Source organism: Streptomyces sp. Z423-1, from assembly GCF_013009255.1.
GTDB classification, from domain to species: Bacteria; Actinomycetota; Actinomycetes; order Streptomycetales; family Streptomycetaceae; genus Streptomyces; species Streptomyces gossypiisoli.
Genome location: NZ_CP053109.1, coordinates 7,492,672 through 7,605,601, shown reverse-complemented (window position 1 = coordinate 7,605,601; position 112,930 = coordinate 7,492,672). Strand labels below are relative to the sequence as shown.

The following is a 112,930-nucleotide window of genomic DNA, read 5'->3' as shown; positions in this document are numbered from 1 at the left end:
CGCCGCCGCGTTCGGCGGCGTCGAAGACCCGGCGCAGGTTCTTCTCGGTCTCGCCGATGTACTTGCTGACCACCTGGGACAGGTCGATGACGAACAGGTCGAGGCCCAGCTCCTTCGCCATGACCTCGGCGGCCAGCGTCTTGCCGGTGCCCGAGCCGCCCGCGAACAGCGCGGTCACGCCGAGTCCGCGGCGCAGGGTGCCCGCGAAGCCCCACTCCTGGTGGACGGTCGGCCGCTGCCGTACGTGGGCGACGATCTCGCGCAGCACGGCGACCTGCCGTTCGTGCAGCACCAGGTCGTCCCAGCCGGCCTGCGGCTCGATCCGCCGGCCCAGCTCGTCCATGCCGATCCGGGCCTCCTGCATACCGGCCCGCCAGGCGAGTCCGGCGGCGTCCAGCTCGTCCTCGCCGGGCAGGTCACGGCGTACCGTGGCGGCGGTGGACCGGACGACGTGCGGTGGCAGCTGGAACTGGGCGACCAGGGAGCGCAGTTCGCGCTCGTCCAGGTCGACGTCGTCGAACGCCTCGGCCCACAGGGCGAGTTGTTCGTCGTCGTCGAGCCGGGGAACCGTGACGCGCGCGCCGTGCGGGCGGTCGGAGCGCAGCGGGTCCTCGCTGGACACCACCACGGGTACGGCCGCCCCGGCCAGGAACGCCTCGGTCGCCGCCCGCTGGTCCCGGTCCAGTTCGCCCACCTCGACGAGGAGCGCGGCGGGCAGCAGGATCGCCTCGCGCTGCCACAGCCGGGCCAGCCGGTCCCGTCCGGCGGCGTCGGTGGGGAGGTCCTCGGCGCTCATCGCGTACAGCCCGAGGCCGCACCGGCTCGCCGCCGCGGCCGCGATGTCGGCCCGGCTGCGCGGATCCCCGCCGGTCACCTCGACGAGCGGCGGCACGTCCGGTCCCGGGGAAGTCGTCCAGCCCGCGGCGATGCGGTGCGCGGCCAGGTCGTACGACGGCGGCAGCCGGTCCGGGACGGGGGCGCGCCGCAGCTGGCCGTGCAGCCGGGCGTCCAGATAGGGCGAGCCCAGCAGGAAGTGCAGGATGCGTTCGTCGAGCCGGAGCCGGGACGTGGTGAGCCGGGTCTCGTCGTCCAGCTCGACGATCCGCCAGCGCCGCAGCGGGGCCACCGGCGTGAGCGCGCTCCAGTGCGGCTCGGCGAGGGCCGCGAGGGCGAGCGAGAAGGTCGGGTACGCCCGCTCCGGATCACCGCTCGCGGCGGCACACCGGGCGGCGGTCGTGGGCTCCAGCTCGTGGGCGGCGGTGAGCAGGATCAGGTCGCGTTCGAAGGGGGTGAGGCCGAAGCAGGTGACGAGGGCGTCGAGGGGGGCGGCGGGCTGTCGTACGGGGTCGAGGGCGGCGGCGGGACCGGGCTCGGTCCCTGCCACATCGGCACCGGCGGCCGCGCCTTCCGCACCGGATCCCGCCTCCGGCTCGGTGGCGCGCGCCGCGTGGGCGTCGACGCGGGCCAGGACGCGGTGGATCTCGTCGGCCAGCGCGGAGGCGTCGCCGCCGGTGGCCGCCGTGTTGTACGTCCCCATGCCCTCACCTGCCCCCGTGGTTGCCATCTCGCCTCAGTCCTCCGTGCCTCTCCGGGGTTCCGACTGCGCCGACTTGCTCGACCGGGTGGTCTTGCGGGCGCGTGCCGGAGCCTTGGCCACGGTCTTGGCCGGCGCCTTCGCGGCCTTCTTGGCGGGCGGCGCCGCCGCGGCGGCCTTGACCGGGACCGGCGTCGCCTCCTGCGGCTCGGCCCCCTCACCCGGCCCACCGCCCGGCCTCGGGGCACCCGGCGCGCCGAACGGCAGCACCCGCACATCCGCCCGCTCCACCGGCTTGCGCGGCACGGGAGTCTCCCGGCCGTCGATGAGGACCAGCGCCGCCTGGTAGACCACGGACAGCGCGTACGGCGTCTGGTGGAGCATCCCCCACAGCTTCGACGTCTCGTCGATGTCCATCACGGTCGGCGTGAACCGCACCCGCTGAGCCGCCTCGGCGAGGTCGCTGGCCGCCAAGTAGGGCTTCTCACCGGCGAGTTCGATGATGTCCTTCGGCAGGATCGGAATCTCGTGCAGCGTGCGCACCACGGAGCCGATCAGCCGCTGCCCGACGAGTTCGTTCTCGTCGCCGTACGCGCTGATCAGGTAGTGCAGGTCGAGCGCGGCGGCCGGACGCTTGATCAGCGTGCCGTCGCCCGCGCGGGTCGGCAGATCGTTGTTGCGCTGCGAGACATTGGGCGTGACCTGGTAGAGGAAGACCGAGATGGTGGGCTGGTCGACCGACGGTTCGGCCGGTGGCCTGCGGGCCTCGACCTTCACCGCCATGTCCGTCTCGGGCCCGATGTTGGTCTCGATCAGCAGGGCGAGGGCCTGGGTCACATGGGCGATGGCCAGTGCGTTGCTCATGGCGTGAGTTCCTCGGTCCCTCTCGTCCGCGTCGTCCGCGTCGTCCGCGTGCTCGCTGTGCCGCTCATTCGCGCCCCCGAGCCAGGTACTCGGCGAGGCTGACCGCCGCCCCCGGCCGCCGGGCCGCGGGCGTGCGCTGCCGGTCGCCGTCGGACGGCCCCGATGACGCCGTCACTTCCAGCCGCCCGATCTGCACCTGCACCACCTGCTCGGGCGCCCGCCCCGACCGCCGGGCCGCGGCCTGCCGTACGGCCTCCCGGGCCGCCGCCGTGTCCGCGGGCCGGGGCCGCGCGGCGGCCGGCGCCGCGGGGAGGGCGGCGTCCGCCCCCGGGGGGATGGGTGCGGACGCCGCGTTCGGGTGGGCGCTCTGCTCCGGTCGCCCCGACACGCGCCGCCCCTGGTCCGGCACCGGCCGTGGCCCGGTGGCCGGCGGCGCCACGGGCCGCAGCGGCGGCAGCTCGGCCACGGCGGGCCGCACCGCCTGCGGCGCCGGTTCACCGAGGAGTCGCTCGGTGTGGACGACGGTCCGCTCCCGTTCCGGATGCGGCCGTGCCGTCTCGGCGGCCGGAGCGGGACGCGGGACGTCCCGGCGCGGCTCGGTGGACGGCGTCGAGGTGGGCCACAGCAGGTCCGTGTCCTCGTCGGTGTCCCGCGCCCGGGCCCGTACGGCCTCCACGCGTTCGAACGGGCCCGGCAGCCGGGGCCGTACCCGGACCACACCCGGACGCGGACCGGCGGCGGCCGGGGCGTGCCGGGCGATCAGCCGGTCGAGGAAGTCGGTCGCCTCGGAGCCGGGCGGGGCGGAGCCGGACGTGGGGTCAGACATCGGCGCACATCTCCAGGTAGTAGCGGCGCCGCAGCGGGCTGAGCGCCAGGATCTCCGGCTCGCTCCAGCCGTAGGCGGTGGCGAGCAGATGGACGTCGAGGAGCAGATCCCGTGCCCAGGAGTCCAGTTCGGTCCACAGGTACGAGGCGATGTCCAGCTCCGCGCGGGTGGCCCGTCCGCACTCGGGGCAGGCCACGTTGAGCGTCACGTCGGTCCCCGGGTCGGCGGCCTCGACCGCCTCGGCGATCCGGCGCTGCACGGGCCCGGGCAGGGCTTCCGCGGTGACCGCCGTCCCGTCGTGGGCCGCCGAGACCAGGCACCGCGCGAGCAGCGCCCCGCGCGGGTCCGCGGAGCGGGCCGCCGCGGTGAGGTCGGCGACACCGGGGAGCCGGAACTCGACCTCCCAGCCGTCGTGCGCGACCCGGACGACGGACTCCCCGCGCGCCCCGACCGTCCGGGCGAACTCCCCGGCGTCCAGGTCGAACTCCATGTCCGCGCCGCACGCGGCGCAGTCCAGCCGTATCTGCATGCGCTCGCCGAACAGGGCCCGGCGCAGCGCGAACAGGTCCGCCTCGCGCTCGCCCACCGGGAGGGCGGGCAGCGCCCGGGCGTCGAGGTCCGGGCGCGCGGTGCGGTGCAGCAGCAGGGCGCGCCCGGCGGGTGCCTCGGCGAGTCCCGCCTCCCAGGTGGCCAGCAGTTCGGCCGCCCCAGCCATCAGGTCCCCCCTGTCCGCCGGCTCAGGCCGGGTTCAGGAACGAGGGCTCGGTCGGCTCGGGCACCTCGTAGTCCCGCTCCCAGCCCTCGCACTCCAGCTTCAGCGACTGGATGGCCACCGCGTTGGCGTTGGCGTCCAGCTCGCCGAGCACCTGGTACTCGCTGGGCCAGGTCCGGTACAGCTTGTGCGAGACGGCAACCTGGCCGGCCTCGTTGAGGACCTGGATGACGATGTCCTTGCGGAAGTCCGCGAGGGACACCTCGGAGCCGAGGCCGGCGCCGACCTGCCAGACCTTGTTGGCCCAGCGGTCGAACTCGGGGTCGTGGGTGACGCCGCGCTCCAGGGTGATGCCCTCGAACTCGGAGCGGCCCGGCGACTTGCGCGGGGAGGAGGGGTCGCCGCCGTGCCGGTGCTTGACGACCTCGGTGGTCCGCTTCAGCGGACTGATCTTGCTGATGCCCGCGACCGTACGGCCGTCCCACAGGACCAGGAACTTGAAGTTCTTGTACGGGTCGAAACGATGGGCGTTGACCGTGAACTCAGCCATCGGAGAATGTCCTCGGTATTCGGTATTCCCGGGGCCGCGGCTAGAGCGCGAACTGCCCGGACGTCTGCTGGATCCTGACGATCACGAACTCGGCCGGCCGGACCGGCGCGATGCCCACCAGGACGTTGACGACACCGCCTGCGATGTCCTCGGCGGTGGTGGTCTCGTGGTCGCACTTGACGAAGTAGGCCTCGCGCGGGGTGCTGCCCTTGAAGGCGCCCTGGCGGAAGAGGGTGTGCAGATACGAGGAGGCGCTGAGCCGGATCTGCTGCCACAGCGACTCGTCGTTGGGCTCGAACACCACCCACTGCAGCCCGCGTTGCAGGCTCTCCTCCACGTGCAGCGCGAGCCGCCGCACCGGCACGTACTTCCACTCGCTGTCGAGGGCGTCCGAGCCCTGCAGCGTGCGCGCGCCCCACACCAGCGGGCCGGTGAGCGGGAAGGTGCGCAGGCAGTTGACGCCGAGCGGGTTGAGCAACCCGGTCTCGCGGTCGGTCAGGTCGACGGTGAGCGAATGCACGCCCACGAGCCGTGCCTCGGTGCCGGCCGGGGCCTTCCACACGCCGCGCTCGGAGTCGGTGCGCGCGATGACGCCGGCGATCGCGCCGGACGGCGGGAAGGCGCGCAGCCGCCCGGTGAGCGGGTCGGTGAGCTGGATGTGCGGGAAGTACAGACCGGCGTGGTTGCCGCGCACGGCGTCGAACGCGGCGACGCCGGCCCGGGCCGTGTCCACGCTCACCCAGGTGCTCGGCGCGTCGACGAGGAGGAAGATCCGCCGCTCCTCGCACAGCCGCTGCGCGGCCGAGACGACGGTGAGCATGTCCTCGGTCTTCTCGTACGACGCCAGCTCCGGCAGCGACAGCAGGTTGACGTCGGCCACACCGCGCAGGGCCTGGATGCCGGTCTTGTCGGCCTCGGAGCCGATGAGGTCGCGCGGGCCGGGCGCCGCGCCGTCCTCGCCGCCCTCCAGCGGGAACACCGGCGGGTTGACGGAGGCCTCCAGGCCGAGGTCGTTGGCGCACTCGCCGAGGAAGCGGACGACGTCCTCCGGGTCGGTGGAACCGGCGACGACCTGGATGCGCCGGCCGAGGGGGGTGACCTCGGCGCCCGCGAAGGCGTGCTTGCCGGGCGCGTCAGGCAGCGCGCGCAGCTTGCGCTCCAGCAGCAGCGCCAGCTCGGCCACGGAGCACGGGGCCTCGCCGTCGCAGTCGGGGTCGTAGAGCCGGAACTCGCGCTCCACGTCGCCGATCTTGACGGTGAGGTCGACCTCCAGGTTCGGCAGCTCGTCGCCGAACGGCTTGGAGACGGTGCCGGACGGGTCCGGGCGGCCCTCACCGACGGCCTCGACACGGATGAGCCGCGACCCGGCGTTGATCACGGTCGGCGCGTAGCGGCCGTGACCGGAGTCCATGGACAGGCCGGTGAAGGACTCGCGGGCGTCGCCCTTGGCGTCGTACACCCGCAGGTTGAAGGTCTCGTCGGGGTGCGGGGTGTCGTAGTCGACGGCGACCCGCAGTCCGTTGCCCCAGACGCCGGGTTCCTTGGCGTGGACCTCGAGGACGCGGCTCTCGCTGTGGCCCTCGGTGGACTCCAGGACGACGCAGGCGGCCTTGCCGCTGCCGGCCTTGGCGACCCGGACGATCACGGCGACGCCGCCGCCGCCGCCCGCGAAGAACTGGTGCACCGCGTAGGCGACGGCGCTCTGCGAGCCGAGTCCGCCGAAGCGGCGCTCGAACTCGGCGAAGCCGGTGACCCGCACCGGTTCGTTGAGGGGACCGCGCCGGGTGTGACCGACGAACGCGGTCACCGACGTGGTCACGGCGGAGATGGTGCGGCTGCTGCTGGGAAGCTCTTCGACGTAGACACCGGGATACGTCGGCCGGGCGGGCCCTACTGCGTTCGTCGGCATTCCCCCTCCAATCCCTTCTCGGGCACCGGACGAAGGCACCAAGAGATGACAGAGGAAGACTTTCCGGGCCGGTGCGCGCAGACGCCACCCACATGGGCGGTGGTGGTCAGGCGCACCGCAGCAGTTCCCCCGTCGGCACCCCGGGCGGTCGGTCACCCGGGCCAAGCGCACGCTTGCGACTCCTGATGCTCAAGTGCTCAATCCACCTTGGGGAGTGCGGAGTTGCACGAGCAAGGCGTGTTCACGCCAGGCGCGAAGGAGTTTCCATGAAGGGCGGCGAACACGACTCGCACACGATGTGCGCGTGTCGGGACAGGTGATGCACAGAACCCACACAGGCCGTGGTGCAGCAGAATGGAGCGCATGTCCCGACGCACCGGCGGATCCCGCCACCCACGCACATCCGCCCCGGCGCACAACCCGGCATGCCCGTGCGGTCTTGCGGAGACATACGACATGTGCTGTGGCCGATTCCTCCCCCAGTCTCGAACAAGCTCGACCGGGGGGACCCCCACGGGTACCGCCGCCGCACCGACCGCCGAGGCGCTGATGCGCTCGCGCTACAGCGCTTTCGTCCGGCGCGACGAGGGGTACCTGCTGCGCACCTGGCATCCGCGCACGCGCCCGGCGCGCCTGGACCTGGACCCGGGGATGCGCTGGACGGGACTGGAGATTCTCGGCACGACCGAGGGGTCGGCGTTCCACAGCACGGGGACCGTGACGTTCCGGGCGTCCTTCAAGGGCGGTGCGCTGCACGAGCGCAGCCGGTTCGAGCGGGTCGACGGGGCGTGGGTGTATGTCGACGGGGAGTTCCTGGCGTAGGGCCTAGGGCGCCAGGATGTCCAGTTCCTGCAGCGCGCCGATCGTGATCTCCCGGGTCAGCCGTTCCGCGCGCTCCGCGTCGCGCTCGCGTACGGCCTCCGCGACCTGGACGTGCAGGGTGACGGCGGCCGGGTCGGGGTCCTCGAACATGACGTCGTGATGGGTGCGGCCCGCGAGGACCTCGGCGACGACGTCACCGAGGCGGGCGAACATCTCGTTGCCGGAGGCGTTGAGGATCACCCGGTGGAACGCCACGTCGTGGAAGAGGTAGCCCTCCAGCTGGTGTCCGCGGGAGTTGGCGACCATGCCCAGGGCGCACTCGGTGAGTTCGGCGCACTGCTCGGCCGTGGCGTTCTTCGCGGCGAGCCCCGCGGCGACCGGCTCGACGGCCGAGCGCAGCACCGTCAGTGAGCGAAGCTGCCGCGGGCGGTCGGCGCCGGCCAGCCGCCAGCGGATGACCTGAGGGTCGTAGACATTCCACTCGGACCTGGCGCGGACCGTGACGCCCACCCGGCGGCGGGACTCGACCAGGTGCATCGACTCCAGCACCCGCACCGCCTCGCGCATCACCGAGCGCGACACGTCGAAACGCTGCGCCAGTTCGTCCGTGCGCAGCACGCTGCCCGGAGGGTACTCACCCGCTGTGATCTCGGGGCCGAGGGTGTCCAGTACACGGCCGTGCAGCCCGCGGCCCATCGTGCTCATGCACACAGCGTACGGGGCGGATCACTGGGCCATAAAGTCAGACTTATTCGTCACAGGGTCTTGAATTCGTCGTACCTAAAAGGTTTCATTTGGCCGACGTCGGAAGCGACGTCGTATGTCGAGGAAGACAGCGAGGCAGTCATGCGTACCCCCCACGTCGTCGTGGTGATGGGCGTCGCGGGCACGGGCAAGACCACGATCGGTCCGCTGCTCGCCGCCCGGCTCGGCGTCCCCTACGCCGAGGGCGACGACTTCCACCCGCAGGCCAACATCGCCAAGATGTCGGCCGGGATCCCGCTCGACGACGCGGACCGGTGGCCGTGGCTGGACGCCATCGGCGCCTGGGCGCACGGGCGGACCGGGCTGGGCGGGGTGGTCAGCAGCTCGGCGCTGAAGCGGTCGTACCGCGACCGGCTCAGGGCCGCCGCCCCCGGGATCGTGTTCGTGCACCTCACGGGCGACCGGGAGCTGATCGAGGACCGGATGGCGCACCGGCAGGGCCACTTCATGCCGACCGCGCTGCTGGACTCGCAGTTCGCCACGCTGCAGCCGCTCCAGGCGGACGAGACCGGCGTCGCGGTCGACGTCGCCGGCACCCCCGAGGAGATCACCGCGCGCGCGGTGGCCGCGCTGGACGCCCTCGACTCCACGTCGCCCTCGGCGCCGTAACCCCTCCCCCATCCCCGTATCTGCAAGGGAACCCCCGTGACCAGACTCAGCGTCGAGATGCTGGCGGCGGACCCCGTCGAGCCGATCACCTCGGCGGGACACGCTCAACTGGGCATCGCGGTACTGGCGGGCATCGCCGTCATCGTGCTGCTCATCACCAAGTTCAAGCTGCACGCCTTCCTGGCGCTGACCATCGGGTCGCTGGCGCTGGGAGCCTTCGCCGGGGCACCCCTCGACAAGGTCATCACCAGCTTCACCGCCGGACTCGGCTCCACGGTCGCCGGCGTCGGCGTGCTCATCGCGCTGGGCGCGATCCTCGGCAAGATGCTCGCCGACTCCGGCGGCGCCGACCAGGTCGTCGACACCATCCTCGTCAAGGCGAGGGGGCGCTCGATGCCGTGGGCGATGGTGCTCATCGCCTCGGTGATCGGTCTGCCGCTGTTCTTCGAGGTCGGCGTCGTGCTGCTGATCCCGGTCGTGCTGATGGTCGCCAAGCGCGGCAACTACTCCCTGATGCGGATCGGCATCCCCGCGCTCGCGGGCCTGTCCGTGATGCACGGCCTGGTCCCGCCGCACCCCGGCCCGCTGGTGGCGATCGACGCGGTCCAGGCCGACCTCGGGGTGACGCTGGCGCTCGGCGTGCTGGTCGCCATCCCGACGGTGATCATCGCCGGTCCGCTGTTCGCCAAGTACGCGGCCCGCTGGGTGGACGTCCCGGCCCCGGAGCGGATGATCCCGCAGCGGAACTCCGAGGAGCTTCAGAGGCGCCCCGGGTTCGGCGCCACGCTGCTCACCATCATGCTGCCGGTCATCCTGATGCTGTCCAAGGCGCTGGTCGACATCGTCATCGACGACCCGGAGAACACCGTTCAGCGCGTCTTCGACGTCATCGGCTCCCCGCTGATCGCCCTGCTCGCCGCCGTGCTCCTGGGCATCTTCACGCTGCTGCGCCCCGCCGGGTTCAGCAAGGAGCGCGTCTCCGGGCTGGTGGAGAAGGGGCTCGCGCCCATCGCGGGCATCCTGCTGATCGTCGGCGCGGGTGGCGGCTTCAAGCAGACGCTGATCGACACCGGAGTGGGCCAGATGGTCCTGGACGTCTCCAAGGACTGGTCGATCCCGGCTCTGCTGCTGGCCTGGCTGATCGCGGTGGCGATCCGGCTGGCGACCGGTTCGGCGACCGTGGCGACCGTCTCGGCGGCCGGTCTGGTCGCGCCCCTCGCGGTCGGCATGTCGACCGGCGAGACCGCCCTGCTGGTGCTGGCCATCGGCGCCGGTTCGCTCTTCTTCAGCCATGTCAACGACGCCGGTTTCTGGCTGGTGAAGGAGTACTTCGGGCTGTCCGTCGGCCAGACGATCAAGACCTGGTCCGTGATGGAGACGATCATCTCGGTGGTCGCGGGCGCGATCGTCCTCCTGTTGTCCCTCTTCATATAGGTCCCGTGGAGTTCATACAGGTCCCGTGGAGTTACGACGATGACGGCTCACCCTCTCTTCGACATCGGCGGCCGGATCGCGCTGGTCACCGGCTCCAGCCGGGGCATCGGACTCGCGCTGGCCCGCGGGCTGCTTCAGGCCGGCTGCACGGTCGTCCTGAACGGCCGGGACGCGGACCGGCTGGCCAAGGCCGCGTCCGAACTTCCCGGCGACGTCCACACGGCCGTGTTCGACGTGACGGACGGCCCGTCGGTGGCCGCCGGGATCGCCGAGGTCGAGGAGCGGGTGGGCCCGCTCGACATCCTGGTCAACAACGCGGGCATGCAACTGCGCGCGCCGCTCCTCGACTTCACGGACGCGGACTGGCACCGCATCCTGGACACCAACCTCACCAGCGCGTTCCTGGTCGGCCGGGAGGCGGCCCGACGGATGACGGAACGCGGCCACGGCAAGATCATCAACATCTGCTCGTTGCAGAGCGAGGTGGCCCGCCCCGGCATCGCGCCCTACACCGCCACCAAGGGCGCCCTGAAGATGCTCACCAAGGGCATGTGCGCCGACTGGGGCCCGCACGGCGTGCAGGTCAACGGCCTCGGCCCCGGCTACATCGAGACCGAACTGACCCGCCCCCTCGTCGAGGACGAGGAGTTCAGCGCCTGGGTCCGCCGACGCACCCCGGCCGGGCGCTGGGGCCGTACGGAGGACCTGGTCGGCGGGGTGCTGTTCCTCGCCTCACCGGCGGCCGACTTCGTCGGCGGACAGGTGCTGTATGTGGACGGCGGCATGACAAGCGTGCTGTGACCCTTCGGGAGACTGTGATGCTGGGTTGTGTGATCCACGGTGCGGGCGACCTCCGGGTCGACGACCTCCCCGAGCCCGCCCCCGGTCCCGGCCAGGCTCTGGTCGCCGTCCGCTACGGAGGTGTGTGCGGGTCCGATCTGCACTACTGGCGGCACGGCGGGGTCGGCGACTTCCGCCTCAAGGAGCCGATGGTGCTGGGGCACGAGGTGGTCGGGACGGTCGTCTCGTGCGGTGACGGGGCCTCGGGCCCCGTGGTCGGTACGGCGGTCGCGGTGCACCCGGCCACTCCGTGCGGGACGTGCCCGGAATGCCTGGGCGGCCGCCGGAACATCTGCCGGGACACCCGCTACCTCGGCAGCGCCGCCCGCACACCGCACGTCCAGGGCGGATTCGCCGCCCGCATCGCGGTCCCGGCGGAGCAGCTGAGGCCCCTGCCGCCCGGGCTGGACCTGCGCCGCGCCGCCCTCGCCGAGCCGCTGTCCGTCGCCCTGCACGCCGTGCGCCGGGCCGGGGACGTGGCGGGAAAGCATGTCCTGGTCACCGGCGCCGGGCCCATCGGCTGCCTGGTGGTCGCCGCCGCCCGGGCGGCCGGAGCGGCGCACGTCACGGTGACCGACCTGCTGCCCACGGCACTGGCGTACGCGCGCACCGCCGGCGCCGGCACGGTCGTACGGGCGGACGACCCGGCCGATCCCGGGTGGCCGGCCGAGGCCGACGTGGCCATCGAGGCGTCGGGCGTGGCCGCCGGGCTGGACGCCTGTCTGCGGCTCGTGCGGCGCGGCGGGGTCGTGGTCCAGCTGGGCATGCTGCCGCCGGGGCGGACGCCGTTCGCGGGGAACCTGGTGGTGAGCCGGGAGATCGAGCTGCGGGGCGCGTTCCGCTTCGACGCCGAGTTCGACGCCGCGCTGGCCCTGCTGGCGGCGGAGCCCTCCTTCGGCGGGCTGATCAGCGCGGTGGTGCCGGTACGGGATGCGGAGTCGGCGTTCGCGCTGGCGGCGGACCGGGGGCGGTCCTGCAAGGTGCTGCTGGATTTCGCCCCTTAGCCTCCCCTTGCCTCCCCTCAACCCGTCAGTGGCGCCACAGGGAGTGCTCCCGGTCCGCCCACTCCCGGCTGACCTCCCCCGTGCGCATCCCCCGCCGCGCCTCCGGGTCCGCCAGCGCCATGCCGATGTGGCCGGCGAGGACGATGCCCATGGTGAGGGCCAGCCAGTCGTGCACGAAGGTCGCGCTGGTCCGCCACACCAGCGGGGTGAGGTGGGTGAACCACATGATCAGGCCCGTGCCGAGCATCACCAGCGTGGCTCCGGCGATCCAGGCCGCGTAGATCTTCTGCCCGGCATTGAACTTCCCCGCCGGACGGGCCGAGTGCCGCTCGTCCCGGCGCAGGGCGGCACGCAGCCAGAGGCGGTCGTGCGGGCCGAAGCGGTTCAGCAGCCGCAGGTCGGCCCGCAGGGCGCGGGAGACGAGGCCCAGCAGGACCGGCACCGGCAGGGCGAGCCCCGCCCACTGGTGGACGGTGACGACGAGGGCGCGGCGGCCGACGCGCTGGGCGAGTTCGGGGACGTACAGGCAGGCCGCCGTCAGGACGCACACGCCCATCAGGGCGGCGGAGGTGCGGTGCACCCACCGTTCGGCCCGGCTGAACCGGTGGACGTGGGCGGCCCGGGCGGGCGCGTCAGCTCGTGGGCTCATCGTCCCGTCCGTTCGAGCGGCCGACCCAGGCGTCGATGTCGTAGCCGCGCTTCTCCCAGTAGCCCGGCTCCACGTCCTCGGTGACGGTGATGCCGGAGAGCCACTTCGCGGACTTGTAGAAGTACATCGGCGCCACATAGAGGCGGACGGGGCCGCCGTGGGCGTGGCTGAGGTCCTCGTCCCGCATGCGCAGGGCCACCAGGACATCGGCGCGGCGGGCCTGGTCGAGGGTGAGGCTCTCGGAGTAGGTGCCGTCGAAGCAGGTGAAGCGGATCGCCTTCGCGGTGGGGCGCACCCCGGCCGCGTCCAGCAGCGCCGACAGCCGTACGCCCTCGAAGGGGGTGTCGGGGACCCGCCAGCCGGTGACGCACTGGACGTCCCGGACCAGGCGGGTCTGCGGCAGGGCGCGCAGTTCGGGCAGCGTGTAGGTGCGCGGCCGGTCGACCAGGCCGTCGACGCTGAGGCGGTAGGTGGTGGCGTTCTTCTTCGGGACGGAGGCGGCGACGGAGTAGTAGCGGAAGCCGCCGCCGTTCGGGAGCAGGCCGGTCAGGCCCGTGGGGTCCTTGTCGGCGGCGCTGCCGAGGAAGGACTCCAGTCCGCGTTGCAGGGTGGGCGCGGCGACCACGCCGAGGGCGCCCAGGCCGAGGGTGCCGAGCAGGACCCGGCGGCCGATCGGCCGGCCCTCCTGTTCGGGTTGTCCGGAGTTCACACGCCCATTCGAGCACCGGTGGAGGCGGTGGGACCAGTGATCGGGGGTGGCCGTCAGGATTCCGTAACCACGGCTCCGGTCCCCTTCCGGCGCCACGACTCCGGTCCCCTTCCGGCGCCACGGCCCCCGCCCGTTCCGGCGCCACGGCCCCCGCCCGTTCCGTGACCACGGCTCCCGTCCCGCGTCGCGCCGGCCCACCCCGAACGCCCGGTCGCAGGCCTCCCGGAACGCGGCGCGCGGGTCCCGGTCCGGGTACGACCACGGCTCCGGCGTCGCATGCTCGCCGATCCGCTGGAAGAGCGCGGCGGCCTCCGCGCCGCGCCCCTCGCAGCACGTGGCGTGCGCGAGGTAGTTGAGGTCGACGAGGCGTCGGGGGTGGCCGTCCTGCTCCCATTCCAGCCACCAGTCGAAGGCGGCCCCCAGCGCCTGCCGGACCAGGCGTCCGCTCCAGTGCGCCGAGGCGGCCGGGTCGCCGGGTTCGAACCCGGCGGCGGCGAGCACGCGGTACCGCTCGGCGTGCGCGACGACCGGCAGGACGGCGAGCGGGGAGTCGGCGGGCGCCTGCTCGGCGGCCCAGTGGGCGAAGTCGTACACCTCGTGCAGCGGGTCCGGCCCTGCGGCGGCGCGGCGCTCGGCGAGCCGGGCGACCATCAGATGGTGGGCGTGGTGGTGGTCGGCGTACCGCGCCCGGACCTCCTCGAAGATCCGCACCACCTCGCGCTGGCCGCCCAGCGCACGCTCCAGCATGAGCAGGCCGAGCCAGGGTGTCGGGTCGGCGGGCGCGAGCGCGGCGGCGCGGTGGCAGGCCTCGCGGGCGCGGGCCGGCTGGTCCTCGCCGCGCTGGGCGCGCCGTACCCGCGCCAGGGCGAGCAGCGCGGCGGCGTCGGCCGAGTCCGGCTCGGCGATCAGCCACTCGCCGGCCCCGGCCGCGCTGTACGGTTCGAGCGCCAGGACCGCGATCCGGTGTCCGCGCCGGTCCCAGTCGTCGCCGGTACGGGCGAGCAGGGCACGGGCGGCCTGCCACCGCCCCTGCGCCAGTGCGGAGCGTGCGACGCCCAGCTCGGCGTCGTCGAGAGCCGCGTCGAAGGCCACGTCCGTGGGCCTGCGTGCACGGCCGGAGGGTGGCGGGGGTAAGGACAACGCGGGACTTTCCTCGGGCAACGGTGCTGGTCGTCGGCTGATTCCGGACAGCAAACCCATAGCCAGGGCCTATCGTCAAGCTTTTGCACGCTTCGACTCGCGTCAACCTCGTTCAGCGGGAGGTGAGTTGACTCGAACCCGACCCGCGGGAGCCATCCACCACCAGGGCGGAATGTGACGTACGCCATAGCGCCACCGCATCGGGCCCCTGACCATGGCGGGAACGTCACGCCACCGCCCCGGCTCCCCGCCCCGGCCGCCGTGACCGGACGCGACCGCGTTGAAGCGGTCCCCGCACCGCTCCCCACGCGGTCCCCCATACCCCCCATGATGATCATTGAGGTAGTCGGCTTGTCGGTCCTGGTTCTGGTTCTCGCCGTGAGCGCCGCCTGCTGCCTGGGCTTCGGCTTCGTCCTCCAGCAGAGCGCGGCCCAGCAGGCGCCGCGCGGCGACTTCCTCTCCCCCCGGCTGCTGCTGGACCTCATGAAGGTGCCGAGCTGGCTCGGCGGCATCGCGCTGATGGTGGCCGGTATGGCCCTCGGCGCGGCCGCGCTCGGCCAGGGGCAGCTCTGCCTGGTGGAGCCCCTGCTCGCGACCAACCTGCTCTTCGCCCTCGCCCTGTCCCGCCGCCGGACCCGGCAGTCGCTGGGCCGCCAGGGCTGGGCGGGCCTCGTGCTGCTCGCGGGCGGCGTGACCGCGTTCATCGTGGCCGGCGAGCCGCGCGGTGGCGCCGCAGCCGCGGATCCGCTGCGGCTGTGGCTGATCATCGGCGCGATGGTGGGGCTGGCGCTGCTGCTGACCATGCGCGCCAAGCGCACCCGGCTGAGTTCGGGCCCGGTGCTGCTGGCGCTGGCCGCCGGTCTGCTGTACGGCGTGCAGGACGCGCTGACCCGGCTCAGCGGCGACCGCTTCGCCGCGAGCGGCATGAGCGGGCTGCTCACCTCCTGGCAGCCGTACGCCGTGCTGCTGATCGGCGTGACCGGGCTGATCCTGGTGCAGAGCGCGTTCGAGACCGCGCCCCTGCGCAAGTCCCTGCCGGCCCTCACCGCCGCCCAGCCGCTGGCCGGCATCATCTGCGGGGTCGGCTTCCTCGGCGACCGGCTGCACACGGACACCGGCGCGCTGGTCTGGCAGGCGGCGGGGCTGGCGGCCGTCGTGGCGGGCATCGTCGCCCTCGGTATGCACCCGGCGATGCCGCGCGGCACGGTGATCCCGGCCGTCGTGCCGGTGCCCGCCCTGCAGGGCGCTGCGACCCGCTGATCCACCGGGGCCGCCGCTCACGCGGGCTGCTTGGATGGCCCCATGAGCGCTGCTGACGAGATCCTCGACATCGTCGACGAGCACGACCAGGTCATCGGCCGGCTTCCGCGCGGCGAGGTGTACGCGCGCGGCCTGCGCCACCGGTGCGTGTTCATCCAGGCCCGGGACGCCGACGGGCACGTCTTCGTGCACCGCCGCACGCCCACCAAACTGGTCTTCCCCTCCCTGTACGACATGTTCGTCGGCGGCGTCGTCGGCGCGGGCGAGTCCTACGACGACGCGGCCCTGCGCGAGGCCGAGGAGGAACTCGGCGTCAGCGGCCTGCCCCGCCCCTCGTATCTGTTCAAGTTCCTGTACGACAACGGCGCCGGGCACAGCTGGTGGTCCGCGGTGTACGAGGTCCGCTGCGCGCTTCCGGTCCGCCCGCAGCCCGAGGAGGTCGCCTGGCACGACTTCCTGCCGGAGGAGGAGGTACGGCGGCGGCTCGGCGAGTGGGAGTGGGTGCCGGACGGGCTGGCGGCGTACCACCGGCTGGAGGCGTTCCGGCACTGACCGTGCCCGGCGCGCCGGTCCCGATAGGGTCGTGCATGTGAGCGAACTCGTGCGAAACGTCCGGCTGTGGTTCGGGCCCCAGCGGATCCGGGAGGAGGGCGACACGCCGGACTACCGGTTCTCGCTGGCGAACGAGCGCACGTTTCTGGCCTGGCTGCGCACCGCGCTCGCGCTGATCGGCGGCGGGTTCGCGGTGGACCAGTTCCTGCCGGACCTGAGGTGGGGCTGGCGGGTCGGGCTGGCGCTCGCGCTGCTCGGGGCGGGCGTGCTGTGCTCTCTGCGGGCGGTCAATCACTGGATGCGCTGCGAGCGCGCGATGCGCCGGGGCGAGGATCTGCCGGTGTCGCGGTTCCCGGCGCTGCTGAGTCTCGTGGTCGCGGTGGTGGCCGTGGCGATGGTCGTCGTGGTGCTGGTGGGGTGGGAGGGGTGAGCGCCGCCGACGCCGGGGCGCGGGATCCCGGGCTCCAGCCGGAGCGGACCCACCTCGCCTGGCGGCGTACGACCCTCTCGGCCACGGTCGCCGCGGTGCTCGCGGCCCGCACGACCCTGCACGGCGGCCTTTCGGCGCCCCGGATCATTGCCTGTGCCCTGTGCTGCGTCCTATGGCTGGGCTTTCTGCTGGTCGCCCACCGCCGGATCCGCATGCTCGCGGCGTCCGACCGTCCGGCGGCCCTGCCACCCGGGTCCGCCGCCACGGCGACCCTGTGCACGGTCGCTCTGGCGGTCTGCGCGTCGGCGCTCATCTTCTAGGCGCCCCTCCGGGAACTCTTCTCGCCGTCCCTCCGGGGAACCCTTTCAGCCGCCCCTCCGGAGACCCCCTCCAGCCGCCCCTCCGGAGAACCCTTCCAGCCACCCTCCGAAGAACCCTTCCAGCCACCCTCCGAAGAACCCCTCCAGCCGCCCCTCCGGAGAACCCTTCCAGCCACCCTCCGAAGAACCCTTCCAGCCACCCTCCGAAGAACCCCTCCAGCCGCCCCTCCGAAGAACCCTTCCAGCCACCCCCCGAAGAACCCCTCCAGCCACCCCTCCGGGGAACTCGGGACGCCACGAAGCACCGGATGCCCGCATACGCCCGTTTCCCGTGGCAGCCTGTCGGTCGTCCACCACCCGCACCCGAAGGTGAACGCCATGACCACCCTGCACCAGGAACACGCCACCCACCCGCACGCCCACGGCCCGGCCTGCGGGCACGCCGAGGTACCGCACGGCGACCACATCGACTACGCGCACGACGGCCACCTGCACCGCGCACACGACGACCACTGGGACGAGTGCGAGCCCTCGGCACACACCGCCCACGAAGGCCACGACCACCAGCACGGCGAGGACTGCGGCCATATGCGGGTGCAGCACGGCGACCACGTCGACTACCTCCACGACGGCCACCGGCACGCCGAGCACGAGGGCCACTGGGACGACCACTGAGACCAGACGACCGACCAGACGACCACTGAGACCAGTCGCACCGACCGATGGTCCCCCCTCTGATCCGCCTTGACAGCTCCCCGCCTCCCACGCGGGGAGCTGTCGGCATATCGTGGCGCCGATCACGTTCGGCCGACGCTCTGGACGACATACCGACCGGTCGGCATCATTGGTCGGGTCCTGTTCACACGTCCGTAGGAGCGACGATGGCTTCCGACCACCCGCCAGGCCTCGATCCCGTCCGGCTGCGCGGCCTGCTCGACCGCGAGCGGCCCGGTCTGGTGCGCGGCCCGCTGACCGGCCGGCTGATCGAGGGCGGACGGTCGAACCTCACCTACGCGGTCTCCGACGGCGTGTCGCGCTGGGTGGTGCGCCGGCCCCCGCTCGGCCACGTCCTGGCCACCGCGCACGACATGAAGCGCGAGCACCGGGTGATCAGCGCCCTCGGCCCGACGAACGTCCCGGTGCCGCGCGCGGTGCTGCTGTGCGAGGACGAGGAGGTGCTCGGAGCGCCGTTCTACGTCATGGAGTTCGCCGAAGGCACCCCGTACCGCACCGCGGACCAGCTCGCCCCGCTCGGCCCCCAGCGCACCCGCGAGGTGATCCTGTCCCTGGTGGACACCCTCGTCGACCTGCACGCCGTGGACCCCGAGGAGGTCGGGCTCGCCGACTTCGGCCGCCCCGAGGGCTTCCTGGACCGCCAGCTGCGCCGCTGGGGCAAGCAGCTCGACGCATCCCGCAACCGCGAGCTGGCCGGCATCGACGAACTGCACGCGGCCCTCGGCCGGGCCATGCCCACCTCCCCCGCCCCGGCCGTCGTACACGGCGACTACCGCCTCGACAACGTCCTCATCGGTGCCGACGACAAGATCACGGCGGTCCTCGACTGGGAGATGTCCACGCTGGGCGACCCGCTGACCGACCTCGGTCTGCTGGTGATGTACAGCATCCCGCTCGGCACGGCGGACTCCCCCGTCTCCACCACCGCCGAAGCCCCGGGCCACCCGGCACCGGCCGAGCTGATCGAGCGGTACGCCGCCCGCTCCGGTCGCGATGTGTCCGCGGTCTCCTGGTACACGGCGTTCGCCTGGTTCAAGCTCGCCGTGATCCTGGAGGGCATCCACTACCGCTACACCCTGGGCCAGACGGTCGGCCGCGGCTTCGACCGCATCGGCGACCTGGTCCCCGTCTTCATCGAGCACGGTCTGACCACTCTCCAGGAAGGCTGAGCGACCATGGACTTCGCGTTCGACGCGCGCACCGAGGAGCTGCGCGCCAAACTGCTCGCCTTCATGGACGAGTACGTCTACCCGGCCGAGGCGGTCGCCGACGAGCAGCGGGCCCGGCTCGCCTCGCCGTGGGACACCCCGCCGGTCGTCGAGGAGCTGAAGGCCGAGGCCCGCAGGCAGGGCCTGTGGAACCTCTTCCTGCCCGACGCCGAGTACGGCGCCGGCCTCACCAACCTCCAGTACGCCCCGCTCGCCGAGATCACCGGCCGCTCCCCGCAGCTGGCTCCCACCGCGACGAACTGCGCCGCGCCGGACACCGGGAACATGGAGGTGCTCGCGCAGTTCGGCGACGAGGCACAGAAGAAGCAGTGGCTGGAGCCGTTGCTGGCGGGTGAGATCCGGTCGGCGTTCGCGATGACCGAGCCGGAGGTGGCCTCCTCGGACGCCACGAACATCACCACGCACATCGAGCGAGCCTCCGATGGCACAGACGAGTACGTCATCACCGGCCGCAAGTGGTACATCTCCGGGGCGATGAACCCGGACTGCAAGGTCTTCATCGTGATGGGCAAGACCGACCCGGCCGGGCCGGACATCCGCCGCCAGCAGTCCATGGTCCTGGTCCCCCGCGACACCCCGGGCGTGACGGTCGAACGGGCGATGCAGGTCTTCGGCTACGAGGACCACTACCACGGCGGCCACGCCGAGGTGATCTTCGACCACGCGCGTGTGCCGGTGTCCAACCTGATCGGCGAGGAGGGCGGCGGCTTCGCCATCGCCCAGGCCCGGCTCGGCCCCGGCCGGATCCACCACTGCATGCGGCTGATCGGCATGGCGGAGCGGGCGATCGAGCTGATGTGCAGGCGGGCGGCCTCCCGCACGGCCTTCGGCAAGGCGCTGGCCCAGCAGGGCGTGGTGCACAACTGGATCGCCGACGCGCGGGTGACGGTGGAGCAGCTGCGGCTGCTGGTGCTGAAGACGGCGTGGCTGATGGACACCGTCGGCAACAAGGGGGCTCACACGGAGATCCAGGCGATCAAGATCGCCACGCCGCGGGCGGTCGTCGGCATCCTCGACAAGGCGATCCAGCTGCACGGCGCGGGCGGCGTGAGCCAGGACTTCCCGCTGGCCGAGCTGTACGCGGGCGCACGTACGCTGATGATCGCGGACGGCCCCGACGAGGTGCACCAGCGGTCGCTGGCCCGGCGGGAGCTGAAGAAGTACCTGTAGGAGTCCCTACGGCCGCAGGGCCCGCAGCAGCAGGTCGGCCAGGTGGTCGGCGACCTGCTGCGGGCTCAGCGGCCCGTCGGGGCGGTACCAGGTCGACAGGTGGTGGATGGAGCCGAAGTGGTAGTCCACCACCAGGTCGGCCGGGGTCGCCGTGGAGAACACGCCCTCCCGCTGGCCCTCCTCGATGAGCGCGCGGAACCGCTCGTGGTAGCGGCGGCGTTCCGCGCGCACCTGCTTGTTCTTCTCCGGGCTCAGCTGGTGCATGGACCGCCAGAAGATCATCGCGTCGTCGAGGTTCTCGATGGTTGTCACCACGACGTCGGCGGCGGCGTCCCGTACCCGCTTCTCGACCGGCTCGTCGGCGTCCGCGATCGCGTCGAGCCGCTCCTGCTGGAGGCGCAGCACGCGCGCGTACACCTCGTGCAGGAGGTCGTCCTTGGAGCCGAAGTAGTGATACAGGGCCCCCTTGGTGACGCCGGCCGCCTCGACGATCTCCTGTACCGAGGTGCGGTCGTAGCCCTGCTCGGCGAAGAGCCGGGTGGCGGCGGCCAGCAGCCGCTGCGGCACAGGCGTCCCGTCCGTGTCCGTCGTCCTGGGCACTGCCGCCACCTGCCTTCCGTGATGTCCTACTGACCTTCGTGAGAACGGGAGCGCAACTCCCGACGGAGGATCTTCCCACTCGCCGTCTTCGGCAAGTCGGGCAGGATCTCCACCAGCCGCGGATACTTGTAGGCGGCCAGTCTCTCCTTGCAGTACGCCGCGAGCTCGTCCGGGTCCGGCACGGCCCCCGGACGGAGGCTGATGTAGGCCTTGACGGTCTCTCCCCGGTAGCCGTCGGGCACCCCGACGACCGCCGCCTCGCGCACCGCCGGATGGGTGTAGAGGACGTCCTCGACCTCGCGTGGCCAGACCTTGAAGCCGGACGCGTTGATCATGTCCTTCTTGCGGTCGACGACGTACAGCCACCCGTCGGCGTCCATGAACCCGATGTCCCCGGTGCGCAGCTCACCGCCGGGGAAGGTCTCGGCGGTGGCCTCGGGCAGGCGCCAGTAGCCGGGCACGACCTGGGGCCCGCGGACGACGATCTCGCCCTGCTCCCCGAACGGCACCTCCGCGCCCTCGTCGTCGACGATGCGCACGACGGTGTCGGGCCCGGGCACGCCCACGGCGAGTGTCCCCGAGGCCGGGTCGACGGGCGCCTCACGGCCGGGCGGCACGGAGGCGCAGGGCGCGGTGCACTCGGTGAGCCCGTAGCCGTTGCGGATGTACGGCCCGAACCCGGCCCGGAACTTCTCCACCAGCGCGGGCGGCAGCGGAGCGCCGCCGGAGGAGATGATCCGGAAGGACGAGAAGTGGTCCGGGGTGACCGACGGATGGGCGGCCAGCGCCATGAAGGCGGTCGACGGCCCGACCGTGTAGTGCGGCCGGTGCTCGGCGAACGCGTCCAGCACGGCCCCCGCCTCGAAGCGGTACGCCAGCACCAGCGTGCCCGCGCTGTTCAGACACGCCCCGAACTGGCAGACCATCCCGGTGATGTGGAACAGCGGCGCCATCGCGAAGTACACCGGCGCCTCGGGCAGCCCCAGCCCGGTCCGCTGCCGCTCGGCGTTGTACATGATGTTGCCGTGGGTGTTGGTGGCGCCCTTGGGAGTGCCGCTGGTGCCGGACGTGTAGCTGATCAGCGCGATGTCGTCCGGGCCCGGCGCGCGGCCCTCCGGCGCCTTGTTGCCCGCCCGGGCGACGGCGGTCAGGTCGTCGGCGTCCTGGGCCTGCGCCGACCGCTCGAAGGTCAGCACGCGCACGTCGCCCCGGGTTTGGAAGTCCAACTCACAGGCGGTGAGCACGATCCGCACCGGCGAGTCCGCCGCCGTCTCGCGCAGATACGACTCCCAGGCCCGGTCGGAGCAGATCAGCGCGGCCACCTCGCCGTCCCGCAGCACATGGCGGACCTCCCCCGACTTGTACATCGGGTTGACCGGCACGACCACCGCGCCCGCCTTCCAGGCGCCCAGCACGGCGAGCACGAAGTGCGGCGAGTTCTGCAGCAGCACGGCGACCCGGTCTCCCCGCCGCACGCCCCGCGCGGCCAGGTGCCCGGCTACGGAGTCGCTCAGCTCGTCGACCTCGCGATAGCTCAACCGCCCGTCGAAGTAGGCGAGGAACGTCCGCTGCGGCGCCTCGGCGGCGACCCGGCGCAGGGCGTGCACCAGCGAGGCGTCGGGGCTGATCGGGGCCCGCTGGGCCTCGTCGAGCAGTGCCAGCCAGGGCTTGGCGGCATACCGGGAGCCGGTCACTGGGCCGCCTCCCACTTCTGCTGGAGGTGGTTCATGTTCGTCAGCCAGCGGTCCGGATCTGCGGCCCTCGCCTGGTAGTACCCGGCGACCTCGGGGTGCGGCAGGATCAGGAACCGGTCCTCCTCGATCCCCTTGAACAGCGCGTCCGCCACGTCCTCGGGCTCGACCGCGGTCGGCACCAGCACCAGGTCGCCCGCGCTGCCGGTGGCGGCGAGCATGTCGGTGCGCACGCCCTGCGGGCAGATGGCGTGCACCTTCACACCCCGGTGGCGGTACGTCAGGGACAGCCACTCGGCGAAGGCGTAGGCGCCGTGCTTGGTGACGCTGTAGGGGGCGGCACCGATCATGGTGAGCAGCCCGGCGGCCGACACGGTCGACACGAACCGCCCGCTGCCGCGCTCCAGCCACTCGGGGAGCAACGCCTGGGCGGCACGCACGTGTGCCATCACATTGACGTCCCAGGCCAGCGCCCAGACCTCCTCGGGGGCCGCCTCGGAGCCGCCGGAGCCGACCCCCGCGTTGGCGCAGTAGACGTCCACGACCCCGCCGAGCGCGTCCTTGGCCTCGGCGACGATCGCGGAGGCGTCGCCGGGTACGGCGATGCCGCCGATCTCGTCGGCGACGGCCCTAGCCTTGTCCGCGTCCAGGTCGTTCACGACGACCCGGCCGCCCTCGGCGGCGAACCGGCGGGCCAGCGCGGCCCCGATCCCGCCCCCTGCCCCGGTGACGACCACTCCGGCACCCTGCACGGCTCCCACCATCGGCCTCCTTCGACACGCCACGGCTCGGCTCCGACCCCGGCGGCCAGACTAACCGGTCGGTATGTAGCAAGGGAAGGGTGGGGCAACGCCCTCAGGGGCGCGGGGCTGTGTCGATGTGCGGCTCCGCCGCGTGGGCGCGACCAGCCACAGACGGCCCGCGCCTTCCACACAACCCGCGGGAGCAATAACGTGCACCCCATGCGCCTATCCAGACGGGCCCTGCTCGCAGCGACAACGGCCACAGCATCCCTGCCGGCAGCAAGCCAAGCCATCGCGGCCGAGCGCCGCAGGCAACTCCGCACGGGCTTCGAGCGCCTCGCTGCCCAAGGCTATGCCCTCCTCCACGGCGACCGCGTCGGAATCGTCACCAACCCCACCGGCATCACCAGGGACGTACGCCACATCGTCGACGTGATGCACGCCGACGACCGCGTGAACCTCACCGCCGTCTTCGGCCCGGAGCACGGCTTCCGCGGCACCGCGCAGGCGGGCGGCTCCGAGGGCCGCTACGACGACCCGGCGACCGGCCTGCCCGTCTACGACACGTACGGCAAGAGCGGCCAGCCGCTGGCCGACATCTTCACGGCGTCCGGCGTGGACACGATCGTCTTCGACATCCAGGACGTGGGCGCACGCTTCTACACGTACATCTGGACCCTGTACGACTGCATGGAGGCGGCCCGGCTCGCGGGCAAGCGCGTCGTCGTGCTGGACCGGCCGAACCCGGTGACCGGCAGATCGGCCGAAGGGCCGGTGCTGCACAAGGAGTTCGCCACGTTCGTCGGCCGGGAGCCGATCTCGCAGGCGCACGGCATGACGGTCGCGGAGCTGGCGCTGCTGTTCAACGAGGAGTTCCTGACCGCGCCGGTGCCCCTGGACACCGTACGCATGACCGGGTGGCGGCGGTCGGACTTCTACGACGCCTCCGGCCTGCCGTGGGTGCCGCCGAGCCCCAACATGCCGACGCCGGACACCGCTGTGGTGTACCCGGGCACGTGTCTGTTCGAGGGCACCAACCTCTCCGAGGGCCGGGGCACCACCCGCCCCTTCGAACTGCTCGGCGCGGAGGGCATCGACCGGAGGTGGGCGGCGGCCGCGAACGAACTCGCCCTGCCCGGTGTGCACTTCAGGGAGGCGTACTTCGCGCCCACCTTCTCCAAGTTCCAGGGCAAGACCATCGGCGGCGTACAACTCCATGTGCACGACAGGGCGGCGTTCGACCCGGTCCGCACCGGCATCGGCCTCCTGATCACCGCCAAGCAGACCTGGAGCGGCTTCACCTGGCGCTCCGACAACTGGATCGACAAGCTCACCGGCTCCACCCTCGTCCGCACGATGATCGACGCCGGGGCGTCCACCGACGAGGTGGTGACGGGCTGGCAGCAGGAGCTGGCGGCGTTCCGGAAGATGCGGAGGCACTACCTCCTCTACCGCTGAGCCGCGTGCCATGACCTGGCGGCGGGCCGCATCGGCAGGCCCGCCGCCGCATGAGAGATCACCTATGCGTGGAAAACCGGCTCACCTGTGGGACGTGAACTCCACGACCTGCTGGTACGTCGGCCGGTTCTGCCAGCTGATCTTTCCGTGGCCGATCCCGCCCAGCGCGCGGTGGATGACCGAGTCGGCGCACCACTGGTCGCCCGCCGCGCACTGGTCGTCGCCGGGGTAGACCTGGGCTGCGGTCCGCCCGGCGGCCTCCTTCAGGGTGCTGATCAGCGTGTCCCGGCAGGCGCTGAGGCTGCCGTCGCCGCAGTAGGTGCGGGCGAGCGGCCCCTGGACCTGCTCACCGAGCACCGTACGGATGTCCTTGTCGACATAGCTCCACCACCCGTACTGGAAGGCGCTTCCGGCGTGCGAGCCGGTCGGGCCGTGGGCGGCGGAAGGGGACTCGTCGACCGGCAGGTTGGCGGTGATCGCGGAGAAGAGGTCGCTGCCCAGGCCGGGTTCGAACTCGGCCTTGACCAGCAGCGGCCACCAGGCGTCCAGGATGCGGATCGCGTCGGCGTGGGCGTACGTCTTCGAACCCGCCGAGGTCTCCGTTCGCCGGGATCCCGCCGACACCCACGCCGACAGCTTGCTCACGGCCGCCGCGGCCGTCGGGTCCGTCACCGGCGAACTATTGATCACCTTCAGCAGCTTCGGCAGGACGTCCTCCGCCCGCAGGTCGGCGAGCCCCGCCTCGGCCATGGCCTTCACCAGCGAGGCCCGTGTCACGCCACCGGCCTCGACGAGTTTCCGCACCCGGTCGTCCAGCAGATTGCCGCGGTGCACCGACCCGTTGCCCCAGGGCGCGGCCGTGTAGTCCTCGGCCTGCTTGTTGTTCCAGGAGATGTAGTAGTCCTGGTCGATCGAGTTCGGATGCTGGGACGGCGGGGTGTAGGAGGCGGTGTTGGTGTCCGGGTTCCAGTTCCGCCACTCGTACGCCGGGCGCGCCCAGACCGGGAACTCCGCGTCGACGCCGGCCGCGCGGACCGGGTTGTCGCCGCTGTTGTAGTACGCGGTGTGCTCGGAGTCGGCGTAGAACCAGTTGAAGGTGTAGTTGATGTTCTGCACCGCCCTCTGGAAGCTCTCGGGGCCGGTCACGTAGTCCGGGTCGTTCAGCATCTGGAAGCCGATGATCGAGTCGGCCTCGTGCAGGAAGGACGAGCGCAGGGTGGTGTAGGCGACCTTCTTGCCGCCGACGGTCGCGCGGTGCGTGACGGGGCCGTACTTCGTCCGCCACGCCCGCATCGTGTACGAACCGGCCGCCGTGCCGTCGGCGACGGTCGGCTTCCAGGCGTTCTTCTGCTCGACCTTCTCCATCGGCGTGCAGGTGCCGCGGTAGAGGTAGTGGTAGTCGTCCTGGCAGAGCTCGACGGCGTAGGTGTCGATGATGTCCTGGCCGGAGGTGGTCGCGCTCCAGGCGTAGTCCTGGCCCCGGCCCAGTTCGACGTAGAAGCTCAGGCCCGCGAAGGAGGCGCCGCGGGCGCTGATGCCGGGCCCCTGGATCTCCTGGAGCATCAGCAGCTGCGGGGCGAAGTAGCCGGTCTGCGGGCCGAAGACGGCGATCGGGTGGCCGCTCGCGGTGTGCTCGCCGCTCACCACCAGCGCGTTGGACATCCCGCGCCGGGCGGAGGTGACGGCGTCCGCGGCGGCGTCGGCCGAGGCGTCCGTGGCGCTTGCGGAAGCCGCGCTGCCCGTACGGTCGTACACCAGCTGTTCCTGGGTCACCGAACCGGCGTCGGGCAGGGCCGCGCCCTGCGGGTCGGCGGGCTTCTGGCCGTACGGATAGCTGCCGTCGTGGACGGTGAGGACGGCCTCGGGGTCGTTGCGCATCCGGAAGGACTCCCACACCCTGGTGCCCTCCGCCACGCCGTACTTGGACTGCGCGGCGAGCAGCGAGAGCGCGTTGTTGACCTCGCCTCCGCCGCCCGCGCCGAACAGCGCGCCGACCACGGAGGCCAGCGCGACCAGGTCGGTGGGCCTGAACTTCTCGATGGTGCCGGCGTTGGTGATGGAGTCCTTGTGGCCGGTCAGGACGTACTCGCCGGGGAAGTAGCGGCCACTGTCGGAGGCGTCGATATAGGCGTTGATGCCGTCGACGTAGGCGTTGACGTCGGCCAGTGCCAGCCGGCCGCGCTCGCCGTGCGCGGCGACGGCGTTGTCGATCTGTGCCTGGAGGTCGGCCTCGGTGTAGGGCGCGCCGCGCCAGAACTGCTGCTCCAGGCCCTGGTTGGCGGGGGCACCGCCCGCGAAGGAGGTCAGCTGTCCGCGTCCGACGTGGCGGAAGACGTCCATCAGCCACAGCCGGTCCTCGGCGGCCGCATAGCCGGCGCCGAACTCCGTGCCGTATCGAGTGGTACCGGTGATGTGCGGTACGCCCGTCTTCTTGTCGCGGACGATCGTCACATCGCTGCGCCCGGCCGGCCGGACGGTGGAGGCCACCTGGTCGGCGGGGACCCCGAAGGACGCGTCGTTGAAGAAGGTGCTGATCGTGGCGTCGGTGAGGGCGGAGTACCCGGTGGCCAGTTTCGCGTACGGGCCGAGCTGGTCGTCGGCGTGCGCGGGCCGGGTGCCGAAGACCTGGTGGAGCAGGATCTGGGCGAGGGTGGCATTGCCGTTCTGGCCGGGCGGCAGGATGTCCGAACACTGGCCGCCGCAGTGGTCGTCGACCACCGCCGCTTCGGCGGCCGGGGCGGCCGTAGCGGCCACCGCTGGGGAAAGCGGGGACAAAAGACCGGCAATCAGGACGCATACGGAAGCGGTCTTCAGGAACCCGAGGGATCTGTGGGGAGTTCTCAGTCTGTCTAGCGCGTTACGTGGGGTGCGCCGTGGCATGGCAGCTCCTCCCGACACGGGGTGGGCCGGACGTTACCGCCGGTATCCCCGACTTTGAAGATGAACATGCGTCACTTTCATGGGTCGCACGGACCGACCGAGGACGGTCGTCGTCCCACGAGAGGACAACGAAGGACGACGGAGGACATCGGATGGAGCCGAATCGCTGGTCGATACGTCTATTCGGCGACGTCCGTACGACGACGCCGAAGTGACCGAAGTACAGGTGCAGGTGTGACGGAGGTGCAGGGCGATGGCCGGTTTCCGGAGTCTGGCGAGACAGGTACGCGACCCCCGGTGCGATCTGGCGCTGCGGCGCTATTCGCTGCGCAAGTGCCTTGAGCGGTTCGCCCCCTACGGGCACCGGGCGACGTGGGACCACTTGTGCACCCGGGCCGGGTTCGGCCCGGAGGACCGTTCTCCTGATCCGGCGCGGCTCGTGGCCGCGTTGGAGGAGCTGGAGGAGGCGCGGGCGGTGTGGCTGGCCTATGAGGTCGAGTTCGCCGAGCGCCGCAAGAAGGAGAAGCACGACGGGCTGCGCCGACCGGGCACGGTGGACGACTGGCACCGGCTGACCTGGGGCGGGTTCGGGGTCGCCTGGTGCGACGACCCCGAGGTGCACCCGGACGAGCCGCTGGCGGAGGTGCTGCGGCGGCTGATCGCCGCGCTGGAGCGCGAGCCGGGATCGGCGTGCCCCGTCTGTGACGGGGAGCGCCTGGTGTGGCAGTACGACCTGGACCACGAGCCCTCGTCGGGCCCGGTCTGCACGGACTGCGGAATCCTCGTCCCGCGCCCCGTGCTCACCCCCGAGGCCCTGGCATACGCCAGGCGCGAACGGCTGCTGATGTCCGCCTAGTTCATGGGGGGCGGTGCGAAGGGGATGCCGCGCCGCTCCCGATCCCGACGGCGCGGGCCGGGCGCCCAGCGGACCGTAGCAGCCGGTAATCCGGTCGCACCACCCTTTTCGGTTGCGGACAGTTGGTGGCGATGAGAGCACCCAGCTGAGCAACCGAGGAGTCCCCGCATGTCGACGCTGCGCGTCACCGCCGAAGTGCTGACCGTCCACGAGCATCCGAACGCCGATGCGCTCGACCTGGCCCAGGTGGGCCTGTACCGAGCCGTCGTCGCCAAGGGCGCGTACCGCACCGGCGATGCCGCTGTCTACATCCCGGAACAGGCCGTGCTCCCGGCCGAACTGATCGAGGAGCTGGGGCTGACCGGACGACTGGCGGGCGGCAAGTCCGACCGGGTCAAGGCGGTACGGCTGCGCGGGGAGCTGTCGCAGGGCATCGTGTGCCGGCCGAAGGCGCTGGCGGACGTCGACCTGGCGGCTGCCGCGGCGGACGGGACCGACTTCGCGGAGCTGCTGGGCATCACCAAGTGGGTGCCGCCGATACCGCCCACGATGAACGGCGACATCGAGTCCGCGCCCGACCTGCTGCCCTGGGTCGACATCGAGAACATCCAGCGCTACCCGGACATCTTCACGCCCGGTGAGCCCGTGGTACTGACCGAGAAGCTGCACGGTTCGGCGTGCCTGGTGACGTATCTCGCCGACGCGGACCGGGTGTTCGTCTCCTCCAAGGGCTTCGGGGCGAAGTCGCTGGCGCTGCAGGAGGACCCGCGCAATCTGTACTGGCGCGCGGTGCGCGGGCACGGCGTCGCCGAGGTCGCGGCGCGGCTCGCCGAGCGACTGGGGGCGCGGCGGGTCGGCATCTTCGGTGAGGTGTACGGCGCGGGGGTGCAGGACCTGACGTACGGCGCGGACGGGCGACGCGACACGCTGGGGTACGCGGTGTTCGACGTGTCAGCGGAGATCGACGGGCAGGTGCGGTGGCTGGACGCGGCGGAACTGCTCGGCGGGGAGCTGCCGTTGGTACCGCGGCTGTTCGCCGGAGCGTACGACATCGAACGGGTACGGGAGTTCGCCTCGGGCCGCGAGACCGTGTCCGGGCGGGAGCTGCATCTGCGGGAGGGCGTGGTGATACGTCCGGCCGTGGAGCGGTACAGCCCGGTGACCGGGGGGCGGGCGATCGCGAAGGCGGTGAGCCCGGCGTATCTGACGCGGAAGGGCGGGACCGAGTACGAGTGATCGCCGGGGGCGGTGCCGGTGAGACGCTGATGGGCAACCCCCGGCGCTACGGGTTACCGCCCGCGGCCGCCTGCGGCGGGCGCCGGGTGGGTGCGGCAGCGCGCGTCGCCGCGCAACCACCCCTCGCGCACGGCATTCCCACGGCTCCTGCTCCCGTCTGCTCGGCGCCGCGGCTATCCGGCGTTCGGGCGTTCCACCAGCAGGCGCGAGCCCGCCAGGCGTTCGCCGAAGGCGTCGTCGGGGTTGGACAGGACGCAGGTGTCCAGGGAGAGGCAGCCGCAGCCGATGCAGTCCGTGAGGTGGTCGCGCAGCCGGTTGAGCTGCTTGATCCGCTGGTCCAGCTCCGAACGCCAGGCCTCCGACAGGCGCGCCCAGTCGTCCCGGGTGGGCGTGCGCTCCTCGGGCAGCTCGGCGAGCGCCTCACGGACCGTGGCCAGCGGGATGCCGACCCGCTGGGCGGCCCGGATGAAGGCGACGCGGCGCAGCGTGTCACGGGAGTAGCGGCGCTGGTTGCCCGCGGTGCGACGGCTGCTGATCAGGCCCTTGCCCTCGTAGAAGTGCAGGGCCGAGACGGCGGCGCCGCTGCGGGCGGCGAGCTGGCCGACCGTGAGCTCGTGGATCTTCTCGTGAATCTGGGGCACCCCTCGAAGCCTACCGAGTCCCTGCCGGGGCCCGGTCCGTTGACAGGGGCCCGCACCCCTACCATGCTAAGCAGTTGCTTAGACATAGGCATCTGACTTCGCTACGCGAAAGGCCGGGACATGGCAGAGCCGAGGATCTTCACATCCGTCGACGAGCTGAAGGCGGCGGTGGGCGAGCAGCTGGGGTACACCGACTGGCTGGAGATCGACCAGAAGCGGATCGATCTGTTCGCCGAGGCCACCGGTGACCACCAGTGGATCCACGTCGACCCGGAGAAGGCCGCAGCGGGCCCCTTCGGCACGACGATCGCGCACGGCTACCTCACGCTCTCCCTGCTGCCGCTCTTCGGACCGCAGCTGATCGGCGTCGAGGGCATGCAGATGGGCGTCAACTACGGCACCAACAAGGTCCGTTTCCCCGCCCCCGTCCCGGTCGGCTCCCGGCTGCGCGCCACCGCGCGGATCACCGGAGTCGAGGACGTGACCGGCGGCGTCCAGGTGAGCGTCGCGTTCACGGTGGAGCGCGAGGGCGGGGACAAGCCGGTGTGCGTGGCCGAGTCGGTGTCGCGGTACTACCTCTGAGCGGCACACACCGCCGAGCGGCACCGTCGCTGAGCGGCGCTTACCGCCGAGCGGCTATTTCCGTGCCGCCGGTGCCTTCTGCGCCCCCACCATCCGCAGCACGAGGTCGGCGTACAGCGCGCCGACCTCGTCGGGCGTCCAGGGTCCCTCGATGTTGAACCAGCGGGCCACGTCGATGCACAGCGACAGCACCGCGAGCGTCGTGCCCCGCACGTCGAGCACCTCGAACTCGCCCGCCGCGATGCCGTCCTCGATGATGCCGCGCACCTCGGCGTCGCACTGCCGGCGCAGCGCGACGATCTCCGCGCGCGCCTCGGGCCCGAGGGAGTCCAGCTCGTACTGCACCACACGCGCGGTGGTACGCCCCCCGGCGTGCCAGCGGACGAAGGAGCTCACCGCGTCGGCGAGCCGCTCGGTCGCGGTGCCCTCGCGGCGGGCCGCCGTGCGCAGGATGTCGAGGGCCCGCTCGTGGCCGATCCTGCTGATGCGGTGCAGCAGCTCTTCCTTGGTCTTGTAGTGGATGTAGAGCGCGGCCGGGCTCATCCCGGCGCGGCCCGCGATGTCACGGGTCGTCGTGGCGTGGTAGCCGCGCTCGGCGAAGGCCTCCACGGCGGCGACCAGCAGTCGCCGGGCCGCCTCAGGGGTGACCTCGGCCCACGGCTGCATCTCGCCGCCGGCCGTCTCCTCCGCCGTACTCATCGCTCGCTCGCCCCTCTCGCTGCCGGAGGCACCACCATACCGCCGAAGAATGAGCGAGCGCTTAGCGAGGCCGCTCAGAACTTCTGCCCCACCTCCTGCCGGTCCCGGATGACCTTGGCGAGGGTGAAGGCGGACGTGACGAGATAGAGGACGGCGATACCGAGGAAGGCGCGCACCCAGGGGTCGGCGTCCAGCTGGAAGATGCCGATGGCGGTCGCGGCCAGGGCGACGGCGAACGACGCGACGGCCTGTCCGTAGAAGGCGGCCGTGTTCTGCTGCTTGACCGGTGTGTCAATCATGGCCACCAGCATGTGCGCGCGTGGCCCGCACCACATCCGCTCAGATACTCAGATACTCAGAAACTCCGATCAGAATGCCGAAACCCCCGTCAGCGCCCGCCCGATGAGCAGCTTCTGGATCTGGCTCGTGCCCTCGTAGAGGGTCATCACGCGGGCGTCGCGCAGCAGCTTGCCGACCGGGTACTCGTCGATGTAGCCGTAGCCGCCGAAGACCTGGAGGGCGTTGTTGGCCGCGCGCACGGCCGCCTCCGAGGCGAACAGCTTGGCCTTGGAGGACTCGGTGGTGAAGGGCAGGCCGCGGTCGATCAGGTCGGCGACCCGCCAGGTCAGCAGCCGGGCCGCGTCGACGTCCACGGCGATGTCGCTGATCAGCTCCTGGACGAGCTGGTGATGGGCGATGGACTTGCCGAACTGCTCGCGCTCGCCCGCGTAGTGAACCGCCGCGTCCAGGGCGGCCTGGGCCAGGCCGACACAGCCCGCCGCGACCGACATCCGCCCCTTGGCGAGGGCGGACAGGGCGACGGAGAAGCCCTTCCCCTCCGGGCCGAGCATCGCGGCGGCGGGGACGCGGACGTCGTCCAGCACCAGTTCGGCGGTGGCCTGGCCGCGCAGGCCGAGTTTGCCGTGGACGGTACGGCGGGTCAGTCCGGGTGTGTCGGTCGGGACGAGGAAGGCGGAGACGCCCTTGTGGCCGGGCGCGTCGGTGGAGCGGGCGAAGAGCAGGACGACGTCGGCCCAGGTGCCGTTGGTGATGAACATCTTGGCGCCGTTGATGACGTAGTCACCGCCGTCGCGGACCGCCCGGGTGGAGAGGTTGCCCGCGTCGGAGCCGGTGCCCGGCTCGGTCAGGCCGAAGCAGCCGACGTACTCCCCGGAGGTCAGGCCCGGCAGCCAGCGCCGCTTCTGCTCCTCACTCCCCCAGGCGGCGACGGTCTTGGCGACCAGGCCGAGGGAGACGGAGACGATGCCGCGCACGGAGGAGTCACCGCGACCGAGTTCCTCCGTGACCAGGCAGTACGCGAGATGGTCGCCGCCGCTGCCGCCGTACTCCTCGTCGATGGTCAGGCCAAGGAAGCCGACCTCGCCGAGCTTCTTGACGATCCCCCGGTCGACGTTCTCCGCGCGGTCCCAGGTGATGACGTGAGGTGCGATCTCACGGTCCACGAAGTCCCGGGCGAGCTGCCGTACGGCGGTCTGCTCCTCGCTGAGCTCCAGGTTCATGACACATCACCCCACACATGGACGCCACATCTTGAACGTCGTACATTTAAATTAGCACTGCTAGTTTCCGACTCGACCTTACTATGTGCGCCATGGCCCGACCGCGCAAGCCCTTGCTCAGCACCGACCGGATCGTCGAGGCGGCCCGGGCGCTGGTGGACACGGAGGGCCTCGCGGCCGTCTCCACCCGGCGGCTCGCGGCCGAACTGGGCGTGAGCGGGCCGTCCCTCTACAACCACTTCCGCACCAAGGACGAGATCCTGGAGGCGGTCGCCGACTCGGTGAGCGCGCAGGTCGACCTGTCGATGTTCGAGGACGGCCGGGACTGGCGGACCGCGCTGCACGACTGGGCGGTCTCCTACCGGGCCGCCCTGCGCGACCACCCGAACATCGTCCCGGTCCTGGCCCGCGGCCCCGGCCGCCGCCCGGCCGCGCTGCGGCTCGCGGACGCGGTCTACGGCGCGATGGTCGACGCGGGCTGGCCGCCGGCGCAGGCCACGTCCATCGGCGCGCTGATGCGGTACTTCATCATGGGCTCCGCGCTCGGCTCGTTCGCCGGGGGCTTCGTGACCGACGAGAGCGCGTACGACCCCGCCGACTATCCCCACCTCGGGCAGGCGCACCTCCTCGCCGAGCGGCAGGAGAAGATCGACGAGCGGGCGTTCGAGACGGGCCTCACGGCGCTGCTGGACGGGTTGGCGCGACAGTACGCGCAGGTCGGGCGGGCCACCTAGCGCGTGTTGCGAAAGCAGGGCCGGACGGGACTTTCGACACGCGACAGCCATCCTTCGGCAGCCGCCGAAGTGTCCGTGCCGCATCCTGGGACGCATGGCCACCCAAGACCCCCAGGCACCGCAGCTGGCCCGGCTCGCCGCCCTCATCGCCGACGAGACCCGGGCCGCCTGTCTGCTGGCGCTGCTCGACGGGCGGGCGTGGACCGCGGGTGAGCTGGCGCGGCATGCCGGGGTCGCCGCGTCGACGCTCAGCGAGCATCTGAGCAAACTCGTCGCGGGCGGGCTGCTCGCCGAGGAACGGCAGGGGCGGCACCGGTACGTACGGCTGGCCGACCCGCGGGTCGCCCAGCTCCTGGAGGACCTCGCCGCGCAGGTCTCGCCAAGTGCCGTCGTACGGCCCCGGACCCTGCGGGAGTCCAGCGCGGGATCCGCCATGGCGCGGGGCCGCACCTGCTACGACCACCTGGCCGGGCGGCTCGGCATCGCGGTCACCGACGCGCTGACCGCACGCGGGCTGCTACGGCAGGACACCGGGTTCGCACTGACGGACGCCGGGCTCGGGTGGTTCGACAGCGCCGGTATCCGCCTCGACCGTACCGGCCGCCGCCCGCTGGCCCGTGCCTGCCTCGACTGGACCGAACGCCGCCCTCATCTCGCGGGCGTCGCGGGCGCGGCGCTGTGCCGGCATGCGCTGGACGCGGGGTGGTGCGTACGGATCGGGTCGGAGCGGGCGGTGAAGGTGACTCCGTCGGGGGAGCGGGCGCTGAAGGAGCTCCTCGGTGTCGAAGCGGCGGTACTGCGCTGACCGGCTACTGGAGTGGGGCTTCTCCGATGTGCCGAGTGGCGGGAGCGTCGTGGCTGGTCGTGCCCGCGCGGCGGAGCCGCACATCGCCACAGCCCAGCGCTCCTTGAGGGGCGCTGCCGACGCCCCCGTCCGAAATCCGCGAGCCTCCCCCATCCACCACCTCCTAGCCTCTGGAGCATGATGAACGTCTCCCCTGCCCGCCGTACGGAACTGCTCGCGGCCGGAGCCGCCACCGTCACCGTCGTCCTGTGGGCCTCCGCCTTCGTCTCGATCCGCAGCGCGGGGGCGGAGTACTCGCCGGGCGCGCTCGCGCTGGGGCGGCTGCTCGTCGGCTCCCTGGTGCTGGGGGCCATCTGCCTCATACGGCGGGAGGGGTTGCCCCCACGGCCGGCCTGGCCCGGGATCGCGATATCGGGCCTGCTGTGGTTCGGCTTCTACAGCGTCGTGCTGAACTGGGGCGAGCAGCAGGTGGACGCCGGTACGGCAGCGCTCGTCGTGAACATCGGGCCCATCCTCATCGCGCTGCTGAGCGCCCGGCTGCTCGGTGATCCGATGCCGCCGCGGCTGCTGGCCGGGATGGCGGTGTCGTTCGCCGGTGCGGTGACCGTGGGACTGTCGATGTCGGGCGGGGGTTCCTCGGCGCTCGGAGTGGTGCTGTGCCTGCTCGCGGCCGTCGGGTACGCGGGCGGTGTCGTGGCGCAGAAGCCGGCGCTCGGCCATGCGAGCGCGCTTCAGGTGACGACGTACGGGTGTCTGGTCGGCGCGGCCCTCTGTCTGCCGTTCACCGGGCAGCTGATCGACGAGGCGGCCCACGCCCCCGTCTCCGCCACGCTCAACATGGTCTACCTGGGCGTCTTCTCGCTGGCGCTCGCCTTCACGACCTGGGCGTACGCCCTGTCCCGTACGACCGCCAGCCGCATGGGCGCGACGACGTACGCCGTCCCCGCCCTGGTCGTGCTGATGTCGTGGCTGGCGCTGGGCGAGGTGCCCGGGCTGCTCACACTGGCGGGCGGGGCGCTGTGCCTGGCGGGGGTCGCCGTGTCTCGGTCCCGGACGCGGTCCGCTCGGGTCGTGGCGGCCGCGCCACAACCCGAGCAGACCCGGGAGTCAGCGTGAACGCGCCCGGTCGGCAAGGACCTTGATGGACAGCAGGGCGATCACGGAGAGGCCGATGATGTAGGCGGACACCGCCATCGACGTGCCGGTCGCCTCCAGGAGCAGCACCATGATGAACGGGGCGAGTCCGCCGCCGCACACGGCCGCGATCTGGTAGCCGAGCGAGGCGCCCGTGTAGCGCATCTCGGGCGTGAACAGCTCGGCGAACAGGGCGGCCTGGGGGCCGTACATGATGCTGAGGAAGCAGCTGGCGACGAAGGTGCCGACCGCCAGCCACAGCAGCGAACCGGTGTCGATCAGCAGGAACAGCGGTACGGCCCACAGCGCGATGCCCACCGCGCCGAGCGCGTAGATCCTGATCCGGCCGACGCGGTCGGAGAGCGCGGCGGAGGCGGGGATCAGGACGAGCTGGGTGAGGCTGACGCAGAGGGAGACGGTGAGGACCGCGCCGCGGTTCATGTCGAGTTCGCGGGTGGTGTAGTCGAGGACGCCGGTGATGAGGATGTAGAACGTCGCGGTGTTCACGGCGAAGGAGCCGCCGGCGAGCAGGACCGTGCCGAGGTGGTGGCGCAGGATCGTGCGCAGCGGGCTGCTCTGCTCCGACTTCTCCTGCTCGGCCAGCGCCTTCTCCGCCTCCCGGAACTCGGGGGTCTCCTCGACGCGGGTGTGGATGTACCAGGCGAGCCCGAGCACGAGGACGCCGACCAGGAAGGGCACCCGCCAGCCCCAGGCCGCGAAGGCGGAGTCCGAGGTGAGGGCACCCGCCAGCAGGAAGACCGTGTTGGCGGTCACCACGCCGATGGGCACGCCGAGTTGGACGACGCTGCCGTAGACGCCGCGCTTGCCCTCGGGGGCGTACTCGGTGGCCAGCAGCATCGCGCCGCCCCACTGGGCGCCGACGGCGACGCCCTGCGCGACGCGGAGGAGGACGAGCAGGATCGGTGCGGCGACGCCGATCGTCTCGTACGTCGGCAGGAGGCCGATGCCGGTGGTGGCGACGCCCATCAGCGTGAGCGCGAGGACCAGCATCGGTTTGCGGCCGCGCTTGTCGCCGAGGTGACCGGCGACGATGCCGCCGAGGGGGCGGGCGAGGAAGCCGACGGCGAAGGTGGCGAAGGCGGCGAGTACGCCGGCGGTGGGGCTGCCGGCGGGGAAGTACAGGTCGCCGAGGATCAGGGCGGCGGCGATGCCGAAGACGAAGTAGTCGTACCACTCGACGGCCGAGGCGAGCGCGGCGGCGGTGGCGACCCGGCGGCGGTTCGGCGTGGCCGGGGTGGTGGTGAGCGGCTGGGCGGAAGGTGCCGTGTCCATGCGTGCACACTCCGGTGGGTGCGGGGACGGGGGGCGGCTGGGATTTCCGGGAACGTACTGACCGGACGGTATGGACGTCAACGGGTCGTGCGGCAGGAGTTTTGCCTGTACACGGCACGGAGAGCCGCCACGGCACACCGAAGCCCCGGCCGTCCGAAGAGGGCCGGGACACGCGCGGCGGATGCGGGGCGGGACTAGAAGACCACCAGCGCCCGTCCGCCCTTGCCCGCCAGCATGTTCTCGAATGCCGCCGGAATGCCGTCCAGGGCGATCCGCTCCGTGACCAGCGCCGACAGGTCCAGGCGGCCCGCGCGGATGTGGTCGGCCAGGACCGGCAGGTCCTGCTCGGGGTCGGAGTTGCCGTAGACGCAGCCCGAGAGGGTGCGGCCCCAGTGGAAGATCTCCAGGGCGTTGAAGGTGACCTGCTGGTCCTTGCCGCCGATGCCGACCACCGTCGTACGGCCGCCGCGGCGGGTCGACTCCCAGGCCGTGCGGATGGTGACCGCCCGGCCCACGCACTCCACCGCCACGTCGACGCCCTGCTTGCCGGTCAGGGCGCGGATCTCGCGGGCGGTGGTGTCGGAGGCGACGACGTAGTCGGTGGCGCCGGCCACGCGGGCCAGTTCCTCCTTCTCCGGGGAGACGTCCACCGCGATGATCCGCGACGCGCCCGCGATGCGCGCCGACTGCAGTGCCGCGAGGCCCACGCCGCCGACGCCGAACACCGCGACCGTCTCGCCGGGCCGCACCTTCGCCGAGTGGTGGACGGCGCCGTAGCCCGTGAGGACCGCGCAGCCCAGGAGCGCCGCGTCGGTCAGGGGCACGTCCGGCGGGGCGGGCAGCGCGCAGGACGTCGGCACCACGGTCTCCTCGGCGAACGCCGCCACGTTCAGCCCGGGGTGCAGCTCGGCGCCGTCGGACGAACGGTGGGCGTGGACGTCGGCGGAGCCGTTCAGGGCGTTGGCGCACAGCCACACCTCGCCGCGGGCGCAGGCGGGGCAGTCGCCGCACGACGGGGCCCAGTTGAGGACGACTCCGTCGCCCGGCGCGAGGTGCGTGACCCCTTCGCCGACGGCGACGACCGTGCCCGCGCCCTCGTGGCCGAGGACGGCCGGGACCGGGACGCGCATGGTGCCGTTGGACAGGGAGAGGTCGGAGTGGCACACCCCGGCCGCGGCGAGGCGGACCCGGATCCGGCCGGGGCCGGGCTCGGGAAGGTCGATCTCCGTGACCTCCAGCGGGGCACCGACAGCCGGAAGGACGGCGGCACGCACAGCCATGACAGTGAACTCCCTTAGAACTGGAGGGACTTGGTCTGGAGGTACTCGGCCAGGCCGTGCACGCCGAGTTCCCGGCCCACGCCCGACTGCTTGTACCCACCGAAGGGCGCGAGCGGGTTGAAGCGGCCGCCGTTGATGTCGACCTGGCCCGTCTCCATCCGGCGCGCGAAGGCCACCGCCTCCGCCTCGTCGCCCGCCCAGACCGCGCCGGCGAGCCCGTACACCGTGCCGTTGGCGATCCGCAGGGCGTCGTCCTCGTCCTCGTAGCGGAGGATCGACAGGACCGGCCCGAAGATCTCCTCCTGCGCGATGGTCATCTCCGGCGTGACGTCCGCGAAGACGGTCGGGCTGACGAAGTAGCCACGCTCACGCGGGGCTTCGACGCCGCCCGCGACCAGCTTGGCGCCCTCGGCCACGCCCTTCTCGATGTAGCCGCGCACCCGGTCCCGCTGCCGGGCGTTCACGAGGGGCCCGACGCGCTCGCCGTACTTGGCGGCCGCGGCGACGGCCAGCTCGACCGCGGCGGTGTACTGCGAGGAGTGCACCAGCATCCGGGTCCACGCGCTGCACGTCTGCCCGGAGTTCGACATCACGTTGGCGACGCCGACGTTCACCGCCTTGGCCAGGTCGGCGCTGGGCAGGATGACGTTGGCGGACTTGCCGCCCAGTTCCAGGGCGACCTTCTTCACCGCGGCTCCGGCGGTGGCGGCGATCTGCCTGCCGACCGCCGTGGAGCCGGTGAAGGACACCATGTCGACCCCGGCATGCTCGGCGAGCGCCTGCCCGGCCACCGGGCCGAGGCCGGTGACCAGGTTGAAGACTCCGGCCGGGACGCCCGCCTCGTCGACCGCCTCCGCGAAGGCCTGTGCGGTCAGCGGGGTGTCCTCGGCGGGCTTCAGTACGACCGTGCAGCCCGCGGCGAGGGCCGGGGCGGCCTTGGCGACGATCTGGTGCAGGGGGTAGTTCCACGGGGTGATCGCCCCGACCACGCCGACCGGCTCCTGGTAGACGGTCGAGTTGCCGGCCTTCTCCTCGAAGGCGTACGTCGCGGCCAGCTCGGCGTACGAGCCCGCGACCGCGATCGGCACGCCCATGTGCACCGCCTGCGAGAAGGGCAACGGCGAACCCAGCTCGGCGGTGATCGTCTCGGCGATCTCGTCCTTGCGGGCGGCGAGCACGTCCCGCAGGGCGGCCAGGCGCGCGGCGCGCTCGGCGGGCGGTGTCGCGGACCAGGCTGGGAGTGCGGCGCGGGCGGCCCGCACGGCCCGGTCCACGTCCTCGGCGGTGCCCGCGGGGACCCGGCCGACGATCTCCTCGTCGGCCGGGTTCACGACCTCGATCTCGTCCTGGCCTGCGGCGGGGCGCCAGGCACCGTCGATGTACATCCCGTCCCGGGCCTTCATGGCCCACCTCCCGAACTACGGCGTCGTCGGCACGTCGGGACCCAAACTAGCGGCGATAGTTTTTCAGCGCCAGGGCCCGCCGCGAGGGTACGGCAACGCCGCCGACCGGCTCAGAAGTCAACCCGCACCTGATCGTCCACGCGCCCGACCGACTCCTGGCCGAAGGCCTTCTCGTAGTCCCGGCGGATCTCCTCGATCTTCCGGTCCCTGGCCGCCGCCTCGCCCACCGGATAGAGCAGGATCAGCTCGTACGACCGCTCCTTCTCGATCGTGCCGCTCGCGTCCCGCCACTGCCCGCGCCCGCTCTGCACGGTCAGCCCGTCCGGGAAGTCGGGCGTCACCTCCTTGTCGACGAAGGCCATGAACTGCCGGTCCGTGACGGCCGGTCCGCCATCGGGCCGCGCGGTGCCGAAGAGAAGCCGGGTCTCGGCGTACGGCTCGCCGCGCACCGGGGTGGGGGCGGCGGTGGCCTCCTCGCCGAGGGTGGCGTACGCGGTGGGCGCGCCGACGGCGAGCAGGGCGGCGGCGGCCGCCAAGGCGACGCGAGTACGGGTGAGTTGAAGAGTCATGCCCCATCCCTTACCGGGCCCGGGGCCGGGGGATGCGGCGGCCGCGCCGAGGGCAGAAATCCGTGGGCCGTACGGGAGCGCAGGGGGCGCATGGGGAGGGGCGGGGGCGCGTGCGGTGGGGCTTCGCCCGCAGTGGTGCTGATCCCGGTCTCGACCTATGCAGCAGTGTTCTCCGCCGTGATCGTGGAGATGTCCCAGCCGGTCGAGGCCGGGAGCTTCACCCCCCGTTCCCGCTGCTCGGGTGTGGGGTATGTCGTGTGTGCTTGGCGAGATCTCGGTGAGCCTTCGCCAAGCGGACGAACAGATCAACGAGGACCGGCCCTGTCCAACCACGGGCGCCGTTGTCTTCGAGCCTTCGGTGCCGTGGCGTACGTTCCACTGGCGGCACGTTGGCGGCCGCCTCGCAGGCGCCGGGCCGGACGAGGCGCTGACAGCGTCGATGACTGGCCGTCGATTGGGCAAGGGCCAAGGCTTCGCCAGGGCCCGGCAAGGCTCAGTGGCCCGCGGCCGAGGTGACCGGCAGGCGCTCGGTGAACGTCTTGCCGCCGTCGCGGGATTCGTAGACGCCGTCCTGGGTGGCGGCCAGGATGCGGTCCGCGTCGACGGCGGTGAGGGCCTGAGGGCCGCCGCCGGGTACGGTGCCCGCTTCCTTCCAGGTGGTGCCGCCGTCGGTGCTGCGGTGGAGTCCTCCGCCCGGGTCGATTCCGTACAGGGCGTTCGGCTTGGCCCAGGAGAGGAAGGCCAGCACGGGTTTGGTGCCCTCGTTGAAGGTTTCGCCGCCGTCGGTGCTTTTGGCGATGCCGTTCTCGGTGGTGGCCAGCACGACGTCGGGGTCGTTGGGGCTGACGGCGATGTCCAGTGCGGCGAATTGGGCGCGCTCGTCCCAGGTCTTGCCGTCCTTGCTGACGCGCAGCATTCCGTTGGTGCTGTCGTAGCCGTAGATGGTGTTGTGGGCGTACTCCAGAGCGTGGAAGTCGGCTTCGCCGCCGAGGGAAAGGGTCTTCCAGGTCTTGCCGGCGTCGGTGCTCTTGATCAGGCCGCGGTTGGCGTGGTTGTCGCTGCCTTCGGCCGGGTGGCCGCTGCCGAGGAAGGTGTTGGGTCCGGCGACGGTGAAGCCCATGTAGTCGGCGGTGTCGCTGACCCGTTTGTGGGAGCCGTCGTCGTCCACGGCGAAGACGCCTTTGTGCGTGGCGACGTACAGGCGGCCGTCGGCTGGGTCGATGCCGAGCCCGTGGATGTGGCTGACAGCAGCGGCTGCTCCGGAGGGGGACGGTTCCTCGGCGCCCGAGGTGGCGGAGCCGTTCGCGCAGGCGGTCAGCGTGGCCGTGAGCAGGATGGCTGTGGCAGCCAGAACAGGGCGGCGGTAGGACGCCATCAGGGAGATCCTCGCAGTTCTGTTACCCGGTATGCCGGGGCGGGTCATTTCGGGGTGGTGACTCGGTGACAAGATCGCCGCAGACAGTCGTTGCTGCGGTGGGGCTCTGATGTATTCGCCCGGCCGTGACGGGGCGGAACTACTGCTCCAGGTCGATCTTGCGCTGGAGGTATTCCTCGCGACCGATCTTGCCTGCGGCGTACTGCTGGCGCAGTTCCTCTTGGGCGGGATCCGGGCGAGCGGGCAGTTCGGAGCGGCTGGGAGTGCTGGTGCGTGAGCGCACGAGCCACACTGCCCCGGCGACCGCGAGGCCGAGCACCGCCAGGGCGATGACCAGCCAAAGGATCATCATCAAGGGGCCCATCGTTCCCATCATGTCGCACATTCCTCTCAGCTCCTGGCTGGGGATCGGCTGCTGCCGGCGCTCGGCGCCCGGGCGGTTCACAAGGGGAGTTCGTAGCCGCTGATCCAGATCTGCATCTCGTAGATCAGCAGGGTCCACAGGCCCGAGACCTGGGCGATGCCGACGGCCACGAGGAGGGCGCCGCCGACGCGGAGCACGGTGCGGGTGTGGCGGCGGGCGAAGGTGAAGGCGCGCAGGCTCTTGCCGAGGGCCAGGGTGAACAGCAGGAACGGTAGGCCGACACCGACGGCGTAGAGGAAGGCGAGGAAGGCGCCGCGTGAGGCGGAGCCGGTGGTCAGGGAGAGGGAGAGGACGGCGGCGAGGGTGGGGCCGATGCACGGGGTCCAGCCGATGCCGAACATCACCCCCAGCAGCGGAGCCCCGGCGAGCCCGGCGCGCGGGGTGAACTGGGACTTGAAGGTGCGCGAGAGCAGCGGGATGCGCTCCGGGGTGCCCATGAACATCAGGCCCAGCGCGACAGTGAGCACGCCCAGGGGATGAGTCACGCTGAACAGCCCACCCGGATCTCGCCAAGACCTCCGCCCGCCGGGACGGCCCGGCACCGTCCCCCGCCCGGCCGGGCCGCCGCGGCCCCTGGTCCTGACCGGTCCTCGCCCCTGCTCTCCAGGACAGCACCCTGGACGGCGAGCACATCGACATCGCCGACCTGCGCGGCCATGTCGTCGTGATCAACGTCTGGGGCTCGTGGTGTGCGCCGTGCCGCAAGGAGGCCCCGGAACTGGTCCGCCTCGCCGAGAAGACCGAGCCGCTGGGGGTGCGGTTCCTCGGCGTCAACATCCGGGCCCCCTGACCTACCGGGCCTTCCTCCCCATCATCGAAGCCATCGAGGCCGAGAGGCCCTGATCCAAACGCCCCGGAGGCTGGGCGGTCTGTCTTACCGGTCACGGCGGGGCCCGTTGCTTGCACGGGTGTCACACGGGGGCCGCGTCGATGTAGAGCCGGTCACGGTAGCCACTGCCCGGTTGGTAGGGCCCGGTGCAGGTGATCAGTACCAGGCGGGGCGGGCCGCCGGTACGGAACAGTTCCGTCGGCAGCGCGTCGCCCCGGCGTACCGTGACCGCCCGGACCCGGTAGTCGAACGTGGCCGCGGCGGTGGTGACCTGGGCAAGATCACCGGTCCTGGCCCGGACGAGGGGGGCGAAGACGGCAGCCCCGCGGCGGGTGTCGACGTGCCCGGCGATGACGGTGGTGCCCCGCCTGCTGCCCGGTGGTGCCGTGTCCTTCCACCAGCCCGCCGAACGCCCGTCCTCGGGCACGCCGAGACGGCCGTCGGCACCGAGCTCGACCGGAACCACAGCGGCGTTGAGCGACACCGCGGCAAGGATCAGGCGGGCCGGCGCCGCACCAGACGCCTGCGCTGTGCCGAGAGCAGCGTAGGAGGTCGGCGCCGGCGGAACCGGCGCAGGCACCGGGCCAGCAGGAGGTGCCGGGATGCCGGCGGCCGGGAGAACGGCCACCCACAGCCACATGGCCGCCAACGCCCAGACGGTACGCGCGGCGCGCCCGCTCAACGCTCCGGCCCCCTGCTCTCAGCGGCGGCGCAGTCGCCGGGTGAGCCGGGTGACGACCAGTGCCGCGGCCGCCCCGGCCGCGGCGAACCATCCTGCGTTGCCGTCGGTCCGGTTGTCCGTGTCCGCTGTGGCCAGAGCGCCCTGGCCGGTGTCGACCGTGACCGGCCGTCCGGCGACGACCACCTCGAACTGAGCGATCTCCCGCGACTGGGTTTTGTGCACCGCATCGCACATCGCGCGCAGCTCGCCGTGAGCGGCCTGCTTGCGGCACTTGTCCGCCTTGGGCAGGAACATGCTGTGATGGTGGACGAAATGCCGGGACATCTCCGCATCGAACGTGCGGCCGGTCAAGCTGGGCAGCTTGTTCATCATCTCCATCATGGGCTGAGACATCCGGGGCATGCTCGGCGTCTCGTCCGTGCCGTACCAGGTCTTCAGCCAGGACCGCATCCGGATGATGTCCTTGGACTGGGTGTCCTTGATCCGCCCGCACAGGCCCCGCAGGTCCGCCCGCGTCGCCTTGTCCACACACATCTGGGCCATGTGTACTCCGCCGAAGTGGTGGTCGACGGCCGAGGAGAGGAATTCCTTCTCGCTGAATCCTGTGTCACCGTCCGCGCCAGCGGCGGGCGCGCCGACGAGGGCCAGACCGGTGGCCATCAGCGTGGCTGCGCACAGGCGACCCAGGGGTATGTGGGGGTTCATGGATGCTCCGATCTGCGAAGAGGTCGAAAGTCAGATACCTCCCAACTCGGGGGCTGTCTCGGCCAGGCGCGGTAATTCGCCCGTTTGCTCGGCGTGTCCCACTCGCCCAGCCTCGCGCCGAGGACTCCGTCTCCGGCCCAGTGGCCGGGTGCGGCGCGAGTGTCCGTTCGGCTGCGGTGGGGTACCCGCGATGCCCGAGGCTCGCGGAGGTGCACGTGCGCGTTGCTGTCGTCGGTGGGGGCCACAACGGGCTGGTGGCCGCCTGCTATCTCGCGCGGGCGGGAGCCGAGGTGGTGGTACTGGAGCAGGCCGGCAAGCTCGGCGGCGGTTCGCGTACCGACGAGCCGGCACCGGGCTTCCGCTTCAACACCCACTCCGCCGCACACAACATCATCAACGCGACCGATATCGTCGCTGACCTCGGGCTGCGCGAGGCAGGCTTGGAATACCGCGAGATGGACCCGTTCTCCATCGCGGTCTTCACCGACGGCACAATCGTGCGCTTCCACCGCAGCATCGAGCGGACCGTCGCCTCGATCGCCGAAGCCGACCCCGCCGAGGCCCGCCGCTACGCGGACTGGATGGACGAGGCCATGCCGGTCATCACCGCCATGCGCGCCGGCCTGGGCGGCTATGGGCGGGCGCGGCAGATGCGGCGACTGCCGCGCCAGATGATCGCCGGCGTGCAGGCGCTGGCGCGCAACGGCGGACCGGTCGGGCTCGCCGGGCTGCTCCTGCAGCCCTACGGCCGCGTGCTGCGGGAACGGCTGGGCAGCGAGCTCGTACGAGCGCCGGTGTCGGCCTTCGCCGCGCACGCCTCGGCCTCGCCGGACGAACCCGGCAGCGCGCTGTTCGGCCTGTGGCAGGCGTTCTATCACCAGGTCGGGCAGTGGCACGCCGTCGGCGGGTCACAGGGACTCATCGACGCACTCGCCCGGCGGCTGGAGAGTTACGGCGGGCAGTGGCGCACCGGCGCGGCGGTAGAGCGCATCACTCGCACCGGCAGCCGTGTGACAGGGGTGGTGCTGGAATCGGGCGAACGCCTGACCACCGACGCCGTCGTCACCGCGATCGATCCTCGGATGGCGCTGCTGCGACTGCTCGACCCGCCGCTGGACGGGCCCGTCGCGGACGCGCTCGCGCGGTGCGGCGGGGCAACGCCGTCCAGATGCTCGTGCTGCTGGCGACGACCGCGCTGCCCGGGTACGCGCGGGCCCGGCCAGGGGACTGGAACGGCCTGCAGTCCTTCGTGGACAGCGTCGACTCCCTCGCGGACGGCTTCGCACAGGCGAACGCACGACGCCTGCCTGAGGACCCGGTGCCGACCTACGCCTTCACCCCCAGCGCACTCGACAGCAGCCTGGCACCGCCCGGCCACCACACCGTCTACCTTGCCTGCCCGACCGCGCCCCACCAGGTGCACGGCGGCTGGGCGAACGCCGCGTCGACGTTCGCCGACCGGATGGTCGACACCGTCGAGAAACGGGCACCGGGCTTCACGGACACGGTGGTGAGCCGGACGATCCGCACACCCGAGCACATGGCCCGCGAGCTGCGCTGGCCGGGCGCGCATCCGATGTACGTCGGCATCAGCCTGGACCAGGTCGGCCTCCTGCGCCCCACGCGCGCCCTCAGCAGCCACGCCACACCCATCAGCGGACTCGTCGTATCCGGAGCGGGCACCGCGCCCGTCGGCGGCATCGCCGGCACACCCGGCCGCAGGGCGGCGCACGCCCTCCTGCGCAGCATGCGCCAGGCATGAAAAATGCTGCCGTCTCAAGGCAAGCGAGCGACTGAGCCGACCGGTGTGTTCCAGCAGGCGGCCGGTAACCGTGCCTTAGCATGACGCGCATGTCGCGACGCGTGCTGATGCCGTTCCGGGCCTGGTCCGGGGCGCTGCTTGCGTGCACTGTCATGCTTTGTCTGGCCGGGCTGGCCCGCCCCGCGATGGCGATGCCCTCCTCGATGGCCTCGATGGAGAGAGCCGCTCCGGCCATGGCCAGGGGCCTGACGCACGTTGCAGCGGGCGCGCAGGCGGCAGCGACTGCGATGGCGACCGACGCGGCCGGAGACAGTGCGCATTGCCCGATGCTGAAGAAGCAGTGCGCGGCGCCGAAGGCCACCCTCGGACAGGACGTTCAGCCGAACCCTGTACTGACCGGTCTGCCGACGGTGACGTCCTGTTCCCACGCGGCCGTCACGGCCCAAACCAACGCACCGCCTCCGGCGCTGCCCCCTCCTGATCTGCACCGGTTGTGCGTGTCGCGGACGTGAGGGTTCGACTCCCGTGAGGCTGCCCCTGCTGCCGTCTCGTGGGACGCCGACATCGCTCACGTCCGCCTCGGCACGCCCGTAACCCCCATCTTCTGGGCGCGTGCCGTCGTATCCGAACAGGAGTCACGACGCATGCCGTCGTCCATCACCTTGCTCATCACCGGAGTCAGCACCGGTCTGCTCGCCGGCGGCGCCTCGTGTGCCGCCGTCCAAGGCGGTCTGCTGGCCGGAGCGGTCACCCGCCGCGATCCTGCCCAGGCCCGCATTCCCGCCCGTGCGTCTCACTCATCTGCCTCGTCCGCCAAGAAGCGGCCCCACGCCGCCGGTTCGAGCCCGGCCCGTCGTGCGGCGTCGACTGCGTCCCTGGAGCCGACGGCCGGGCATCTGGCCCCGGTCGGCGCGTTCCTCGCCGGGAAGCTGCTCTCCCACACGATCCTCGGCGCGCTGCTGGGGATCTTCGGCGCCGCGTTGCAGCCCAGCCCCCGGGCGCAGGCAGTGCTGCTGATCATTGCCGGGGCGCTGATGCTGCTCTTCGCCCTCGACCTCTTCGGGGTCAAGGCGGTGGGCCGGCTCGTCCCCCGTCCGCCGGCCTCCTTCGGGCGGCTGGTGCGGCGCAGCACCAGGACCACGTCGATGGCCACCCCGGCGCTGGTCGGCTTCGCCACGGTACTGGTGCCCTGCGGAGTGACGCTGTCGATGGAGCTGGTCGCGATCACCGCCGGCTCCCCGGTCGCCGGGGCAGCAGTGATGGCCGGGTTCGTGCTGGGCACCGCCCCGCTGTTCGCCGTCCTCGGCTACCTCTTCCGCCGCTCCAGCCGGGCGCTGTCCGGCCGCCTGGGCATCGCCACCGGCGTCGTGGTCCTGGCCGTCGCCGCCTGGACCATCGGCTCCGGACTCCAGGCCGGCGGCTGGGTCTCCTTCAAGACCAGTTCCACGACTGTGGCGGCCGCCGCGCCCGCTCCGTCGGAAGCCGGTACAGGGGCGTCGGACGGGCCGGTGCGCATCGACGCCTCCGGCAAGCAGGTGATCACCCTGACCGTGACGGATTTCTACGTTCCCACGCAGTTCACGGCCAAGGCCGGGGTGCCGACCACGCTGGTGCTGCGCGGCAAGGACTCCGGCGGCTGCGCCCGCGCCTTCACCATCCCCGAACTCGGGGTCCAGGAGATCGTCAAGCGTGACGGTGACACCGAGGTCGACCTGGGCACCCGCAAGCCAGGCACCCTCCGCTTCTCCTGCGCCATGGGCATGCAGACCGGTGCCATCGACTTCCAGAAGGACCTGTGATGAAGCTGTTCAGCCGCAAGAACAAGACCGAAGCCGACGCCGGTCCGCAGGTGGTACTCCTCGTCGAGGGCATGCACTGCTCCAGCTGCGGCCTGCTCATCGACGACGAGCTGGAAGACATCCCCGGGGTCCGCTCCTCCAGCACCGACGTGAACGCCGGACGCACCACCGTCCGCCTGGAGGAGGGCGCCGAGGTGGACACGGCCGCACTCGTCGCGGCGGTGCAGCAGGCGGGCGACTACACGGCCCGGCCGGCCGCCTGACCCGAGACCGCCCACGAGAGCGGAGGAGAAGGTTTCGATGGTGCTGCCCGGCCGGAGAATTCTCCCGGCCCGGGCCGCGCCCCGGCGGGACGACCCTGACGTGCGGGGGAAGCCGGCAGCGGAGAGGATGACACCGTGCCCGCGCCGAGAAGCAACGAGCGGCTGCGCCGCTACTGGGACAAGCACGCCCGTTCCTACGACCGGCAGATGCGGTTCCTCGACCGCACCCTGTTCGGCGAGAGCCGTACCTGGGTCTGCTCGCAGGCCACGGGCGACGTCCTGGAGGTCGCCATCGGCACCGGGCTGAACCTTCCCTTCTACCCTCCGGACGTCCGGCTGACCGGCATCGAGTGGAGCCCGCAGATGCTGGCCATCGCCCGACGCCGCGCCGAGGAACTCGGCCGCACTGCGGACCTGCGCGAGGCCGACGCCCAGGCCCTGCCGTTCCCCGACGCCGCCTTCGACACCGTGGTGTGCACCCTGTCCCTGTGCGCGATCCCCGACGACCAGCGAGCCGTCGCCGAGATGAGCCGCGTGCTCAAGCCCGGCGGCCGGCTCCTGCTGCTGGATCACATCGCGAGCTCCGCCTGGCCCGTCCGTGCGATCCAGCGGCTCTTCGAACTCGTCACCGTTCCGCTCGGCGGGGAGCACTTCATGCGCCGACCGCTGCGGCGCGTCCAGGCGGAAGGACTTCAGATCGAGCAGCGGGACCGGTTCACGCTCGGCATCGTCGAACGCCTCACCGCCCGCAAGCCCGCCCCCGGATCCGCCGACGGGTGATGTACGGCAGGGGCGGGTCGCTGAGCACGTGGAAGGGGGCGCCGGAGCTTGGCCCGGGGCCCCCTTCGTGCCGGACTCAGCGCAGCGGCTGGAAGCGACGAAGCCGCAGGCTGTTGGAGACCACGAAGACCGAGGAGAAGGCCATCGCGCCTCCGGCGATCATCGGGTTGAGCAGGCCGAGCGCGGCCAGTGGCAGCGCGGCGACGTTGTAGGCGAAGGCCCAGAACAGGTTCGCCTTGATCGTGCGAAGGGTGCGGCGGGCCAGCCGGATCGCGTCCGCCGCCGCCCGCAAGTCACCCCGTACCAGGGTCAGATCCGATGCCGCGATGGCCGCATCGGTGCCGGTGCCCATGGCCAGACCGAGGTCCGCCTGGGCGAGGGCGGCCGCGTCGTTGACGCCGTCGCCGACCATCGCCACGACCTGGCCTGCCTGCTGGAGGCGCTGGACCTCGGCGACCTTGTCCTCGGGGTGGACCTCCGCGATGACGTTCTCGATGCCGACCTCGGCCGCCACCGCGAAGGCAGCCGCCGTGTTGTCGCCGGTCAGCAGAACCGGGGTGAGGCCGAGCCGCTTGAGGTCGGCGACCGCCTCGGCGCTGGTCGCCTTGACGGTATCGGCGACCACCAGCGCGCCACGCACCCGCCCGTCCCAGGCGGCGAAGACGACCGTACGGCCCTGGGCCTCGGCCTCCTTCCGGGCGCGGTCGAGTCCGTCGGGCAGTTCCTGGCCGTGTTCCTCCAGCCACGCGACCCGTCCCGCACGGACCGTACGGCCCTCGACCTGCCCCCTCACGCCCCGGCCCTGGGTGTTGGCGAAGCCGGTCACGGCGGGCAGCAGGCCGAGGCGCTCGCGCGCGGCGTTCGCGATGGCGGCGGCGATGGGGTGTTCGCTGGCGTCCTCCAGTCCGCCGGCCAGCCGCAGCACCTCCTGCTGATCCTCGCCGTCGGCCGGTATGACGTCGACGAGGCGCATCCTGCCCTCGGTGACCGTGCCGGTCTTGTCCAGGACCACGGTGTCGATCCGCCGGGTCGACTCCAGTACCTCGGGCCCGCGGATCAGCAGCCCGAGCTGGGCGCCGCGCCCGGTGCCGACCATCAGTGCGGTCGGCGTCGCCAGCCCGAGCGCACACGGGCAAGCGATGATCACCACAGCGATGGCGGCGGTCAGCGCGGTAGCGGCCGGAGCGCCGGTCAGCAGCCAGACGGCAAAGGTACCCGCAGCCAGGGCAATGACGACCGGGACGAACACCGCCGAGATCCGGTCGGCCAGCCGCTGCACCGCCGCCTTGCCGGTCTGGGCCCGCTCCACCAGGGCAGCAATCTGCGCCAGCTTGGTGTCCGACCCCACACGCGTGGCCCGTACGGTCAGGCGGCCGTGGCTGTTGACGGTGGCGCCGGTCACGGCCGAGCCGGGCTCGACCTCCACCGGCACGCTCTCCCCGGTCAGCAGCGACTCATCCACCGCCGAGGCGCCCTCGACGACCACACCGTCCGTGGCGATCTTCTCCCCGGGCCGTACGACGAACAGGTCCCCGACCGCCAACTGCTCCACCGGGATACGTATCTCCGTGCCGTCGCGCAGCACAGCGACGTCCTTGGCCCCCAGGTCCATCAGCGCCCGGATCGCGTCCCCGGCCCGCCGCTTGGCCCTCGCCTCGAAGAACCGGCCCGCCAGCAAGAACGCCGTCAGCACGACGGCGACCTCCAGATACAGGTGCTCCCCGCCCATGGCCAGGGCACCGGCGCTCCACAGGTAGGCGGCCAGCACCCCCAGCGACACCAAGGTGTCCATCGTCGCCGACCCGTGGCGCAGATTCAGGGCCGCCGCCCGGTGGAACGGCCACGCACCCCACGCGACCACCGGAGTGGTCAGCAGCAGCGCCACCCACTCCCAGCCGGGGAAGTGCAGGGTGGAGATCATCGACACGAGCACCACGGGCAGGCCCAGCACCGTCGAGGCGATCAGGCGGCGGCGCAGCCCGGCGATGTGTGCGCCCTCGGCGTCCACCGCCTCTTCCCCGGAGGCCGGGGCCTGGGACGTGGGCACCTCGGCGCCGTAGCCAATGGCCTCAATGGCGGCCACCAACTCTTCCACCCCGACGTCGGGGCTCTCCCGGGTCACGTGCGCGGTCGCGGTCGCGAGGTTCACCGTTGCCCTCACGCCGGGCAGCTTGCCCAGCTTCCGTTCCACCCGTGCCACGCAGGAGGCACAGGTCATGCCGGTTATGGCCAGTTCTATGGACTGCTCGGCATCGGCCCGCGTGCTGGTTGCCATGGGACGGTTCCTCATCTCTTTGAATCTCGAATGGGGGGCGCGACCACGGCGAAGCCCTGTCCGGCGGCGGGACGCCAGCTCAGCTCGCCCCCGTACAGGCGGCGCAGGACAGCAGGCGGCTGGTGGTAGCAGAACACGGACGTGCCGGCGCCGACGATGGACGGGGTGTCGATGAACAGCGGTAACTCGGCCAGGAAGTAACGGACCGCGTGCTCGACCTGTTCCTCGTCCGGTGCCTGCCCGGCGGGCAGCTTCCCGGCCAGCACCCACACGGTGGCCTCCCGGCAGGCGGCCCGGAAGTCCGCGTCCTGCGCGTACCGGCGCCGTCCGCTCGCATGGAGCTGGCCGAACTCCGCATTGCTCTCCAGCTCGGCCCAGCCCAGCACGCGCTGGCCCGCGTCGGCCTGGCCGAGCGAATCCAGCGCAGTAACGATCTTGTTGCGGGTGTACTGGCCCTGCCTACGCGCCTTCCACGCGGCCTTCTCGGGGGCGTACCCCAGCGCCTCGAACGTGTACGCGCTCGGCGCGTCCGGCACGAAGAAGTCCACCCGCTCGAACCGCTCCAGCCCCCACGCCGCCAGCTCACGAATCCGGGCCGTGGAGAAGTAGCTGTTGAACGGGCTGATCCCGAAACAGGCGTGCTCCGCACGCTCGACGACTTCGGCGCACCGGCCGCTCAGCGGTGTCACCACCATCGCCGCCGAACAGCCGTCGCCTTGATCAGTGTTCATGACCGGACGCTAAAACTTTGACCTTAGGGCAAGGTCAAGCGCAGACTGGCAGCACTCGCACGAAAGGGCCACCGTCATGCTCACCGTCGGCCGCATCGCCGCCCGCACCGGGCTGAGCCCCAAGGCCGTCCGCCTCTATGAGGCCAACGGCCTCATCGACCCGCCCGAGCGCACCGCCGCCGGCTACCGCACCTACACCGACGAGGCCGTGCCCGTCCTCCGCTTCATCCGCCAGGCCCAGGCCCTCGGCCTCAGCCTCAAGGAGATCAAGGACATCCTCGACCTCCAGCGCCGTGGCGAACAGCCCTGCGCCCTCGTCACCAGCCTCCTCGACCAGCACCTCGCCGACATCGACCGCCGCATCGCCGACCTGCAGGCCCTCCGCACGACCCTGCAGCACGCCCGAGCCCAGGCCGAAGAGGCCGCCGACCGCGGAGAAAACGCCCTTGTCTGCCACATCATCGAAAACACCAGGTCGCACCCCTGATACGCGGTGCTGGCCTTTTGACGTCGTTCAACCGCAACAAGCTGTGGGCAATCCCGCGTAAGCGGCCCTCACGTGCACTCGCGCCCAGGGCGGGTCCTGTGGGGCCCGTTCGACTGCACGAGCACTCGGCAGAGTGCCAGCAGTGGTCGCCGCAGAAACGAGTTTCAGCGGTGCGTAGGTACCGGGTCCGGGCACAGCAGGGAAAGCCCGGGATGGTCGCGGATCTGCTGCACGCTGTGCGGAATCGGGGCGGCGAAGGCCAGCGCAATGACGACGGCCTGATTCCCACGGCGAGGCCCGGCCGGGGCGGTGATGGGGGATGGCGCGGACGATGGTGAGGGTGGCCAGGCCGAGGGCGCCGCCGAACAGTCCGTGCAGCCAGAAATGGAACCGAGCGCCGTAGCTGGCGTAAACCACATACAGCACAGCACTACCTCGATGGTGAGGACCAGTGTTGCGCTGATCCACGCCCGGCGGCTCATGGCAGCCCCTCGATCAGGATCCTGATCTCCTGCTCGTGGTCGGCAAGTCCGGGATCGAAGGTGCGGTAGCGCAGCTGGCCGCGCGCGTCGATGAGTGCGTAGCCGGGCCCGCTCCGCCCGCTCTCGGTCACCAGCGCATAGCGCCGGGCCAAGTGCGCGTCCGTGGAGCGTACGACCTGCGCCTGTGGAAGTTCGGGCAGCGGGCAGCGGGTCTGGCAGAAGACCACCACGGCAGCTCGGCCGGGGACGAGACCGAGTTCTTCCACGCCGGGGGCAGGCTGGTCGAGGTAGAGCAGATCGAGTTGCTGGAGAGCGTGGGCGGGATCGTGGAGCCATTCCCTCACCTGACCTGCGCGCTCGCGACGGGCGCGTCCGGCAGCGGGCAGGTGCTCATGCCGGTGGCGGCCACCGCGGGCTGGGCGGCCAGGACCAGCGGCAGCGCCAGCACCGCGCCCGCCACCAGCGCCCCGCCCCACACCACTGCCCGGCGCAGCGGCCGGGGCGGGCTGAGCAGCCGCCGTACCCGACCGGCCACGTGGCCGCCGGAGGCCGCAAGCGAGGCCGCGGGCGTGCCCGCCCCGGCCAGCTCGACCAGGGCGGCGGCCAGAGTGAGTGAACTGGTGCGGGCCGTGGCCGCGTCGTCGGCGGCCATCTCCACCAGGCGCCGCGTCTGATCCGCCGCCACAGCGAACAGCCCCACCTTGGGGAAGGCCCGCTCCAGCGCCTCCGCGTACGCCAAGGCCAGGTGGTGTCGCTGGCGGATGTGCGCCTGCTCATGGGCGATCACCGCGTCCAGTTCATGCGGCGCCAGCGCGGCCAGCGCCGCCGAGGTCAGCACGATCCGGTGCCCGTGGCCAGGCAGGCAGTACGCCGCCGGACGGTCGTCGTCCACCACCGTGACCCCGAGACCGGCGTGCGCACGGCCGACCATCGTCAGCACCGCGGCGTGCCGACGACGCTCACTGCGGGCCCGCAGCAGACCCGCCGCCAGGCACCAGCCGACCCGGCCCGCCAGCACAAAGGCCAGTGTCGTGCCGCTCGCGGCCACCGCCGCGCCGCCCGGCGTCGCGTACTGCTCACGCAGCATCAGCACGCACGCCTGCAGCAGATCGGCCAGGCTGCCGCTGACCGGCACCGTCGGCACAGCCAGCGCCGACCCGGCCAGCGCCACAGAGATCACGACGGTCGCGGTCAGCGCCTGCCAGGCCCAGATCGCCAGCCGCGGTGCCCGCGCCGCCCAGGCGGTGCGGACCAGCAGCAGCGGGGCAAGCGCCCCGAGCAGGACCGCGTAACCGAGCAGCAGAACGGCCACCCTCACGACCGGCTCCCCTCCCGGCGCGCGGCGAGCGCCGCCCGCAACTCGGCGACCTCGGCGTCGTTCAGCTCGTCGAACAGCCGCACCAGCGTCGCGGTACGGTCCGCACCGGTGGCCCACACCTGGTCGATCAACGAGGCCGCGTACTCCTCACGGCTCTTCGTGGTCCGATAGCGGAACGCGCGGCCGTCCTTGGCCCGCGACAGCCAGCCCTTGCGGTGCAGGATCTCCATCACCGTCTGCACCGTGTTGTACGCCAGCTCCTGCGGCCGGTCGCGGTTCAACCGCTCCAGCACTTCGCGCACGGTCAGCGGTGTCTCTGCGGCCCACGCCACGTCCATGATCGCCTGTTCGAGCTCGCCGAAGCCCCGCATCCCGGCCGCCTCCCTGTACGAAAACCTAAGCGCCATAGTACGTGCAGCCCGGGATGAGCCGTCCAGGGTGAGCGCCACTCCGGCCTGCCCTGTCGCTCAAACCGCCGCTGCGGGCTGCCCCTGCCGGGTAGCTGCACGGGACCGGTTGACCCCTTAGTCCGCGACCGGGACCGGGCGACCCTGGTGAGCAGCATGATCCTTTTTATGGGCGCTGCTCGCAAAGCTGCGGCCCGCTCTCTCCCTAGGGGGAGGCAATGAAGACCAACAAGCGTAATTACGGTCTGTACGCCCTGGCGCTCGCCATCGCCTTCGTCGGCGCCCTGGCGCTGGGGGTGTCGGCGGAAGCCCTTGCCCTTTTGGCCGTTTTCGCCGTCTGCCCGCTGATGATGTTCTTCATGATGCGCAACATGCATGGCGGCCACGGCAAGGGTAACCAGCACACGAACGAGACCGATCCGATGCACAAGCGCGATCACCACCAGCACAGACCCGGTCGGCCGTAACGGCCCTATCCGGATGGCTACCGCACCAACAGCGGGGCGCCGGCAGCGCAACCGTCTACAACCAGCTGCACACGACGCTGCCCGCTGCCCCGTACGCGGTGGTGGCCCTCGGCCTCGTCGCCGTCCTCTGCGGCCTGCTGTTCAAGATCGGTGCCGTGCCCGCACACTTCTGGGTGCCCGAAGTCACCGACGGCACCCCGGCCCCGGTCGCCGCCTACGTCACCACCCTGCCCAAGATCGGCGGGCTCATCGCCGCCTTCCGGCTCGTCCACCAGGCACTGCCAACGGAGGCCGTCAACTGACCTCTGCTGCTGGCCGTGCTGGCCGCCGTCTCCATGACGCTGGGCAACCTCGCCGCGTTCTTCCAGACCTGCCGCCATCGACGGCGGCTACAGCTGGCTCGCCGCACTCGCCGTCGCCAACACCGTCGCCTCCCTCTTCTACTACCTGCTACTACCTGCGCTGGCTCGCCCCCTCTTCCGCCCCCCCCGGGCGACCAGCGCGCCCAAGCCCAGGCCGCCCTCGGCCGCTGGTCCGCCACAGCCGCCTACACCGCCGGCACCGCCTCCCTCGCCCTCGGCATCGCGGGGGGCGCTGCGATCATCCCGGCCTCGTACAGCCGTACTGCCTTGCATGTCAGCCCGGCGGGGGCGTCGGCCTGCCCGATCGTCACTCCTGGTAGCGCCATGGTTGTGCCTTCCCCCGCCATGGTTGACCTTGCCCCTGGGGTCGGGTTCTAGCGTTGCGGATGTAACCGATGGAACGCGCCGAGAGGTGGTCGACATGCCGTTCCGCGAGGGTGAGGTCTACCGCTGCCCTGATCCAGGGTGCGGGTGCGAGTTGACCGTGACGAAGGGGGCACCGCCCGCCTGCGGCGGTCAGCAGAGCCCGACATGCTGCTGCGGCAAGACCATGGTCAAGAATTCCGAGTAGGAGCCACCGTCGCGGGCGGCGTTGGCCCTACGCCGAGTAGAGCCGTCCCGGTGGTGTTCCCCCGTGCCACCGGGACGGTCGTACGTCTGGGTCTCACACCGCACCGTCGGCCGGGTCGTCCTGGGCGAGGCGGTAGGCGGTGGTCACCTATAGGTGCCGGCCTTTTTGCCGGAGGGGATGACAACCGATCGGGACCTGGGGCCTTGCCTAGTCCGCTGGGACCTGCGGCGGTCCCGGTGGCGGGGGGGCTTGGTTGATCCAGTGGGCAGGCAGCAGGCATCGCGTCCTGCGCGGCGGCGACGGACGGCGGCACTGACGGCGGCCACCAGGAACAACACTGCGGCGGCGATGGCCCAGCGGTTGCCCAGGAAGCCGCCGATCCCGGGGAGCGCGCCTGCGGCGATCAGAGCGGGCAGGGCGCAACAGACGATCATCAGCAGGGCGGCGCCGATCGCGGCGAGGGCCATGCCGGTGCCGGAAGGGCTCGGAGTCGCCGCGCGGGGGCCGGTGGGCGGTGGGGCATTGCGGTGATGCTCTTTGTAGGTCAGCCATGGCTGTCGGGGATGCGGGTGCAGCAGGTCAGGGCGGCGGCGTTGTCCGCGGCCAGGGCCCGGGCCAGGACGACGAGGTCCGCGACGCGCGGGTCGCCGACGGAGTAGCGCAGCTTCTTGCCGTCCCGCCGGGCGGTGATATAGCCGCAGTCCACGAGGCAGGACAGGTGGACCGACACGCGCGGCTGGGAGATGCCGGCGTGCTCGACGCAGTCGGCGGAGGTGCGCTCGCCGCCGAGGATGAACTCCAGCAGCCTCAGCCGAGTGGGGTCCGCCAGGGCACGAAAGAACTTCGCCACGATATCGGTGTGCGAGCACGGCTCGGCCTCGGCCTGCGTCAGGCCGTGCGACTGGACAGGATTCGCGGTCACAGGCAGCCCTTTCCACACGCATCTATTCGCCTATCCGCATAGTATGGTGGAGGTCTGATATTCGGCAAGACGCATAGAAGCACGGTCCGGTCTGCGGGCCCGGTGCTTAAGGAGGCGCAGCCGTGAGCAGTGCGAACAGCGGATACGACCTGGCTGTCATCGGCTCGGGCGGGGCCGCGTTCGCCGCGGCGATCGCGGCCCGCACCAAGGGCGCTTCCGTGGTGATGGTCGAGCGCGGCATCACTGGCGGCACCTGTGTGAACACCGGCTGCCTGCCGTCCAAGGCGCTGCTGGCCGCCGCCGAGGCCCGGCACACCGCCGCGGCACAGCCCTTCCCCGGTATCCGCACAGAGGCCGGTCCGGTGGAGTTCGGCACCCTGATCGGCAGCAAGACCGCCCTGGTGGACGACATGCGTCAGGACAAATACGAGGATCTGGCGGCCGAGTACGGCTGGGAGATACTGCACGGCACCGCGGCCTTCACCGGCAGCTCTGACGGCCCGGCCCTACACGTGGAAGTCGGCGGCGACGGCACCACCGCGATCGAGGCCGCGCACTACCTGATCGCCACCGGCTCAGCCCCGGGGGCGCCGCCCATCGACGGGCTTCAGGAGGCCGGGTACCTGACCTCCACCACCGCGATGGAGCTGGAGAGCCTTCCGAAGTCGCTGATCGTGGTCGGGGGCAACTACATCGGCCTGGAGCAGGGCCAGCTCTTCGCCCGCCTCGGGGTGAAGGTCACCGTGGTGGAGGCGCTGGACCGGCTGGCCCCCTTCGAGGAGCCCGAGGTCAGCGAGGTGATCGAGCAGGTCTTCCGGGACGAGGGGATCGGCGTGCACACCGCCGCAACGGTCGCCGCCGTCCGCCGCGACGCGAACGGGTACACCCTCACTGCGGCCGGCAGCGGTCAGGTTTTCGAGCTGAAGGCGGAGCAGCTGCTGGTGGCCACCGGCCGTCGCCCGGTCACCGACGGCCTCGGCCTGGAGGCGGTGGGAGTCAAGACCGGCAAGCGCGGCGAGATCGTGGTGGATGAGCACCTGCGCACGGGCAACGAGCGGATCTGGGCCGCTGGGGATGTCACCGGGCATCCGCAGTTCGTCTACGTCGCTGGCGCCCACGGCACGCTGGTCGCCGACAATGCCCTCGACGGCGCCGGGCGCACGCTGGACTACCGCCACCTGCCCCGGGTCACCTTCACCACCCCCGCGGTCGCCGCTGTCGGTCTTACCGACGTCCAAGCCGTCGCCCAGGGCTATGCCTGCGACTGCCGGGTGCTGCCGCTTCAGTACGTGCCGCGGGCCCTGGTCAACCGGGATACCCGTGGCCTGATCAAGCTCGTCGCCGAGCGCGGGACCGGGAAGCTGCTCGGCGCGCACGTCATCGCCGACGGCGCCGCCGACGTGATCGCGACCGCGGTCTACGCGCTGGCCAATCAGATGACGGTGCAGCAGATGGCCGACCTGTGGTTGCCCTATCTGACCATGGCCGAGGGGCTGAAGCTGGCCGCCCAGACCCACACCCGTGACGTGGCCAAGCTGTCCTGCTGCGCCTCCTGAGCAACAACGGTGACGGCAAGGAGACGGCGGTGGTTTGATGCACGGCAGGCAGCGGACGACCCGGATGACGGTCGGGGAGCTGTCCCGCCGCACCGGGGTGCCGGTCAAGACGCTGCGCGAGTACACCGACCTGGGACTGATCTACACCTTGGGCCGCAGCCCGGCCAACTACCGGCTGTACGACACCGAGGCCCTCTGGTGCCTGCGCTGGATCGGTGAACTGCGCGGCCTGGGCCTGACAGTGGCCGAGATCCGCGAGCTGACCAGGGCCTGGCGGACCGGCGACGGCCAGCCGACCGGCCGACGCCTGGCACAGCTGCTGGACCGCTCCCGCGAACGGCTCACCCAGCGCATCGCCGCCCAGCAGCAGACGCTGCGGTTGGATCGAGGCATTCGAGGCCGCCCACCGGGCCGACCTGGCGGAAGGCGACTTCTGCTGGGCCGGTGACCCGCACTGCACTACACGGGCTTGACCCTCACCCCGGGATCAGATCCTACGGTCCCAGACATCGGACCAACCCCACCCCCTGCCAGGGGCCCTGGAGGGAGAAAGGAAACCCCTGTGGACACCGACACCCGGCAGTTCGCCGACCGCTTCACCACCTCGCTCAGCAACGCGCCCGGCCTCAAGATGTGGCCGGTACGCCCGCTGCAGACCCTGCTCGCCGCCGGACAGCCGGTCACCGTCGACCAGCTCGCCGCCCAGGCCGGCCGCCCCCTCGCCGAGATCCGCGAGGCACTGGCCGCCATGCCCGACACCGAGTACGACGCCGAGGGCCGCATCATCGGCTACGGCCTCACCTTTACCCCCACCCCGCACCGCTACGAGGTCAACGGCCGCACCTTCTACACCTGGTGCGCCCTGGACACCCTGGTCTTCCCCGCCATCCTCGGCCACACCGCCCACGTCGCCTCCCCCTGCCGGGCCACCGGCGAGCCGGTGCACCTGGCCGCCACCCCCGACGGGCCCACCGACGTGGAGCCGGCCACTGCGGTCGTCTCCCTCGTCACCCCGGACGCGCCGAGCTCGGTACGCGTCTCCTTCTGCAACCTGGTGCACTTCTTCGCCAGCGCCGACGCCGCCAAGGACTGGCTGGCCGAGCACCCGGATGCCCGGGTTCTGCCGGTCGGGGAAGCCTTCGACGTCGGTCGGCCCGTCATCGAGCAGATCCTGGCCGGCGACACCTCATCCGACTGCTGCTGAACACGCCCACCCGGACGGCAGGGCTGGTGGCCGAAACCCAGCCGGCCACCTCCCTGCGTGCCAGGCGCAGGGCGTTCGGCCCGGGCACACGGCCGCTACGCGCCGTCAGCTCGCGCCGGGCACCGCTGCACTTGGACACCCCGCACCTGCTGATCGTCCACTTCGCGATCGCAACCTCGACCAGTCGCTGTTCGAAGTCATCTCCGCCTTCGCCACTGTGGGCCTGTCCACCGGCATCACGGCCGACCTGCCCACCGGTGAGCAGGTCCTGCTGACCGTGCTGATGTTCATCGGCCGGCTCGGCCCGATCACCGTGGCCTCCGCGCTCGCCCTGCGCCAGCGCGTCCGCATGTACGACCTGCGCAACAACGCCGTCGTGGTCATCGGCCTGGGCCGCTTCGGGCGTGCCCTGGCACTGGAACTGGTGGATGAGGAGACCGAGGTCCTGGGCATCGACGAGGACCCGGAGGTCGTGCAGTTGCTGTCCGGTTCCCTCACCCACGTGGTACGCGCCGACTCCACCAAGGAAGCCGTCCTGCGCCAGCTGGCCGTCCATGAGTTCGACCGCGCCGTGGTCGCCATCGGCACCGACCTGGAGGCCAGCATCCTGACCGCCTCCCTGCTGGTCTCCTTCGGCATCCAGGACGTCTGGGCCAAAGCGATCAGCGAAGCCCACGGCCGGATCCTTTCCCAGCTCGGTGTCCAGCACGTCGTCTACCCCGAGCACGACATGGGTCAGCGCGTCGCCCACCTGGTGCGCGGCAGGATGCTCGACTACATCGAGTTCGAGGACGACTTCGCCATGGTCAAGACCACACCACCTGCCGAGATCGTCGGCCAACGCCTGGCTGACAGCGCGGCATCACCGTCGTCGCCATCAAGCGTCCCGGCGAAGACTTCACCTACGCCACCACCGACACCGTCGTCGAAGCCGACGACACCATCATCGTCGCCGGACGCACCCGCCAGGCCGAACGCTTCAGCGAACTCCAGTGAAACGCTGACGGGCATCGGAGGACGGCTCGTGGCCCGCAGCGGTACGCCAGGGGCCGTGCGTGTGCTGGGCTTGCCGGTCAGGGGGATGCCGCCGCCGCTCCACGGCTCACCGCGCGGGCGTGCCATGGGCTTCTGTACGTCGACGGCGTGCACTCTGTCGACGTCACTTCCGCTGGCGAGGCCAGCCATCACTGGTACCGGCACCACTGGTACCGGCATCACTACCGTCCCGCCTCGGTGGATGACCCGCCGACGAGCGGACATGGAGTACACAGTGGCATCGGACCTCAAGGGGACAGGAACGTGAGAAGGCAACGCCCTGTCCCTCAAATGAGACAGCGGAAAACGCCCCGGTCGTCACAGTGGAACGGGGAACATTCCGAATGCGGGCCTACACATGGATGTCCTCGGGGAACTCGTCGGCCACACGCCAGGCTGCCTCAATACCCGGGTGCCGTCGGGCGCGGTGAGGGGCGTCGGTCCGTTGACGGGGTCTCCTCACCGGCCCCTCGCCTCGGCGACCGCAACGCGACCCCCGTCGACAGCAGCAACAGGCCGCCGAGCATCACGAACGGTGCCGCCACTCCCGCCACCCCGGCGATCAGACCGGCGGTCGCGGGGGCGGCGACCTGGCCCAGGCGGTTGCCGGTCAGGCGGAGGGCGAGGGCGGTGGAGCGGGCGGCCTCGGGGGCGGCCTGGACGACCGTCGTCATGGAGAGGGGCTGGCCGACGCCGAGGCAGAAGCCGAGCGCCGCGAGGATCAGGGCCAGCGCCCACACCGGCACCGGTAGCGCGATGCCCGCGCACAGCAGGGCCGCCAGCAGACAGCTGAGGGTGAGCAGCAGGGTGCGGCCCAGCTTCAGCAGCGGGGTCAGCACCAGGCGGCAGGCGATCGTGGCCGCCGCCCGCAGGCTGAGCAGCAGGCCGATCACCGAGGGCGCGATGCCCCGGTGCTCGCCGACCACCGGCAGGTAGGCGGTGAGGACATCCGTCGCGGACAGCACGGAGAGGCTGATGAGGATGCCGGCGGGCACGCCCCGGGCTCGCAGGATGCCCCGCACAGGGACGCGGTCGCCTTGCGGCGTCGCGGACTTGGGCGTCGTACGGCGATCCTCTGTGCGCCACAGCGAGGTGAACGCGACCGCGGCGCCCGCACCCGCGACGACCAGGGCGAGTGCGCTGCTGCCCGCCATGTCGTGGCCGCCGATCAGCGCACCGGCCGCGATCGGGCCGACCAGCTGGCCGAGCGAGGCGCCGATGGTGAAGTGGCCGAAGTTGCGGTCCTGTTCGTGCGGCGCGGACTGGCGGGCGACCAGGGACTGGGCGCCGATGACGAAGCTGAGGTGGCCGAGGCCCATCACACCGCTCCAGATCGCCATCGCCCACAGGGAGTCGACGAGGCCGCTGAGCGCGCAGCCGCCGGATATGAGGACGACGCCGGCGGGCAGCAGGGGTGCGCAGCGGCCGTGGTCGGTACGGCGGCCCAGCGGGACGGCGGCGAACAGCGGGAGCAGGGCGTACACTCCCGCGATCACACCGACCGCCCGTTCGTCCGCGCCCAGCGCGAGGGCCCGGTAGGAGACGGCGGGCCGGGCCATCGACACCGCCCCCTGCGCGAAGCTGAAGGCGATGACGAGGCGGAGCAGCCAGCCGCGGTTCCCCCCGGGGCCCATGGTCGTGTACCTCCTGGCGGAGTGGTCCTTCGCGGGATACCTCAGATGATGCCGAACAGGATTCCGGCGCCGAGAATCACCAGGCAGGTCATGGCCGCGTACTTCACCACGAACCGCGTGTGGTCGCCGAACTCGACCTTCGCCATGCCGACCAGCACGTACACGGCCGGGACCAGCGGGCTGGACATGTGCAGCGGCTGGCCGACCAGCGAGGCGCGGGCCATCTCCAGCGGCGTGACGCCGTGCGCCGCGCCGGCCTCGGCGAGGACCGGCAGGATGCCGAAGTAGAAGCCGTCGTTGGACATGAAGTAGGTGAGCGGGAGGCTCAGTACGCCGGTGACCAGGGCCATGTGCGGACCCATGCTGCCGGGGATGATGTCGACCAGCCACTTGGCCATGCTGTCGACCATGCCGGTGCCCTGCAGGACGCCGGTGAAGACGGCGGCGGCGAAGACCATGCCGGAGACGTTGAGGACGTTGTCGGCGTGCGCGGCGAGGCGGGCCTTCTGGTCCGGGATGTTCGGGAAGTTGACGGTGAGCGCGAGGGCGGCGCCGAGCAGGAACAGCACCGGGATCGGCAGCAGTTCCATGATCATGGCGGTGAGCAGGCCGACCGTGAGCAGCGCGTTGAACCAGTACAGCTTGGGGCGCAGGGTGGGGCGGTTGGGGTCGAGGCCCTGGAAGTCGTCGTCCTCGTCGGGGGCTTCTGCGTCGCTGCCGGTTCCGGAAGTGCTGGAGGTGCTGGAGGTGCTGGACGTGCCCGAGGTGCCGGAACCGCCGGTGACCTGCTTGACGTCGGCGCCGGAACCGGTGCCGACGAGTACCGTCTCCTTCTCCTTCTCCTCCACCAGCACCTCGTCCAGCGTCAGCACACCGAGCCGCTTGCGCTCGCGCAGACCGAGGACGTACGAGAGGACGATCACGAAGAGCAGACCGACGGCCAGGGCCGGGATCATCGGCACGAAGACGTCGCCGGCGTCCAGCTTCAGGGCGGTGGCGGCGCGGGCGGTCGGGCCGCCCCACGGCAGGGTGTTCATCACGCCGTTCGCCATGGCCGCGATGCCGGTCAGGATGACCAGGCTCATCTTCAGGCGCTTGTACAGCGGGTACATCGCCGAAACCGTGATCATGAACGTGGTCGAGCCGTCGCCGTCCAGCGAGACGATCGCGGCGAGCAGGGCCGTACCGACGACGATCCGCATCGGGTCGGCCTTGCAGAACTTCAGGATGGCCCGGACGATCGGCTCGAACAGACCGACGTCGATCATCACACCGAAGTAGACGATCGCGAACATGAGCATCGCCGCGGTGGGGGCGAGGCTGGAGACTCCGTCGATGACGTAGTCGCCGAGGTGCGCGCCCTTGCCGACGAAGACACAGAACAGTGCGGGGATGAGCACGAGCGCCGCTATCGGCGACATCTTCTTCATCATGATCAGGACCAGGAAGGTCGCGATCATGGCGAAGCCGAGGATGGTCAGCATGAGTGGATACCTAACGTTCGCCCTTGAACTCCCACCTGGGCCGGCGGTGCGACGACGTTAGGTCCCGTCCAGCGGCGTTAACAAGACGTTGACGTGCGAGCAATAAGCGCAAAACTGCTGGTCACAGCTTTGCTGAGGTCAGCGCGGTGAGCTTTTCGGTCACGGCGGAGATCTCCACGGGCACGCCGTTGAGGACCGCGTTGCCGGAGAGCGGGTCGAGCAGGCTGCCGTCGAGCAGCTGGTTGACGTTGACGCCGGGATCGGTGGCGGCGTGGGTGAGACGGGTGCCGGGGCGGTCGTGGCCCCAGCCGTGCGGCAGGCTGACGACGCCGGGCCGCACGCCGTCGGTGACCTCGGCCGGGGCCGTCACCTCTCCCCCGGCGCCCTTCACGCGTACCGGCGCCCCGTCGCGCACGCCGAGCCGTTCGGCGTCGTCGGGGTGGATGTGCACGGTGCAGCGGTTGGTGCCGCCGGTCAGGGCGGGGACGTTGTGCATCCAGCTGTTGTTGGACCGCAGGTGGCGGCGGCCGACGAGCACGAGGCCGTCGGCGCGCTCGGCCATGGCCTGCCTCAGTCGCGGCAGATCGTCGGCGATCGGGCGGGGCAGCAGTTCGACCTTCCCGCTCACCGTCTTCAGCGGCTGTGGCAGCCGGGGCCGCAGCGGGCCGAGGTCGACGCCGTGCGGATGCGCGAGGAGTGTCTCCAGGTTCAGCCCGTCCGGTCGTACGCCGAAACCGTCGCCGTACGGGCCGAGGCGCAGCATCATGTCGAGCCGTCGCTCGGGGCCGTTGTCGCCGGTGAGCCGGTCGGCGAGTTCCCTCGGGTCCCGGCCGTGCACCGGTGAGTGGGGCTCCTCGACCGCCTTGCCGAGGGTCTGGTCGATGACCATCGCGTCGACGGCGGCCGGGTCGGCGCCGTGCATGCCGGAGACGGCCAGGATCAGCCGGGCGAGGATCTCGGTCTCGGCCATCCGGCCCGGCTCCAGCGGGACGGCTGGGCGGGTGTAGCGGACCTGGTTGCGCACGGCGAGGGTGTTGAAGGCGAAGTCGTGGTGGGCGCTCTGGGACGGCGGGGGCGGCGGCAGGACGACGTGGGCGTGGCGCGAGGTCTCGTTGAGGTAGGGGTCGACGCTGACCATGAAGTCGAGCGAGTCCAGAGCCTTGTCGAGCCGGTCGCCGTCGGGTGCGGACAGCACCGGGTTGGCGGCGATCGCGATCAGTGCCCGGATCGGCTCGCCCTCCTCGGTGGCGGTGTCGATCTCCTCGGCGAGCGCGGAGAGCGGCAACTCGCCCTTCGCCTCGGAGTGCTTGCTCACCCGGGACTGCCAGCGTCCGAGCGCGAACCCGCGGCCGGGTCCGGCGGGGCGGGGGGTCTTGTCGGTGGCGGCCTGCGGGAAGAGGGCGCCGCCCGGCCGGTCGAGGTTGCCGGTCAGGATGTTGAGGACGTCCACGAGCCAGCTGGCGAGCGTGCCGTGCGGGACCGTGCAGCTGCCGATGCGGCCGTAGACGGCGGCGGTGGGGGCGGCGGCCAGTTCCCGGGCGAGGGCGCGCGTCACGGTGGCGTCCACGTCGCATGCCTCGGCGACGGCTTCGGGAGTGAAGTCCCGTACGGCTTCCCGGAGTTCGGCCAGCCCCTGGACGTGCGGCGCGAGGTCGCCGAGCGCGACCAGGTCCTCCTCGAAGAGGACGTGTGCCATCGCCGCCAGCAGCAGGGCGTCCGTGCCGGGCCGGATGGCGATGTGGCGGTCGGCGAGTTTGGCGGTGCGGGTGCGGCGCGGGTCGATCACGGTGAGCGCGCCGCCGCGCGCCTTGAGGGCCTTCAGCTTGCCGGGGAAGTCGGGGGCGGTGCACAGACTGCCGTTGGACTCCAGCGGGTTGGCGCCGATGAGCAGCAGATGGTCGGTGTGGTCGAGGTCGGGCACGGGGATGGCGTTGGCGTCGCCGTAGAGCAGCCCGCTGGAGACGTGCTTGGGCATCTGGTCGACCGTGGACGCGGTGAACACGCTGCGGGTGCCGAGGGCGCCGAGCAGGACGGGCGGATAGAGCGCGCCGGCCATGGTGTGCACGTTGGGGTTGCCCAGGACGACGCCGACGGAGTTGGCCCCGTGCCGCTCGACGACCGGCCGGACCCCGGCCGCCACGGCGTCGAACGCCTCCTCCCAACTGGCCTCCCGCAATTCCCCGTCCTTGCGCACGAGCGGTCCGCGCAGCCGGTCGGGGTCGCCGTCGACGGCCCCGAAGGAGGCGCCCTTGGGGCAGATGAATCCCTGGCTGAACACGTCGTCACGGTCACCGCGGGCGCCCGTGACGCGGGTCCCCTCGATCGTGAGCGTCAGCCCACAGGTGGCCTCGCACAGGGGGCAGATACGCAGGGCGGTGCGGGACACGGGTCCTCCCGGGGTCAGGCGACAGCGGCGACGCACGGACGGGTCGAGCATACCGACCGGTATGCATGGAGGGGAGCCCCCTGAACACATGCGCGCACGCCACGCGCAACCGCCGGAACGCGCCCCCTCAGTCCAGCACCCGCCCCAAATACGCCCGCAGCAGCTCCCGCATCTCCGCGATGATCGCCTCGTCCCCCTCCGGATCCACCCGGAACGACAGCTGCACCAGGGCGTCCGCGGTCTCCACGGCGATCAGGAAGGCGCGGCGCAGGTCGGTGTCGGGTTCGCGGGGGAGGTAGTCCGCGAGGAGGTCGGTGAGCCGGTCGGCGACGCGGTGGTTGGGTTCGGCCTGGCGGGAGCCGACGGGGATCTGGTTGCCGAAGTCGACGAGGGAGAAGCCGGGCGCGGTGCGCTTCATGGCGAGGTACTCGTCGAGCACGGCGTCCATGGCGGCCCGCCAGTCGCCGCGCCGCGCGCCCTTCAGGTGCTCGGTGACGCGCTCGGCGTAGTGCTCCAGGTTGCGCTGGGCGAGCGCGTCGGCCATCTGCCGTTTGTTGCCGAAGAAGCGGTAGACCGAGCCGATGGGCACACCGGCGCGCTGGGCCACCGCGCGGGTGCTCAGGGCGTCGTAGCCGACCTCGTCGAGGAGGTCGGCGCAGGCGTCGAGGATGCGGGTCAGGCGTTCGGCGCTGCGCCGCTGGACGGGCGCACGGCGGAGCATGGAGGGATGGGGCACGGGCTTCATGATGCCTTTCCGCCGGGATCGGGTGAACCTCCACCCCCAGTACGCACCTCCGTGCCCGGTGCACTCATCGTGGCCGTCGGCGCGCTCGGCGCGCTCGGCAGGTTCAGCGCGCTCGGCTCGCTTCCCGACGCGGTGATGTCGGCCGTGCACTCGACGGGCTCGCCGTCGACCGCCCAGACGGTGCCGTCGTCGGCGTACAGCCGTGCGGTGAGCTGGTGCGTGCCGCGCTTGACCAGCCCGGCGTCCAGGTGGTGCTCGGGGGCGCGCAGGTCGGCGACGGGGCGGCCGTCCAGGAAGAGCCGGGCGATGCCGCGGCCGGGCGACGCCTTCGGTGCCGTACCGGCCGATGAGAGCCGGAAGTCGCGCAGGGTCAGCCGTACGTCCCACCCGGCACCGGAGGCGTCGGGCTGCACCTCGATGCCGACCTCGGGCGCGTCCTCCTTCGGCACCTCGCGGTAGGGCCGCCCGGCCTCGTCGGTGTCGTCGAGCAGCCGGCCCACCGCCGGCGGCGATTCCCCGTTCCTCCGCTCTCCGGCATCACCGGTGCCGCACCCCGCGGCTCCCGCCAGCAGCAGGACACAGACCGCGAGCGCGGCACGAGATCGACGCGTCCACGACATGCGGAGGAGCGTAGAACACCGGTACGACACCCCGAATCCCCCTGGAGTCTGGTTCTCGTCCGCCCTCCGTCGTCCGCCGAGAGGAGGCCGAACTCCCCCTTGCGCCGAAGCAACCGCAATCCTACGGTGAACCATAGGAATCAGCGTGCAAGGGAGCAGCGATCATGAGCGATGGGGGTACCTCCCGCGCGAGCGTGTTCGAGCGTGGGGGAGCGCGGAAGACCGCCGAAGGGCTGGCCTACCTCTCCGGATTCGGCAACGAGCACAGCTCGGAGGCCGTCCCGGGCGCACTGCCCGAGGGCCGCAACTCACCCCAGCGCGCCCCCCTCGGCCTGTACGCCGAGCAGCTCAGCGGTACGGCCTTCACCGAGCCCCGCGCCCACAACCGCCGCTCGTGGCTCTACCGCGTCCGCCCCTCGGCCGCGCACCCCGCGTTCACCCGCACCGACAACGGCGGCCTGCGCACGGCCCCCTTCACCGAGACCGTGCCCGACCCGAACCGCCTGCGCTGGAACCCGCTCCCGGAGCCGCCGCCCGGCACCGACTTCCTGGCCGGCCTGTGGACCCTGGGCGGCAACGGCGACGCCACCCAGCGCACCGGTATGGCCGCGCACCTCTACCACGCGAACGCCGACATGGACCGCGTCTTCAGCGACGCGGACGGCGAGCTGCTGATCGTGCCGGAGCGCGGCGGGCTGCTGCTGCGCACGGAGTTCGGGCTGCTGGCGGTGGAGCCCGGTCATGTCGCGCTCGTCCCGCGCGGGGTCCGCTTCCGCGTCGAGCTGCTGGAATCCGCGTCCGACGGCGGGCAGAGCCCGACCGCGCGAGGTTACGTCTGCGAGAACTACGGCGCCCCCTTCCGCCTCCCCGACCTCGGCCCGATCGGCGCCAACGGGCTCGCCAACCCCCGGGACTTCCGGGCGCCGGTGGCCGCGTACGAGGACGTGGAGGGCCCGGTGGAGGTGGTCAACAAGTTCTGCGGCAACCTCTGGACGGCGACGTACGACCACTCGCCGCTCGACGTCGTCGCCTGGCACGGCAACTATGTGCCGTACGCCTACGATCTGCGTCGTTTCAATGTGCTCGGCACCATCTCGTACGACCACCCGGACCCATCGATCTTCACGGTCCTCACCTCCCCGTCCGACACCCCCGGCCTCGCGGGCGTCGACTTCGTGGTCTTCGCGCCGCGCTGGCTGGTGGGCGAGGACACGTTCCGGCCGCCGTACTTCCACCGGAACGTGATGAGCGAGTACATGGGGCTCATCGAGGGCGCGTATGACGCAAAGGCCGAGGGCTTCGTGCCGGGCGGCGGCTCGCTGCACAACACGATGTCGGCGCACGGCCCGGACCGGGAGACGTTCGACCGGGCGAGCGCCGCCGAGCTGCGGCCGCAGAAGGTGGACGACGGGCTGGCGTTCATGTTCGAGACGCGCTGGCCGGTGACCCTGACCCCGCAGGCGGCGCGGGCGGAGCACCTGCAACAGCGCTACGACGATGTGTGGCAGGGCCTTCAGCGGCACTTCCGCGCGCTGTGACGGGCGTTCGCGTAGGGCGCGCCTTGCACTGACCGTTTCCTGCCGGTACGGATGACCCCGTGACCTCCTTCGCTCCGGACTCGATCGTCCTGAACCGCAAGCTGCCGCTCTGGTACCAGGTCTCGCAGTCGCTGCGGGCCTCCATACTCGGCCGCTCGCCCCGGGACCCGCTGCGCCTGCCGACCGAGGAACAACTGGCGGGGCACTACGGGGTGAGCGTGCTGACCATGCGGCAGGCGCTGAAGGAGCTGGAGGACGAGGGGCTCATCACGCGTCACCGTCGACGCGGCACGTTCATCGAACCCAGCGCGAGGCGGGGCGCCCCGGTGCGGCTGCTGGGCTCGGTGGACGCGATCGTGGCCCAGCAGTCCGGCATGACCACCGAACTGCTGGACCACGGCCACGCGCCCGTACCCGCGGAACTCGCCGAGTACTTCCCGGACCTCGGCGAGGTGGCGACGTACCACCGGCTGCGCAGCGACGAGAAGACGGGCGAGCCGACCAACCACGCCCACAACTACGTCCGTCCCGAACTGGCCGGGCGGATCGACCTGGACGATCTGACCCGCTGGCCGATGACCAAGGTGCTGCGGGACGTCGTCGGGGCGGACATCAGCCGCATCACGGACACCGTGGAGGCGCGGCTCGCGGACCCGGAGACGGCGCGGCTGCTCGACGTGCCGCTGCTGAGCCCGATCCTGCACTACACGGGCGTGACCTACGACCTGGCCGGGCGGGTGCTGGACGTGGCCGTCATCCACTACCGGGGCGACCGCTTCTCCTTCACGGTGACGCTGGACGCCACCTGACCCGCGTGTCGGAGCACCGTCGTACGATGCCCAGCGTGACCGACGACGCTCCGCTGCTCGCGGACCTCATGCCGTGGTCCGTCGCACCGCCGCGACTCGGCCGGGGGTGGCCGACGGCCCCCGACCCGTCCTGCCTCAAGGCCCGCTGGGACGCCCTGATGAAGGCGGAAGGCGCGGACCGGGAGGCCCTGTTCGAGCCCACGCGGTCGCGCACCCTGCACTCGGCGGTCGGGCAGTTGCCCGGCCGGTCCACCGGCACGGAGAAGCTGCTGCGCGCGCAGGGCCCCTGCCCGGAACCGGTCCGTGTGCTGCTGTCCCCCTTCGACGAACAGTGGCTGATTCCGGACCACCGTCTCATCGACGCGGCGCGACCGGAGTTGTGGCGGGTGGCCGACGAACGGCAGGTGTTCGTGGTCGAGAACCCGGAGGGCGGCGGCCCCCATCTGCTGGCCACCTCCCTGCTCCCGCTGCTCCGCCCCGGCCGCGTCCGCCCCCTGTACCGCCGCCCCGGCGGCGCGGAACCGAACCTGACCCCGGGCCTGCTGGACCATGTGGCCGCCCGCCTCGGGCAGGCCCTCGCCCCGGTCGACGTCCTCGCCTGGATCCTGACCGCGGTACGGGCGGACCTCACCGTTCCGCTCACCACGGACCCCGATCTCTGGTCGCACGGCGTCGAGACGGGCCGCCGCATGCTCTGGCTGCTGCGCCGCGACGGCGACCGCCCCAAACTGCCCGGCGGCCGCCGCCCCTACGTCCGTGCCCCGCTCCCCGCCCGCCCGCGCACGCTCCACTACGACCGCGACGAGGAGACCCTGCATCTCGACGTGGGCCGCATCTCCCCCGTGCCGTCCCGGGCCTGGGACTTCGAGGCGGGCGGGATCCGCGTCCTGGAGCAGTGGTTCGCGGCACGCACGGCCGAGGGCGAGCCCGGCACGCTCCTCGCGATCCGCCCGGCGACCTGGCCCCAGGCGTGGACGTCGGAGCTGCTGGAGCTGATCACGGTCCTCACGCTGCTGGCCGAACTCCCGCAGATCCAGGCGGAGTCCACCCTCACCGCGACCGACCTGCGCAGCGCCGGCGTCCTGCCGGTCCCCGCCTCCGCCCGCCGCCCCGCGTCGGTCCTGGACACCCACGAGGAGGGGCCGGAGGGGCAACTGGCGCTCCTCTAGTCCGGGCGGCCCCTCCGGACGGCCCCTCCGGACGGCCCTTCGTGCCGTGGTCACCGCGCTGATCGGGTCCGGCCCCCGCTGACAAAGCGGCCGGGCTCGGGACATGATCCACCCCATGGATCGTCTCCCCCTGCCCCTGGCGGGCATCACCGTCGTCGCCGTCGAACAGGCCGTCGCCGCCCCCTTCGCCACCCGGCAGCTCGCCGATCTCGGTGCCCGGGTGATCAAGGTCGAGCGGGTGGACGGCGGTGACTTCGCGCGCGGTTACGACACCGCCGCCCGCGGCCTCGCCTCGCACTTCGTGTGGTGCAACCGCGGCAAGGAGTCCATCGCGCTGGACCTGAAGGACCCGCGCGGGCTGGACGTCGTACGGCGGCTGGTGGCGGACGCGGACGTGTTCGTGCAGAACCTCGCGCAGGGGGCGGCGGCGCGGCTCGGGCTGGACGCGGCCACGCTGTGCGCCGCGCATCCGCGGCTGATCGCCGTGGACATCTCCGGATACGGGTCCTCGGGGCCGTACGCGGACAAGCGGGCCTACGACATGCTCGTGCAGTGCGAGGCCGGGCTGGTGTCGGTGACGGGCACGCCGGAGCAGCCGGTGAAGGCGGGGATCCCGGCGGCGGACATCGCGGCGGCCATGTACGCCTTCTCGGGCGTGCTGGCGGCGCTGGTGCGGCGCGGCACCACCGGGCGCGGCGGGCCGGTGGAGGTGTCGATGCTGGAGGCGCTCACGGAGTGGATGGGGCATCCGCTGCACCATGTGATGCACGACGGCACGCCCCCGGCGCGCACGGGCCTCGCGCACGCCGTCATCGCGCCGTACGACGCCTATGCCACGGCGGACGGTGGGCGGGTGCTGCTGTCGGTGCAGAACGACCGGGAGTGGCGGCGGCTCGCCGAACAGGTCATGAAGCAGCCGGAGTTGGGCACCGATCCGGCGTTCGCGACGAACGCTGCGCGGGTGGCGAACCGGGAACGCACGGACGCGGAGGTCGCGCGGGCGCTGGGCGCGATGGGCGCCGACGAGGCGCTGGCCCGGCTGGAGGGTGCGGGGATCGCCTGCGCCCGGCTGCGGGACGTACGGGAGGTGGCGGAGCATCCGCAGTTGGCGGCCCGGGAGCGGTGGCGGGAGGTGGGCTCGCCGGTGGGGCCGCTGAAGGCGCTGCTGCCGCCGATCACCTGGCCGGGTGGGGAGCCGGCGCGGAGTGGCGACGTACCCGCGCTCGGGCAGCACACCGAAGCGTTGCTGCGTGCCGTGGGGATGACGGACGGCGAGATCGCAGCGTTGCGCCGGGAGGGTGTGGCTGCCTGAGCGCGGGCCCTCGAAGGGTCGGTCGAAGGACGCCGGTGCGGGTCAGCGCCCGCCGAACAGCGAACGGCGCAGCCGGCGCAGCGGTGCGAAGAGCGAGACCCGGCTCACCCGTGTGCCCCGGTCGCTGCGCTCGTGCGCGGTGTCACGTGCGGTTATCTCGCGCATCAGGGAGGTCGCCTCGGCCGCCTCCCGCTGCGGGACGGCAGGGCCGGCCAGCACCGAGAGATGGCGGTCGAGGCGCGAGCTGGTCGCGCTGCTCCCGCAGGTGATCGCAGGGACCCTTGCCCTGCTGCGCACTGTTATCTGTTCCATGTCACTCCCCACCCGTACGAGTCCACCCGGCCCGGGCAGGGTAACCCTATCTCCCCCTTGGGGCACGCGTGTATCGCCGTCACAGGATTCACCTTCCCCGTAAGGCCGTTGACCATCCCTTCTCGATCACTCTCCGAATCCGAGCGAATCCAGGGCGAGTTGGACAACCGGCTGAGTGGTCGGCTGAGCTGACCCCCCGTCGGGCTCGACGGTCACTGCGAGTGACGTCGCCGCCCCGTCCAGGCCGTTCGCCACGAAGGGCGTGTCGTCGTCGAGGAGGCCCAGGGAGCGGGGTTGTGCCTGGGAGCGCATGAGCCACAGTTGGTGCACACGGTCGCCCGGCAGGTCGTCGTACCCGTTGAGTGTGACGACCGCGCGCCCCTCGGAAGCGGAGGCGATCACTCCGATCGTCCGTCCCTCGGCGTCCCGCCCGGTGGCCGCGCGGGCGTCCGGAGCGGCGAGGACGTGGGCGATCTCACGTGCCCGGTCCCGCTCGGCGGCCAGTTGCTGCTCACTCCGGTTCGCCTGGACGGCGAAGAGGGCGGCGACGACGAGGGCCGCGGCGGCGGTCGCGGTGGCGAACGGCACGAACAGGGGGCGCGGCCGGGGCGTACGGGTGCGCGCCGGGGGCGGCTGTGTGCCCCACACGTGCGGGGGCAGCCGGTTCGCACGCGCGCGTGCGGGCTCCTGCGCAGTCGTGCGTACGGCGGCCAGCACCCGGTCGCGCAGGGCGGCCGGCGCGGGGGCGGCCGTGGACCAGGCGAGGCGCACGGCATCCTCGGAGAGCACCCGCACCTCCTCCGCGCAGCGCTCGCAGCGCGCCAGATGCTTCTCGAAGCGGGCGCGTTCGTCGCCTTCCAGGGCGTCGAGCGCGTAGGGCGCGGCGAGGCTGTGCAGGTCGGAGCTGCCGCGCAGACGGTCGAGCAGGCTCATGCCGTACCCCCTCGGCCCTCGGTGTGCGGACGGTCCAGGAAGCTCACGCGACTCCTCCGAGGCACTCGCGCAGGCGGGTCAGTCCGTCGCGCATCCGGGTCTTGACCGTGCCGAGCGGCAGGGAGAGCCGTTCGGCCACTTCACGGTAGGTGTAGCCGTCGTAGTAGGCGAGGGTGACGGACTCCCGCTGGAGGGCGGTGAGCCGGTTCAGGCAGCGGCGCACCCACTCGCGTTCGAGTCCGGCCTCCACCTCCTCGGCGACATGGTCGAAGGCGGGCGTCCCGGCGCGCAGTGCCTCGCGCTGCTCGCGCTCACCGGCCGCGCGGGCGCTGCGCACCCGGTCGACGGCGCGGCGGTGGGCGAGGGTGAGGATCCAGGCCAGGGCGCTGCCGCGGCCGGGGTCGAAGCGGGCGGCGGACCGCCACAGTTCGAGCAGCACCTCCTGGGCCACCTCCTCGGACTGCGCCGGATCCCGCACCACGCGTTTGACGAGCCCGAACACCGGTCCGGACACCAGTGCGTAGAGCTCCTCGAACGCCATGTGGTCCCCGCTCGCGACGCGGACCAGCAGTCTGTCCGCCTCCACGCGCTCCCCCTCTCCCCGGCCACACCCGGGCCGTCCCGTCACACCAGACATTCGCAACGAACGCACCTCCGGATGGGGTTACGGATCAGCGTGCCGAAAACGCGGGTCGGGGACCAGGAAATTCACGGCCGGAGGCCGGGGACAGCGCAGGAGCGCGACCGTCGAACGCCACGGGGCCGCAGCCCGCCGGCCGGGAATCAGTGCCGGTCGGAGGCACGGCCCAGGAAATTTTCGGCTTCGACCAATCCGGTCCGCGCACCGCTCCGAATCCCCGGTGTCAGGCAAGTTGGCACTGAGGACGGACGGCATGACAGCTATCTCCAAGCGCGGCGCGGGACTCAGGAGCGTCGCCACTCTTATCTGTGGTGCGCTGGCCGCCGGGGGGCTCGCGGCCGCCGGCGTGACCGCGCTGGAACCGGGGGCGGCCGCCGCCTCCAGCCACCGGGAGGCCCCGCTGATCTCGGGGACCCCGCAGTACGACAACACCGACGTGTACGCGTTCGTCAGCCCGGACAAGCCGGACACGACGACGATCGTCGCCAACTGGATCCCGTTCGAGGAGCCGGCCGGCGGACCGAACTTCTTCACGTTCGCCGAGGACGCCCAGTACGACCTCCACATCGACAACAACGGCGACGCGCAGGGCGAGCTGTTGTTCCGCTACACGTTCAAGACGCACATCAAGAACAAGAAGACGTTCCTCTACAACACCGGCCCCGTCGAGAGCCTGGACGACCAGGACCTCAACGTCACGCAGACCTACGACATCGATCTGCTGCGCCTGAAGAAGCAGCACCTGGTGTCCCGCACGAAGATCGCCGACGATGTGCCGGTCGCGCCCTCGAACGTCGGCAAGGCGTCCATGCCGGACTACGCCAAGCTGCGCAAGCAGGCGATCCATGAACTGCCGGGCGGCGCCACGACGTTCGCCGGGCAGGCCGACGACCCGTTCTTCCTGGACCTGCGCGTCTTCGACCTGCTCTACGGCGGGAACCTCTCCGAGGTCGGCAACGACACGCTCAAGGGCTACAACGTCAACTCCATCGCCCTGCAGGTGCCCAACCACCTGATCCAGGAGTCCGCCGACCAGCCCATCGTCGGCATCTGGTCGACGACCCAGCGCAAGAACGCCCAGGGCCACTTCCGGCAGGTCTCACGACTCGGCAACCCGCTGGTGAACGAGGTCGTCAACCCGATCGAGGACAAGGACACCTTCAACGCGTCCGGGCCGTGGGACGACGCCCAGTTCCTGGACAACGTCACCAACCCCGAGCTGCCGAAGCTCATCGAGGCGATCTACAAGATCCCGGCGCCCAAGGAGCCCCGCAACGACCTGGTGGACGTCTTCCTCAAGGGCGTTCAGGGCCTCAACCAGCCGCCGCACGTGACGCCCTCCGAGATGCTGCGCCTGAACACGTCCATCAAGCCGGCCGCCGAACCGAAGCGGCTCGGCGTCCTGGACGGCGACAACGCGGGCTTCCCCAACGGCCGCCGCCTCACCGACGACGTGATCGACGCCTCCCTCCAGGTCGTCGAGGGTGAACTCCTCGGCGCCAAGAACGACCTGGGCGACGCGGTGGACAGGAACGACAAGGAGTTCGAGAAGGCCTTCCCGTACGTCGCCCTGCCGACGGAGGGCTCCCGCGGCCCGCTCGCCAAGGGCACCTCCGGCGGCAACGACGTCCGCAGCCAGATCGGCGACGCCCTCCAGCCCGCCGGCTCGGACGACACGACCCTGATCGCCGCCTCCGCGGGCGCGGGTGCGGGCGGAATCCTGCTGATCGGCGTGGCCCTGATGTGGTGGCGCCGGATGCGGGGCCGCGCGTACTGACGCCCCCACCGACCGGCGCGGCCCGTGGCTCCCCATCCCCCACGGCGCGGGCCGCGCCTTCCGACGAACATCCCCATCCGCTGGTGCACCGAGGAGAGGCATGGTCCCGCGTACGAACGACGACGCCCCGGAGGGCGAGGACGGCCGGAGGCCGGACGCCGGGGAGTGCGGGCTGACAGAGGGCGGAAACGGCCCGGGCACGACCGGCGCCACGACGTCCGAGGCGGCGGACGCCGACGAGCGTGTCGCCGCGCTGCGGCGGGTCTCGGCGGCCGGCCGGCACTGGCGCCGGACCCAACTCGCCGGATGCGTCGTGCTGTTGGCCGTGGCGCTCACCGGAGGGTCGATCGCCCTCGGGAACACGCGGGACGACGGCGGACGTGCCCTGGCCACGACGGGCGGCGGCATGTCGCCCGCCGCTCTGCTCGGCAGCGGCGACCTCGACGCGAGCGTCACCGGGCTGCAGGCCCATCTGCGAGCCCAGCCGAGGGACTTCGGAGCCTGGGCCACCCTCGGGCTCGCCTATGTCGAACAGGCCAGGGTCGACGGCGACCCCTCGCGCTACCCGCAGGCCGACAAGGCGCTGGACCGCTCGCTCGACCTCAGGCCCCGCAACGACCAGGCCCTGGCCGGCCGGGCCGCCCTCGCCGCCGCCCGCCACGACTTCACCGGCGCCCTGAAGTTCGCCGATCAGGCCCTGCAGCAGAACCCCTACAACGAACGCGCCCTGTGCAGCCGTATCGACGCCCTGCTCGAACTCGGCCGGTACGACGAAGCGGCGAAGGCCGCCGACACCGCCGACTCCCGGCGGCCGGGCATCCCCGTCTTCACGCGGTACGCGTACGTGCGCGAGCTGCGCGGTGACGTCCGCACCGCCCGCCGGGTCCTGGAGCAGGCCCTCGACGCCGCCGCCACGCCCGCCGACACCGCGTACGTCGCCACCGCGCTCGGCCAACTCGCCTGGAACCAGGGCGACCACGAGACCGCTCTGCGGCACTACGCCCGCGCCCTCGCCGCCGACGACGGCTACCTCCCGGCGCTGGAGGGGCGCGCCCGCGCGCAGGCGGCGAGCGGTGACCGTGCCGAGGCCGTGCGCGGCATGGAGGCGGTCGTCGCCCGCGCCCCGCTGCCCGGCGCGCTCGTGGCGCTCGGGGAGCTGTACGAGGAGGACGGCGACCCGATGCGGGCCCGTGAGCAGTACGCCCTCGTCGACGCCTGGACCGCCCTCGCGCGCGCGGGTGGCGTCAACGTCGACCTCGACACCGCCCTCGCCGCCGCCGACCACGGCGACGCGAAGCTCGCCCTGCGCGCCGCCCGCGCCGAGTGGGACCGCCGCAGGACCGTGCACACCGCGGACGCCCTCGCCTGGGCGCTGCACGTCAACGGCCGCGACGAGGAGGCCCTGCCGTACACCCGCCGGGCCACCGCCACCGGCTACCGCAACGCCGCCTTCCTCTACCACCGCGGCATGATCGAGCTCGCCGCGGGCCGCACGCAGGAGGCCCGCGCCTCCCTGACCGCGGCTCTGCGGCTGAACCCCGGCTTCTCCCCGCTCGGCGCCCGCGAGGCCCGTACGGCAGTGAAGTCCCTGGAGGCGGACCGGTGAAACTCCCCCGTCTCCTCGCCGTTCTGGCCGCCACCGGCGCGCTCCTGCTCGTCCCCGCCGGCACCGCGTCCGCGCACCCGCTCGGCAACTTCACCGTCAACCACTACGACGGCCTGGTCGCCGCGCCCGGCGAACTCCGCGTCGACCACGTCGAGGACCTCGCCGAGATCCCGGCGACCCAGGCCGGACCCGACGTCGAACGGCTCGGGCTGACCGGCTGGGCCGGGCAGCGGTGCGCGGCCGCCGCCCGGGACAGCGAGGTCACGGTCGACGGACGCACGGTTCCGCTCCGTGCCGTCGAGAGCCACGCGCGCGTGCGGCCCGGTCAGGCGGGGCTCGACACCCTGCGGGTGGAGTGCAGGCTGACCGCTCCCCTCCCCGAGGGCGACTCGGTGACCGTCGGGTTCCGCAGCGCGGGCGCCGACTCCGGCCCCGGCTGGCGGGAGATCACCGCGCGCGGGGACCGTACGACGCTCACCGCGTCGGACGTGCCGGAGCAGTCGGCGTCGCGTGAACTGGCCGCCTATCCCGAGGAGTTGCTGTCGTCCCCGGCCGACACCACGTCCGCGACCTTGCGGGTGCGGCCCGGCGGTCCCGCCCTGGCCGAGGAACGGGGCGACGCGCCCGCCGCGTCCGTCCTGCCGCGCGGCGCCGACCGCTTCACCCGCGCCCTGGACTCCCTGGTCGCTCGCCAGGACCTCACCGCCGGTTTCGCCGCACTCGCCCTGCTCATCGCGATCGGCCTGGGCGCGATGCACGCCCTCGCACCGGGCCACGGCAAGACGCTGATGGCGGCCACCGCGGCGGCGCACGGCGGCCGGGCCCGTATGAAGGACGTCCTGCCCCTGGCCGCGTCCGTCACGGTCACCCACACCCTCGGCGTGGTCGCCCTCGGCCTCCTGGTCACGGCGGGCTCCGCGGCGGCCCCCTCGGTGGTCGCCTGGCTGGGCATCGCGAGCGGCGTGCTGGTGACGCTGGCGGGGGCGGGACTGGTCCGGCGGGCGGTCCGCGGCCGGGGAGGCGTCCAGGCGCACGTACACGCGCATGGCCACGGCCACGCGCACGGTGATGAGCAAGGCCACGAGCACGCGCATGACCATGAGCACGGCCAGGAGCACGCGCACGCGCATGACCACGAGCACGCACATGCGCCTGACCACCGCGACCACCGCGACCACCCGCACGCACACGACCACGGAGGACACGACCACCCGCGCCCTCACGATCACAGCCACCCACGCCCGAACGCCGGTCACGCTCACCCACTTCACACCCACACCCACACCCACACCCACGGCGGCCACACCCACTCCCACCCCGTCGCCCCCACTCTCCGCGGCACGATCCTCATGGGCTTCGCCGGTGGCATGGTGCCCAGCCCCTCCGCGGTCGTCGTCCTGGTGGGCGCCGCCGCTCTCGGGCACGCCTGGTTCGGGCTGCTGCTCGTCGTCGCGTACGGCGTCGGCCTGGCCCTCACCCTCACCGCCGCCGGTTTCGCTGTCGTGAAGTTCGGCGCCGGCGTGAGCCGTGCCCTGGTCCGGCGGCCGCGCTGGACCTCCAATCCACTGGCCGCGCTGGTCCGTCGTACCGCGCCGGTGGGTTCCGCGTTCGTCGTCGTGGCCCTGGGTGCCGGATTGGTGCTCAGGGGGGCGGCATCGGCATTCGGGTGAGCTACTTTTGGGGAGAAATCAGACGACACATCACTCGCGGCTGGGAATGGGGGCGCCCGTGTCCGTGCAACCGGGCAGTGAACGCGTGATCGCCGGCCGTTACCGTCTGCTGTCCCCGCTCGGCGAGGGCGGGATGGGCACGGTGTGGCGCGCCCGCGACGAGGTGCTGCACCGCGAGGTCGCCGTCAAGGAGGTGCGCGCCCCGGCCGGGCTGCCCGCCGCCGACGTGGAGCGGATGTACGCCCGCCTGGAGCGCGAGGCCTGGGCGGCGGCGCGGGTCGCGAACCGCAATGTCGTGACGGTGTACGACGTGGCCACGGACGAGGACCGGCCCTGGATCGTGATGGAGCTGGTCCGCGGTATCTCCCTCGCGGAGTTGCTGGACGCCGAGGGCCCGCTGGCGCCGCAGCGCGCGGCGCACATCGGCGCCGAGGTGCTGTCCGCGCTGCGCGCCGCGCACGGGGCCGGGGTGCTGCACCGGGATGTGAAGCCGGCCAACGTGCTGCTGTCGAACGACGGCCGGGTCGTCCTCACCGACTTCGGCATCGCGATGGTCGAGGGCAGTTCGGCGCTGACGATGACCGGCGAGGTCGTCGGCTCGCCCGAGTTCCTCGCGCCGGAGCGGGCGCTCGGCCGGACGCCGGGCCCGGAGTCCGACCTGTGGTCGCTGGGCGTGCTGTTGTACGCGGCGGTCGAGGGTCACTCCCCCTTCCGGTACGACACCCCGTTGAGCACCCTGCGCGCGATCGTCGACGAGGAGCTGCCGCCGCCGCGCCGGGCCGGGCCGCTCGCCCCGGTCATCGAGGGGCTGCTGCGCAAGGACCCGGCCGAGCGGCTGTCACCGGAACGGGCCGAGCAGGACCTGCGGTTGATCGGCGCCGGCGGCACCCCCCGCTCGGACACGGCGCCGACGACGCCGTACACCCCGCACCCGTACTCCCCGACGATCGCCGCCCACCAGCAACCGGGGTCCCCCACCCCACCGCAACCCGTCCCGGCCGCGACCACGACGGCCACCGAGCCCCGCCGCGACCGCCGCACCGCCACCGTCCTGATCGCGGGCATCGCGGCGCTGGCGCTGGCCATCGGCGGGCTGACGTACGCGCTGCTCAACAACAACGATGGCGGCAACGGCGGCAATACGGCGCGGAACACCGACCCGGCCGTCACAGAGACAACGGAGACGACCCCGGAAGAGGAGACCACCGCCCCCGGCGGCGGGCCCGGGTCCACCACCCCGACCCCGAGCGAAACCCCCACGTCCACTCCCCCGCCCCAGACGGTGACCGTCAGCCTCACCGGCGACCGCACCGACTACTCCGGGCCGTGCCCGCCGCCGAGCGACCAAGCACCCACGTTCACGGCGACGTTCACGGTGGGCCGGCTCCCGGCGCAGGTGGACTACCGCTGGGTGACCCGGGACGGCGAGGTCGAGAGCTGGAAGACGCTGTCGTTCCCGGAGGGCGGGGAACGGACCAGGCAGGACCGGGTGATCGTGACGACGTACGAGGAGAGCGGGACGCTGCAGAACGAACTCCGCGTCGAGGTCCGCGACCCGGTGCGCACCACGTCCAACGCGGTGCCGTTCTCGGTGACCTGTGTGACGGAGACCCCGACGGGCGGGGCCTCCCCTTCACTTTCGCCTACTCCCTGATACTCCCTACGGGTCAGGCGGCGTTGAACACCGGCAGATAGCCGCCGGACTGTCCGTTCGCGGTCGGGTGGTACGACTCGCCGATGTTGAACCAGTTGACGCTGTGCAGCCAGGAGGCGCCGGAGCAGATCTCGTGGCCGGTGAAGGTGGTGCGGACGTCACCGAAGGTGAAGCCGTGGTTGCGGGCGCGCTTCTCGATGGCGGTGTTCAGGTGGTCGGAGGCGTCGTTGATGGCCTTGCGCTTGGTCTCGGACAGGCCGAGGCAGGACTGGCCGAGCTTGTAGAAGCGGGGGTAGCCGAGGACGACGACGTGTGCCGAGGGGGCCTTGCTGCGGATGGCCGTGTACACGTTGTCGAGCTTGCCGGGGAGCGTCGTGTCGACGTACGCCCGCGCGGTGTTGATGCGGGAGATGCAGGCGCTGTCGGACTGCAGGACGCAGGTCGTCATGACGTCCGCGAAGCCGGCGTCGTTGCCGCCGACGGTGATCGAGACCAGGCCGGTGCTCGCGTTGAGGGGCGCCAGCTGACTGGCGACAACTTCATCCGTTCGGGCGCCCGAGCAGGCCGTGAAGTTGAAGGACGAGGGTGAGTTGGCGGCGGCCCAGAGGTAGGGGTACGCGCGCGTGCTGCGCTTGCAGTCGCCGCTGGAGCTGATGTAGCTGCCCGCGCCGACACCGGAGGAGTAGGAGTCGCCGAGCGCCACATAGCCGGTGGCGGCGGCTTCCGACGCCTGCGCCGAAGCGGCGCCGGTGAGGGCGGCTGTGGCGGCGAGGAGGAGTGAGCCGAGGTATACGACAAGTCGGGAACGTCTCATGGAACCTCCCTTTAGCAGGATCTCTGCCTCAACCGTCGTACCAACTACGCGTGTTGAGTGGAAGTGTCCATGCCAAAACTTTTTGACACGCGTTCAACTTCGTTGTGCGCATTCCCCGTCTTGACGGCTCCCCGAGGGCTGCGCGACATTGAAGCCCGGCATCCGGCGCTTCGGGGGGCAAAGTCGCCAATGCAGACCATCCGCGCGAAGAGAGATGCATCAGACGCAGACCTGAGGCTCGTGCTCGCGGGCGCCGCGACCGCCATCGGGGGGATCGGCGCGTTGCTCGCGCTCATCGGGTCCGACTCGCCGCTGCGCGGTCCGTTCACGCTGTTCTTCCTGCTGGCGGCACCGGCCGTGGCCATCGCCGCCGCGCTCGACGGGCTGGATCCGCTCGGCCGCGCCATCGTGGCGCTGGCGGGTGCGATCGTGGTCGACATGCTGGTGGCCCAGGGCCTGCTGGCCCTGCACCTGTGGTCGGTACGCGGCGGCATCGCGGCCGTGACCGTCCTCAGCGCCCTCACTCTCCTGCTGGTTCTGGTACGGCGCTCCGGTGGCCGTACCGCGAGAAGAGGGGGCCCGTGACGTGGACCTCAGTGTGTACCGCCCCGGCGAACTGACCGGCGCCGACCGGGCGGCCTGGACGGCGATGCAGGCCAAGGCCCATCTGCATGGTTCGCCGGAGCTGGCGAACCCGTTCCTGGCGCCGGAGTTCGCGCTGGCCGTGAGCCGGTGCCGACGCGGCGTCCGGATCGCGGTGGTCCGCGAGGACGGCGAGCCCGCCGCGTTCTTCCCGTTCCAGAGATCCGCCGCCGGTGTCGGCCGGGCCGTCGGGCTCGGCGTCTCCGACGCGCAGGGCGTGGTGCACCGCCCCGGGTTCACCTGGGACGCCCGGGAGCTGCTGCGGGCCTGCGGGCTCGCGGTATGGGAGTTCGACCACCTGGTGGCCGGCCAGCGGCCGTTCGAGGCGCACGCCTCCGGCACCTACCCGTCCCCGGTCATCGACGTCGACCAGGGCTTCGACGCGTATCTGGACCGACTGCGCGGCCAGTCGCCGAAGTTCACCAAGTCCACCCTCGCCAAGGAGCGCAAGCTGGGCCGCGACGCCGGCGAGGTCGTGTACGTCCACGACGAGCGGGACCCCGCCGCCCTGCGCACGCTGATGGACTGGAAGTCCGCGCAGTACCGCAGGACCGGGCGCAGCGACCGCTTCGCGCACGAGTGGATCACCCGGCTGGTGGAGCAGCTGTTCCACACCCGCTCCGCGCCGTTCGCCGGGATCCTGTCGGTGCTGTACGCGGACGGCAGGCCGATCGCCGCGCACTTCGGGCTGCGCACCGAGCGGGTGCTCGCCTGCTGGTTCCCGGCGTACGACCCGGCGTACTCGAAGTACTCACCGGGGCTGGTGCTGCATCTGCGGATGGCCGAGGCGGCCGCCGCCGACGGGATCGCCTGTCTCGATCTCGGGCGGGGCCAGAAGGAATACAAGGACTCCCTGAAGACGCGTGAAATCCAGGTGTTCGAAGGGTGGGTGACCCGCCGTCACCCGGTCGCGTTCGGGCATCGCGCCCGGCGCACGCCGGTGCGCGCACTGCGCAATGTGGTGGTGTCGCGACCGGAGCTGTTCGAGCCTGCGGACAAACTGCTGAAGCAAATCGGAAAGATCCGGTCAGGTCGCGGGTAACGGCTAAACCAACTAAAAGGTGAGGCCATGCCCAGGTCTTGCCATAAGGGGTGATGCGTCAATACCGTCGTACATCTCATCCGCATCGGACCGTCACCACAGCGGACCAGGGGAGGGCTCAGGGCCGCGGTGATGTGCCGGAGCGGGGCGCGCGGTGGGGGGGTGCCGTGCTCGGTGACGTGTGATGCCTCATGCGTGATCGAGCCGTTCCGCGCAACCGGCTGCCTTTTTCGGGGCTGGTGAGCTTTGCCAGTGAAACAAACCCCCCTTTCGAACCGGACAAAGAGCCGGGCCGCCCGGGGGTGGGCGGTCCACCGGACGAGAGGGACCAGACTCATGAGCGCTGTTCTGGGCTCGGCGAGCACCGACCGGAATCCGTCGACGGCCGGCGCCTACCGGCCGATCTCCACGCACCTGGCCATTACGCCGCCGGTGAGCGTGGTGATTCCCGCCATGAACGAGGCGGAGAATCTCCCGTACGTCTTCAAGACCCTTCCGGACTGGATCCACGAAGTGGTTCTGGTGGACGGCAATTCCACCGACGACACCGTCGCGGTCGCCCGTGATCTGTGGCCGGACGTGAAGGTCGTCGATCAGCGCGGAAAGGGCAAGGGCGACGCGCTGATCACCGGGTTCGAGGCGTGCACCGGCGACATCATCGTGATGGTCGACGCGGACGGCTCGGCCGACGGCAACGAGATCGTGTCGTACGTCTCCGCCCTGGTCTCCGGCGCGGACTTCGCCAAGGGGTCCCGGTTCGCCAACGGCGGCGGCACCGACGACATGACCTTCATCCGCAAACTGGGCAACCGCGCGCTGTGCGCGGTCGTCAACCGCAAGTTCGGCGCCCGCTACACCGACCTGTGCTACGGCTACAACGCCTTCTGGCGGCACTGCCTGGACAAGATCGACCTGGACTGCACCGGCTTCGAGGTCGAGACGCTGATGAACATCCGGGTGGTCAAGGCCGGGCTGAAGGTGCAGGAGATACCCAGCCACGAGTACCTCCGCATCCACGGCACCAGCAACCTGAGCGCGGTGCGCGACGGGCTGCGGGTGCTGAGGGTGATCCTGCGGGAGCGCTCCAACCGGCGTGCGCTGCGCCGCCGCACCCAGCCCTCGCCGATGCTCGACACGGTCCGGGGAGAGGTGTCTTGAGCGGTCCCGACATCTCCGTCGTGATCTGCGTCTACACCGAGGACCGCTGGGAGGACATCCTCGCGGCGGTCGCCTCGGTGCGGGCGCAGTCCCGGCCGGCCCTGGAGACGCTCCTGGTCGTGGACCACAACCAGGCCCTCCTGGACCGTCTGACCCGGGAGTACAAGGAAACCAACGGCGTGCGGGTACTCGCCAACGCGGGCCCGCGCGGCCTGTCCGCCGGCCGCAACACCGGCATCGCCGCCGCCCACGGTGACGTGATCGCCTTCCTCGACGACGACGCCGTCGCCGAACGCGACTGGCTCAGGCACTTCGCCTCGGCGTACGCCGACCCGCGGGTGATGGCGGTCGGCGGCCGTACGGTGCCCATCTGGGCATCGGGGCGGCGGCCGGTGTGGTTCCCGGAGGAGTTCGACTGGGTGGTCGGCTGCACCTACCGGGGCCTGCCGCCCGGCCTGGTCCGGGTGCGCAACGTCCTGGGCGGCAACGCCTCCTTCCGCCGCAGCGCGTTCGACGCGGCGGGCGGCTTCGCCACCGGCATCGGACGGGACGGCGACAAGCGCCCGCTGGGCTGCGAGGAGACGGAACTGTGCATCCGCCTCACCCGCGCCCTGCCCGAGGCGATCCTGCTGATCGACGACCGCGCGGTGATCCACCACCGGGTGCCGTCCGGGCGCGAGCGGTTCGCCTATTTCCGTACGCGCGCGTACGCCGAGGGCCTGTCGAAGGCGCTGGTGGCCCGGAGCGTGGGTGCGGACAAGGGCCTGGAGTCCGAACGCCGGTACACCACCCGGGTCCTGCCGACCGGGGTGGCGCGCGGCCTGCGCGACGCGCTGCTGGCCCGGCCGGGCGGTGCCGGAAGGGCAGGGGCGATCGTCGCGGGGGTGTGCGCGGCGGCCGGTGGGTACGTCGTGGGGAGCGTACGGGCGCGCAGGAGCGGTACGACGTTCTCCGTGGCGCGGATCGAGGGGCGGCGGACGTGATCGAGGGGGGCGGGAGACGTGACTGACACGCGCGTGCCGATACTGATGTACCACGCGGTTGCGACCGACCCGAACGACGCCACCCGCGCCCTGTCGGTCACCCCGGAGGCCTTCGCCCGGCAGATGGAGGCCATCGGCGACCGGGGCCTCACCCCGCTCACCACGGCCGACCTCGCGGGCCGCTGGCGCTCCGGGCGCCCGCTGCCGCCGCGCCCGGTCCTGGTCACCTTCGACGACGGCTACGAGGGCGTCCACCGGCACGCGCTGCCCGTGCTCAGGAAGCACGGCTTCCCGGCCACGCTGTTCGTCTCCACCGGCTGGATCAGCGGCGCCCACGACACCGGCGGCGGCCTCGACCGCATGCTCGACTGGGACCAGGTGCGCGAACTGGCCGGGTCCGGCGTCGAGATCGGCGGCCACAGCCACAGCCACCCGCAGCTCGACCAGCTCGACGACGACGCCCTGCGCTTCGAGCTGACCCGTTGCCGGGACATCGTCGCCGGTGAACTGGGCGCCCTGCCCGTGTCGTTCGCCTACCCGTACGGCTACTCCAGCCGCCGGGTCCGCCAGGAGGTCCGTACGACGGGGTACGCCCAGGCGCTCGCCGTCGGCAACGTACTCGCCCGGCGAAGACAGGGGCCGTACGCCCTGCGCCGCGTCACCGTGCGCCGCAGTACCGGGATCGAGGAGTTCGAGCGGCTCGTCGAGGGCCGCGCGATCACCCGCACCTTCACCACGGACCGCGCCCTCACCAAGGGGTACGCACTGGTCCGCCGAGCACGTCAGGTCCGCCGGAAGGCCACTCGTACCCGTGTCTGACACGACCACCACAGCACAGGCCGAACCGACCGAGAAGGAGCCCCCGGAGCACCCCCGGCGCCGGCTGAGACTGCCAGGCCTCGGCCGGTCGCGGGGCGGCGGACAACTGTTCCGAAACGCCTACGCGCTGATGCTGAACACCGGCATCTCCGCGGTACTCGGCCTGGGCTACTGGCTGCTCGCGGCCCGCTACTACTCCGAGGCGGCGGTCGGCCAGGGCTCCGCCGCGATCGCCGCGATGAAGCTCCTCGCGGGGCTCACCGCGGTGACACTCACCGGCGCCCTGGCCCGCTTCATCCCGGTCGCGGGCCGCGCCACCGGGCGCCTGATCTTCCGTACCTACGCGGGCAGTTCGCTGGTGGTGGCGCTGGCGGCGGGCGTGTTCCTGCTGACGCTGGACGCGTGGGGACCGTCGTACCGCTTCCTGCACTCGCCGCTGCCCGCCGCCGGTTTCGTGGTGGCGGTCGTCGCCTGGAACCTGCTCACTCTCCAGGACGGTGTGCTCACCGGGCTGCGCAGCGCGCTGTGGGTGCCGGTCGGGAACACCGTGTTCTCGGCGGTGAAGCTGGGGCTGCTGATCGCGTTCGCGGTGGCGATCCCGATGGCCGGGGTCTTCGTGTCCTGGGTCGCGGCGATCGCCACGTCGGTGCTGCCGCTGGGCTGGCTGGTGTTCCGGCGGCTGGTGCCCCGGCATTTGGAGGCGACCGAGGAGCACGCGCGGCCGCCGACGGTGAGGGAGGTCGGGCGGTTCCTGGCGGGTGACTACACCGGGTCGCTGTTCTCGCTCGCCGTGGTCTATCTCGTGCCGGTGATCGTGGCCGCGCAGGTCAGCGCCGAGGACAACGCGTACTTCTACATCGCCGCCACCATCGGCGGCACGGTCAACCTGCTCGCCATCAACATGGGCGCCTCGCTGACCGTCGAGGGCTCGCACGATCCGGCCCGGCTCGCCGCCAACACGCGGGCCGCGCTGAGGCGGATGGCCCGGATCATGCTGCCGGTCGCCGCCGTGCTGTTCTTCGGCGCGCCCTGGATCCTCGGCGTGTTCGGCGCCGGGTACGCGGACGCGGCCACGCCGCTGCTGCGCTGGTTCGCGGTCGGGGCGGTGCTGCGGGTCGTGATGGAGACGTACTTCGCGGTGCTGCGCGCGCAGAGCCGTACCGCCGGACTGGCCTGGTTGCAGGGGCTGTTGTGCGCGCTGGTGCTCGGCCTGACGCTGGTGCTGCTGCCGCGCATGGGCCTGACCGGGGCGGGCGTCGCCGAGATCGTCAGCCTCGCGGTGATCGTGGCGATCGCGGCGCCCAGGCTGTACCGCACCGTCCGGGGCGCGGCCGCCGACGTCCCGGCGGGCGCGGCACCCGACGGGGACCTCGCCGACCTGGGGACGCGCGACAGCGACACTCTGGTGCTGGGCATCCCGGCCGACCTCGACCATCAGGAACGGCGGCCGGATGTACGACCGGGGCCGGGGACGCCGCCCACGGGGGTGCCGTCGGAGCCTGCCGGGGCAGCGGAAACGGAGATTCACCATTCGGCGGCACCTTGGCGAAAGCGCCTGATGCCCACCCGTCTCGGTGTCGTCCTCGGCTGTCTGCTGGTCGCCGCGCTCCTGCTCTACTGGGTCCCGGCGTCCCGTCTCGGCGAGGCCGACCTGGACCGCATGGGCGGGCTGGGCCTGATCTCCGTCCTGCCCACCCCGACCCTGGCCGGGGCCGCGCTGCTGGTCGTGGTGTTCGCCTCGCTGCTCTGGCCGAGCCGTGAGCACCGGACGCTGCTGCTGGTCACCCTGCTGGCCACGGTGGTGTCGCTGCACGCGCTGCCCGCGGTGATCGAGACCGAGCCGCGGTTCGCCACGGCCTGGCAGCACCTCGGCTTCCTCGACTACATCGACCGCACCGGCACGGCCGTACCGGACCTGGACGCGCGCTGGAGCTGGCCCGGCTTCTTCGCGGTGGCCGCCTTCGTCGCCCAGGCCTGCGGGGTCACCGACCTCACCGAGGTCATCCGCTGGTGGCCGCTGACCGTCCAACTGCTCTACCTGGCACCGCTGTTCCTGCTGACGCGGTCTCTCCGGGCCGGCTGGCGTGCCAAGTGGACCGGCGTGTGGATCTTCGTGCTGAGCGGCTGGGTCGGCCAGGACTACTTCTCCCCGCAGGGCTTCACCTACCTGCTGTACCTCGTGCTCGTGGCGATCGTGCTGGTCTGGTTCCGCGCCCCGCGCGTGATCTGGACGAGGTTCCGCCCCGGTGAGGCGGAGGTGGAGCCGACGAACCGGCGGCAGCGGGTGGTGCTGCTGCTCGTCGTGATCGGCCTGTTCGCGGCGACCGTCCCGGCCCACCAGCTGACCCCGTTCGTGATGCTGGGCGTGCTCGCGGTCCTCGTGCTGGTCGGCAGGTCCGAACTGCGCGGCCTGCCGGTGCTGTGCGGGGTGATGGTCGCGGCCTGGATCGGCTTCATGGCCGAGCCGTACTGGTCCGGGCACTTCGACGAGCTGTTCGGCGGGATCGGCGGCGTCGGCGGCAATGTGTCGTCGTCGGTGTCCGGCCGGATCGAGGGCGGCAGTTCGACCCACCAGCTCGTGCTGTACGCGCGCGTGGCGCTGGCCGGCGGGGTGATGACGCTCGCCTGCTGGGGCTGGTGGCGGCGGCGCGAGCACAAGTACCGCGAGCGGTCGCTGCTGGTGCTGGCCTTCGTGCCGTTCCTGGGCTTCGGCATGCAGTCGTACGGCGGTGAGATGGCGCTGCGCGTCTTCCTGTTCGCGCTGCCCGGTGCCGCCCTGCTGACGGGGCTCGCGCTCTTCCCGCGTACCGGCGTCACCGCCGAGGAACGGGAAAGGGACCGGGTGAGCCTCGCCCCGCTGGCCGCGCTGATGGCGGGGCTGGTGCTGATGGGCGGGTTCCTGGTGGCGCGGTGGGGCAACGAGCCGTTCGAACGGGTGCGGCCCGGCGAGGTCGCCGCCATGGAGTTCGTGTACGCGCACGACGATCCGAGCGTGCGGCTGCTGTGGCTCAGCGACGACCCGCTGCAGACCGTGACGCCCGCGATGCCGTGGGGCGCCCGGGACATGGAGAAGGTCGAGTACGTGCCGACGCTCGCACCGACCGACCCGGTGCTGGTGTCGGGGCTGGTCAAGGCGTTGAAGGACGCCGGGCCGAACTCGTATCTGATGATCAACCGTGCTCAGGTCACCTTCCTCCGCATGGATGCGGGCTACGCGGCGACCTGGGAACCCCGGCTGATCCAGCACCTGGACCGGCGGCCGGAGCTGCGGAAGGTGTTCGTCAACGAGGACGCAACGATTTACGCGCCGGCCACGCGGCCCGCCGGTCCTGTCCCCGAGGCCGATCCCGGCCCGCCGGGACCGCTGGTGACCTGGACGCCCTGGTCGGTGGTCGGGGCTCTTACGGCCGTCGTGCTGATCCTGCTGCTGTCGGCGCGGGAGGTGGTCCGGGTGGGGATGCGGCCGAGCGTGCGGAAGCTGCGGTGGCTGCAGAGCGGTTTCTGGTTCTCGCTGCCGCTGCTGGCGGTGCTGGTCGCGGCGCTGGTGCAGCGGTTCCTGACCATGAAGTAGCGGCTATCGCTCGAGCCACTTCACCTCGTACGCCTGCAGCTCGAACCGCTTGCCGTCGACGTCCGCGCTGATCGTCCGGTCCCGGGTGTTGACGACCAGGACGGTCCGGTCGGTGGCGAGGACACGTACGCCCGCCGGGGCGGCCACGGTCTCGTACGTCGTCCCCGGCGGGAACTCGGCGTTGAAGCGGGCCACCAGGTCGTACATGGGCAGCTTCGCGCCCCCGCCCTCGGTGTCGGTCGGCGTCCAGAGGCAGCCGGGGCAGTCGGGGCCGGTCTCCTCCTGCGGGTTCCAGTAGAAGCCGGAGGAGGCGCCGCCCCTGACCATGGCGATCATCGCGGCGGCCTGGACGGCGCGGCGGCGGGGCTCGGACCAGCCGTGCCGGTCGTCGTTGCCGTCGGCGGGCTCGACGTAGTACTCGGCCCACCACAGCGGCAGATCGTCGCCGGTCTGCCGCCGCACCCACTCGCCGACGGCCGTGAACTTGTCGGTGGCGGCGAACTCGTCCGGCAGCAGCTCGTCGTCCTTGGTGTAGCTGGAGCCGTCCACGACGACGAAGTCGGCGCCCGCCTTGTGCTCGTTCCAGTAGGCGAAGGCGTCCAGGACCCGCTGATCGAGGGCGCCCCAGGGGCCCTTGAGGGTGGTGGAGGCGATGTCCGTCTGCCGCGGGTCGACGCTGTCCATCACCAGGTACGGTCCGCCGACCATGATGTCCTGGTTCACCTCCTTCAGCGCCTGGTGGACGAGGTTGTACAGCTTCGTGTAGCCCTCGTGGTCCCAGCGGCGCTCGGCGTCGTTCCAGAACCCCTTGAACTCGTTCCAGACGATGAAGTGGCGTACGTCGGGATAGCGCTTGGCGACGGTCGCGGCGAGGGCGGCGAAGTCGGCGTAGTGCTCGGGCCGTGGGGCGGTCTCCAGGGCGGCCTGGCTCCAGTCGGTGTTCTCGGCGCCGGCCTCGCCGCCCTTCATCCAGTCCGGGGCGCAGCACAGCGTGATGACCGGCGTGCCGCCGGAGGCGCGGACGAAGTCGACGCGGCGGTCGAGGGCGGCGAAGTCGTAACGGCCCTTCACCGGCTCGGGGTTGTCGGCGCCCCAGCCCATGATGTGCTGGTTCTGCGGCAGCGCCGACTGCCTGAGGCTCGTCGTCACGCGCCCCAGGGCTGCGGCGGGGCCCTCGTCGGCGCTGAACTGGGTGTGGGTGAAGCCCCAGCCGACGTCCGGTCGCGGCTCCTCGGGCGGGACGGCGGGCGTGCCGTGCACCTTGTCGCCGTCCGGCGAGGTGCCGGCGGTGCTCGCGCCGTCGCCGGGAAGTGTGCTGACCAGGGTCACCACCAGGGCCACGAGGGCCGCCGACACACCGAGCAGCGCGGTGAGCCGCCACCGCCGTGCCCCCGTACCCCACCCATGACGTCCCATCGAGGGCAACAGTAACGGCGGGGACGGGCGTTGGGGCAGATGTCGTACATGTACGGCCCGGAAACCGGATGGAGCGGGGCACAGCGGGAGCAGGGGTGTGCAGCCGACACTCCGCGCGCACCTCGGAAACCGGGTGCACGCGACGCCCGTGTGCCCGATCATGGCGGCATGTCTGCGAACCCACACGACGCTCTGCCGATCCGGCTCCACGTCGACGACAGCGACTCGCCGTCCGACGTCGTGGACGCGCTGTTCCTCGGCCGCTTCGCGACGGGCGAGCAGCCGTACTCGCACGCGGCGAACATCGACCGCGTCCGCTCCGGGGCGACGCTGCTGCCGCCGGAGGCCCGGGTGCTGCGGGTGGCCCGCGACGACGACCGCAGCGCCACGCTCGCGGAGGGCGACGGCTGGACGCTGCTGGTCTCCCGCTGGAACCGGGGCGCGGACGTCACGGTCACCGCGACCAGCGCCGACCTGGCGAAGAAGGTCCTCGACCAGGCGACGGACGGCGCGTCGGACGAGCCCGAGCCGCAGCCGGAGAACGTGACGATGGGCTTCTGGTACGTCTCCCCCAGGCGCGGCCCGCACCGCACGACGCGGCAGATCTCGGCGGGTACGTGGGACGAGGTGCGGGCCAACTACACCGCGCCGGTCGCGGACGCCATGGACCGGCTGATGAAGACGACTCCGGAGGACATCGCGGGACGCCTGCTCCTGCTGCACGGCCCGCCGGGCACCGGCAAGACGTCGGCGCTGCGCACGCTGGCCCGCTCCTGGCGGGACTGGTGTCAGGTGGACTGCGTCCTGGACCCCGAGCGGCTGTTCAGTGACGTCGGCTATCTGATGGACATCGCGATCGGCGAGGACGACACGACCGGCAAAGGCCGCTGGCGGCTGCTGCTGCTGGAGGACTGCGACGAGCTGATCCGCGGCGAGGCCAAGCACACGGCGGGGCAGGCGCTGTCGCGGTTGCTGAACCTGACGGACGGGCTGCTGGGCCAGGGACGCAACGTCCTGGTCGGCGTCACGACCAACGAGGACCTCGAACGCCTGCACCCCGCCGTCGTCCGCCCCGGCCGCTGCCTGGCCCGCATCGAGGTGGGGCCGCTGACCCGGCGGGAGGCGGTCGGCTGGCTGGGCACCGAGGAGGGCGTCGGGCGGGACGGGGCGACGCTGGCGGAGCTGTACGCGCTGCGCCGGGGCACGTCTCCGACGGCGCTGCCGGAGCCGCGGGGCGGGTCGGAGGCGGGGCTGTACCTGTAGGAGGCCATGGGGTGTCGGCCGGTGCTTTGATGGACGTATGACCCTGTTCGTCGGCACGTCGGGGTGGCAGTACAAGGACTGGCGGGGGCTGCTGTACCCGGAGGGCTGCCCCACCCGGCTGTGGCTGGAGGAGTACGCCGAGGGGTTCGCCACGGTCGAGATCAACAACGCGTTCTACCGGCTGCCGACGCGGGAGAACTTCGAGGCGTGGCGGGAGCGGGTGCCGTCGGACTTCGTGGTGGCGGTGAAGGCCAGCCGGTATCTCACCCACATCAAGCGACTGAAGGACCCCGAGGAACCGGTGCACCGCCTGATGAGCCACGCGTCCGGCCTCGGCGACCGCCTGGGCCCGGTCCTCCTCCAGCTCCCGCCGAACCTGCGCGCGGATCCCGGGCTGCTGGACGCCTGCCTCGCCTGTTTCCCCGTCGGCACGAGGATCGCGGTGGAACCACGCCACGACTCCTGGTGGACGCCGGAGGTGGAGCAGGTCCTGCGCTCGCGGGGAGCGGCCCTGTGCTGGGCCGACGTGCTGGCCCGCCCGGTGACGCCGCTGTGGCGCACGACCGACTGGGGTTACGTCCGCTTCCACCAGGGCCGCGCCCGGCCGTGGCCGCACTACGGCCGCCAGTCGCTGCAGACGTGGGTCCACCGCATCACGGCCGTCTTCCCCGGCGACCACGACGTGTACGTGTACTTCAACAACGACCCGGGTGGGGCGGCGGTGGGCGACGCGATAACGTTCGCCGACCTGGCGAGGCGAACGGGGCAGAGGGTCACGCGGACGCCGAGGGAGCTTGCGATCCGGCGCTGAGGGTGACGTCGCAGTCCCTCGCAACGGCGCATGCCGACAGTGCCGAACCCCCGTCAGCCTCCGCCGACAAACCCCCTACCTCCCATACGCCGCCCGCAGGGCCTCCCGCACGGCATCCAGCGCCGCCTCCTCACCGAGCCCGAGCCTGCGCACCCTCTCGGCATAAGCCTGCGCAGCACCCGCCGCCTCCCGCTCCGCCGCCGACCCCGCCGCGGCGACGAACGTCCCGTGGCGCCCCCGCGTCTCGATCACGCCGTCCGTCTCCAGCGCCCGGTACGCCTTCGCCACCGTGTTCGCGGCCAGCCCCAGCGACTCGGCCAGCCCTCGAACCGTCGGCAGCCGATACCCCACCGGCAGCGCCCCCGACCGCGCCTGCGCGGAAATCTGCGCCCGGACCTGCTCGTACGGCGGCTCCGCCGCACCCTCATCGATGTCGATCTTCAAGGTCACGCGCCCGATTCTCCCGTACCGGCCGCAAAATGAGAGGCATCCCGGCCCCTGCCCGCGTAACGTCCGACCCCATGACCGTGATCGTGCGTGATCTGCGCCCCGAGGCCCGAGCCGACGTCGAGGCCTTCGCCCGGGTACGGCACCTCGCCCTGCCCTACATGGTGTCCACCCCGGACTCCGTCGCCCACGCCATCGCCCAGGCCCACCCCGACGCCCACTACCGCCCCCTCGTGGCCGAGCGGAACGGCGTGATCATCGGCACGGCTCAGGTCGGCATCGCCCACGACAGCCCGGAACCGGGCCAGGGCTACCTCAACGTCTACGTGCACCCGCACCGCACCCGCCACGGCGCCGGCTCGCTGCTGGTCCGGGTCGCCGAGGAACACCTGGCCGCGCAGGGGGCGACGAAACTCTTCACCTGGGTCCTCGACGAGCCCGCCAACCGCTCCTTCGCCGAAAGCCATGGCTACCGCCCCAGCCGCTCCGCGCACTTCCTCCGCCTGGACCTCGCGAACAGCTCCCTGCCGCCCCTCCAAACCCCGCCCCCCGGCGTAGAACTGCGCACGGCCGCCGACTACGCGGACGACCCGCGCCCGATGTTCGCACTGGACGCGGAGGCGACAGCGGACGAACCGAGCGACATCGCGGTCGAGTTCACGGACTACGAGGCGTGGATCGCGGAAACCTGGAAGCACCCGCTCCTCGACCTCGAACTGACCTCTGTGGTGCTTGTCGACGGCCGGCCCGCCGCCTTCAGCGCGGCCTACACGGACGGCGCCACCCGGTACGCCTCCGCCATGACCGGCACCGCCCGCGCCTTCCGCGGCCGGGGCCTGGCCAAGCTCGCCAAGAACGACTCCCTGCACCGCGCCCGCGCCGCCGGGTACACGGAGGCGTTCACGGGCAACGACGCGGGCAACGACCCGATGCTCGCGATCAACAAGTCGTTCGGGTACGAGATCTGCGCGACGGAGGTGCGCCATGTCCGCCGACTCGGCTGAGCCGCCCGCCATGGTGGACGTCGTCCTGGTCAAGGCCGGCCGGACGAAGATCCGTTATCCGGCCGAGCTGCTCCAGGACGACGGCACCCGGATCGTGGTCCGCGCTCCCTTCGCGGGCACCGGCGTGCGCGACTTCGGCTTCGTGCGCTTCGAGCCCGGGGACGTCTTCACCGAGTACTACTGGCGGGACCGCTGGTACGCGGTGATGGAGGTCCGCGACCCGTCCGGCGTCCTCAAGGGCTGGTACTGCGACATCGCCCGCCCGGCCACCTTCTCGGGCACCGAGCTGGTGGTCGAGGATCTCGACCTGGACCTGTGGCGCTCCGCCGACGGCACGGACGTACGCCGCCTGGACGAGGACGAGTTCGCGGAGAGCGGCCTCGCGGAAACGGACCCGGAGGCGGCCACCAAGGCACTGACGGCTCTGGACGAACTGGAGTCCCTGGCCCGCGGCGGCGACTTCGAGTCCCTCCTCGGCAGCTGAGCAGCTGAGCAGCAGCAGAGCAGCAGCAGAGCGTCACTCCAGGGCGACGACCGCGTACCGCTCGTCGCCCACGGCTCTCCCCCACAGCGCCGTGTCCTGCGACAACCGCTCCACCCGCACCGACCCGGCGACGGGCGCGAGAAGCTCCCGAAGGCGGTCCGCCGCTATGCCCACCGGCGCGACCGTCCCCCACACGCCCTCGACCAGCACCAGCCGTCCGCCCGGCCGCAACAGCCCCCGCCAGTGCCGCAGCGCCCGGCCGGGATCCGGCAGTGCCCACAGCACATGCCGTACGAGCACGACGTCGAACCGCCGCTCCCCCACCGGCGGTGCCGCCGCGTCACCGACGAGGAACACGGCGTCACGTCCGGCGAGTTTCGCGCGGGCCCGTTCCACCATGGCCGGGGAGAGGTCGACGCCGGTGACGCGGTGTCCCTGCTCGGTGGCGAGGAGCGACAGACTGCCGGTGCCACAGCCGAGGTCGAGGATGTCGCAGGCGGTGTCGGGCAGCCAGGAGCGCAGCCGCAGCGCCCAGGCGTCCCGCACCTCGGGATCGCGCAGCCCGTGATCCGGCTCGTCGTCGAAAGCGGGGGCGAGCGCGTCCCAGTCCACGCCATCCGCAGAGGTCAGAGCGTCCTCGTCAGTCGTCATGCCCCCAGGGTGACACCCACCACTGACAGTCGAATCGTGACGGCCGCCACAGACATACCGGCAGCGATGAGGAACTCTCGCCGAAATGGTCTACCTCCGTGAGAACACGGAACCCGGTAGGCACTGAAGGAGGCAGCCATGCGCCGAGTCACAGTGCACAAGCCCCCGCGGAAGACGGAAGCCCGCCGACTCCGCGAGGAGACCGACGAGCCCACCTACGAACGCCGGCCCGAGGTGCGCAAGGACATCGCCCGCATCTGGTGGCCGGCTCACTGATCCGGTGCTCGCGACACGTACCTACCTCAGCGCAGTCTGAGCGCTCCCTTAAAGGGACCATAAGGATCTCCCTCGACCGCCTCCAGCAGGCGATTTCGCGGTTTCTTGGGGCTAGCTTCTGAACGCCCCCCACGGGATCACCCCCGGGATCCACCCAAGATCACCCCGGGATCCACCCAAGAGACCGCTACGAGGAGTTCCCCCATGCCCGCACGCCGCAAGGCCGCCGCCGTCGCCGCCGTCGCCGCCGTCGGCATCGCCCCGCTCGCCCTGACCGCGCTGTCCGCCGCGCCCGCGTCCGCGCACGGCTCGATGGGCGACCCGGTCAGCCGGGTCGCCCAGTGCTACGCGGAGGGCCCGGAGAGCCCCACGTCGGACGCGTGCAAGGCGGCGGTCGCGGCGGGCGGTACCCAGGCGCTGTACGACTGGAACGGCGTCCGCATCGGCGACGCGGCCGGGCAGCACCGGACGCTCATCCCGGACGGCAAGCTGTGCAGCGCGAACAACGAGGCGTTCAAAGGCCTCGACCTGGCCCGCGCCGACTGGCCCGCGACATCGGTGAGCAGTGGGTCGTACACCTTCAAGTACCGCGTGACCGCCCCACACAAGGGCACCTTCACGGTCTATCTCACCAAGCCCGGTTACGACCCCGCCCAGCCGCTCGGCTGGGATGACCTGGACCTGGCGAACCCGGTGGCGACGGCCACCGACCCGGCCGCGTCGGGCGGTTTCTACACCTTCTCCGGCAGCCTCCCCGAGCGCTCCGGCAAGCATGTCCTGTACGCGATCTGGCAGCGCTCGGACAGCCCCGAGGCCTTCTACTCCTGCTCGGACGTCACCTTCGGCAGCAACGGCGGCAACGGCGGAAACGGCAGCGGAAGCAGCTCCGGCGACAACGCCGGTGACAGCGGCAGCAACGTCAGCGACAGCAGCGACGACAGCAGCAGCGGCAACAACGGCTCCGCGGCACCCGTTTCCGCCCCCACCGCCTCCGCCCCCACCGACGAGCAGATCGAGGCCGCCGCCGAGCACTCCACCATCGAGAACCACGGCCACGGCGACAACGACCCCGGCACGTCCGCCGCCCCGGACGCCCCCACCGCCAACCGGCCGAAGGCCGCGGCCGCCGGAACGTCCGAGAACCTCGCCGAGACCGGCGGCGACAGCAGCACCACGTACCTCGCCGTCGGCGGCGCGGCCGCGCTCGCGCTCGGCTCGGCGGCCCTGTTCGCGTCGGTGCGCCGACGCGCGGCGAGCGGCGGCCGGCACGGCCGCTGACCCAGGGTTCCGGGGTCTGACCGGCGGCTCAGGCCGGTCAGACCCCGGCGACGCTCAACTGAACACCGACGCACAGGTGGTCGGCCTGGCCCGCGCCGGATCGAGGGCGTTGGCGACCTCGTGGAAGGCGATCCGGTCGAACAGCCCGATCGCCAGATGCTCGGAGAAGTCGACCGGACACAGATCCTGGAGCAGCACGTTGCGCACGTCCGGTCCATCCAGGTACTGACTCCGATACGGCGTGACCACCTGGTCGTACTTGGTGGCGATGACCGTGTAGCGCACGCCGGGCACGGTGTCGCCGCCCGCGTTGAGCTTGGTGAGGAAGGCGGATCCGGCGATCTGGTCGGCGAGGGCCGGGGTGGCGGTGGAGAGCAGGTCCTCGGCGCCCGGGAAGTACGGCAGCAGGCGGGTGAGGCCGGACAGGGTCGTGCCGTGGTTGTCGGGGGCGATGCCGACGAGGGCGTTCACCTCGGCCGCTCCGCCGAGGAACTTGAGGTAGTAACGGGGCATCATGCCGCCCTGCGAGTGCCCGACGAGGTCGGCCTCGGCGGCGCCGGTCGCGGCGAGCACCTTGTCGACGAACGCGTCGAGTTGTCCGGCCGACTTCTCGATGGGGCCGAGGCCGTGGAAGAACGGGACGCCGGGCAGCTGGCCGTAGTCGAGGGAGAAGACGCAGTAGCCGCGCTTCATCAGATACGGGGCGAGTCCCAGCCAGTTGTCGACGGAGTTGCCGAACGTGCCGTGGACCAGGACGACGGGGCGGGGATGGGCGGCGGACGGCCGGCAGGAGTAGTTGTTCCAGCCGCTGCTGGGAGCGGCGGTGGCCGCCTGGGCGGTGGTGGCGGCGGGGAGGGTGGCGATCGCGGCGGTCAGCAGCAGCGCGATCACGGGTCTGAGCACTCGTTTCCAGGGCAGCATCGGGTGATCTCCTTGCGGCTCAAGGGAGGTGCGATGGCCTTGCGCCCTGTGATCCGGATCACGAGGATGCTGTTCACTCGTCAAGTTACGGATGGGTAGTTCAAGGGGGAAGTTACGCGTCAGTAAAAACTTCCAGTGATAACCGGCCAGAAGCGGTCACCAGGAGGGCCGGATGGGCATGCCCCCCCTCGGCCAACTGAACAACGCGCAAAGGCCCTACGCCGCCAACGACCCCGGAATCACCGCCCGCGGCCCGAACTTCGCCCGCGCGCGGTCCGCGACCTCCTCGATCCGGCGGACCTTCTCGTCCACGGGGTCGAAGGTCAGCTGGTGGGAGGCCTGCTCGGCGGGCGTGAGCCCCTCCGCGCGCAGGGCGATCGCGCGGACCCGGGCACGCTGGAGGCCGAGCGCCTCGTACATCCCGTACGCCGCACGCGTCAGCGCCGGCGAGTGCGCGGTCGGTTCCTTCAGGGTGCGGCTGCGGGTGGTCGAGGACCGGTCGGCGTAGCGGACGGTGAGGGTCAGGGTGCGGCAGACCTTCTCCACGGCGCGCAGCCGGGTGCCCAGTTCCTCGGCGGCGGAGAGCAGCGCGCGGCGGTGCCGCTCGGGGTCCAGTTCGTCGCGCGGGAAGGGCCGTTCGGCGGCCAGCGAACGGGAGACGGCGTTCGGGACCACCCGGCCGCGGTCGACGCCGTTCGCCTTCTCGTGCAGCTCGCGGCCCGCCTTCGCGCCGATCAGCCGCTGGAGCGTGGACAGCGGCGCGGTGGCGACCCGGCCGAGGGTGTCGAGGCCGTACTCGCACAGCGTGCGGGCGGTCGCGGCCCCGACGCCGGGCAGTACGGCGACGGGCTTGTCGGCGAGGAACTCCGCGATGGCGTCCGGCTCCTCGGGCACCACGCAGGTCACCCCGGGCTCGGCATACCGCAGCGCCACCCGGGCCAGCATCGGGCCGGGCCCGGCGCCGATCGCGCAGTCGACCCCGTGGTGGGCGAGCGCCCGGACCCTGATCACCGACGCCAGCTCCACGGCGCTGCGCCCGAAGTACCGCTCGGCGCCCCGCAGATCGGCCAGCGCACCGTCCGGCGGCAACGCCTCGACGACCGGCGTGAAGTCCTCCAGCAACCCCAGCAGCCGGGGCAGCGCCGCCTCGTACATCGGCGGCAGCTGGAAACGTACGCAGAGGATGGTCATCCCGCACTCCCCGGACTCTGGTGCCACAACTTCCTTGCCTTCGCAGGCCCTTGTGAGGCCTCTTCGCCCGCAGGACGCAGATCGGCCCACGGATGCATCTCGTATCCGGTGGGCATACGGATCCGCCGCCCGTGCGTCGGATCACCCCCGGAACCGCCCGAGCCGTCCGCCCCACTCGAGCCGTCCGGACCGTCCGCCCCCTCCGGCACAGGCTCCGGGGGCCGCCCCGGCTCCGCTCGCTCCGCCCCCGGCACCCGCTCCGCCAGCCGCGCCGCCACCACGTCGAGCCCGCCCTCCGCGCGCAGCTCGACCAGCTCGGCGAGGTTCCAGGCGGCGGACCCCACCACGCTGAGGCTGCGCGGCCCGCGCCGCTGCACCACCCCGCGCACCAGCAGCAGCCAGGAGTGGAAGACGGTGTGCGCGCAGGCGTCGTGCGAGTCGTCGAAGAAGGCGAGGTCGACCAGGCCCGTACCGTCGTCCAGCGTGGTGAAGATGACCCGCTTGCCGGACCGGATCGGCGGCGTCTGCGTGGCCGCCTTGGCGCCCGCGACCAGCACCGTCTCGCCGTGCCGGGCGTCGCGCAGCCGCCGCGCCGACACCACGCCCAGCTCGTCGAGGAAGGCGCGGTAGTCGTCCATCAGATTGCGTGAGGCGTCCATGGACAGCACGCCCAGCTCGGCGCTGAGCCGCTCCGCCGCGGACAGGTCGGGCAGCCCGGCCGGGGCGGTCTTCCGCCCGCCGGACAGCGGGAGTTGACCGCCGCCGCCACTGCGCGCACCCCGGTGCAGCTCAGTCAGATGCAGTTGCAGATCACGGCGGTTGGCGCCGAAGGAGTCCAGGGCACCGACCTGGGCCAGCCGCTGCGCCAGCGGCCGGCTGGGCCGCGCCCGCTCCCAGAAGTCCACCAGCGAGGCGTACGGCTGCCCGTCCGCGACCCGCGTCGCCTCGGCCTCGCTGATCCCGTGCACGTCGGAGAGGGCCAACCGGAGTCCCCACACCCCGGATTCAGACACCAGTTCGATCCTGTGTGCGACCCCCGACGTATTCACATCCAATGGCAGGATCGGCACCCCCCGCCGCCGCGCGTCCGCCAGCAGCAACCGCTTCGGGTACATCCCGGGGTCGTGCGTCAGCAACCCGGCATAGAAGGCGGCGGGGTGATGCGCCTTCAGCCACGCCGACTGGTACGTCGGTACGGCGAAGGCGACCGCGTGCGCCTTGCAGAAGCCGTACGAACCGAACGCCTCGACGATCTCCCAGGTGCGCTGAATCGTTTCCGCGTCGTACCCGCGCGCCGCCGCGTGCTGGGCGAACCACACCTTGATCCGCCCCTGCGACTCCGGATCGGACAGCCCGCGCCGCACCCGGTCCGCCTCGGCGCGCCCGCAGCCGGTCAGGATGTCGACGATGTGGATGATCTGCTCGTGGAAGACGACGACCCCGTACGTCTCCCTCAGCGGCCCCTCCAGGTCGGGGTGCGGATAGCGGACCGGGGCCCGCCCGTGCCGGGCCGCGATGAACGGCCGCACCATGTCGGCGGCGACCGGACCGGGCCGGAAGAGCGAGATGTCGACGACCAGATCGTGGAAGGTGGCCGGCTGCAGCCGCCCGACCAGGTCCCGCTGCCCCGGCGACTCGATCTGGAAGCAGCCCAGCGTCTCGGTGGAGCGGATGAGGCGGTACGTCGCCGGATCGCCGTCCCGCAGCGCGTCCAGGTCGATCCGCTCCCCCGTCGCCCGCTCCACCTCGGCGACCGCGTGCGCCATCGCCGACTGCATCCGCACCCCGAGCACGTCCAGCTTGAGCAGCCCGAGGTCCTCGACGTCGTCCTTGTCGAACTGCGACATGGGGAACCCCTCGCCGCTGGTCGGCATGACCGGCGTACGGGAGAGAAGGGAGGCGTCGGACAGGAGCACCCCGCACGGATGCATGGCGACCCCGCGCGGGAGCGCGTCCAGGGCCTCGACCAGCTCCCACAGTTTCCCGTAACGCTCCCTCTCCCCCGCCAGCTGCCTGAGCTCGGGCAGCTCGTCGAGGGCGGCGCGGGCGTCGCGCGCGCGGATGTGCGGGAAGGACTTGGCGATGCGGTCGATGTCGGCGGGGTCCATGGACAGGGCGGCGCCGACGTCCCGGATGGCGTGCCGGACGCGGTACGTCTCCGGCATCGCGACCGTCGCGACCCGCTCGGCGCCGAACCGGCCGATGATCGCCCGGTAGACCTCCAGGCGGCGTGCGGACTCCACGTCGATGTCGATGTCGGGCAGCACCAGACGGCGCTTGGACAGGAAGCGCTCCATCAGCAGCCCGTGCTCGACCGGGTCGGCGTGCGCGATGCCGAGCAGGTGGTTGACGAGGGAGCCCGCGCCGGAGCCGCGGGCGGCGACCCGGACGCCCATCCTCTTCACGTCGTCGACGACCTGGGCGACCGTGAGGAAGTAGGAGGCGAAGCCGTGGTGGGCGATGATGTCCAGCTCGTCGTGCATCCGCTCCCAGTAGTCGCGCCGGTCGGCGTAGCCGTGCAGCACCATCCCCGCCGCCGCCCGGGATGCGAGCACGCGCTGTGCGCTGCGCCGGTCCGCGCCGACGAGATGCGGCTCGGGGAAGTGCACGGTGCCGATGCCGAGGTCGTCCTCGGGGTCGACCAGGCACTCGGCGGCGGTCGCCTGCGTCTGCTCCAGCAGCCGGTGGGCGGTGTCCCGCCGGAAGCCGGCGGCTTCGACGACCCGCTCCGCCACCCCGAGCATGGCACCCGCGTTCTTCAGCCAGGCCTCGCCGGAGTCCAGCTCCTTGGTCGGGTCGATCGGGACCAGGCGGCGGGCGGCGTCCAGTACGTCGGCGACCGGGCCCATGCCGGGGTCGGCGTACCGGACGGCGTTGCTGAGCACGGGCCGGATCCGCTGCTCGGCGGCGAAGCCGACGGTACGGGCGGCCAGGCGCAGGGAGCCGGGGCCGGTGCCGTTGCGGCCGTGCCAGACGGCCTCCAGGCGCAGGGCATCGCCGTGGATCTCCCGCCAGGGGGCGAGGAGCTTCGCGGCGCGGTCCGGGCGGCCCGCGGCGAGGGCGCGGCCGACGTCGGAGTCGGGGCCGAGCAGGACGGTGAGGCCGTCGGCGTGGTGGGCGGACCAGGGCAGCAGGGGCGTGCCCTCGCTCTCATGGGCCGCCGTGACGATTCGGCACAGGTCGGCCCAGCCGCGGGCGCCATCCCGGGCGAGGAAGGTCACGCGCGGTGTCGACTCGTCGATGAAGGCACCGCCGCGCACGGGGGTGCGGCGGCGCCGGTCCTGCCGTACGCGGTCGGGCTCGGGCTCCGCCACCGCCAGCTCCGCCCCGAACAGTGGACGGACGCCCGCCTTCGCGCAGGCCTTGGCGAAGCGGACGGTGCCGGCGAGGGTGTCGCGGTCGGTGAGCGCGAGGGCGTCCATGCCCCGCTCGGAGGCGCGCTCGGCCAGCCGCTCCGGGTGCGAGGCGCCGTAGCGCAGGGAGAACCCGGAGACGGTGTGCAGATGCGTGAAGCCCGGCACACGCACCTCCCGCACTCGCGAGCCCCTACCGGCTCTCGAACATCAGTTCCAACTCTCCCACCCCCACCATAGACCAATTCCCGAACGTCTGTGCGACATCGACTCGGGCAAGCCCCACCTGCACAAACGCGCCCCAGCAGCATGTGAGCGACGGATCTGCACGCCGGGCAAAGGGGCGCGGGGAACTGCGCGACAAGCCCACGACGCCCCGCAGCGCACCCCACAGAGCAACCACCCACGGCGAACGCGAAAGTCCCGCCCCTCACACAAGGGGCGGGACTTCACAAGAGCACAAGCACAGCTGCGCTCCGGAATCAGCCGATCTGCGTCCCGGTCGCCGACAGCGCCTCGGTCACCGGCTGGAAGAACGTCTCCCCGCCGGACGTGCAGTCACCGCTGCCACCGGAGGTGAGGCCGATCGCGTTGCTGCCGGAGAACAGCGCGCCGCCGCTGTCCCCGGGCTCGGCGCAGACGTCGGTCTGGATGAGGCCGTCGACGATGTCGCCGTTGCCGTAGTTCACGGTGGCGTCCAGGCCGGTGACCGTGCCGGAGTGCACCTGCGTGGTCGAACCGCTCCGGGTGACCCGCATACCGACGGTCGCCTCGGCCGCGCCCGTGATCTGCTGTGCCGAGCCGTTGTAGAGGTTGACCTCGCTCGGGTGGTCCACGTCGGCGGTGTACTTGACGAGGCCGTAGTCGTCGCCCGGGAAGCTGGAGTCCGCGTTCTCGCCGACGACGTTGCCGGACGAGTCGGACCAGGTGGAGACGGACTCGGTGCAGTGACCGGCGGTCAGGAAGAACGGCTCGCCGCCCTTGACCACGTTGAAGCCGAGCGAGCAGCGCCCGCCGCCACCGGTGATCGCGTCACCACCGGCGATGAAGGGCTTGAACTCCCCCTTCGTCCGCTGGAGTTCGGCCGTGCCGCCGAGCCCTTCGACGACCTGGGTCAGCTTCTTCCACTCGGCCGCGGAGACAGTGCGGTCGGCGGTCACCACGACCTTGTTGGTGGTCGGGTCGGTCACCCAGGCGGTGCCGGGGATGGTCGCGTCCTGCTTGAGGGTGGTGCGCGCGCTCTTCAGCTCGGCGAGGGAGTTCTCGACGATTCTCGCCTTGGCGCCGGCCTCCTCGACCAGCTGGGCGGCGGCCTCGTCGAGCACGTTCACCACGAGGCTCTTCGCCTTAGGGGTCCTTGCAGAAAGATCTTCTTGTGGCACGGTGGACATGGACGTGATCCCGTGCTTTGTGGGGGTGACCATGACGCGGCGGAAGCCGTGGGAGGTCAGCGACGAACTGTGGGCGGTGATCGAGCCGCTGCTGCCGAAGCATGAGCGGCGGTTCCGGTACCCGGGGCGCAAGCGCATCGATGACCGCAAGACGCTCCAGGGCGTGCTGTTCGTCCTGTACACCGGTATCCAATGGGAGTACTTGCCGCAGGAGTTGGGGTTCGGCTCGGGTCCTACCTGCTGGCGTCGGCTGGCCGAATGGCAGGAGGCCGGAGTGTGGGAGAAACTCCAGCGGGTGCTGCTGGACCGGCTGCGGGCGGCGGACCGCCTGGACTTCTCCCGCGTCACCGTTGACGCCTCGCACGTGCCGGCCAAGCGGGGGCGAAGCAGCCCAAAAGTCGGCCCGAGTCCGGTTGACCGTGCACGGCCGGGCTCGAAGCACCACGTGCTGACCGACGCGCACGGCACCCCGCTGCGGGTATCGCACACCGGCGGACACCGCAACGACATCACGCAGCTCCTGCCGCTGGTCGACGGCGTGCCGCCGGTGCGGGGCAAGCGGGGCCGGCCCCGGCGCAAGCCCCGCGCGCTGTATGCCGACCGTGGCTACGACCACGACAGCTACCGCCGCCGTCTACGCGAGCGCGGCATCGTCCCGAAGATCGCCCGGCGCGGACAGCCACACGGCTCGGGCCTGGGCCGTGCGCGATGGGTTGCCGAGTCCGCCATCGCCTGGCTCCACGGCCCTCGCCGCTTACGGACCCGCTGGGAAACCCGAGACGACATGCATGACGCCTTCCTTCAGCTCGCACACTGCATGACCCTCGCCCGCAAGCATCCGGCTTTCTGAAAGGACCCCTTAGCGTCGTAGTACGTTCCCGCCGCGTCGGCGCCGAGGTCCCGGTCGAGCGTCGAGGCGAGCTTTCCGGCCGCCAGGGCCGACAGCGTCTTGAGCTCCGGGGCGTCCGGGGCCTCGCTGGCGTTCGCACTCTGGAAGGTCACTCCCGCGGCGACCAGTGCGGCGATGCCCGCACCTGCCACGGCGGCCCGCCGCTTGGATATGCGTCGGTGCTTCAACTCACGTCCTCCTGTGGGGGGTCGATCCGGGAGGTAGTGGGGACCTCGCGGATCAGAAGGTCTGTGGACTGGGCGCCCACTATTCCGAGACCCGCAGGGAGCACACAAGGTCGACTTCAGGACGCGTGTACGGCAAGTGGCGTGCGCCCCTTACGCCTTGCGCAACCTTGACTGTCCACGGTCACCATGGCGATCTTCGCACTGCAAACACCACATGCGAGCAACCGGTATGCGGTACGTGAGGTCTAGTCCTGTCTTGAAATCGCCCCACAGGGCCGGATCCGGCCGGGCTCAGCACAAGGACGAGCCCCCGCACGCCAGTTGCGTGCGGGGGCTCGCTTGATGCGCCGAGTGCACCAATGCGCGCTGCGCTCAGTACACGCTCACGCCATACGCGCTCAGCGCCTCGGTGACGGGCTGGAAGAACGTCGTACCACCGAAGGTGCAGTTGCCACTGCCGCCGGAGGTGAGACCGTACGCGACGCCGTTGCTGCCGTAGAGCGGGCCGCCCGAGTCGCCGGGCTCGGCGCAGACGTTGGTCTGGATCATGCCGCGGACGATATCACCGCCGCCGTAGTTGACGGTGGCGTTGAGAGCGGTGACCCGGCCGGTGTGGGTACCGGTCGTGGAGCCGTCGCGGATGACATTGGTGCCCACGCTCGGGGTGGCCGCACTGGTGATGTCCACGCCGCCCGCGGTACCGGGCTTGGAGATGGACGTGTTGGTGTACCGGACGATCCCGTAGTCGTTGCCCGGGAAGCTCGAACCGGCGGTCGGGCCGAGGACCGTGGTGCGACCCGAGTTGGCGTACCAGGTGCCCGCGCCGTCGGTGCAGTGACCGGCGGTCAGGAAGTACGACGTGCCGCTGCTGCTGCGGACGTTGAAGCCGAGGGAACAGCGCCAGCTACTCGCATAGATGGCGTCGCCGCCCTCGATCAGCTTGTTGAACTTGCCCGGGGTGCGCTTGATCGTCAGGGCGTCGGCGTTGGCACCGGCCGCCTTCTTGATCTTCGCGAGCTCGGCCGCGGAGACCGTGCTGTCGACGGTGAGCAGCACGCGGTTGGTCTTGCTGTCGACGGCCCAGGCGGTGCCCGGGACGTCGGCCTTGAGCACCGAGTCGCTGGCGCTCTTCAGCTCGTTGGCGCTGAACGTGGTGACGTCGGACGCGTTCGCGCTGGGGACCGCGAACGCGGCTGCGGCCACGAGGCCGGTGGAAACGGCGATCAGCCGGGTCCGTCTCGTACCGCTGCGGGGGGTGGTGCGCTTGATCCTCACTTTGTCGTTCCTCCACATGGGAAGTCGGGGGCCCGCGTGGGGTCGGGGCCCGTGAGGCGCAGTCAGTGGCATCGTTGTCCGGATTCCGAACCCGCCGTGCCCCTGACAAGCGCTGAGGGGGAGTATTCGGCCGCACGACGGGCGGGCGCAAGGGCGCCTTTCGGCCGTCAACTTTTGAACCAGCTGTACGGAATGGCCGCCCCCGCCCCGCCCTGCACCCCGTCAGGTTCCCCGGGCGGCGCGAAGGGGCAGACCCAGCTGGACCGAACACCACCCATGCGTCCGCCGCGATCCCGTCACTGTCGGCCGTCCACGACCCGGGGATGTCCGGAAGTCGCCCCTCCGGATGCTCGTCGAGCCAGTACGTGCCCGTGAGCGCGAGCGGCCCATAAGGCCCGGACACCGCCGCGAGCCGCCGCTCGTGCCACCGTCCCGTCAGCAGTTGCACCCGCAGTCGCACCCGTCGCACCCACAGTTGTCGCAGCAGTCACAGCAATTGCAGCACCCGTCACAACCGCAGTCGCCGCAGTCGCAGTTGCCGCACGGCGCTTCCTTCCGCTCCCGCGTCCACGGGTCCTCGTACGTGCCGCAGCACAACTGACACGTACAGGCCAGCCCCAGCCACACGGCACACCCCGCGAGCAGCCCGCGCCGGTCGCGGCGCGGTGGCCCGGGCGGCAGCGGCGCACCGGGCCCGGCCGGTCCCCCGGGCGGCGCGTAGGGCCCGGCGAGGTCGGCCCGGTGCCCGCAGGAGGCGGTGCCGAAGGCGCGGTCGACCGAGGCGGGCAGCTCATGCACGAGCAGCCGGTGCGCCAGCCGCCCGTCCGAGAACTCCACCTCCCGCAGCGCGAGCCGGATCCCGTGCACGGCGTCGTCGGCGAGCCGCCGGGCCTCGGTGAGCGAGGTGCCCGTGGCGGTGAGGGGGTTCCAGGCACCCGACGCCGCGTCGGCTTCCCGGTCCTCCACGGCGTCCAGCAGATGCGCCAGCCGCCCGAACAGCCGCCCGGCCTCGGCGAGCGGCTCGGCGTTGCCCGGCCGCCCGGCCAGTACGGCGGTGTGCGCGAAGGCGGCGGCGGTCGCTGTCTCGGTCGGCTCGGTGACGACCAGGATCGGCGTACCGGGCCCGGCGAGCGCCTCGATGCCGGCCTGCCGGTCCACGGCGTCGACCAGCACCGCCGTGTCGAAACCGACGCCCGCCCCGCCACGAGCCCCCGCGCGCCCCCAGCGGTCCGCGACCCGGCGCGCGGCGAGCGCCACGGGCCTGCGGGCCAGCAGCCCGTCACCGTCGGCCACATGGTCGCGCACCTTCGCCGAGGCGAGCACGAGCGAGACGGCGGCCGCCAGCCGTGCCCCCTCGCCCCGCGCGACGGACGCGGTGCGCATCCCGCGCAACGGACACGGTCCGGCCGTACGCCGCCACCCGTCCCGCTCGGTGGGTCCGGCCTGAGCCTCCGTCAGAACGGAGACGAGCAGCCCGTCGTAATTGGTCACCACCCGCGCGAACTGCCCGTGATCGCCGCGCAGCGCGAGACACAGCCCGCACAAGTGCGCCATCCACTCGGTCTTGAGCCGCTCCCCCAGCCGATGCCGGCACGGCCTGACGATTCCGAACACGATGATCCCCCGTGATACGTGCGATGTTGAGCGGCGGCATCGTATCGACGTCGAACGGCTTCGTCGTATCGCCCGATTTTCACATCGGATCGACCGTCGCGGTTCACCCGTACGCCCCGCCGCTCACCCATACGCCAGGAAGAATCATATTTCACTCACAGTCAGCAGCTGTGTGGGGCAACACCCTTGGGGTATCCGGGCTCTCGACGTATCCGCCGTGCACCAGTACCGTCACAAACCCCCCGCGCGGCGTCTATCCACTTGGCGCGCCGTCCGCATCATGGATGACCATAGGGATGCGGAAAGCAGAAGAGACCGCTGTGAGAGGAGGCGTCCATGGGATCGGTGCGCAAGGCGAGTGCGTGGCTCGGCCTCGTCGACGACAACGATGACGAGCGTTACTACGACGACGAGTACACCGAGGGGACCGAGTCCGGCGCCGCCTGGGTCACGGACCCGCGGGTGAAGGTGACCACGGACACGGCCGAGCAGAAGGAGCGCCGGATCGCCACGGTGACCCCGGACAGCTTCCGGGACGCCCGTGCGATCGGCGAGCTGTTCCGGGACGGTGTCCCGGTCATCATGAACCTGACGGCCATGGAGCCCGCCGACGCCAAGCGCGTGGTGGACTTCGCGGCCGGCCTGATCTTCGGGCTGCGCGGTGCGATCGACCGCGTGTCCAACCGGGTGTTCCTGCTGAGCCCCGCCGACACGGAGATCATCAGCGGGGAGCCCGCCGCCCACCGGGCGGACGGTTTCTTCAACCAGAGCTGAGGCAGGGCCGCTCACCGGAAGCCGCCCCCGCGCGCGGGCTACCGGAACGCATCGAGTCCGGTGAGCGCCTTGCCCAGCACGAGCTGGTGCATCTCGACGGTGCCCTCATAGGTGAGCACCGACTCCAGATTGGTCGCGTGCCGCATCACCGGGTACTCCAGTGAGATCCCGTTGGCACCGAGGATCGTCCGGGCCGTACGGCAGATGTCGATGGCCTGTCGTACGTTGTTGAGCTTGCCGAAGCTGACCTGCTCCGGCCGCAGCCGCCCGGCATCCATCCGCCGCCCGAGGTGATGGGCGAGCAGAATCCCCTTGTGCAGTTCGACCGCCATGTCGGCGAGCTTGGCCTGGGTGAGCTGGAATCCCCCGATGGGCCGCCCGAACTGCTCCCGCGTCTTCGCGTAGTCGACGGCGGCCTCGAAACAGGTCCGCGCCGCTCCCATGGCCCCCCACACGATCCCGTACCGCGCGTGCGACAGACAGCTGAGCGGCCCCCGCAGCCCGGTCACCTCCGGCAGTACGGCATCGCCGGGCAACCGCACATCATCGAGCACCAGTTCACTGGTGACACTCGCCCGCAGCGACCACTTGTGCTTGATCTCGGGCGCCGAGAACCCGGGGACGTCGGTGGGCACGACGAACCCACGGATCCCCTCCTCGGTCTGCGCCCACACCACGGCCACCCCGGCGACGGACCCGTTGGTGATCCACATCTTGCGCCCGCTCAGCACCCAGTCGCCGCCGTCCCGCTTGGCGTACGTCCGCATGGAGGCCGGGTCGGACCCGTGGTCGGGCTCGGTCAGCCCGAAGCACCCGATGACGTCCCCGGCGGCCATGGCCGGCAGCCACCGCTGCTTCTGCTCCTCGGAGCCGAACCGGTGCAGGGCGTACATGGCCAGCGACCCCTGCACGGACACCAGCGACCGGATCCCGGAGTCGGCGGCCTCCAGCTCCAGACAGGCGAGCCCGTACTGCACGGCGGTGGCCCCCGCGCACCCGTACCCGCTGAGCGACATCCCGAGGGCCCCGATCCCCCCGAGTTCCTTGGCCAGCTCCCGGATCCCCGGCAGCTCCCCCGCCTCGTACCACTCGGCGACGAACGGCAGCACCCGATCCGCCGCCCAGCTGCGCACGGTGTCCCGGACGGCCAGGTCCTCGGGCTCCAGCAGGTCGTCGATCCCGAGCGGATCCGACGGATCGAAGGGGGGCAACTTCGGGGACACGGGCATCCTCCGGGCAACTCAAACTAGCACCGCTAGTCACGGACTGGGGGTGACGTTACGACGCGGGGAGTCGCGGGGCAACCACCCGCAAGCCGCCAACGGCGATCAACCCCGGTGGGCGACGTCCACCTCTGAACGGAGTTGCACGGGTGGTGCGTGGGTGGAAGACCCGACGCCGGCACGAGGCGACGGCACCTCGACAGCCACGTCAGCATCACACTGCATCGCTCGAGGCAACCGCAGAGCCATAACGGCCCCCAGCAGCAACAACCCCGCACTCACCAGCAACGTCACATGCAGCCCATGCACAAAGCAGTCCCGAGCCGCCCGCCGCAGGGCCACCCCCGCGGACCCTCCGAGCTTCCCGGCCACGTCATACGCCTCCCCCAGCGAATGCCCCGCGGCCGCCGACGCCGACGCCGGAACACCGGGCACGGAGGACAACCCGGGCGCATAGGCCGCGTTCATCACCGTCCCCAGCAGCGCGATCCCGATCCCCGCCCCCAGCTGATACGACGTCTCCCCGATCGCCGCCGCACCCCCCGCCTGCTCCGACGGCGCCTCGCTCAGCATGGACTCGTACGCCCCGAACAGCGTCGTCTCCAGCCCGAACCCCAGCAGCACGAACCCGGTCAGCATCAACGGCGCGTTGTCCTCCCGCCCCAGCGCCGTGAGCAGCACCACCGCCAACGCGGTCAGACAGAACCCCGCACAGACCATCCGCCGCGGCCCGAACCGCCGCAGCATCCGCGCCCCGAACAGCCCCGCCGCCATCGCCGCCACCGTCAGCGGCAGTAGCCTGAGCCCCGTCTCCAACGGCGACAGCCCCAGCACCAGCTGCAGATACTGCGCCGCGATCAGCTCCAGCCCCACCAGGGCGAGCATCGCCAGCACGATGCACCCGACCGACGTACTGAACGCAGGCCGCGCGAACATCCGCAGGTCCACCAGGGGATGCTTGCGCCGCCGCTGCCGCCGTACGAACAGCGCGAGCAGCGCCGCACCCACCAGGAGCGGCACCACGGTGAGCATGCTGTCGGCCGGCTCCCCGCCGCCCAGCCGCTTCACCCCGAGGACCACCCCGAACAGCCCGGCCGCTGCCATCAGCGCACCGACCACATCCCACGGCCCGTCCCCGCTGCCCGTCGACTCGGGCAGCAGAAGTCGCCCCACCGGCAGGCTGACCAGCATCAACGGGATGTTGACGAGGAACACCGACCCCCACCAGAAGTGCTCCAGCAGGAAGCCGCCGAGCAGCGGCCCGACCGCCGCGCCGACCGCGGCCACCGCACTCCAGACACCGATCGCCAGCGCCCGCTCACGCCGGTCCGGGAAGACCTGCCGCAGGATCGACAGCGTCGCGGGCATGATCATCGCGCCGCCGACACCGAGCAGCGCCCGCGCCAGGATCAGCACCTGCGGGCCCTCGGCTACGGCCGCCATGGCGGAGGCGACGCCGAACAGGGCGTAGCCGAGCAGCAGGATCCGTCTGCGGCCCACCCGGTCACCGAGGGTGCCGAAGAGAATCAGCAGCGAGGCGCAGACGAGCGGGTAGGTGTCGACGATCCAGAGCAGTTCTATCGCGCTGGGCTTGAGGTCCTCGGTGACGGCGGGCACCGCCACGTGCAGCACGGTCGCGTCGACCGCGACCAGCAGCAGGCTGGTGCAGAGGACGACGAGAACGACCCAGCGGTTGGCACCGGCCCCGGCCGCCCGACGGCGCAGCCCGACGGCAGCCGTGGTCGTCCCGGACATGTACGTACCTCCCAGATGTTCCCTCGCGCTCGGCGGGCTCGCGGGAGCGGGGACCTCCCGCGACTCGGCCGGAGAGGAGCGGTGGTCTCCGGCCCGCGCAACGAATGGCGAGTGACACGTCAGCGTACGCGAGTCGGCGCCGGGGTCACGTGGCGGGCCTCTCATACGAATGACGGAACAGTGTGGCGTGCGCCACTGCCCTCCCCTTCCACCACGCCGGGACCGGCGGCCCGGTTCCGCACGCCGTCGATAATCGAGCCCGTGACCGATCTTGAAACACGCGTGGCGCCCCCGGGACTCAGGGGGGCGGCCCCGGCCCTGCTCGGGTACGCGGCCGTCCGCGCCCTCGGCCTGCTCGTGCTGGCCGTATGGAGCACCGCGCGCGACAAGAGCGCGTACACACTGCTGACCGCCCGCTGGGACTCGCTCTGGTACACCCGGGTCGCCGAGCTGGGCTACGGCTACGAGGTGCGCCTGCCGAACGGCGACGTGCATTCCAACCTCGCCTTCTTCCCGCTGCTGCCCTGGCTGGAGCGGCTGCTGCACAAGGTGACCCCGCTGTCGTACGCCGACGCGGGCTTCGTCGTCAGCCTGCTCGCCTCGCTCGCCGCGGCCTGGGGGATCTTCGCGGTCGCCGACCATGTCTACGGGCGGCGGGTGGGCGTCTGCGCGGTGCTGCTGTGGGCCGTGCTCCCGGTGGGGATCGTGCAGTCGATGGCGTACAGCGAGTCCCTGTTCACCGCGCTCGCCGCCTGGTCGCTGTACGCGGTCCTCACCGGCCGCTG

The 112,930-nt window shown here is 71.7% G+C and carries 106 protein-coding genes and 5 pseudogenes (2 of these 111 running past the window's edge); 57 read left to right on the top strand and 54 right to left on the bottom strand.

Features of this window, described 5'->3' with window-relative positions:
• The 6 genes from HJD23_RS34285 to HJD23_RS34260 all read right to left on the bottom strand — a co-directional run.
• On the bottom strand, positions 1-1,537 hold the 5' portion of the coding sequence (locus HJD23_RS34285) for an ATP-binding protein (RefSeq protein ID WP_171118649.1). The gene continues 467 nt to the left of window position 1, outside the view; only the first 1,537 of its 2,004 coding nucleotides appear in the window; the start codon lies at positions 1,535-1,537; its stop codon lies off the left edge, out of view.
• 33 nt (positions 1,538-1,570) lie between these two features.
• Positions 1,571-2,398: a DUF4255 domain-containing protein gene (locus HJD23_RS34280; protein WP_171113328.1), complete on the bottom strand. Its 828-nt coding sequence runs from the start codon at positions 2,396-2,398 to the stop codon at positions 1,571-1,573.
• A gap of 64 nt (positions 2,399-2,462) precedes the next feature.
• Positions 2,463-3,224, bottom strand: a complete 762-nt coding sequence (locus HJD23_RS34275) for a hypothetical protein (RefSeq protein WP_171134102.1) — start codon at positions 3,222-3,224, stop codon at positions 2,463-2,465.
• A complete protein-coding gene (locus HJD23_RS34270; RefSeq protein ID WP_171113326.1) occupies positions 3,217-3,939 on the bottom strand; it encodes a hypothetical protein in 723 nt (240 codons plus the stop codon). The genes HJD23_RS34275 and HJD23_RS34270 overlap by 8 nt, the downstream gene beginning before the upstream one ends.
• A gap of 22 nt (positions 3,940-3,961) precedes the next feature.
• Positions 3,962-4,486, bottom strand: a complete 525-nt coding sequence (locus tag HJD23_RS34265) for a phage tail protein (RefSeq protein ID WP_141309194.1) — start codon at positions 4,484-4,486, stop codon at positions 3,962-3,964.
• Between the two features lie 40 nt (positions 4,487-4,526).
• Positions 4,527-6,395: a phage tail sheath subtilisin-like domain-containing protein gene (locus tag HJD23_RS34260; RefSeq protein ID WP_171113324.1), complete on the bottom strand. Its 1,869-nt coding sequence runs from the start codon at positions 6,393-6,395 to the stop codon at positions 4,527-4,529.
• A gap of 363 nt (positions 6,396-6,758) precedes the next feature.
• On the opposite strand from HJD23_RS34260, the gene HJD23_RS34255 reads away from it, so the two are divergent.
• Complete coding sequence (locus HJD23_RS34255) at positions 6,759-7,217, top strand: YchJ family metal-binding protein (RefSeq protein ID WP_240980879.1); 459 nt, start codon at positions 6,759-6,761, stop codon at positions 7,215-7,217.
• 3 nt (positions 7,218-7,220) lie between these two features.
• Here the strand turns inward: HJD23_RS34255 and HJD23_RS34250 are convergent, their stop codons facing one another.
• Complete coding sequence (locus tag HJD23_RS34250) at positions 7,221-7,922, bottom strand: FadR/GntR family transcriptional regulator (RefSeq protein ID WP_171113320.1); 702 nt, start codon at positions 7,920-7,922, stop codon at positions 7,221-7,223.
• Between the two features lie 141 nt (positions 7,923-8,063).
• Between HJD23_RS34250 and HJD23_RS34245 the strand changes: the two genes are divergently transcribed.
• From HJD23_RS34245 to HJD23_RS34230, 4 genes are read left to right on the top strand one after another with little or no spacing between them, the layout of a single operon-like run.
• Positions 8,064-8,591, top strand: coding sequence for a gluconokinase (locus HJD23_RS34245; protein ID WP_171113318.1), 528 nt, complete (start codon positions 8,064-8,066; stop codon positions 8,589-8,591).
• A gap of 36 nt (positions 8,592-8,627) precedes the next feature.
• A complete protein-coding gene (locus tag HJD23_RS34240) occupies positions 8,628-10,025 on the top strand; it encodes a gluconate:H+ symporter (RefSeq protein ID WP_171113316.1) in 1,398 nt (465 codons plus the stop codon).
• A 39-nt stretch (positions 10,026-10,064) separates the two neighbouring features.
• Positions 10,065-10,826, top strand: coding sequence for an SDR family oxidoreductase (locus HJD23_RS34235; RefSeq protein WP_171113313.1), 762 nt, complete (start codon positions 10,065-10,067; stop codon positions 10,824-10,826).
• A gap of 17 nt (positions 10,827-10,843) precedes the next feature.
• The gene (locus tag HJD23_RS34230; protein ID WP_171113311.1) at positions 10,844-11,869 is read left to right on the top strand and encodes an L-idonate 5-dehydrogenase; all 1,026 of its coding nucleotides are present in this window, start codon (positions 10,844-10,846) and stop codon (positions 11,867-11,869) included.
• A gap of 25 nt (positions 11,870-11,894) precedes the next feature.
• Here the strand turns inward: HJD23_RS34230 and HJD23_RS34225 are convergent, their stop codons facing one another.
• The 3 genes and pseudogenes from HJD23_RS34225 to HJD23_RS34215 form a co-directional block, all read right to left on the bottom strand.
• Positions 11,895-12,518, bottom strand: coding sequence for a cytochrome b/b6 domain-containing protein (locus HJD23_RS34225; protein ID WP_171113309.1), 624 nt, complete (start codon positions 12,516-12,518; stop codon positions 11,895-11,897).
• Entirely contained in the window at positions 12,502-13,227 is a 726-nt protein-coding gene (locus tag HJD23_RS34220; RefSeq protein ID WP_171118647.1) for a molybdopterin-dependent oxidoreductase, read from the bottom strand. The genes HJD23_RS34225 and HJD23_RS34220 overlap by 17 nt, the downstream gene beginning before the upstream one ends.
• 198 nt (positions 13,228-13,425) lie before the next feature.
• Positions 13,426-14,367, bottom strand: a pseudogene (locus HJD23_RS34215) (hypothetical protein); the annotation flags it as partial.
• Positions 14,368-14,718: 351 nt separating this feature from the next.
• Between HJD23_RS34215 and HJD23_RS34210 the strand changes: the two are divergent.
• The 7 genes from HJD23_RS34210 (at position 14,719) to HJD23_RS34180 (ending at position 20,063) form a co-directional block, all read left to right on the top strand.
• Positions 14,719-15,627: a DMT family transporter gene (locus HJD23_RS34210; RefSeq protein ID WP_171113307.1), complete on the top strand. Its 909-nt coding sequence runs from the start codon at positions 14,719-14,721 to the stop codon at positions 15,625-15,627.
• Between the two features lie 42 nt (positions 15,628-15,669).
• The gene (locus HJD23_RS34205; RefSeq protein WP_171113305.1) at positions 15,670-16,179 is read left to right on the top strand and encodes an NUDIX domain-containing protein; all 510 of its coding nucleotides are present in this window, start codon (positions 15,670-15,672) and stop codon (positions 16,177-16,179) included.
• Between the two features lie 37 nt (positions 16,180-16,216).
• Positions 16,217-16,609, top strand: coding sequence for a DUF202 domain-containing protein (locus tag HJD23_RS34200; protein WP_171113303.1), 393 nt, complete (start codon positions 16,217-16,219; stop codon positions 16,607-16,609).
• Entirely contained in the window at positions 16,606-16,929 is a 324-nt protein-coding gene (locus tag HJD23_RS34195) for a DUF202 domain-containing protein (protein ID WP_171113302.1), read from the top strand. Before HJD23_RS34200 ends, HJD23_RS34195 begins: the two co-directional genes overlap by 4 nt.
• A 378-nt stretch (positions 16,930-17,307) precedes the next feature.
• On the top strand, positions 17,308-17,604 hold the full coding sequence (locus tag HJD23_RS34190; protein ID WP_141311375.1) for a hypothetical protein: 297 nt from the start codon (positions 17,308-17,310) through the stop codon (positions 17,602-17,604).
• A 206-nt stretch (positions 17,605-17,810) separates the two neighbouring features.
• A complete protein-coding gene (locus HJD23_RS34185) occupies positions 17,811-18,833 on the top strand; it encodes a phosphotransferase family protein (RefSeq protein WP_171113300.1) in 1,023 nt (340 codons plus the stop codon).
• A 6-nt stretch (positions 18,834-18,839) separates the two neighbouring features.
• Positions 18,840-20,063, top strand: coding sequence for an acyl-CoA dehydrogenase family protein (locus HJD23_RS34180; RefSeq protein ID WP_171113298.1), 1,224 nt, complete (start codon positions 18,840-18,842; stop codon positions 20,061-20,063).
• A gap of 6 nt (positions 20,064-20,069) precedes the next feature.
• Here HJD23_RS34180 and HJD23_RS34175 read toward each other — a convergent pair whose 3' ends face one another.
• The 3 genes from HJD23_RS34175 to HJD23_RS34165 are packed head-to-tail and all read right to left on the bottom strand — an operon-like array spanning position 20,070 to position 23,118.
• On the bottom strand, positions 20,070-20,663 hold the full coding sequence (locus HJD23_RS34175) for a TetR/AcrR family transcriptional regulator (protein ID WP_171113296.1): 594 nt from the start codon (positions 20,661-20,663) through the stop codon (positions 20,070-20,072).
• A gap of 26 nt (positions 20,664-20,689) precedes the next feature.
• Positions 20,690-22,357 (bottom strand): AMP-binding protein, encoded by a 1,668-nt coding sequence (locus HJD23_RS34170; RefSeq protein WP_171113294.1) that lies wholly within the window; start codon positions 22,355-22,357, stop codon positions 20,690-20,692.
• The gene (locus HJD23_RS34165) at positions 22,354-23,118 is read right to left on the bottom strand and encodes an SDR family oxidoreductase (RefSeq protein ID WP_171113292.1); all 765 of its coding nucleotides are present in this window, start codon (positions 23,116-23,118) and stop codon (positions 22,354-22,356) included. Before HJD23_RS34165 ends, HJD23_RS34170 begins: the two co-directional genes overlap by 4 nt.
• 198 nt (positions 23,119-23,316) lie before the next feature.
• Here HJD23_RS34165 and HJD23_RS34160 point away from each other — a divergent pair, with 198 nt between their 5' ends.
• Positions 23,317-24,555 carry a DUF1343 domain-containing protein gene (locus tag HJD23_RS34160; RefSeq protein WP_171113290.1) on the top strand — a complete coding sequence of 413 codons (1,239 nt, stop codon included), beginning with the start codon at positions 23,317-23,319 and terminating at the stop codon, positions 24,553-24,555.
• Positions 24,556-24,636: 81 nt separating this feature from the next.
• On the opposite strand, the gene HJD23_RS34155 is transcribed toward HJD23_RS34160, so the two are convergent.
• Positions 24,637-27,435, bottom strand: a complete 2,799-nt coding sequence (locus HJD23_RS34155; RefSeq protein ID WP_171113287.1) for a penicillin acylase family protein — start codon at positions 27,433-27,435, stop codon at positions 24,637-24,639.
• 253 nt (positions 27,436-27,688) lie between these two features.
• On the opposite strand from HJD23_RS34155, the gene HJD23_RS34150 reads away from it, so the two are divergent.
• A complete protein-coding gene (locus HJD23_RS34150; protein WP_171113285.1) occupies positions 27,689-28,291 on the top strand; it encodes a hypothetical protein in 603 nt (200 codons plus the stop codon).
• Positions 28,292-28,459: 168 nt separating this feature from the next.
• Positions 28,460-29,527, top strand: coding sequence for an RNA ligase (ATP) (locus HJD23_RS34145; RefSeq protein WP_171113283.1), 1,068 nt, complete (start codon positions 28,460-28,462; stop codon positions 29,525-29,527).
• A 173-nt stretch (positions 29,528-29,700) separates the two neighbouring features.
• Here HJD23_RS34145 and soxR read toward each other — a convergent pair whose 3' ends face one another.
• The gene (gene soxR, locus HJD23_RS34140; protein ID WP_171113281.1) at positions 29,701-30,168 is read right to left on the bottom strand and encodes a redox-sensitive transcriptional activator SoxR; all 468 of its coding nucleotides are present in this window, start codon (positions 30,166-30,168) and stop codon (positions 29,701-29,703) included.
• Between the two features lie 120 nt (positions 30,169-30,288).
• Here soxR and HJD23_RS34135 point away from each other — a divergent pair, with 120 nt between their 5' ends.
• The gene (locus HJD23_RS34135; RefSeq protein WP_171113279.1) at positions 30,289-30,750 is read left to right on the top strand and encodes a MaoC family dehydratase; all 462 of its coding nucleotides are present in this window, start codon (positions 30,289-30,291) and stop codon (positions 30,748-30,750) included.
• 54 nt (positions 30,751-30,804) lie between these two features.
• Here the strand turns inward: HJD23_RS34135 and HJD23_RS34130 are convergent, their stop codons facing one another.
• From HJD23_RS34130 to HJD23_RS34120, 3 genes are all read right to left on the bottom strand, one after another.
• Positions 30,805-31,449: a TetR/AcrR family transcriptional regulator gene (locus HJD23_RS34130; protein WP_171113277.1), complete on the bottom strand. Its 645-nt coding sequence runs from the start codon at positions 31,447-31,449 to the stop codon at positions 30,805-30,807.
• A 74-nt stretch (positions 31,450-31,523) separates the two neighbouring features.
• On the bottom strand, positions 31,524-31,748 hold the full coding sequence (locus tag HJD23_RS34125) for a YiaA/YiaB family inner membrane protein (protein ID WP_171113275.1): 225 nt from the start codon (positions 31,746-31,748) through the stop codon (positions 31,524-31,526).
• 69 nt (positions 31,749-31,817) lie between these two features.
• The gene (locus tag HJD23_RS34120) at positions 31,818-32,969 is read right to left on the bottom strand and encodes an acyl-CoA dehydrogenase family protein (RefSeq protein WP_171113273.1); all 1,152 of its coding nucleotides are present in this window, start codon (positions 32,967-32,969) and stop codon (positions 31,818-31,820) included.
• Positions 32,970-33,052: 83 nt separating this feature from the next.
• Between HJD23_RS34120 and HJD23_RS34115 the strand changes: the two genes are divergently transcribed.
• From HJD23_RS34115 to HJD23_RS34105, 3 genes are all read left to right on the top strand, one after another.
• The gene (locus HJD23_RS34115; RefSeq protein ID WP_171113271.1) at positions 33,053-33,703 is read left to right on the top strand and encodes a TetR/AcrR family transcriptional regulator; all 651 of its coding nucleotides are present in this window, start codon (positions 33,053-33,055) and stop codon (positions 33,701-33,703) included.
• 94 nt (positions 33,704-33,797) lie between these two features.
• The gene (locus tag HJD23_RS34110) at positions 33,798-34,508 is read left to right on the top strand and encodes a winged helix-turn-helix domain-containing protein (protein ID WP_171113269.1); all 711 of its coding nucleotides are present in this window, start codon (positions 33,798-33,800) and stop codon (positions 34,506-34,508) included.
• 180 nt (positions 34,509-34,688) lie between these two features.
• Positions 34,689-35,624, top strand: coding sequence for a DMT family transporter (locus tag HJD23_RS34105; RefSeq protein ID WP_171118645.1), 936 nt, complete (start codon positions 34,689-34,691; stop codon positions 35,622-35,624).
• Here the strand turns inward: HJD23_RS34105 and HJD23_RS34100 are convergent.
• The 7 genes from HJD23_RS34100 to HJD23_RS34070 all read right to left on the bottom strand — a co-directional run bounded on the left by HJD23_RS34100 (position 35,616) and on the right by HJD23_RS34070 (position 42,471).
• On the bottom strand, positions 35,616-36,935 hold the full coding sequence (locus HJD23_RS34100) for an MFS transporter (protein WP_171113267.1): 1,320 nt from the start codon (positions 36,933-36,935) through the stop codon (positions 35,616-35,618). The genes HJD23_RS34105 and HJD23_RS34100 overlap by 9 nt on opposite strands.
• A gap of 194 nt (positions 36,936-37,129) precedes the next feature.
• Entirely contained in the window at positions 37,130-38,215 is a 1,086-nt protein-coding gene (locus HJD23_RS34095; RefSeq protein WP_171113265.1) for a Zn-dependent alcohol dehydrogenase, read from the bottom strand.
• Positions 38,216-38,229: 14 nt separating this feature from the next.
• Positions 38,230-39,618, bottom strand: coding sequence for an aldehyde dehydrogenase family protein (locus HJD23_RS34090; protein ID WP_171113263.1), 1,389 nt, complete (start codon positions 39,616-39,618; stop codon positions 38,230-38,232).
• Positions 39,619-39,728: 110 nt separating this feature from the next.
• A complete protein-coding gene (locus HJD23_RS34085) occupies positions 39,729-40,187 on the bottom strand; it encodes a DUF3574 domain-containing protein (protein ID WP_171113261.1) in 459 nt (152 codons plus the stop codon).
• Positions 40,188-40,680: 493 nt separating this feature from the next.
• Complete coding sequence (locus HJD23_RS34080; RefSeq protein ID WP_171113259.1) at positions 40,681-41,562, bottom strand: F510_1955 family glycosylhydrolase; 882 nt, start codon at positions 41,560-41,562, stop codon at positions 40,681-40,683.
• A 139-nt stretch (positions 41,563-41,701) separates the two neighbouring features.
• On the bottom strand, positions 41,702-41,938 hold the full coding sequence (locus HJD23_RS34075) for a hypothetical protein (protein ID WP_197972452.1): 237 nt from the start codon (positions 41,936-41,938) through the stop codon (positions 41,702-41,704).
• A gap of 65 nt (positions 41,939-42,003) precedes the next feature.
• Positions 42,004-42,471, bottom strand: a complete 468-nt coding sequence (locus tag HJD23_RS34070) for a cytochrome c biogenesis CcdA family protein (RefSeq protein ID WP_240980878.1) — start codon at positions 42,469-42,471, stop codon at positions 42,004-42,006.
• Between the two features lie 119 nt (positions 42,472-42,590).
• Here HJD23_RS34070 and HJD23_RS44785 point away from each other — a divergent pair.
• Positions 42,591-42,776 (top strand): annotated as a pseudogene (locus tag HJD23_RS44785) (TlpA disulfide reductase family protein); the annotation flags it as partial.
• Positions 42,777-42,897: 121 nt separating this feature from the next.
• On the opposite strand, the gene HJD23_RS34060 reads toward HJD23_RS44785, so the two are convergent.
• Both HJD23_RS34060 and HJD23_RS34055 read right to left on the bottom strand, forming a co-directional pair.
• Positions 42,898-43,299 carry a class F sortase gene (locus HJD23_RS34060; RefSeq protein ID WP_171113258.1) on the bottom strand — a complete coding sequence of 134 codons (402 nt, stop codon included), beginning with the start codon at positions 43,297-43,299 and terminating at the stop codon, positions 42,898-42,900.
• 216 nt (positions 43,300-43,515) lie between these two features.
• Positions 43,516-44,202 carry a DUF305 domain-containing protein gene (locus tag HJD23_RS34055; protein WP_171113256.1) on the bottom strand — a complete coding sequence of 229 codons (687 nt, stop codon included), beginning with the start codon at positions 44,200-44,202 and terminating at the stop codon, positions 43,516-43,518.
• A gap of 215 nt (positions 44,203-44,417) precedes the next feature.
• On the opposite strand from HJD23_RS34055, the gene HJD23_RS34050 reads away from it, so the two are divergent.
• The 6 genes from HJD23_RS34050 (at position 44,418) to HJD23_RS34025 (ending at position 48,806) form a co-directional block, all read left to right on the top strand.
• Positions 44,418-45,716, top strand: a complete 1,299-nt coding sequence (locus HJD23_RS34050) for an NAD(P)/FAD-dependent oxidoreductase (protein ID WP_171113254.1) — start codon at positions 44,418-44,420, stop codon at positions 45,714-45,716.
• Positions 45,713-45,964, top strand: a complete 252-nt coding sequence (locus HJD23_RS34045) for a hypothetical protein (protein ID WP_171113252.1) — start codon at positions 45,713-45,715, stop codon at positions 45,962-45,964. The genes HJD23_RS34050 and HJD23_RS34045 overlap by 4 nt, the downstream gene beginning before the upstream one ends.
• Positions 45,965-46,053: 89 nt before the next feature.
• Positions 46,054-46,476, top strand: a complete 423-nt coding sequence (locus HJD23_RS34040; protein WP_171113250.1) for a hypothetical protein — start codon at positions 46,054-46,056, stop codon at positions 46,474-46,476.
• Positions 46,477-46,608: 132 nt separating this feature from the next.
• Positions 46,609-47,763 carry a sulfite exporter TauE/SafE family protein gene (locus tag HJD23_RS34035; RefSeq protein WP_171113249.1) on the top strand — a complete coding sequence of 385 codons (1,155 nt, stop codon included), beginning with the start codon at positions 46,609-46,611 and terminating at the stop codon, positions 47,761-47,763.
• Complete coding sequence (locus HJD23_RS34030) at positions 47,763-48,026, top strand: heavy-metal-associated domain-containing protein (protein ID WP_232107633.1); 264 nt, start codon at positions 47,763-47,765, stop codon at positions 48,024-48,026. The genes HJD23_RS34035 and HJD23_RS34030 overlap by 1 nt, the downstream gene beginning before the upstream one ends.
• Before the next feature lie 135 nt (positions 48,027-48,161).
• The gene (locus tag HJD23_RS34025) at positions 48,162-48,806 is read left to right on the top strand and encodes a methyltransferase domain-containing protein (protein ID WP_240980877.1); all 645 of its coding nucleotides are present in this window, start codon (positions 48,162-48,164) and stop codon (positions 48,804-48,806) included.
• Positions 48,807-48,882: 76 nt separating this feature from the next.
• On the opposite strand, the gene HJD23_RS34020 is transcribed toward HJD23_RS34025, so the two are convergent.
• Complete coding sequence (locus tag HJD23_RS34020; protein WP_171113247.1) at positions 48,883-51,081, bottom strand: heavy metal translocating P-type ATPase; 2,199 nt, start codon at positions 51,079-51,081, stop codon at positions 48,883-48,885.
• Positions 51,082-51,092: 11 nt separating this feature from the next.
• The gene (locus tag HJD23_RS34015; RefSeq protein WP_197972453.1) at positions 51,093-51,812 is read right to left on the bottom strand and encodes a tRNA-dependent cyclodipeptide synthase; all 720 of its coding nucleotides are present in this window, start codon (positions 51,810-51,812) and stop codon (positions 51,093-51,095) included.
• Between the two features lie 76 nt (positions 51,813-51,888).
• On the opposite strand from HJD23_RS34015, the gene HJD23_RS34010 reads away from it, so the two are divergent.
• Positions 51,889-52,299 (top strand): heavy metal-responsive transcriptional regulator, encoded by a 411-nt coding sequence (locus HJD23_RS34010; protein ID WP_171113245.1) that lies wholly within the window; start codon positions 51,889-51,891, stop codon positions 52,297-52,299.
• Positions 52,300-52,777: 478 nt separating this feature from the next.
• Here HJD23_RS34010 and HJD23_RS34005 read toward each other — a convergent pair whose 3' ends face one another.
• Genes HJD23_RS34005 through HJD23_RS33995 form a run of 3 tightly spaced genes read right to left on the bottom strand, consistent with a single transcriptional unit; the run spans position 52,778 to position 54,470 of the window.
• Entirely contained in the window at positions 52,778-53,125 is a 348-nt protein-coding gene (locus HJD23_RS34005) for a hypothetical protein (RefSeq protein WP_171113243.1), read from the bottom strand.
• Positions 53,122-54,099, bottom strand: coding sequence for a M56 family metallopeptidase (locus tag HJD23_RS34000; RefSeq protein WP_171113241.1), 978 nt, complete (start codon positions 54,097-54,099; stop codon positions 53,122-53,124). The genes HJD23_RS34005 and HJD23_RS34000 overlap by 4 nt, the downstream gene beginning before the upstream one ends.
• Positions 54,096-54,470: a BlaI/MecI/CopY family transcriptional regulator gene (locus tag HJD23_RS33995; RefSeq protein WP_171113239.1), complete on the bottom strand. Its 375-nt coding sequence runs from the start codon at positions 54,468-54,470 to the stop codon at positions 54,096-54,098. Before HJD23_RS33995 ends, HJD23_RS34000 begins: the two co-directional genes overlap by 4 nt.
• 254 nt (positions 54,471-54,724) lie before the next feature.
• On the opposite strand from HJD23_RS33995, the gene HJD23_RS33990 reads away from it, so the two are divergent.
• Both HJD23_RS33990 and HJD23_RS44320 read left to right on the top strand, forming a co-directional pair.
• Positions 54,725-54,973, top strand: a complete 249-nt coding sequence (locus HJD23_RS33990; RefSeq protein ID WP_171113238.1) for a DUF2933 domain-containing protein — start codon at positions 54,725-54,727, stop codon at positions 54,971-54,973.
• A 98-nt stretch (positions 54,974-55,071) separates the two neighbouring features.
• Positions 55,072-55,275 (top strand): proton-conducting transporter membrane subunit, encoded by a 204-nt coding sequence (locus HJD23_RS44320; RefSeq protein ID WP_240980876.1) that lies wholly within the window; start codon positions 55,072-55,074, stop codon positions 55,273-55,275.
• A gap of 1,175 nt (positions 55,276-56,450) precedes the next feature.
• Here HJD23_RS44320 and HJD23_RS33980 read toward each other — a convergent pair.
• Positions 56,451-56,828, bottom strand: coding sequence for a metalloregulator ArsR/SmtB family transcription factor (locus HJD23_RS33980; protein WP_240980875.1), 378 nt, complete (start codon positions 56,826-56,828; stop codon positions 56,451-56,453).
• A gap of 122 nt (positions 56,829-56,950) precedes the next feature.
• Between HJD23_RS33980 and merA the strand changes: the two genes are divergently transcribed.
• The 5 genes and pseudogenes from merA (at position 56,951) to HJD23_RS44310 (ending at position 60,584) form a co-directional block, all read left to right on the top strand.
• Positions 56,951-58,384: a mercury(II) reductase gene (merA, locus tag HJD23_RS33975; protein ID WP_171113236.1), complete on the top strand. Its 1,434-nt coding sequence runs from the start codon at positions 56,951-56,953 to the stop codon at positions 58,382-58,384.
• 37 nt (positions 58,385-58,421) lie between these two features.
• Positions 58,422-58,832 carry a MerR family transcriptional regulator gene (locus HJD23_RS33970; RefSeq protein WP_240980874.1) on the top strand — a complete coding sequence of 137 codons (411 nt, stop codon included), beginning with the start codon at positions 58,422-58,424 and terminating at the stop codon, positions 58,830-58,832.
• Positions 58,833-58,946: 114 nt separating this feature from the next.
• Positions 58,947-59,588, top strand: a complete 642-nt coding sequence (gene merB, locus HJD23_RS33965; protein WP_171113235.1) for an organomercurial lyase MerB — start codon at positions 58,947-58,949, stop codon at positions 59,586-59,588.
• Positions 59,494-60,249, top strand: a pseudogene (locus tag HJD23_RS45070) (NAD-binding protein); the annotation flags it as partial. The gene merB and the pseudogene HJD23_RS45070, both read left to right, overlap by 95 nt.
• 200 nt (positions 60,250-60,449) lie before the next feature.
• Positions 60,450-60,584: a TrkA C-terminal domain-containing protein gene (locus HJD23_RS44310; protein ID WP_346770346.1), complete on the top strand. Its 135-nt coding sequence runs from the start codon at positions 60,450-60,452 to the stop codon at positions 60,582-60,584.
• 440 nt (positions 60,585-61,024) lie between these two features.
• Here the strand turns inward: HJD23_RS44310 and HJD23_RS33955 are convergent, their stop codons facing one another.
• The 5 genes from HJD23_RS33955 to HJD23_RS33935 form a co-directional block, all read right to left on the bottom strand.
• Positions 61,025-62,257 (bottom strand): MFS transporter, encoded by a 1,233-nt coding sequence (locus tag HJD23_RS33955; protein WP_171113233.1) that lies wholly within the window; start codon positions 62,255-62,257, stop codon positions 61,025-61,027.
• A gap of 41 nt (positions 62,258-62,298) precedes the next feature.
• Positions 62,299-63,741: a citrate:proton symporter gene (locus tag HJD23_RS33950; RefSeq protein WP_171113230.1), complete on the bottom strand. Its 1,443-nt coding sequence runs from the start codon at positions 63,739-63,741 to the stop codon at positions 62,299-62,301.
• Between the two features lie 121 nt (positions 63,742-63,862).
• Positions 63,863-66,127, bottom strand: a complete 2,265-nt coding sequence (locus HJD23_RS33945; protein WP_171113228.1) for a molybdopterin oxidoreductase family protein — start codon at positions 66,125-66,127, stop codon at positions 63,863-63,865.
• Between the two features lie 127 nt (positions 66,128-66,254).
• Positions 66,255-66,872, bottom strand: a complete 618-nt coding sequence (locus tag HJD23_RS33940; protein ID WP_171113227.1) for a TetR/AcrR family transcriptional regulator — start codon at positions 66,870-66,872, stop codon at positions 66,255-66,257.
• Complete coding sequence (locus HJD23_RS33935; protein ID WP_171113225.1) at positions 66,869-67,492, bottom strand: hypothetical protein; 624 nt, start codon at positions 67,490-67,492, stop codon at positions 66,869-66,871. Before HJD23_RS33935 ends, HJD23_RS33940 begins: the two co-directional genes overlap by 4 nt.
• A 164-nt stretch (positions 67,493-67,656) precedes the next feature.
• On the opposite strand from HJD23_RS33935, the gene hmgA reads away from it, so the two are divergent.
• The 4 genes from hmgA (at position 67,657) to HJD23_RS33915 (ending at position 72,320) form a co-directional block, all read left to right on the top strand.
• Positions 67,657-69,030: a homogentisate 1,2-dioxygenase gene (hmgA, locus tag HJD23_RS33930; RefSeq protein WP_171113223.1), complete on the top strand. Its 1,374-nt coding sequence runs from the start codon at positions 67,657-67,659 to the stop codon at positions 69,028-69,030.
• A 59-nt stretch (positions 69,031-69,089) separates the two neighbouring features.
• Positions 69,090-69,839 (top strand): GntR family transcriptional regulator, encoded by a 750-nt coding sequence (locus tag HJD23_RS33925; protein WP_171113221.1) that lies wholly within the window; start codon positions 69,090-69,092, stop codon positions 69,837-69,839.
• Positions 69,840-69,865: 26 nt separating this feature from the next.
• Positions 69,866-71,008 (top strand): type ISP restriction/modification enzyme, encoded by a 1,143-nt coding sequence (locus HJD23_RS33920; protein ID WP_171113219.1) that lies wholly within the window; start codon positions 69,866-69,868, stop codon positions 71,006-71,008.
• A gap of 115 nt (positions 71,009-71,123) precedes the next feature.
• The gene (locus tag HJD23_RS33915; RefSeq protein WP_232107635.1) at positions 71,124-72,320 is read left to right on the top strand and encodes a CaiB/BaiF CoA-transferase family protein; all 1,197 of its coding nucleotides are present in this window, start codon (positions 71,124-71,126) and stop codon (positions 72,318-72,320) included.
• 42 nt (positions 72,321-72,362) lie between these two features.
• Here the strand turns inward: HJD23_RS33915 and HJD23_RS33910 are convergent, their stop codons facing one another.
• The 3 genes from HJD23_RS33910 to HJD23_RS33900 form a co-directional block, all read right to left on the bottom strand.
• The gene (locus tag HJD23_RS33910) at positions 72,363-72,632 is read right to left on the bottom strand and encodes a hypothetical protein (protein WP_171113215.1); all 270 of its coding nucleotides are present in this window, start codon (positions 72,630-72,632) and stop codon (positions 72,363-72,365) included.
• Between the two features lie 126 nt (positions 72,633-72,758).
• Positions 72,759-73,565 carry an anti-sigma factor gene (locus HJD23_RS33905; protein ID WP_171113213.1) on the bottom strand — a complete coding sequence of 269 codons (807 nt, stop codon included), beginning with the start codon at positions 73,563-73,565 and terminating at the stop codon, positions 72,759-72,761.
• 43 nt (positions 73,566-73,608) lie between these two features.
• Positions 73,609-74,151: a sigma-70 family RNA polymerase sigma factor gene (locus tag HJD23_RS33900; protein WP_171113211.1), complete on the bottom strand. Its 543-nt coding sequence runs from the start codon at positions 74,149-74,151 to the stop codon at positions 73,609-73,611.
• Positions 74,152-74,458: 307 nt separating this feature from the next.
• Here HJD23_RS33900 and HJD23_RS33895 point away from each other — a divergent pair, with 307 nt between their 5' ends.
• The 4 genes from HJD23_RS33895 (at position 74,459) to HJD23_RS33880 (ending at position 80,912) form a co-directional block, all read left to right on the top strand.
• Positions 74,459-75,982 (top strand): DUF4331 domain-containing protein, encoded by a 1,524-nt coding sequence (locus tag HJD23_RS33895; RefSeq protein WP_171113209.1) that lies wholly within the window; start codon positions 74,459-74,461, stop codon positions 75,980-75,982.
• A gap of 100 nt (positions 75,983-76,082) precedes the next feature.
• The gene (locus HJD23_RS33890; RefSeq protein ID WP_171113208.1) at positions 76,083-77,588 is read left to right on the top strand and encodes a tetratricopeptide repeat protein; all 1,506 of its coding nucleotides are present in this window, start codon (positions 76,083-76,085) and stop codon (positions 77,586-77,588) included.
• Positions 77,585-79,258, top strand: a complete 1,674-nt coding sequence (locus tag HJD23_RS33885; RefSeq protein ID WP_171113206.1) for a nickel transporter — start codon at positions 77,585-77,587, stop codon at positions 79,256-79,258. Before HJD23_RS33890 ends, HJD23_RS33885 begins: the two co-directional genes overlap by 4 nt.
• A 58-nt stretch (positions 79,259-79,316) precedes the next feature.
• Complete coding sequence (locus HJD23_RS33880; protein WP_240980873.1) at positions 79,317-80,912, top strand: serine/threonine-protein kinase; 1,596 nt, start codon at positions 79,317-79,319, stop codon at positions 80,910-80,912.
• Positions 80,913-80,925: 13 nt separating this feature from the next.
• On the opposite strand, the gene HJD23_RS33875 is transcribed toward HJD23_RS33880, so the two are convergent.
• On the bottom strand, positions 80,926-81,726 hold the full coding sequence (locus tag HJD23_RS33875) for an SGNH/GDSL hydrolase family protein (RefSeq protein ID WP_171113202.1): 801 nt from the start codon (positions 81,724-81,726) through the stop codon (positions 80,926-80,928).
• A 189-nt stretch (positions 81,727-81,915) separates the two neighbouring features.
• Between HJD23_RS33875 and HJD23_RS33870 the strand changes: the two genes are divergently transcribed.
• From HJD23_RS33870 to HJD23_RS33845, 6 genes are all read left to right on the top strand, one after another.
• Complete coding sequence (locus tag HJD23_RS33870) at positions 81,916-82,311, top strand: hypothetical protein (RefSeq protein WP_171113199.1); 396 nt, start codon at positions 81,916-81,918, stop codon at positions 82,309-82,311.
• Between the two features lies 1 nt (position 82,312).
• Positions 82,313-83,410, top strand: coding sequence for a GNAT family N-acetyltransferase (locus HJD23_RS33865; RefSeq protein WP_171113197.1), 1,098 nt, complete (start codon positions 82,313-82,315; stop codon positions 83,408-83,410).
• A gap of 336 nt (positions 83,411-83,746) precedes the next feature.
• Positions 83,747-84,568 carry a glycosyltransferase family 2 protein gene (locus HJD23_RS33860; protein ID WP_171113195.1) on the top strand — a complete coding sequence of 274 codons (822 nt, stop codon included), beginning with the start codon at positions 83,747-83,749 and terminating at the stop codon, positions 84,566-84,568.
• Complete coding sequence (locus tag HJD23_RS33855) at positions 84,565-85,551, top strand: glycosyltransferase family 2 protein (protein ID WP_171113193.1); 987 nt, start codon at positions 84,565-84,567, stop codon at positions 85,549-85,551. The genes HJD23_RS33860 and HJD23_RS33855 overlap by 4 nt, the downstream gene beginning before the upstream one ends.
• An 18-nt stretch (positions 85,552-85,569) precedes the next feature.
• The gene (locus HJD23_RS33850; RefSeq protein WP_171113191.1) at positions 85,570-86,370 is read left to right on the top strand and encodes a polysaccharide deacetylase family protein; all 801 of its coding nucleotides are present in this window, start codon (positions 85,570-85,572) and stop codon (positions 86,368-86,370) included.
• Positions 86,363-89,941: a lipopolysaccharide biosynthesis protein gene (locus HJD23_RS33845; RefSeq protein ID WP_171113189.1), complete on the top strand. Its 3,579-nt coding sequence runs from the start codon at positions 86,363-86,365 to the stop codon at positions 89,939-89,941. Before HJD23_RS33850 ends, HJD23_RS33845 begins: the two co-directional genes overlap by 8 nt.
• Positions 89,942-89,944: 3 nt before the next feature.
• Here the strand turns inward: HJD23_RS33845 and HJD23_RS33840 are convergent, their stop codons facing one another.
• Positions 89,945-91,357, bottom strand: a complete 1,413-nt coding sequence (locus HJD23_RS33840) for a xylan 1,4-beta-xylosidase (protein WP_171113187.1) — start codon at positions 91,355-91,357, stop codon at positions 89,945-89,947.
• 168 nt (positions 91,358-91,525) lie between these two features.
• On the opposite strand from HJD23_RS33840, the gene HJD23_RS33835 reads away from it, so the two are divergent.
• Positions 91,526-92,620, top strand: a complete 1,095-nt coding sequence (locus tag HJD23_RS33835) for a DUF5925 domain-containing protein (protein ID WP_171113185.1) — start codon at positions 91,526-91,528, stop codon at positions 92,618-92,620.
• A gap of 37 nt (positions 92,621-92,657) precedes the next feature.
• Complete coding sequence (locus HJD23_RS33830) at positions 92,658-93,431, top strand: DUF72 domain-containing protein (protein ID WP_171113183.1); 774 nt, start codon at positions 92,658-92,660, stop codon at positions 93,429-93,431.
• A gap of 75 nt (positions 93,432-93,506) precedes the next feature.
• Here HJD23_RS33830 and HJD23_RS33825 read toward each other — a convergent pair whose 3' ends face one another.
• Positions 93,507-93,881 carry a GntR family transcriptional regulator gene (locus HJD23_RS33825; protein ID WP_171113181.1) on the bottom strand — a complete coding sequence of 125 codons (375 nt, stop codon included), beginning with the start codon at positions 93,879-93,881 and terminating at the stop codon, positions 93,507-93,509.
• Between the two features lie 71 nt (positions 93,882-93,952).
• Here HJD23_RS33825 and HJD23_RS33820 point away from each other — a divergent pair, with 71 nt between their 5' ends.
• Complete coding sequence (locus HJD23_RS33820) at positions 93,953-94,882, top strand: GNAT family N-acetyltransferase (protein WP_171113179.1); 930 nt, start codon at positions 93,953-93,955, stop codon at positions 94,880-94,882.
• Positions 94,863-95,366, top strand: a complete 504-nt coding sequence (locus HJD23_RS33815; RefSeq protein WP_171113177.1) for a DUF402 domain-containing protein — start codon at positions 94,863-94,865, stop codon at positions 95,364-95,366. Before HJD23_RS33820 ends, HJD23_RS33815 begins: the two co-directional genes overlap by 20 nt.
• 33 nt (positions 95,367-95,399) lie before the next feature.
• Here HJD23_RS33815 and HJD23_RS33810 read toward each other — a convergent pair whose 3' ends face one another.
• A complete protein-coding gene (locus HJD23_RS33810; protein WP_171113175.1) occupies positions 95,400-96,017 on the bottom strand; it encodes a class I SAM-dependent methyltransferase in 618 nt (205 codons plus the stop codon).
• Positions 96,018-96,155: 138 nt separating this feature from the next.
• Between HJD23_RS33810 and HJD23_RS33805 the strand changes: the two genes are divergently transcribed.
• Together HJD23_RS33805 and HJD23_RS33800 are read left to right on the top strand one after the other, a co-directional pair.
• On the top strand, positions 96,156-96,293 hold the full coding sequence (locus HJD23_RS33805; protein WP_171113173.1) for a hypothetical protein: 138 nt from the start codon (positions 96,156-96,158) through the stop codon (positions 96,291-96,293).
• 204 nt (positions 96,294-96,497) lie between these two features.
• Entirely contained in the window at positions 96,498-97,571 is a 1,074-nt protein-coding gene (locus tag HJD23_RS33800; RefSeq protein ID WP_171113171.1) for a lytic polysaccharide monooxygenase, read from the top strand.
• A 54-nt stretch (positions 97,572-97,625) separates the two neighbouring features.
• On the opposite strand, the gene HJD23_RS33795 is transcribed toward HJD23_RS33800, so the two are convergent.
• The 4 genes and pseudogenes from HJD23_RS33795 to HJD23_RS33780 form a co-directional block, all read right to left on the bottom strand.
• Positions 97,626-98,492, bottom strand: coding sequence for an alpha/beta fold hydrolase (locus tag HJD23_RS33795; protein ID WP_171113169.1), 867 nt, complete (start codon positions 98,490-98,492; stop codon positions 97,626-97,628).
• A gap of 216 nt (positions 98,493-98,708) precedes the next feature.
• Positions 98,709-99,683, bottom strand: a complete 975-nt coding sequence (locus HJD23_RS33790) for a hypothetical protein (protein WP_171113167.1) — start codon at positions 99,681-99,683, stop codon at positions 98,709-98,711.
• A complete protein-coding gene (locus HJD23_RS33785) occupies positions 99,680-103,204 on the bottom strand; it encodes a DNA polymerase III subunit alpha (protein WP_171113165.1) in 3,525 nt (1,174 codons plus the stop codon). The genes HJD23_RS33790 and HJD23_RS33785 overlap by 4 nt, the downstream gene beginning before the upstream one ends.
• Before the next feature lie 314 nt (positions 103,205-103,518).
• A pseudogene (locus HJD23_RS33780) lies at positions 103,519-104,385 on the bottom strand (S1 family peptidase); the annotation flags it as partial.
• Between the two features lie 73 nt (positions 104,386-104,458).
• Between HJD23_RS33780 and HJD23_RS33775 the strand changes: the two are divergent.
• The gene (locus HJD23_RS33775; protein WP_171133996.1) at positions 104,459-105,277 is read left to right on the top strand and encodes an IS5 family transposase; all 819 of its coding nucleotides are present in this window, start codon (positions 104,459-104,461) and stop codon (positions 105,275-105,277) included.
• A gap of 11 nt (positions 105,278-105,288) precedes the next feature.
• Here HJD23_RS33775 and HJD23_RS33770 read toward each other — a convergent pair.
• The 3 genes and pseudogenes from HJD23_RS33770 to HJD23_RS33760 form a co-directional block, all read right to left on the bottom strand.
• Positions 105,289-105,612 (bottom strand): annotated as a pseudogene (locus HJD23_RS33770) (S1 family peptidase); the annotation flags it as partial.
• Positions 105,613-105,876: 264 nt separating this feature from the next.
• Positions 105,877-106,779, bottom strand: a complete 903-nt coding sequence (locus tag HJD23_RS33765) for a S1 family peptidase (protein WP_171115756.1) — start codon at positions 106,777-106,779, stop codon at positions 105,877-105,879.
• A 435-nt stretch (positions 106,780-107,214) separates the two neighbouring features.
• Complete coding sequence (locus HJD23_RS33760) at positions 107,215-108,393, bottom strand: DUF5685 family protein (RefSeq protein ID WP_171115758.1); 1,179 nt, start codon at positions 108,391-108,393, stop codon at positions 107,215-107,217.
• A gap of 336 nt (positions 108,394-108,729) precedes the next feature.
• On the opposite strand from HJD23_RS33760, the gene HJD23_RS33755 reads away from it, so the two are divergent.
• A complete protein-coding gene (locus tag HJD23_RS33755; protein WP_141311302.1) occupies positions 108,730-109,167 on the top strand; it encodes a cell division protein SepF in 438 nt (145 codons plus the stop codon).
• A gap of 38 nt (positions 109,168-109,205) precedes the next feature.
• On the opposite strand, the gene HJD23_RS33750 is transcribed toward HJD23_RS33755, so the two are convergent.
• Positions 109,206-110,396, bottom strand: coding sequence for an acyl-CoA dehydrogenase family protein (locus HJD23_RS33750; RefSeq protein WP_171115760.1), 1,191 nt, complete (start codon positions 110,394-110,396; stop codon positions 109,206-109,208).
• Between the two features lie 99 nt (positions 110,397-110,495).
• Positions 110,496-112,145, bottom strand: coding sequence for an MFS transporter (locus HJD23_RS33745; protein WP_232107637.1), 1,650 nt, complete (start codon positions 112,143-112,145; stop codon positions 110,496-110,498).
• Between the two features lie 261 nt (positions 112,146-112,406).
• Here HJD23_RS33745 and HJD23_RS33740 point away from each other — a divergent pair, with 261 nt between their 5' ends.
• Positions 112,407-112,930, top strand: partial view of a mannosyltransferase family protein gene (locus HJD23_RS33740; protein WP_171115761.1) — the 5' end (the start) only. It continues 733 nt past the right edge of the window; only the first 524 of its 1,257 coding nucleotides appear in the window; the start codon lies at positions 112,407-112,409; its stop codon lies beyond the right edge, outside the window.

Excerpts from the sequence above, each read along its gene's own strand:
- HJD23_RS34080 (WP_171113259.1), bottom strand. The coding sequence starts at position 41,562 with ATGGCGTCCTACCGCCGCCCTGTTCTGGCTGCCACAGCCATCCTGCTC.
- HJD23_RS34075 (WP_197972452.1), bottom strand. The coding sequence starts at position 41,938 with ATGATGGGAACGATGGGCCCCTTGATGATGATCCTTTGGCTGGTCATC.
- HJD23_RS34180 (WP_171113298.1), top strand. The coding sequence starts at position 18,840 with ATGGACTTCGCGTTCGACGCGCGCACCGAGGAGCTGCGCGCCAAACTG.
- HJD23_RS33895 (WP_171113209.1), top strand. The coding sequence starts at position 74,459 with ATGACAGCTATCTCCAAGCGCGGCGCGGGACTCAGGAGCGTCGCCACT.
- HJD23_RS34015 (WP_197972453.1), bottom strand. The coding sequence starts at position 51,812 with ATGAACACTGATCAAGGCGACGGCTGTTCGGCGGCGATGGTGGTGACA.
- HJD23_RS34115 (WP_171113271.1), top strand. The coding sequence starts at position 33,053 with ATGTGCGCCATGGCCCGACCGCGCAAGCCCTTGCTCAGCACCGACCGG.
- HJD23_RS33755 (WP_141311302.1), top strand. The coding sequence starts at position 108,730 with ATGGGATCGGTGCGCAAGGCGAGTGCGTGGCTCGGCCTCGTCGACGAC.
- HJD23_RS34225 (WP_171113309.1), bottom strand. The coding sequence starts at position 12,518 with ATGAGCCCACGAGCTGACGCGCCCGCCCGGGCCGCCCACGTCCACCGG.
- HJD23_RS33940 (WP_171113227.1), bottom strand. The coding sequence starts at position 66,872 with ATGAAGCCCGTGCCCCATCCCTCCATGCTCCGCCGTGCGCCCGTCCAG.
- HJD23_RS33995 (WP_171113239.1), bottom strand. The coding sequence starts at position 54,470 with ATGCGGGGCTTCGGCGAGCTCGAACAGGCGATCATGGACGTGGCGTGG.
- HJD23_RS34125 (WP_171113275.1), bottom strand. The coding sequence starts at position 31,748 with ATGATTGACACACCGGTCAAGCAGCAGAACACGGCCGCCTTCTACGGA.
- HJD23_RS34035 (WP_171113249.1), top strand. The coding sequence starts at position 46,609 with ATGCCGTCGTCCATCACCTTGCTCATCACCGGAGTCAGCACCGGTCTG.
- HJD23_RS33870 (WP_171113199.1), top strand. The coding sequence starts at position 81,916 with ATGCAGACCATCCGCGCGAAGAGAGATGCATCAGACGCAGACCTGAGG.
- HJD23_RS33860 (WP_171113195.1), top strand. The coding sequence starts at position 83,747 with ATGAGCGCTGTTCTGGGCTCGGCGAGCACCGACCGGAATCCGTCGACG.
- HJD23_RS34255 (WP_240980879.1), top strand. The coding sequence starts at position 6,759 with ATGTCCCGACGCACCGGCGGATCCCGCCACCCACGCACATCCGCCCCG.
- HJD23_RS34110 (WP_171113269.1), top strand. The coding sequence starts at position 33,798 with ATGGCCACCCAAGACCCCCAGGCACCGCAGCTGGCCCGGCTCGCCGCC.
- HJD23_RS34230 (WP_171113311.1), top strand. The coding sequence starts at position 10,844 with ATGCTGGGTTGTGTGATCCACGGTGCGGGCGACCTCCGGGTCGACGAC.
- HJD23_RS34120 (WP_171113273.1), bottom strand. The coding sequence starts at position 32,969 with ATGAACCTGGAGCTCAGCGAGGAGCAGACCGCCGTACGGCAGCTCGCC.
- HJD23_RS33915 (WP_232107635.1), top strand. The coding sequence starts at position 71,124 with ATGGATCGTCTCCCCCTGCCCCTGGCGGGCATCACCGTCGTCGCCGTC.
- HJD23_RS33750 (WP_171115760.1), bottom strand. The coding sequence starts at position 110,396 with ATGCCCGTGTCCCCGAAGTTGCCCCCCTTCGATCCGTCGGATCCGCTC.
- HJD23_RS33970 (WP_240980874.1), top strand. The coding sequence starts at position 58,422 with ATGCACGGCAGGCAGCGGACGACCCGGATGACGGTCGGGGAGCTGTCC.
- HJD23_RS33890 (WP_171113208.1), top strand. The coding sequence starts at position 76,083 with ATGGTCCCGCGTACGAACGACGACGCCCCGGAGGGCGAGGACGGCCGG.
- HJD23_RS33790 (WP_171113167.1), bottom strand. The coding sequence starts at position 99,683 with ATGACCATCCTCTGCGTACGTTTCCAGCTGCCGCCGATGTACGAGGCG.
- hmgA (WP_171113223.1), top strand. The coding sequence starts at position 67,657 with ATGAGCGATGGGGGTACCTCCCGCGCGAGCGTGTTCGAGCGTGGGGGA.
- HJD23_RS34145 (WP_171113283.1), top strand. The coding sequence starts at position 28,460 with ATGTCGACGCTGCGCGTCACCGCCGAAGTGCTGACCGTCCACGAGCAT.
- HJD23_RS34030 (WP_232107633.1), top strand. The coding sequence starts at position 47,763 with ATGAAGCTGTTCAGCCGCAAGAACAAGACCGAAGCCGACGCCGGTCCG.
- HJD23_RS34250 (WP_171113320.1), bottom strand. The coding sequence starts at position 7,922 with ATGAGCACGATGGGCCGCGGGCTGCACGGCCGTGTACTGGACACCCTC.
- HJD23_RS34205 (WP_171113305.1), top strand. The coding sequence starts at position 15,670 with ATGAGCGCTGCTGACGAGATCCTCGACATCGTCGACGAGCACGACCAG.
- HJD23_RS34020 (WP_171113247.1), bottom strand. The coding sequence starts at position 51,081 with ATGGCAACCAGCACGCGGGCCGATGCCGAGCAGTCCATAGAACTGGCC.
- HJD23_RS34130 (WP_171113277.1), bottom strand. The coding sequence starts at position 31,449 with ATGAGTACGGCGGAGGAGACGGCCGGCGGCGAGATGCAGCCGTGGGCC.
- HJD23_RS33800 (WP_171113171.1), top strand. The coding sequence starts at position 96,498 with ATGCCCGCACGCCGCAAGGCCGCCGCCGTCGCCGCCGTCGCCGCCGTC.
- HJD23_RS33950 (WP_171113230.1), bottom strand. The coding sequence starts at position 63,741 with ATGCTGACCATCCTCGGCTTCGCCATGATCGCGACCTTCCTGGTCCTG.
- HJD23_RS34160 (WP_171113290.1), top strand. The coding sequence starts at position 23,317 with ATGCGCCTATCCAGACGGGCCCTGCTCGCAGCGACAACGGCCACAGCA.
- HJD23_RS33815 (WP_171113177.1), top strand. The coding sequence starts at position 94,863 with ATGTCCGCCGACTCGGCTGAGCCGCCCGCCATGGTGGACGTCGTCCTG.
- HJD23_RS33810 (WP_171113175.1), bottom strand. The coding sequence starts at position 96,017 with ATGACGACTGACGAGGACGCTCTGACCTCTGCGGATGGCGTGGACTGG.
- HJD23_RS34100 (WP_171113267.1), bottom strand. The coding sequence starts at position 36,935 with ATGGACACGGCACCTTCCGCCCAGCCGCTCACCACCACCCCGGCCACG.
- HJD23_RS33905 (WP_171113213.1), bottom strand. The coding sequence starts at position 73,565 with ATGAGCCTGCTCGACCGTCTGCGCGGCAGCTCCGACCTGCACAGCCTC.
- HJD23_RS34135 (WP_171113279.1), top strand. The coding sequence starts at position 30,289 with ATGGCAGAGCCGAGGATCTTCACATCCGTCGACGAGCTGAAGGCGGCG.
- HJD23_RS33795 (WP_171113169.1), bottom strand. The coding sequence starts at position 98,492 with ATGCTGCCCTGGAAACGAGTGCTCAGACCCGTGATCGCGCTGCTGCTG.
- HJD23_RS33955 (WP_171113233.1), bottom strand. The coding sequence starts at position 62,257 with ATGGGCCCCGGGGGGAACCGCGGCTGGCTGCTCCGCCTCGTCATCGCC.
- HJD23_RS33745 (WP_232107637.1), bottom strand. The coding sequence starts at position 112,145 with ATGTCCGGGACGACCACGGCTGCCGTCGGGCTGCGCCGTCGGGCGGCC.
- HJD23_RS34280 (WP_171113328.1), bottom strand. The coding sequence starts at position 2,398 with ATGAGCAACGCACTGGCCATCGCCCATGTGACCCAGGCCCTCGCCCTG.
- HJD23_RS34275 (WP_171134102.1), bottom strand. The coding sequence starts at position 3,224 with ATGTCTGACCCCACGTCCGGCTCCGCCCCGCCCGGCTCCGAGGCGACC.
- HJD23_RS34265 (WP_141309194.1), bottom strand. The coding sequence starts at position 4,486 with ATGGCTGAGTTCACGGTCAACGCCCATCGTTTCGACCCGTACAAGAAC.
- HJD23_RS34185 (WP_171113300.1), top strand. The coding sequence starts at position 17,811 with ATGGCTTCCGACCACCCGCCAGGCCTCGATCCCGTCCGGCTGCGCGGC.
- HJD23_RS34150 (WP_171113285.1), top strand. The coding sequence starts at position 27,689 with ATGGCCGGTTTCCGGAGTCTGGCGAGACAGGTACGCGACCCCCGGTGC.
- HJD23_RS34235 (WP_171113313.1), top strand. The coding sequence starts at position 10,065 with ATGACGGCTCACCCTCTCTTCGACATCGGCGGCCGGATCGCGCTGGTC.
- HJD23_RS34165 (WP_171113292.1), bottom strand. The coding sequence starts at position 23,118 with ATGGTGGGAGCCGTGCAGGGTGCCGGAGTGGTCGTCACCGGGGCAGGG.
- HJD23_RS34010 (WP_171113245.1), top strand. The coding sequence starts at position 51,889 with ATGCTCACCGTCGGCCGCATCGCCGCCCGCACCGGGCTGAGCCCCAAG.
- HJD23_RS33990 (WP_171113238.1), top strand. The coding sequence starts at position 54,725 with ATGAAGACCAACAAGCGTAATTACGGTCTGTACGCCCTGGCGCTCGCC.
- HJD23_RS33805 (WP_171113173.1), top strand. The coding sequence starts at position 96,156 with ATGCGCCGAGTCACAGTGCACAAGCCCCCGCGGAAGACGGAAGCCCGC.
- HJD23_RS33840 (WP_171113187.1), bottom strand. The coding sequence starts at position 91,357 with ATGGGACGTCATGGGTGGGGTACGGGGGCACGGCGGTGGCGGCTCACC.
- HJD23_RS34155 (WP_171113287.1), bottom strand. The coding sequence starts at position 27,435 with ATGCCACGGCGCACCCCACGTAACGCGCTAGACAGACTGAGAACTCCC.
- HJD23_RS33820 (WP_171113179.1), top strand. The coding sequence starts at position 93,953 with ATGACCGTGATCGTGCGTGATCTGCGCCCCGAGGCCCGAGCCGACGTC.
- HJD23_RS34095 (WP_171113265.1), bottom strand. The coding sequence starts at position 38,215 with ATGGCTGTGCGTGCCGCCGTCCTTCCGGCTGTCGGTGCCCCGCTGGAG.
- HJD23_RS34190 (WP_141311375.1), top strand. The coding sequence starts at position 17,308 with ATGACCACCCTGCACCAGGAACACGCCACCCACCCGCACGCCCACGGC.
- HJD23_RS33935 (WP_171113225.1), bottom strand. The coding sequence starts at position 67,492 with ATGTCGTGGACGCGTCGATCTCGTGCCGCGCTCGCGGTCTGTGTCCTG.
- HJD23_RS34270 (WP_171113326.1), bottom strand. The coding sequence starts at position 3,939 with ATGGCTGGGGCGGCCGAACTGCTGGCCACCTGGGAGGCGGGACTCGCC.
- HJD23_RS33910 (WP_171113215.1), bottom strand. The coding sequence starts at position 72,632 with ATGGAACAGATAACAGTGCGCAGCAGGGCAAGGGTCCCTGCGATCACC.
- HJD23_RS33920 (WP_171113219.1), top strand. The coding sequence starts at position 69,866 with ATGCCCAGCGTGACCGACGACGCTCCGCTGCTCGCGGACCTCATGCCG.
- HJD23_RS34260 (WP_171113324.1), bottom strand. The coding sequence starts at position 6,395 with ATGCCGACGAACGCAGTAGGGCCCGCCCGGCCGACGTATCCCGGTGTC.
- HJD23_RS34105 (WP_171118645.1), top strand. The coding sequence starts at position 34,689 with ATGAACGTCTCCCCTGCCCGCCGTACGGAACTGCTCGCGGCCGGAGCC.
- HJD23_RS34085 (WP_171113261.1), bottom strand. The coding sequence starts at position 40,187 with ATGACTCTTCAACTCACCCGTACTCGCGTCGCCTTGGCGGCCGCCGCC.
- HJD23_RS34245 (WP_171113318.1), top strand. The coding sequence starts at position 8,064 with ATGCGTACCCCCCACGTCGTCGTGGTGATGGGCGTCGCGGGCACGGGC.
- HJD23_RS33875 (WP_171113202.1), bottom strand. The coding sequence starts at position 81,726 with ATGAGACGTTCCCGACTTGTCGTATACCTCGGCTCACTCCTCCTCGCC.
- HJD23_RS34040 (WP_171113250.1), top strand. The coding sequence starts at position 46,054 with ATGTCGCGACGCGTGCTGATGCCGTTCCGGGCCTGGTCCGGGGCGCTG.
- HJD23_RS33830 (WP_171113183.1), top strand. The coding sequence starts at position 92,658 with ATGACCCTGTTCGTCGGCACGTCGGGGTGGCAGTACAAGGACTGGCGG.
- HJD23_RS34090 (WP_171113263.1), bottom strand. The coding sequence starts at position 39,618 with ATGAAGGCCCGGGACGGGATGTACATCGACGGTGCCTGGCGCCCCGCC.
- HJD23_RS34055 (WP_171113256.1), bottom strand. The coding sequence starts at position 44,202 with ATGAACCCCCACATACCCCTGGGTCGCCTGTGCGCAGCCACGCTGATG.
- HJD23_RS33775 (WP_171133996.1), top strand. The coding sequence starts at position 104,459 with ATGACGCGGCGGAAGCCGTGGGAGGTCAGCGACGAACTGTGGGCGGTG.
- HJD23_RS33835 (WP_171113185.1), top strand. The coding sequence starts at position 91,526 with ATGTCTGCGAACCCACACGACGCTCTGCCGATCCGGCTCCACGTCGAC.